This is a genomic window from Petropleomorpha daqingensis (assembly GCF_013408985.1).
Taxonomy (GTDB): domain Bacteria; phylum Actinomycetota; class Actinomycetes; order Mycobacteriales; family Geodermatophilaceae; genus Petropleomorpha; species Petropleomorpha daqingensis.
Genome location: NZ_JACBZT010000001.1, coordinates 2,311,000 through 2,422,443, shown reverse-complemented (window position 1 = coordinate 2,422,443; position 111,444 = coordinate 2,311,000). Strand labels below are relative to the sequence as shown.

At 74.7% G+C, this 111,444-nt stretch carries 113 protein-coding genes, 1 tRNA gene and 1 riboswitch (2 of these 115 cut by a window edge); of the genes, 48 read left to right on the top strand and 66 right to left on the bottom strand.

The window, feature by feature from the left end:
* From GGQ55_RS11975 to disA, 3 genes are all read left to right on the top strand, one after another.
* A protein-coding gene (locus tag GGQ55_RS11975) for a copper chaperone PCu(A)C domain-containing protein (protein ID WP_179716969.1) crosses the window boundary here: on the top strand, window positions 1–195 show its final stretch. Its footprint begins 465 nt before the window's first position; only the last 195 of its 660 coding nucleotides appear in the window; its start codon lies beyond the left edge, outside the window; it ends in the stop codon at window positions 193–195.
* Window positions 196–255: 60 nt separating this feature from the next.
* Window positions 256–1,626 (top strand): DNA repair protein RadA, encoded by a 1,371-nt coding sequence (radA, locus tag GGQ55_RS11970; protein ID WP_179716967.1) that lies wholly within the window; start codon window positions 256–258, stop codon window positions 1,624–1,626.
* A 92-nt stretch (window positions 1,627–1,718) separates the two neighbouring features.
* Window positions 1,719–2,804 (top strand): DNA integrity scanning diadenylate cyclase DisA, encoded by a 1,086-nt coding sequence (gene disA, locus GGQ55_RS11965; protein WP_179716965.1) that lies wholly within the window; start codon window positions 1,719–1,721, stop codon window positions 2,802–2,804.
* On the opposite strand, the gene GGQ55_RS11960 is transcribed toward disA, so the two are convergent.
* Window positions 2,801–3,463 (bottom strand): MucR family transcriptional regulator, encoded by a 663-nt coding sequence (locus GGQ55_RS11960; RefSeq protein ID WP_179716963.1) that lies wholly within the window; start codon window positions 3,461–3,463, stop codon window positions 2,801–2,803. The genes disA and GGQ55_RS11960 overlap by 4 nt on opposite strands.
* A gap of 76 nt (window positions 3,464–3,539) precedes the next feature.
* On the opposite strand from GGQ55_RS11960, the gene GGQ55_RS11955 reads away from it, so the two are divergent.
* On the top strand, window positions 3,540–4,421 hold the full coding sequence (locus GGQ55_RS11955) for an HhH-GPD family protein (RefSeq protein ID WP_179716961.1): 882 nt from the start codon (window positions 3,540–3,542) through the stop codon (window positions 4,419–4,421).
* 154 nt (window positions 4,422–4,575) lie between these two features.
* Here GGQ55_RS11955 and GGQ55_RS11950 read toward each other — a convergent pair whose 3' ends face one another.
* The 9 genes from GGQ55_RS11950 to GGQ55_RS11910 all read right to left on the bottom strand — a co-directional run bounded on the left by GGQ55_RS11950 (window position 4,576) and on the right by GGQ55_RS11910 (window position 15,068).
* A complete protein-coding gene (locus tag GGQ55_RS11950) occupies window positions 4,576–7,110 on the bottom strand; it encodes an ATP-dependent Clp protease ATP-binding subunit (RefSeq protein ID WP_179716959.1) in 2,535 nt (844 codons plus the stop codon).
* 314 nt (window positions 7,111–7,424) lie between these two features.
* Window positions 7,425–7,769, bottom strand: a complete 345-nt coding sequence (locus tag GGQ55_RS11945) for a histone-like nucleoid-structuring protein Lsr2 (protein ID WP_179716957.1) — start codon at window positions 7,767–7,769, stop codon at window positions 7,425–7,427.
* A gap of 180 nt (window positions 7,770–7,949) precedes the next feature.
* Window positions 7,950–9,446 carry a lysine--tRNA ligase gene (gene lysS / locus GGQ55_RS11940; protein ID WP_179716955.1) on the bottom strand — a complete coding sequence of 499 codons (1,497 nt, stop codon included), beginning with the start codon at window positions 9,444–9,446 and terminating at the stop codon, window positions 7,950–7,952.
* A 13-nt stretch (window positions 9,447–9,459) separates the two neighbouring features.
* Entirely contained in the window at window positions 9,460–10,278 is an 819-nt protein-coding gene (locus tag GGQ55_RS11935; RefSeq protein ID WP_179716953.1) for a type III pantothenate kinase, read from the bottom strand.
* Window positions 10,279–10,281: 3 nt separating this feature from the next.
* Window positions 10,282–11,187 carry a carboxylating nicotinate-nucleotide diphosphorylase gene (gene nadC / locus GGQ55_RS11930; RefSeq protein WP_366489135.1) on the bottom strand — a complete coding sequence of 302 codons (906 nt, stop codon included), beginning with the start codon at window positions 11,185–11,187 and terminating at the stop codon, window positions 10,282–10,284.
* On the bottom strand, window positions 11,184–12,854 hold the full coding sequence (locus GGQ55_RS11925) for an L-aspartate oxidase (RefSeq protein WP_179716951.1): 1,671 nt from the start codon (window positions 12,852–12,854) through the stop codon (window positions 11,184–11,186). Before GGQ55_RS11925 ends, nadC begins: the two co-directional genes overlap by 4 nt.
* Complete coding sequence (panD, locus tag GGQ55_RS11920; protein ID WP_179716949.1) at window positions 12,851–13,276, bottom strand: aspartate 1-decarboxylase; 426 nt, start codon at window positions 13,274–13,276, stop codon at window positions 12,851–12,853. Before panD ends, GGQ55_RS11925 begins: the two co-directional genes overlap by 4 nt.
* Complete coding sequence (gene panC / locus GGQ55_RS11915; RefSeq protein ID WP_366489132.1) at window positions 13,273–14,127, bottom strand: pantoate--beta-alanine ligase; 855 nt, start codon at window positions 14,125–14,127, stop codon at window positions 13,273–13,275. Before panC ends, panD begins: the two co-directional genes overlap by 4 nt.
* The gene (locus tag GGQ55_RS11910) at window positions 14,124–15,068 is read right to left on the bottom strand and encodes a Rossmann-like and DUF2520 domain-containing protein (RefSeq protein ID WP_179716947.1); all 945 of its coding nucleotides are present in this window, start codon (window positions 15,066–15,068) and stop codon (window positions 14,124–14,126) included. Before GGQ55_RS11910 ends, panC begins: the two co-directional genes overlap by 4 nt.
* Window positions 15,069–15,357: 289 nt before the next feature.
* Here GGQ55_RS11910 and GGQ55_RS11905 point away from each other — a divergent pair, with 289 nt between their 5' ends.
* The gene (locus GGQ55_RS11905) at window positions 15,358–16,101 is read left to right on the top strand and encodes an SDR family oxidoreductase (RefSeq protein ID WP_179716945.1); all 744 of its coding nucleotides are present in this window, start codon (window positions 15,358–15,360) and stop codon (window positions 16,099–16,101) included.
* A gap of 1 nt (window position 16,102) precedes the next feature.
* On the opposite strand, the gene GGQ55_RS11900 is transcribed toward GGQ55_RS11905, so the two are convergent.
* Complete coding sequence (locus GGQ55_RS11900) at window positions 16,103–17,476, bottom strand: DUF6779 domain-containing protein (RefSeq protein WP_179716943.1); 1,374 nt, start codon at window positions 17,474–17,476, stop codon at window positions 16,103–16,105.
* 79 nt (window positions 17,477–17,555) lie between these two features.
* Here GGQ55_RS11900 and GGQ55_RS11895 point away from each other — a divergent pair, with 79 nt between their 5' ends.
* Window positions 17,556–18,161, top strand: a complete 606-nt coding sequence (locus tag GGQ55_RS11895; protein ID WP_179716941.1) for a DUF1684 domain-containing protein — start codon at window positions 17,556–17,558, stop codon at window positions 18,159–18,161.
* Here GGQ55_RS11895 and GGQ55_RS11890 read toward each other — a convergent pair whose 3' ends face one another.
* The 3 genes from GGQ55_RS11890 to GGQ55_RS11880 form a co-directional block, all read right to left on the bottom strand.
* Complete coding sequence (locus GGQ55_RS11890; protein WP_179716939.1) at window positions 18,162–19,175, bottom strand: glycine betaine ABC transporter substrate-binding protein; 1,014 nt, start codon at window positions 19,173–19,175, stop codon at window positions 18,162–18,164.
* 135 nt (window positions 19,176–19,310) lie between these two features.
* Window positions 19,311–20,045: an ABC transporter permease gene (locus GGQ55_RS11885; protein WP_179716937.1), complete on the bottom strand. Its 735-nt coding sequence runs from the start codon at window positions 20,043–20,045 to the stop codon at window positions 19,311–19,313.
* Window positions 20,042–20,665, bottom strand: coding sequence for an ABC transporter permease (locus GGQ55_RS11880; protein ID WP_366489128.1), 624 nt, complete (start codon window positions 20,663–20,665; stop codon window positions 20,042–20,044). Before GGQ55_RS11880 ends, GGQ55_RS11885 begins: the two co-directional genes overlap by 4 nt.
* Before the next feature lie 86 nt (window positions 20,666–20,751).
* On the opposite strand from GGQ55_RS11880, the gene GGQ55_RS11875 reads away from it, so the two are divergent.
* A complete protein-coding gene (locus tag GGQ55_RS11875; RefSeq protein WP_179716935.1) occupies window positions 20,752–21,945 on the top strand; it encodes an ABC transporter ATP-binding protein in 1,194 nt (397 codons plus the stop codon).
* Between the two features lie 52 nt (window positions 21,946–21,997).
* On the opposite strand, the gene GGQ55_RS11870 is transcribed toward GGQ55_RS11875, so the two are convergent.
* The 10 genes from GGQ55_RS11870 to dacB all read right to left on the bottom strand — a co-directional run bounded on the left by GGQ55_RS11870 (window position 21,998) and on the right by dacB (window position 31,253).
* The gene (locus GGQ55_RS11870; RefSeq protein WP_366489126.1) at window positions 21,998–22,513 is read right to left on the bottom strand and encodes a DUF3180 domain-containing protein; all 516 of its coding nucleotides are present in this window, start codon (window positions 22,511–22,513) and stop codon (window positions 21,998–22,000) included.
* Window positions 22,514–22,518: 5 nt separating this feature from the next.
* Complete coding sequence (folK, locus tag GGQ55_RS11865; protein ID WP_179716931.1) at window positions 22,519–23,022, bottom strand: 2-amino-4-hydroxy-6-hydroxymethyldihydropteridine diphosphokinase; 504 nt, start codon at window positions 23,020–23,022, stop codon at window positions 22,519–22,521.
* On the bottom strand, window positions 23,019–23,381 hold the full coding sequence (gene folB / locus GGQ55_RS11860; protein WP_179716929.1) for a dihydroneopterin aldolase: 363 nt from the start codon (window positions 23,379–23,381) through the stop codon (window positions 23,019–23,021). Before folB ends, folK begins: the two co-directional genes overlap by 4 nt.
* Window positions 23,374–24,213 (bottom strand): dihydropteroate synthase, encoded by an 840-nt coding sequence (gene folP, locus GGQ55_RS11855; RefSeq protein ID WP_366489123.1) that lies wholly within the window; start codon window positions 24,211–24,213, stop codon window positions 23,374–23,376. Before folP ends, folB begins: the two co-directional genes overlap by 8 nt.
* Window positions 24,210–24,818, bottom strand: a complete 609-nt coding sequence (gene folE, locus GGQ55_RS11850; RefSeq protein WP_179716927.1) for a GTP cyclohydrolase I FolE — start codon at window positions 24,816–24,818, stop codon at window positions 24,210–24,212. Before folE ends, folP begins: the two co-directional genes overlap by 4 nt.
* 73 nt (window positions 24,819–24,891) lie before the next feature.
* Window positions 24,892–26,886 carry an ATP-dependent zinc metalloprotease FtsH gene (ftsH, locus tag GGQ55_RS11845; protein ID WP_179716925.1) on the bottom strand — a complete coding sequence of 665 codons (1,995 nt, stop codon included), beginning with the start codon at window positions 26,884–26,886 and terminating at the stop codon, window positions 24,892–24,894.
* A 303-nt stretch (window positions 26,887–27,189) separates the two neighbouring features.
* The gene (gene hpt / locus GGQ55_RS11840) at window positions 27,190–27,759 is read right to left on the bottom strand and encodes a hypoxanthine phosphoribosyltransferase (RefSeq protein ID WP_366489121.1); all 570 of its coding nucleotides are present in this window, start codon (window positions 27,757–27,759) and stop codon (window positions 27,190–27,192) included.
* A gap of 14 nt (window positions 27,760–27,773) precedes the next feature.
* The gene (gene tilS / locus GGQ55_RS11835) at window positions 27,774–28,766 is read right to left on the bottom strand and encodes a tRNA lysidine(34) synthetase TilS (RefSeq protein WP_179716921.1); all 993 of its coding nucleotides are present in this window, start codon (window positions 28,764–28,766) and stop codon (window positions 27,774–27,776) included.
* Between the two features lie 7 nt (window positions 28,767–28,773).
* A complete protein-coding gene (locus GGQ55_RS11830) occupies window positions 28,774–29,856 on the bottom strand; it encodes a zinc-dependent metalloprotease (protein ID WP_179716919.1) in 1,083 nt (360 codons plus the stop codon).
* Between the two features lie 38 nt (window positions 29,857–29,894).
* A complete protein-coding gene (gene dacB / locus GGQ55_RS11825) occupies window positions 29,895–31,253 on the bottom strand; it encodes a D-alanyl-D-alanine carboxypeptidase/D-alanyl-D-alanine endopeptidase (protein WP_218859257.1) in 1,359 nt (452 codons plus the stop codon).
* Window positions 31,254–31,375: 122 nt separating this feature from the next.
* On the opposite strand from dacB, the gene GGQ55_RS11820 reads away from it, so the two are divergent.
* Both GGQ55_RS11820 and GGQ55_RS11815 read left to right on the top strand, forming a co-directional pair.
* A complete protein-coding gene (locus GGQ55_RS11820) occupies window positions 31,376–31,870 on the top strand; it encodes an inorganic diphosphatase (RefSeq protein ID WP_179716915.1) in 495 nt (164 codons plus the stop codon).
* 25 nt (window positions 31,871–31,895) lie between these two features.
* Window positions 31,896–33,134, top strand: a complete 1,239-nt coding sequence (locus GGQ55_RS11815; protein WP_179716913.1) for an APC family permease — start codon at window positions 31,896–31,898, stop codon at window positions 33,132–33,134.
* Here the strand turns inward: GGQ55_RS11815 and GGQ55_RS11810 are convergent.
* From GGQ55_RS11810 to tmk, 4 genes are all read right to left on the bottom strand, one after another.
* The gene (locus tag GGQ55_RS11810) at window positions 33,131–35,074 is read right to left on the bottom strand and encodes a SpoIIE family protein phosphatase (protein ID WP_179716912.1); all 1,944 of its coding nucleotides are present in this window, start codon (window positions 35,072–35,074) and stop codon (window positions 33,131–33,133) included. The genes GGQ55_RS11815 and GGQ55_RS11810 overlap by 4 nt on opposite strands.
* 129 nt (window positions 35,075–35,203) lie before the next feature.
* Window positions 35,204–35,276 (bottom strand) — tRNA-Thr (locus GGQ55_RS11805).
* Between the two features lie 56 nt (window positions 35,277–35,332).
* The gene (locus tag GGQ55_RS11800; protein ID WP_366489117.1) at window positions 35,333–36,514 is read right to left on the bottom strand and encodes a DNA polymerase III subunit delta'; all 1,182 of its coding nucleotides are present in this window, start codon (window positions 36,512–36,514) and stop codon (window positions 35,333–35,335) included.
* A complete protein-coding gene (tmk, locus tag GGQ55_RS11795) occupies window positions 36,511–38,682 on the bottom strand; it encodes a dTMP kinase (protein WP_366489115.1) in 2,172 nt (723 codons plus the stop codon). Before tmk ends, GGQ55_RS11800 begins: the two co-directional genes overlap by 4 nt.
* A gap of 240 nt (window positions 38,683–38,922) precedes the next feature.
* Here tmk and GGQ55_RS11790 point away from each other — a divergent pair, with 240 nt between their 5' ends.
* Window positions 38,923–39,708: a trans-aconitate 2-methyltransferase gene (locus GGQ55_RS11790; RefSeq protein WP_179716910.1), complete on the top strand. Its 786-nt coding sequence runs from the start codon at window positions 38,923–38,925 to the stop codon at window positions 39,706–39,708.
* Window position 39,709: 1 nt separating this feature from the next.
* On the opposite strand, the gene GGQ55_RS11785 is transcribed toward GGQ55_RS11790, so the two are convergent.
* The 5 genes from GGQ55_RS11785 to GGQ55_RS11765 form a co-directional block, all read right to left on the bottom strand.
* Complete coding sequence (locus tag GGQ55_RS11785) at window positions 39,710–40,477, bottom strand: class I SAM-dependent methyltransferase (protein ID WP_179716908.1); 768 nt, start codon at window positions 40,475–40,477, stop codon at window positions 39,710–39,712.
* On the bottom strand, window positions 40,477–43,317 hold the full coding sequence (gene topA, locus GGQ55_RS11780; protein ID WP_366489113.1) for a type I DNA topoisomerase: 2,841 nt from the start codon (window positions 43,315–43,317) through the stop codon (window positions 40,477–40,479). The genes GGQ55_RS11785 and topA overlap by 1 nt, the downstream gene beginning before the upstream one ends.
* Before the next feature lie 201 nt (window positions 43,318–43,518).
* A complete protein-coding gene (locus GGQ55_RS11775; RefSeq protein ID WP_179716906.1) occupies window positions 43,519–44,916 on the bottom strand; it encodes an alpha/beta hydrolase in 1,398 nt (465 codons plus the stop codon).
* Window positions 44,913–45,233 carry a hypothetical protein gene (locus GGQ55_RS11770; protein ID WP_179716904.1) on the bottom strand — a complete coding sequence of 107 codons (321 nt, stop codon included), beginning with the start codon at window positions 45,231–45,233 and terminating at the stop codon, window positions 44,913–44,915. The genes GGQ55_RS11775 and GGQ55_RS11770 overlap by 4 nt, the downstream gene beginning before the upstream one ends.
* Window positions 45,234–45,413: 180 nt before the next feature.
* On the bottom strand, window positions 45,414–47,696 hold the full coding sequence (locus GGQ55_RS11765; RefSeq protein WP_179716902.1) for a sodium-translocating pyrophosphatase: 2,283 nt from the start codon (window positions 47,694–47,696) through the stop codon (window positions 45,414–45,416).
* Between the two features lie 213 nt (window positions 47,697–47,909).
* Here GGQ55_RS11765 and GGQ55_RS11760 point away from each other — a divergent pair, with 213 nt between their 5' ends.
* Window positions 47,910–50,393: a DEAD/DEAH box helicase gene (locus tag GGQ55_RS11760; protein ID WP_179716900.1), complete on the top strand. Its 2,484-nt coding sequence runs from the start codon at window positions 47,910–47,912 to the stop codon at window positions 50,391–50,393.
* A 7-nt stretch (window positions 50,394–50,400) separates the two neighbouring features.
* On the opposite strand, the gene GGQ55_RS11755 is transcribed toward GGQ55_RS11760, so the two are convergent.
* The 7 genes from GGQ55_RS11755 to ssd all read right to left on the bottom strand — a co-directional run bounded on the left by GGQ55_RS11755 (window position 50,401) and on the right by ssd (window position 55,198).
* Window positions 50,401–50,754: an Rv3654c family TadE-like protein gene (locus GGQ55_RS11755; RefSeq protein ID WP_179716899.1), complete on the bottom strand. Its 354-nt coding sequence runs from the start codon at window positions 50,752–50,754 to the stop codon at window positions 50,401–50,403.
* Window positions 50,751–51,113: a TadE family type IV pilus minor pilin gene (locus GGQ55_RS11750; protein ID WP_366489110.1), complete on the bottom strand. Its 363-nt coding sequence runs from the start codon at window positions 51,111–51,113 to the stop codon at window positions 50,751–50,753. The genes GGQ55_RS11755 and GGQ55_RS11750 overlap by 4 nt, the downstream gene beginning before the upstream one ends.
* Window positions 51,114–51,115: 2 nt before the next feature.
* Window positions 51,116–51,343: a DUF4244 domain-containing protein gene (locus tag GGQ55_RS11745; protein ID WP_179716896.1), complete on the bottom strand. Its 228-nt coding sequence runs from the start codon at window positions 51,341–51,343 to the stop codon at window positions 51,116–51,118.
* A 120-nt stretch (window positions 51,344–51,463) separates the two neighbouring features.
* Window positions 51,464–52,189, bottom strand: coding sequence for a type II secretion system F family protein (locus tag GGQ55_RS11740; RefSeq protein WP_366489108.1), 726 nt, complete (start codon window positions 52,187–52,189; stop codon window positions 51,464–51,466).
* Entirely contained in the window at window positions 52,186–52,986 is an 801-nt protein-coding gene (locus GGQ55_RS11735; RefSeq protein WP_366489106.1) for a type II secretion system F family protein, read from the bottom strand. The genes GGQ55_RS11740 and GGQ55_RS11735 overlap by 4 nt, the downstream gene beginning before the upstream one ends.
* A complete protein-coding gene (locus GGQ55_RS11730; protein ID WP_179716892.1) occupies window positions 52,983–54,125 on the bottom strand; it encodes a TadA family conjugal transfer-associated ATPase in 1,143 nt (380 codons plus the stop codon). The genes GGQ55_RS11735 and GGQ55_RS11730 overlap by 4 nt, the downstream gene beginning before the upstream one ends.
* The gene (gene ssd / locus GGQ55_RS11725) at window positions 54,122–55,198 is read right to left on the bottom strand and encodes a septum site-determining protein Ssd (protein ID WP_366489104.1); all 1,077 of its coding nucleotides are present in this window, start codon (window positions 55,196–55,198) and stop codon (window positions 54,122–54,124) included. Before ssd ends, GGQ55_RS11730 begins: the two co-directional genes overlap by 4 nt.
* Window positions 55,199–55,324: 126 nt before the next feature.
* On the opposite strand from ssd, the gene GGQ55_RS11720 reads away from it, so the two are divergent.
* Window positions 55,325–56,158, top strand: a complete 834-nt coding sequence (locus GGQ55_RS11720) for an HAD family hydrolase (RefSeq protein ID WP_179716890.1) — start codon at window positions 55,325–55,327, stop codon at window positions 56,156–56,158.
* A 17-nt stretch (window positions 56,159–56,175) separates the two neighbouring features.
* Here the strand turns inward: GGQ55_RS11720 and GGQ55_RS11715 are convergent, their stop codons facing one another.
* Window positions 56,176–57,165 carry an aldo/keto reductase gene (locus GGQ55_RS11715; protein ID WP_179716889.1) on the bottom strand — a complete coding sequence of 330 codons (990 nt, stop codon included), beginning with the start codon at window positions 57,163–57,165 and terminating at the stop codon, window positions 56,176–56,178.
* A gap of 15 nt (window positions 57,166–57,180) precedes the next feature.
* Window positions 57,181–57,969, bottom strand: coding sequence for a Fic family protein (locus GGQ55_RS11710; RefSeq protein ID WP_179716887.1), 789 nt, complete (start codon window positions 57,967–57,969; stop codon window positions 57,181–57,183).
* A 64-nt stretch (window positions 57,970–58,033) separates the two neighbouring features.
* Here GGQ55_RS11710 and GGQ55_RS11705 point away from each other — a divergent pair, with 64 nt between their 5' ends.
* The 3 genes from GGQ55_RS11705 to GGQ55_RS11695 are packed head-to-tail and all read left to right on the top strand — an operon-like array spanning window position 58,034 to window position 59,867.
* The gene (locus GGQ55_RS11705; RefSeq protein WP_179716885.1) at window positions 58,034–58,594 is read left to right on the top strand and encodes a histidine phosphatase family protein; all 561 of its coding nucleotides are present in this window, start codon (window positions 58,034–58,036) and stop codon (window positions 58,592–58,594) included.
* Window positions 58,591–59,112 (top strand): bifunctional adenosylcobinamide kinase/adenosylcobinamide-phosphate guanylyltransferase, encoded by a 522-nt coding sequence (cobU, locus tag GGQ55_RS11700; protein ID WP_179716883.1) that lies wholly within the window; start codon window positions 58,591–58,593, stop codon window positions 59,110–59,112. Before GGQ55_RS11705 ends, cobU begins: the two co-directional genes overlap by 4 nt.
* Window positions 59,109–59,867: an adenosylcobinamide-GDP ribazoletransferase gene (locus tag GGQ55_RS11695; protein ID WP_179716881.1), complete on the top strand. Its 759-nt coding sequence runs from the start codon at window positions 59,109–59,111 to the stop codon at window positions 59,865–59,867. The genes cobU and GGQ55_RS11695 overlap by 4 nt, the downstream gene beginning before the upstream one ends.
* Here GGQ55_RS11695 and GGQ55_RS11690 read toward each other — a convergent pair.
* Together GGQ55_RS11690 and cobN are read right to left on the bottom strand one after the other, a co-directional pair.
* Window positions 59,864–60,100, bottom strand: a complete 237-nt coding sequence (locus GGQ55_RS11690) for a hypothetical protein (RefSeq protein WP_179716879.1) — start codon at window positions 60,098–60,100, stop codon at window positions 59,864–59,866. The two genes, GGQ55_RS11695 and GGQ55_RS11690, sit on opposite strands and share 4 nt — an antisense overlap.
* A gap of 52 nt (window positions 60,101–60,152) precedes the next feature.
* Window positions 60,153–63,767, bottom strand: coding sequence for a cobaltochelatase subunit CobN (cobN, locus tag GGQ55_RS11685; RefSeq protein WP_366489101.1), 3,615 nt, complete (start codon window positions 63,765–63,767; stop codon window positions 60,153–60,155).
* 93 nt (window positions 63,768–63,860) lie between these two features.
* On the opposite strand from cobN, the gene GGQ55_RS11680 reads away from it, so the two are divergent.
* Window positions 63,861–64,625 (top strand): PIG-L deacetylase family protein, encoded by a 765-nt coding sequence (locus GGQ55_RS11680; RefSeq protein WP_179716877.1) that lies wholly within the window; start codon window positions 63,861–63,863, stop codon window positions 64,623–64,625.
* A gap of 4 nt (window positions 64,626–64,629) precedes the next feature.
* On the opposite strand, the gene GGQ55_RS11675 is transcribed toward GGQ55_RS11680, so the two are convergent.
* Entirely contained in the window at window positions 64,630–64,980 is a 351-nt protein-coding gene (locus GGQ55_RS11675; RefSeq protein ID WP_179716875.1) for a hypothetical protein, read from the bottom strand.
* A 5-nt stretch (window positions 64,981–64,985) separates the two neighbouring features.
* Window positions 64,986–65,615, bottom strand: coding sequence for a TetR/AcrR family transcriptional regulator (locus GGQ55_RS11670; RefSeq protein ID WP_179716873.1), 630 nt, complete (start codon window positions 65,613–65,615; stop codon window positions 64,986–64,988).
* A gap of 62 nt (window positions 65,616–65,677) precedes the next feature.
* Between GGQ55_RS11670 and GGQ55_RS11665 the strand changes: the two genes are divergently transcribed.
* Genes GGQ55_RS11665 through GGQ55_RS11655 form a run of 3 tightly spaced genes read left to right on the top strand, consistent with a single transcriptional unit; the run spans window position 65,678 to window position 68,238 of the window.
* Window positions 65,678–66,388 carry a hemerythrin domain-containing protein gene (locus GGQ55_RS11665; RefSeq protein ID WP_179716871.1) on the top strand — a complete coding sequence of 237 codons (711 nt, stop codon included), beginning with the start codon at window positions 65,678–65,680 and terminating at the stop codon, window positions 66,386–66,388.
* Window positions 66,385–66,840 carry a nitroreductase family deazaflavin-dependent oxidoreductase gene (locus GGQ55_RS11660; RefSeq protein WP_179716869.1) on the top strand — a complete coding sequence of 152 codons (456 nt, stop codon included), beginning with the start codon at window positions 66,385–66,387 and terminating at the stop codon, window positions 66,838–66,840. Before GGQ55_RS11665 ends, GGQ55_RS11660 begins: the two co-directional genes overlap by 4 nt.
* Window positions 66,841–66,888: 48 nt before the next feature.
* Complete coding sequence (locus GGQ55_RS11655; RefSeq protein ID WP_179716867.1) at window positions 66,889–68,238, top strand: MFS transporter; 1,350 nt, start codon at window positions 66,889–66,891, stop codon at window positions 68,236–68,238.
* Window positions 68,239–68,258: 20 nt separating this feature from the next.
* Here GGQ55_RS11655 and GGQ55_RS11650 read toward each other — a convergent pair whose 3' ends face one another.
* Entirely contained in the window at window positions 68,259–68,588 is a 330-nt protein-coding gene (locus GGQ55_RS11650; RefSeq protein ID WP_366489098.1) for a tetratricopeptide repeat protein, read from the bottom strand.
* Window positions 68,589–68,647: 59 nt separating this feature from the next.
* Between GGQ55_RS11650 and cobG the strand changes: the two genes are divergently transcribed.
* The 5 genes from cobG to GGQ55_RS11625 all read left to right on the top strand — a co-directional run bounded on the left by cobG (window position 68,648) and on the right by GGQ55_RS11625 (window position 73,841).
* On the top strand, window positions 68,648–69,805 hold the full coding sequence (cobG, locus tag GGQ55_RS11645; protein ID WP_179716865.1) for a precorrin-3B synthase: 1,158 nt from the start codon (window positions 68,648–68,650) through the stop codon (window positions 69,803–69,805).
* Window positions 69,806–69,817: 12 nt separating this feature from the next.
* Window positions 69,818–70,438 carry a precorrin-8X methylmutase gene (locus GGQ55_RS11640; RefSeq protein ID WP_179716863.1) on the top strand — a complete coding sequence of 207 codons (621 nt, stop codon included), beginning with the start codon at window positions 69,818–69,820 and terminating at the stop codon, window positions 70,436–70,438.
* Window positions 70,435–71,922 carry a precorrin-2 C(20)-methyltransferase gene (locus GGQ55_RS28370; RefSeq protein ID WP_179716861.1) on the top strand — a complete coding sequence of 496 codons (1,488 nt, stop codon included), beginning with the start codon at window positions 70,435–70,437 and terminating at the stop codon, window positions 71,920–71,922. The genes GGQ55_RS11640 and GGQ55_RS28370 overlap by 4 nt, the downstream gene beginning before the upstream one ends.
* Window positions 71,923–71,978: 56 nt before the next feature.
* Window positions 71,979–72,401 carry a hypothetical protein gene (locus GGQ55_RS11630; RefSeq protein ID WP_179716859.1) on the top strand — a complete coding sequence of 141 codons (423 nt, stop codon included), beginning with the start codon at window positions 71,979–71,981 and terminating at the stop codon, window positions 72,399–72,401.
* 204 nt (window positions 72,402–72,605) lie between these two features.
* The gene (locus GGQ55_RS11625; protein ID WP_366489095.1) at window positions 72,606–73,841 is read left to right on the top strand and encodes an MFS transporter; all 1,236 of its coding nucleotides are present in this window, start codon (window positions 72,606–72,608) and stop codon (window positions 73,839–73,841) included.
* A gap of 228 nt (window positions 73,842–74,069) precedes the next feature.
* Here the strand turns inward: GGQ55_RS11625 and GGQ55_RS11620 are convergent, their stop codons facing one another.
* Together GGQ55_RS11620 and GGQ55_RS11615 are read right to left on the bottom strand one after the other, a co-directional pair.
* Window positions 74,070–75,305, bottom strand: a complete 1,236-nt coding sequence (locus GGQ55_RS11620; protein WP_179714810.1) for an IS110 family RNA-guided transposase — start codon at window positions 75,303–75,305, stop codon at window positions 74,070–74,072.
* Between the two features lie 65 nt (window positions 75,306–75,370).
* Window positions 75,371–75,982, bottom strand: a complete 612-nt coding sequence (locus GGQ55_RS11615) for a flavodoxin family protein (protein ID WP_179716855.1) — start codon at window positions 75,980–75,982, stop codon at window positions 75,371–75,373.
* A 111-nt stretch (window positions 75,983–76,093) separates the two neighbouring features.
* Here GGQ55_RS11615 and GGQ55_RS11610 point away from each other — a divergent pair, with 111 nt between their 5' ends.
* The gene (locus GGQ55_RS11610; protein WP_179716853.1) at window positions 76,094–77,377 is read left to right on the top strand and encodes a nucleotide disphospho-sugar-binding domain-containing protein; all 1,284 of its coding nucleotides are present in this window, start codon (window positions 76,094–76,096) and stop codon (window positions 77,375–77,377) included.
* Here the strand turns inward: GGQ55_RS11610 and GGQ55_RS11605 are convergent.
* Genes GGQ55_RS11605 through GGQ55_RS11595 form a run of 3 tightly spaced genes read right to left on the bottom strand, consistent with a single transcriptional unit; the run spans window position 77,367 to window position 80,108 of the window.
* Window positions 77,367–78,005, bottom strand: coding sequence for an HAD hydrolase-like protein (locus GGQ55_RS11605; RefSeq protein WP_179716851.1), 639 nt, complete (start codon window positions 78,003–78,005; stop codon window positions 77,367–77,369). The two genes, GGQ55_RS11610 and GGQ55_RS11605, sit on opposite strands and share 11 nt — an antisense overlap.
* A gap of 13 nt (window positions 78,006–78,018) precedes the next feature.
* Window positions 78,019–79,347 carry an NAD(P)/FAD-dependent oxidoreductase gene (locus GGQ55_RS11600; RefSeq protein WP_179716849.1) on the bottom strand — a complete coding sequence of 443 codons (1,329 nt, stop codon included), beginning with the start codon at window positions 79,345–79,347 and terminating at the stop codon, window positions 78,019–78,021.
* A 32-nt stretch (window positions 79,348–79,379) separates the two neighbouring features.
* The gene (locus GGQ55_RS11595; protein ID WP_179716847.1) at window positions 79,380–80,108 is read right to left on the bottom strand and encodes a cobalt-precorrin-6A reductase; all 729 of its coding nucleotides are present in this window, start codon (window positions 80,106–80,108) and stop codon (window positions 79,380–79,382) included.
* A gap of 26 nt (window positions 80,109–80,134) precedes the next feature.
* Here GGQ55_RS11595 and GGQ55_RS11590 point away from each other — a divergent pair, with 26 nt between their 5' ends.
* Window positions 80,135–81,205 (top strand): cobalt-precorrin-5B (C(1))-methyltransferase, encoded by a 1,071-nt coding sequence (locus GGQ55_RS11590; protein ID WP_179716844.1) that lies wholly within the window; start codon window positions 80,135–80,137, stop codon window positions 81,203–81,205.
* 2 nt (window positions 81,206–81,207) lie between these two features.
* On the opposite strand, the gene GGQ55_RS11585 is transcribed toward GGQ55_RS11590, so the two are convergent.
* The 4 genes from GGQ55_RS11585 to def are packed head-to-tail and all read right to left on the bottom strand — an operon-like array spanning window position 81,208 to window position 84,278.
* Window positions 81,208–81,729, bottom strand: coding sequence for a dihydrofolate reductase family protein (locus GGQ55_RS11585; protein WP_179716842.1), 522 nt, complete (start codon window positions 81,727–81,729; stop codon window positions 81,208–81,210).
* A complete protein-coding gene (gene cobM / locus GGQ55_RS11580; protein ID WP_179716840.1) occupies window positions 81,726–82,466 on the bottom strand; it encodes a precorrin-4 C(11)-methyltransferase in 741 nt (246 codons plus the stop codon). Before cobM ends, GGQ55_RS11585 begins: the two co-directional genes overlap by 4 nt.
* 40 nt (window positions 82,467–82,506) lie before the next feature.
* Window positions 82,507–83,724, bottom strand: a complete 1,218-nt coding sequence (gene cbiE / locus GGQ55_RS11575; protein WP_179716839.1) for a precorrin-6y C5,15-methyltransferase (decarboxylating) subunit CbiE — start codon at window positions 83,722–83,724, stop codon at window positions 82,507–82,509.
* Window positions 83,721–84,278: a peptide deformylase gene (def, locus tag GGQ55_RS11570; RefSeq protein ID WP_179716837.1), complete on the bottom strand. Its 558-nt coding sequence runs from the start codon at window positions 84,276–84,278 to the stop codon at window positions 83,721–83,723. Before def ends, cbiE begins: the two co-directional genes overlap by 4 nt.
* Before the next feature lie 53 nt (window positions 84,279–84,331).
* Between def and GGQ55_RS11565 the strand changes: the two genes are divergently transcribed.
* Both GGQ55_RS11565 and GGQ55_RS11560 read left to right on the top strand, forming a co-directional pair.
* A complete protein-coding gene (locus GGQ55_RS11565; protein WP_436277829.1) occupies window positions 84,332–85,297 on the top strand; it encodes a cobalamin biosynthesis protein in 966 nt (321 codons plus the stop codon).
* Between the two features lie 183 nt (window positions 85,298–85,480).
* Complete coding sequence (locus GGQ55_RS11560) at window positions 85,481–86,149, top strand: ANTAR domain-containing protein (protein WP_179716833.1); 669 nt, start codon at window positions 85,481–85,483, stop codon at window positions 86,147–86,149.
* Here the strand turns inward: GGQ55_RS11560 and GGQ55_RS11555 are convergent.
* Window positions 86,146–86,526 (bottom strand): hypothetical protein, encoded by a 381-nt coding sequence (locus tag GGQ55_RS11555; RefSeq protein ID WP_179716832.1) that lies wholly within the window; start codon window positions 86,524–86,526, stop codon window positions 86,146–86,148. The two genes, GGQ55_RS11560 and GGQ55_RS11555, sit on opposite strands and share 4 nt — an antisense overlap.
* Before the next feature lie 92 nt (window positions 86,527–86,618).
* On the opposite strand from GGQ55_RS11555, the gene GGQ55_RS11550 reads away from it, so the two are divergent.
* Together GGQ55_RS11550 and GGQ55_RS11545 are read left to right on the top strand one after the other, a co-directional pair.
* Window positions 86,619–87,266: a lysophospholipid acyltransferase family protein gene (locus GGQ55_RS11550; RefSeq protein ID WP_179716830.1), complete on the top strand. Its 648-nt coding sequence runs from the start codon at window positions 86,619–86,621 to the stop codon at window positions 87,264–87,266.
* On the top strand, window positions 87,257–88,771 hold the full coding sequence (locus GGQ55_RS11545; RefSeq protein WP_179716828.1) for a cobyric acid synthase: 1,515 nt from the start codon (window positions 87,257–87,259) through the stop codon (window positions 88,769–88,771). Before GGQ55_RS11550 ends, GGQ55_RS11545 begins: the two co-directional genes overlap by 10 nt.
* Here GGQ55_RS11545 and GGQ55_RS11540 read toward each other — a convergent pair.
* Window positions 88,768–89,163, bottom strand: a complete 396-nt coding sequence (locus GGQ55_RS11540) for an acyl-CoA thioesterase (RefSeq protein ID WP_179716826.1) — start codon at window positions 89,161–89,163, stop codon at window positions 88,768–88,770. The two genes, GGQ55_RS11545 and GGQ55_RS11540, sit on opposite strands and share 4 nt — an antisense overlap.
* A 29-nt stretch (window positions 89,164–89,192) precedes the next feature.
* Between GGQ55_RS11540 and GGQ55_RS11535 the strand changes: the two genes are divergently transcribed.
* Both GGQ55_RS11535 and GGQ55_RS11530 read left to right on the top strand, forming a co-directional pair.
* Complete coding sequence (locus GGQ55_RS11535) at window positions 89,193–89,780, top strand: MSMEG_1061 family FMN-dependent PPOX-type flavoprotein (protein ID WP_179716824.1); 588 nt, start codon at window positions 89,193–89,195, stop codon at window positions 89,778–89,780.
* Window positions 89,781–89,812: 32 nt separating this feature from the next.
* The gene (locus tag GGQ55_RS11530; RefSeq protein WP_179716822.1) at window positions 89,813–90,238 is read left to right on the top strand and encodes a VOC family protein; all 426 of its coding nucleotides are present in this window, start codon (window positions 89,813–89,815) and stop codon (window positions 90,236–90,238) included.
* On the opposite strand, the gene GGQ55_RS11525 is transcribed toward GGQ55_RS11530, so the two are convergent.
* Window positions 90,235–90,432, bottom strand: a complete 198-nt coding sequence (locus GGQ55_RS11525; protein WP_179716820.1) for a hypothetical protein — start codon at window positions 90,430–90,432, stop codon at window positions 90,235–90,237. The genes GGQ55_RS11530 and GGQ55_RS11525 overlap by 4 nt on opposite strands.
* Before the next feature lie 168 nt (window positions 90,433–90,600).
* Between GGQ55_RS11525 and GGQ55_RS11520 the strand changes: the two genes are divergently transcribed.
* Window positions 90,601–91,092, top strand: coding sequence for a type II toxin-antitoxin system PemK/MazF family toxin (locus GGQ55_RS11520; protein WP_179716818.1), 492 nt, complete (start codon window positions 90,601–90,603; stop codon window positions 91,090–91,092).
* Window positions 91,093–91,096: 4 nt separating this feature from the next.
* On the opposite strand, the gene GGQ55_RS11515 is transcribed toward GGQ55_RS11520, so the two are convergent.
* Both GGQ55_RS11515 and GGQ55_RS11510 read right to left on the bottom strand, forming a co-directional pair.
* Window positions 91,097–91,333 (bottom strand): DUF8847 domain-containing protein, encoded by a 237-nt coding sequence (locus GGQ55_RS11515; RefSeq protein WP_179716816.1) that lies wholly within the window; start codon window positions 91,331–91,333, stop codon window positions 91,097–91,099.
* A 54-nt stretch (window positions 91,334–91,387) separates the two neighbouring features.
* Window positions 91,388–92,443, bottom strand: a complete 1,056-nt coding sequence (locus GGQ55_RS11510) for an AbrB family transcriptional regulator (RefSeq protein WP_179716814.1) — start codon at window positions 92,441–92,443, stop codon at window positions 91,388–91,390.
* Between the two features lie 36 nt (window positions 92,444–92,479).
* A riboswitch (cobalamin riboswitch) is annotated at window positions 92,480–92,607 on the top strand.
* A gap of 40 nt (window positions 92,608–92,647) precedes the next feature.
* Between GGQ55_RS11510 and GGQ55_RS11505 the strand changes: the two genes are divergently transcribed.
* The 9 genes from GGQ55_RS11505 (at window position 92,648) to GGQ55_RS11465 (ending at window position 103,900) form a co-directional block, all read left to right on the top strand.
* On the top strand, window positions 92,648–94,627 hold the full coding sequence (locus tag GGQ55_RS11505; protein WP_179716812.1) for a putative cobaltochelatase: 1,980 nt from the start codon (window positions 92,648–92,650) through the stop codon (window positions 94,625–94,627).
* Between the two features lie 2 nt (window positions 94,628–94,629).
* Entirely contained in the window at window positions 94,630–95,244 is a 615-nt protein-coding gene (gene cobO / locus GGQ55_RS11500) for a cob(I)yrinic acid a,c-diamide adenosyltransferase (RefSeq protein ID WP_179716810.1), read from the top strand.
* Entirely contained in the window at window positions 95,241–96,605 is a 1,365-nt protein-coding gene (locus GGQ55_RS11495) for a cobyrinic acid a,c-diamide synthase CobB (RefSeq protein WP_179716808.1), read from the top strand. The genes cobO and GGQ55_RS11495 overlap by 4 nt, the downstream gene beginning before the upstream one ends.
* Window positions 96,602–96,940, top strand: a complete 339-nt coding sequence (locus GGQ55_RS11490) for a cobalamin biosynthesis protein (RefSeq protein WP_179716806.1) — start codon at window positions 96,602–96,604, stop codon at window positions 96,938–96,940. Before GGQ55_RS11495 ends, GGQ55_RS11490 begins: the two co-directional genes overlap by 4 nt.
* A complete protein-coding gene (gene cobC / locus GGQ55_RS11485; RefSeq protein ID WP_179716804.1) occupies window positions 96,937–97,968 on the top strand; it encodes an Rv2231c family histidinol phosphate aminotransferase CobC in 1,032 nt (343 codons plus the stop codon). Before GGQ55_RS11490 ends, cobC begins: the two co-directional genes overlap by 4 nt.
* Window positions 97,947–99,020: a nicotinate-nucleotide--dimethylbenzimidazole phosphoribosyltransferase gene (gene cobT, locus GGQ55_RS11480; RefSeq protein WP_366490341.1), complete on the top strand. Its 1,074-nt coding sequence runs from the start codon at window positions 97,947–97,949 to the stop codon at window positions 99,018–99,020. Before cobC ends, cobT begins: the two co-directional genes overlap by 22 nt.
* A complete protein-coding gene (gene cobA / locus GGQ55_RS11475; protein ID WP_179716802.1) occupies window positions 99,021–100,313 on the top strand; it encodes a uroporphyrinogen-III C-methyltransferase in 1,293 nt (430 codons plus the stop codon).
* A 50-nt stretch (window positions 100,314–100,363) separates the two neighbouring features.
* Window positions 100,364–102,079, top strand: coding sequence for an HNH endonuclease signature motif containing protein (locus GGQ55_RS11470; protein ID WP_179716800.1), 1,716 nt, complete (start codon window positions 100,364–100,366; stop codon window positions 102,077–102,079).
* Between the two features lie 207 nt (window positions 102,080–102,286).
* Window positions 102,287–103,900: a M20/M25/M40 family metallo-hydrolase gene (locus tag GGQ55_RS11465; RefSeq protein WP_179716798.1), complete on the top strand. Its 1,614-nt coding sequence runs from the start codon at window positions 102,287–102,289 to the stop codon at window positions 103,898–103,900.
* A gap of 62 nt (window positions 103,901–103,962) precedes the next feature.
* On the opposite strand, the gene GGQ55_RS11460 is transcribed toward GGQ55_RS11465, so the two are convergent.
* The 4 genes from GGQ55_RS11460 to soxR all read right to left on the bottom strand — a co-directional run bounded on the left by GGQ55_RS11460 (window position 103,963) and on the right by soxR (window position 106,934).
* Complete coding sequence (locus GGQ55_RS11460; RefSeq protein ID WP_179716796.1) at window positions 103,963–104,625, bottom strand: class F sortase; 663 nt, start codon at window positions 104,623–104,625, stop codon at window positions 103,963–103,965.
* Entirely contained in the window at window positions 104,603–105,415 is an 813-nt protein-coding gene (locus GGQ55_RS11455; RefSeq protein ID WP_179716794.1) for a hypothetical protein, read from the bottom strand. Before GGQ55_RS11455 ends, GGQ55_RS11460 begins: the two co-directional genes overlap by 23 nt.
* Window positions 105,416–105,510: 95 nt before the next feature.
* A complete protein-coding gene (ygiD, locus tag GGQ55_RS11450; protein ID WP_218859255.1) occupies window positions 105,511–106,362 on the bottom strand; it encodes a 4,5-DOPA-extradiol-dioxygenase in 852 nt (283 codons plus the stop codon).
* A 98-nt stretch (window positions 106,363–106,460) separates the two neighbouring features.
* Window positions 106,461–106,934: a redox-sensitive transcriptional activator SoxR gene (soxR, locus tag GGQ55_RS11445; protein ID WP_366489085.1), complete on the bottom strand. Its 474-nt coding sequence runs from the start codon at window positions 106,932–106,934 to the stop codon at window positions 106,461–106,463.
* A 47-nt stretch (window positions 106,935–106,981) separates the two neighbouring features.
* Here soxR and GGQ55_RS11440 point away from each other — a divergent pair, with 47 nt between their 5' ends.
* Genes GGQ55_RS11440 through GGQ55_RS11430 form a run of 3 tightly spaced genes read left to right on the top strand, consistent with a single transcriptional unit; the run spans window position 106,982 to window position 109,495 of the window.
* A complete protein-coding gene (locus GGQ55_RS11440) occupies window positions 106,982–107,677 on the top strand; it encodes an SDR family NAD(P)-dependent oxidoreductase (protein ID WP_179716792.1) in 696 nt (231 codons plus the stop codon).
* Window positions 107,674–108,699 carry an S-adenosylmethionine:tRNA ribosyltransferase-isomerase gene (locus tag GGQ55_RS11435; RefSeq protein ID WP_179716790.1) on the top strand — a complete coding sequence of 342 codons (1,026 nt, stop codon included), beginning with the start codon at window positions 107,674–107,676 and terminating at the stop codon, window positions 108,697–108,699. Before GGQ55_RS11440 ends, GGQ55_RS11435 begins: the two co-directional genes overlap by 4 nt.
* Window positions 108,700–108,709: 10 nt before the next feature.
* Entirely contained in the window at window positions 108,710–109,495 is a 786-nt protein-coding gene (locus GGQ55_RS11430) for a nucleotidyltransferase domain-containing protein (RefSeq protein ID WP_179716788.1), read from the top strand.
* On the opposite strand, the gene GGQ55_RS11425 is transcribed toward GGQ55_RS11430, so the two are convergent.
* On the bottom strand, window positions 109,488–110,000 hold the full coding sequence (locus tag GGQ55_RS11425) for a TetR family transcriptional regulator (RefSeq protein WP_218859254.1): 513 nt from the start codon (window positions 109,998–110,000) through the stop codon (window positions 109,488–109,490). The genes GGQ55_RS11430 and GGQ55_RS11425 overlap by 8 nt on opposite strands.
* Before the next feature lie 46 nt (window positions 110,001–110,046).
* Here GGQ55_RS11425 and GGQ55_RS11420 point away from each other — a divergent pair, with 46 nt between their 5' ends.
* The 3 genes from GGQ55_RS11420 to acs all read left to right on the top strand — a co-directional run.
* Window positions 110,047–110,535, top strand: coding sequence for a GNAT family N-acetyltransferase (locus tag GGQ55_RS11420; protein WP_179716784.1), 489 nt, complete (start codon window positions 110,047–110,049; stop codon window positions 110,533–110,535).
* Between the two features lie 13 nt (window positions 110,536–110,548).
* Window positions 110,549–111,112 (top strand): hypothetical protein, encoded by a 564-nt coding sequence (locus GGQ55_RS11415; RefSeq protein WP_179716782.1) that lies wholly within the window; start codon window positions 110,549–110,551, stop codon window positions 111,110–111,112.
* Window positions 111,113–111,188: 76 nt separating this feature from the next.
* Window positions 111,189–111,444 carry the 5' portion of an acetate--CoA ligase gene (acs, locus tag GGQ55_RS11410; RefSeq protein ID WP_179716781.1) on the top strand. Its footprint extends 1,700 nt past the window's final position, so the window shows 256 of its 1,956 coding nt (coding positions 1–256); its start codon is at window positions 111,189–111,191; its stop codon lies beyond the right edge, outside the window.

The following is a 111,444-nucleotide window of genomic DNA, read 5'->3' as shown; positions in this document are numbered from 1 at the left end:
GTCTCCCTCGGCCAGGAGCTCGCCCCGGCCCAGACCATGGACCTGACGTTCACCTTCGAGAAGGCCGGTGACGTCACGATCGCCGTCCCGGTGGCGGTCCCGGCGTCGAACGTGCCGCAGACCAGCACCTTCAACTTCCACGAGTCCTCCGAGGGCGACACCCCGGGCACCGAGGCCGGCGGCGGCAACGGCTGACGCTCTGCCGCCCCTGACCGCTTCCCCGGAACTGTCGGTTCCCGGCGTTACCGTCCGGGAGTGCCACCCGCCGGAGTGAAGTCCCGTCCCGCCCACCGCTGCACCGAGTGCGGCTACGGCTCGGCCAAGTGGGTCGGTCGCTGCCCCGAGTGCCAGGCGTGGGGGACGCTGCAGGAGGTCGGGGCGCCGGCGTCACCGCTGCGCGCGGTCGCGGCCGGCCCGGTGACCGCTCCGGCCCGGCCGATCGCGCAGGTGGACCTGGCCGAGGCGCAGGCCGTGCCCACAGGCATCCCCGAGTTCGACCGGGTGCTGGGCGGCGGCCTGGTGCCCGGCGCCGTGCTGCTGGTCGCGGGCGAGCCGGGCGTGGGCAAGTCGACGCTGCTGCTCGAGGTCGCCCACAAGGTGGCCGAGGCGAACGGCCCGACGCTCGTGGTCTCCGGCGAGGAGTCCGCCGCCCAGGTCCGGCTGCGGGCCGAGCGCATCGGGGCGCTGCACGAGCGGTTGTACCTGGCGGCCGAGACCGAGCTGTCCGCCGTCCTCGCGCACGTCGAGGCGGTTGCGCCGACGCTGCTGGTGCTCGACAGCGTGCAGACCGTCCGCTCCCCCGCGGTCGACGGCACCGACGGCGGCGCCACCCAGGTGCGCGCGGTCGCCAGCGCGCTCACCGGGGTCGCCAAGTCCCGCGGCATGACCACGATCCTCGTCGGCCACGTGACCAAGGACGGCGCGATCGCCGGGCCCCGCGCGCTGGAGCACCTCGTCGACGTCGTCATCTCCTTCGACGGCGAGCGGCACTCCACGCTGCGGCTGATCCGCGCCGCCAAGAACCGCTTCGGCCCGGCCGACGAGATCGGCTGCTTCGAGATCGGCGACTCCGGCGTCGTCGGCGTGCCCGACCCCTCCGCGCTGTTCGTCTCCCGCCGGCCGGCCCCGGTCCCCGGCAGTTGCGTCACCGTGACGCTCGAGGGCAGCCGTCCGCTTCTGGCCGAGGTGCAGGCCCTGGTCGCCTCCTCCGGCGGCGGCGGGTCGCCGCGGCGGGCGGTCAGCGGGCTGGACTCGCAGCGGGTGGCCATGGTCAACGCCGTCGTCGAGCGCCGCGGCGGGGTGAAGCTGGCCGACGCCGACGTCTTCGCCGCCTCGGTCGGCGGGGTGCGGATCATCGAGCCGGCGGCCGACCTCGCGCTGGCCATCGCGATCGCCTCGGCGGCCAAGGACGAGCCGCTGCCCCACGGGCTGGTGGCCCTCGGCGAGGTGGGTCTGTCCGGCGAGATCCGCCGGGTCGGAGGGCTCGGCCGGCGGCTGGCCGAGGCGTCCCGCCATGGCTACAAGGTCGCGCTGGTCCCCGAGGACGCCGGATCGCCGCCCCCCGGCATGCGGCTGATCGAGGTGCCCGACCTCGGCACGGCGTTCGACCGGCTGTTCCGCGCCTGAGGTCGTCTCGCGCTCGCACGATGCCGATCCGGAACGACGTCACGATGGGCACGTAGACTCACCCCGCCCGTTCTCGACCGTCAGGAGCGCTCGTGCCCCCCGCTGTGGACCCCGAGGCTGCGCTGCGCGACCTCCTCGGCCGCATCGCACCGGGAACCGCGCTGCGCGACGGTCTCGAGCGCATCCTCGCCGGGCGGACGGGCGCGCTGATCGTGCTGGGCTACGACCGGGTCGTCGAGTCGCTGTGCACCGGCGGCTTCGCCCTGGACGTGGCGCTGTCGGCCACCCGGCTGCGTGAGCTGGCCAAGATGGACGGCGCGGTCATCGTCTCCTACGACGGCACCCGGATCGTCCGCGCGGGTGTGCACCTCATGCCCGACCCGACGATCCCGACCGAGGAGTCCGGCACCCGGCACCGCACCGCCGAGCGGGTGGCGATCCAGACCGGCTTCCCGGTGATCTCGGTCAGCCAGTCGATGCACATCATCAGCGTCTACGTGGCCGGCCGGCGCTACACCCTCGAGCACCCGACGACGATCCTGGCCCGCGCCAACCAGGCCCTGGCCGCGCTCGAGCGCTACAAGCTGCGGCTCGACGAGGTCGCCAGCACGCTGTCGGCCCTGGAGATCGAGGACCTCGTCACCGTCCGCGACGCGATGAGCGTCAGCCAGCGGCTGGAGATGGTGCGGCGGATCGCCGACGAGATCGAGGGCTTCGTCGTCGAGCTCGGCACCGACGGCCGGCTGCTCGCGCTGCAGCTCGACGAGATGCTCGCCGGCGTCGAGGAGGACCGCGGGCTGCTGGTCCGCGACTACCTGCCCGCCGGCGGTCGCCGTCCTCGCACGATCGACCAGGTGCTCACCGACCTGCGCGCGCTGTCGGCCACCGAGCTGCTCGACCTGTCCGCCGTGGCCCGCTGCTACGGCCTGCCGACCTCGCCCGACGCGCTCGACTCGCCGGTCAGCCCGCGCGGCTACCGGCTGCTGGCCCGGGTGCCGCGCCTGCCCGCCGGCATCATCGACCGCCTGGTCGACCACTTCGGCGGTCTGCAGAAGCTGCTCGCCGCGACGATCGAGGACCTGCTGGCCGTCGACGGCGTCGGCGAGGCCCGCGCCCGGGGGATCCGCGAAGGGCTCTCCCGGCTGGCCGAGACCTCGATCCTCGACCGCTACAGCTAGGCGATCGAGATCTGGGCGACGGCGCTGTTCTCGGTGCCCAGCCGGCCCTGGAGCAGATAGGCGCCGGGCGGTGGCGGCATCCGCGGTGCGGTGCAGGTCGGCTCACTCGTCAGGCCGCTCCACTCGACCGAGAAGCTGACCACCTCAGCCGGCGCGAGCGTGCGCCGGACGTCGCTGGTGTCGGCGCGGCAGTCGTGGCTGCCCCAGATCCGGTTGCCGGCGAGGTCTCGCAGCACCAGCTCCTGCAACTGCTCGTCGAACGACCGGATGCAGGGCACCGTCGCGACGTTGGAGACGAGCAGCACGAAGGTGGCCTGCGTCCCCACCGCGACGCCGGCGGGCGCGCGGACCTCGACGGTGATCATGTCGTCGGTGCACGGACCCGCGGCCGCGGTGGACGGCGGGTTCGCCGTCGTCGAGGCGGCGCCCGTCGGGAGCTGCACGCCGGCCAGCGACGGGACGACGCGCTCGAGGGCAGGGGTGGCCGGCGGCGCCGACGACGTGGCCGCGACCGTCGTCGTCCCGTCGTCGAACCGGCCGGTGGCGACCGCGTAGCCGACCCATCCCCCACCGCCGAGCACCGACACCAGCAGGGTCAGCACCAGGACCCGGCGCCGCCAGTAGACGGAGGCCGGGAGCGGGCCGACCGGGTGCAACACGGCCGGGACGCTAACCGCCGCTCGACGCGCCACCGCTCCGGCACGCCGCTGCCCGCGGGCGGCAGACTGGTCTCTCGTGAGCACTGCGACCACTGACACCGGTGAGGCGATCGTCGACTGGTACGCGACGGCGGCGCGGGACCTGCCGTGGCGCCGTCCGGACGTCGACGCCTGGGCGGTGCTGGTGTCGGAGGTGATGCTCCAGCAGACACCGGTCGCCCGGGTCGAGCCGGTCTGGCGGGACTGGATGGCGCGCTGGCCGACGCCGGCCGCGCTGGCCGCCGAGACCCCGGCCGAGGTGATCCGGGCGTGGGGCAAGCTCGGCTACCCGCGGCGGGCGCTGCGGCTGCGCGAGGCCGCGCTGGCGATCGTCGAGCGGCACGGCGGGGTGGTGCCGGACGACGTCCCGACGCTGGAGGCGCTGCCCGGGATCGGCACCTACACCGCTCGCGCGGTCGCGTGCTTCGGCTACGGGCGGCCGCAGCCGGTGGTCGACACGAACGTGCGGCGGGTGGTGGCCCGGCTGGTGCACGCAAAGGCCGAGGCCGGGACGGCGCGCGCCGCGGACCTCGAGGACATCGCCGCCCTCGCGCCCACCGATCCGGAGCGCGCGGTGCGCTTCTCGGTGGCGACCATGGAATTGGGGGCGCTGGTCTGCGTGGCCGGGACGCCACGCTGCGCCGTCTGCCCCGTGCGCGACAGCTGTGCCTGGCGGCTCGCCGGGTACCCGGCGCACGAGGGACCGCCGCGGCGGGTGCAGAAGTTCGCCGGCACCGACCGGCAGGTGCGCGGGCGGCTGCTCGACGTCCTGCGGGCGGCCGCGCAGCCGGTCGAGGCGGCGGAGCTGGACGCGGCATGGGACGACGCCGTCCAGCGCTCGCGCTGCCTGGACTCGCTGCTGACCGACGGCCTGGTCGAGCAGACCCCCGACGGCCTGTTCCGCCTACCGCACAGCTGACCCGCTCGTGCGCGAGTGAGCAGTTGCGGTCGCCGACACGCGGCGGCACGCCGTCCTCGGCGACCACAACTGCTCACTCGACGGGACGCCAGCCCCGGACACGGCAGAGGCCGCCCCACCCGAGCGGGTGGAGCGGCCTCTGGTCGTGCGTGGGTTACTCGGCGGCCTTGGCGGCCGGGCCCTCCTCGTCGCCGCCCGAGAGGGCGACCGGCGGGGTGTCGGGCAGGTCGATCGGCTTCGCCTCGCCACGGAACGTGAACTTCTGCTCCGGGCCCTCGGCGTCGTCGACGTCCACCACCACGATCTGGCCGGCGGACAGCTCGCCGTAGAGGATCTTCTCGGAGAGCGCGTCCTCGATCTCGCGCTGGATCGTCCGGCGCAGCGGCCGGGCGCCCAGCACCGGGTCGAAGCCGCGGTGCGCGAGCAGCTTCTTGGCGGCGGGCGTGACCTCGAGCGACATGTCCTTGTTCGACAGCTGGCCCTCCACGCGGGCGAGCATGAGGTCGACGATCCGGATGATCTCGTCCTCGGTCAGCTGGTGGAACACGACGATGTCGTCGATGCGGTTGAGGAACTCAGGCCGGAAGTGCTGCTTGAGCTCGTCGTGGACGCGGTTCTTCATCCGCTCGTAGTTCGACTGCGAGTCGTTCCCGGCCTGGAATCCGAGGCCGACCGCCTTCGAGATGTCCCGCGTACCGAGGTTGGTCGTGAGGATCAGGATCGTGTTCTTGAAGTCCACGATCCGGCCCTGACCATCGGTGAGCCGACCATCCTCGAGCACCTGCAGAAGCGTGTTGAACACATCTGCGTGGGCCTTCTCGATCTCGTCGAAGAGAACCACCGAGAACGGCTTGCGCCGCACCTTCTCGGTCAGCTGGCCACCCTCGTCGTAACCGACGTAACCGGGAGGCGCACCGACCAGGCGGGAAACGGTGAACCGGTCGTGGAACTCGCCCATGTCGATCTGGATGAGCGCGTCGTCATCGCCGAACAGGAAGCTCGCGAGCGCCTTCGCCAGCTCGGTCTTACCGACACCCGAGGGGCCGGCGAAGATGAACGAACCACCCGGACGGCGCGGGTCCTTGAGGCCCGCACGCGTGCGCCGGATCGCCTGGCTGACGCTCTTGATGGCCTCGTGCTGGCCGATGATCCGCTTGTGGAGCTCGTCCTCCATGCGGAGCAGACGGGTCGTCTCCTCCTCGGTGAGCTTGAAGACGGGGATGCCGGTCCAGTTGGCCAGCACCTCGGCGATCTGCTCGTCGTCGACCTCGGCGACGACGTCCATGTCGCCGGCCTTCCACTGCTTCTCGCGCTCGGCCTTCTCGCCCAGGAGCTGCTTCTCCTTGTCGCGCAGCGACGCGGCCTTCTCGAAGTCCTGCGCGTCGATCGCCGACTCCTTCTCGCGGCGGATGCCGGCGATCCGGTCGTCGAACTCGCGCAGGTCCGGCGGGGCGGTCATCCGCTTGATCCGCATCCGGGCGCCGGCCTCGTCGATCAGGTCGATCGCCTTGTCGGGCAGGAAGCGGTCGGAGATGTACCGGTCGGCCAGCGTCGCGGCGGCGACCAGGGCGGCGTCGGTGATGCTGATCCGGTGGTGCGCCTCGTAGCGGTCGCGCAGACCCTTGAGGATCTCGATCGTGTGGGTGAGCGTCGGCTCGCCCACCTGGATCGGCTGGAAGCGCCGCTCGAGCGCGGCGTCCTTCTCCAGGTGCTTGCGGTACTCGTCGAGCGTGGTGGCACCGATGGTCTGCAGCTCACCGCGGGCCAGCATCGGCTTGAGGATGCTGGCGGCGTCGATCGCGCCCTCGGCGGCACCCGCCCCGACGAGGGTGTGGATCTCGTCGATGAACAGGATGATGTCGCCGCGGGTGCGGATCTCCTTGAGGACCTTCTTCAGCCGCTCCTCGAAGTCACCGCGGTAGCGGGACCCGGCGACCAGGGCGCCGAGGTCGAGCGTGTAGAGCTGCTTGTCCTTCAGCGTCTCGGGCACCTCGCCCTTGACGATCGCCTGGGCGAGGCCCTCGACGACGGCGGTCTTGCCGACGCCGGGCTCGCCGATGAGGACCGGGTTGTTCTTGGTCCGCCGCGACAGGACCTGCATGACCCGCTCGATCTCCTTGGCCCGCCCGATGACCGGGTCGAGCTTGGAGTCGCGCGCGGCCTGGGTCAGGTTGCGGCCGAACTGGTCGAGGACCAGCGAGGTCGACGGCGTGCCCTCGGCCGGGCCGCCGGCCGCGGCCGGCTCCTTGCCCTGGTAGCCCGAGAGCAGCTGGATGACCTGCTGGCGGACACGGTTCAGGTCGGCGCCGAGCTTCACGAGGACCTGGGCGGCCACGCCCTCGCCCTCGCGGATCAGGCCGAGCAGGATGTGCTCGGTGCCGATGTAGTTGTGGCCCAGCTGCAGCGCCTCGCGCAGCGAGAGCTCCAGGACCTTCTTGGCGCGCGGCGTGAAGGGGATGTGCCCGGACGGAGCCTGCTGGCCCTGACCGATGATCTCCTCCACCTGCTGGCGGACGCCCTCCAGCGAGATGCCGAGGGACTCGAGCGCCTTGGCCGCAACACCCTCACCCTCGTGGATCAGACCCAGGAGGATGTGCTCGGTGCCGATGTAGTTGTGGTTGAGCATCCGGGCCTCTTCCTGGGCCAGGACGACAACTCGGCGGGCTCGGTCGGTGAACCGTTCGAACATCTGCTGCTTCTCCTCTGACCGGCTGGTCCGGCTTTGTTCCCCCGGCTGACCGGACGGAACATCCGACTGGAGTCGGCGCGCTGGCGCACCGGTCATTCCACTGTAGTCACGGACCACGCCGTCCTGTCGGCTCATGGTCACAGGACGGTGGGTGGCTGCCCGGTCCAACCGATGGTGACGCAGCGGTGTTCCGATCTGGTTACGCCGTCAGCGGACACGCCGACGTCGTCCATCCCGCCCCGCCTACCCCCAGGTGACGCACGACGGCCCGGCTCCCCGAAGGGAACCGGGCCGTCGGCGTCGGTGCTGCTGCGTCAGTGCGCGGCCTCGTATGCCTCCACGACACTGGCCGGGATGCGGCCGCGGTCGCTGACCTGGTGACCGTTCTTGCGGGCCCAGTCGCGGATGGCCCCGGCCTGCTCGCGGTCCATGCGGCCACCGGTGGCGCGCGAACGACCACCGCCGGACGCACGGCCGGCCCGGCCGACCTTGCGGGCCGCCTGGACGTAGCGCGAGAAGACGTCGCGCAGCTCCTTGGCGTTCTTGTCCGACAGGTCGATCTCGTAGTTGGTGCCGTCGAGGGCAAAGCTCACGGTCTCATCCGCGGAGACGTTCTCGTCGAGGTCGTCGCTCAGGATGACCTGAACCTTGCGCGCCATTTAGGTCCTCATTTCGTCGGTGGCCCGGGCGGGCCATTTCCACCCGGGTCGGGGTGCACCTGCATTCCACCACATAGGCACACCATTTGACCAATGACCTAGGACCCATCTCTCACTTAAGAGCATAAGACGAGTAGCACTTTGCGGCGAACGGCGAGTTCCGAAACGTGCAGGAAACGCTCAGTTCGACAGCGGACGCACCAACGGGAAGAGAATTGTTTCCCGGATGCCGAGCCCGGTGAGCGTCATCATCAGGCGGTCCATGCCCATGCCCATGCCGCCGGTGGGCGGCATGCCGTACTCCAGCGCCTCGAGGAAGTCCTCGTCGAGCACCATCGCCTCGGGGTCACCGGCGGCGGCGAGCGCGGCCTGCGCGGTGAACCGCTCCCGCTGCACGACCGGGTCGACCAGCTCCGAGTAGGCCGTGGCCCGCTCGATCCCGCCGATGTAGAGGTCCCACTTCTCGGCCACACCCGGCTTCGACCGGTGCGCGCGCGTGAGCGGCGAGGTGTCCACGGGGTAGTCGATGACGAACGTCGGCGCCTGCAGCGTGTGCTGCACGAGCGCCTCGAAGATCTCCTCGACGACCTTCCCGGGAACCCAGGCCGGGTCGATGCCGACGTCGTGCCGCTCGGCGATCGCGCGCAGCTGCTCGACCGGCGTCTCGGGGGTGATCTCCTCCCCCACCGCCTCGGACACCGCCGTGTAGAGCGGCACCTGCGGCCAGATGCCGGACAGGTCGATCTCGGTGCCGTCGTGGTGGCGCGCGGTGAGGTCGCCGAACAGCGCCGTGCACGCCTCCTGGATCAGCTCGCGGGTGAGCGTGGCCATCACCTGGTAGTCGGCGTAGGCCTGGTAGCACTCGAGCATCGCGAACTCCGGGGAGTGCGAGCTGTCGGCGCCCTCGTTGCGGAAGTTCCGGTTGATCTCGAAGACCCGCTCCAGGCCGCCGACGATGCACCGCTTGAGGAACAGCTCGGGCGCGATCCGCAGGTACAGGTCGAGGTCGAAGGCGTTCATGTGCGTGCGGAACGGCCGCGCCGTCGCGCCGCCGTGCACGGTCTGCAGCATCGGCGTCTCGACCTCGAGGAAGCCGCGTGCGGTCAGCCCGGCCCGCAGCGTCGACATGACCGTGGCCCGCTGGCGCACGGTCCGCCGGGCCTCGTCGCGGACGATGAGGTCGACGTAGCGACGGCGGACGCGCAGCTCCTCGCTCATCGGCTTGTGCGCCACCGGCAGGGGGCGCAGCGCCTTGGCCGTCAGCTGCCAGGCGTCGGCGAACACCGACAGCTCGCCGCGGCGGGAGGTGCCGACCTCGCCCTCCACGAAGACGTGGTCACCGAGGTCGACGTCGGACTTCCACGCCGCGAGCGGCTCCTCGCCGATGCGGTCAAGGGAGAGCATGACCTGCAGCTCGGCGTCGCCCTCGCGCAGCGTCGCGAAGCAGAGCTTGCCGGTGTTGCGGACGAAGATCACCCGCCCGGTGATGCCGACCTTCTCGCCGGTCAGCGTGTCGGGCTCGAGGTCGGGGTGCTTCTCGCGGACCTCGGCGAGCGTGGCCGTGCGCGGCACGCCCACCGGATAGGGGTCGATGCCGGTCTCGCGGAGCCGGTCGAGCTTGGCGCGGCGGACGCGCAGCTGCTCGGGGAGGTCGTCGCCGGGGGGTTCTTCGGTCATGACGCCGCACAGCCTACGGGGAGGCCGGACGCCGATCCGCCGGGGAACGGCCGGCCTGCTGCCGCTCGAAGGCCAACCGCAGCCCGTGCACCGTCAGGTCGGGCTCCCGCTCGCCGATCGAACGGCAGCTGTCGGCCACCAGCGGCGCCAGCCCGCCGGTGGCGACGACGACCGGCGCGGCGCCGAACTGCGCGACGATCTCCGCGGCGATGCGGGCCACCAGCCCGTCGACCAGACCGGCGAACCCGAGCACCAGCCCCGACTGCAGGGCGGCGACGGTGTTCTTGCCGATCGCCTGCGGGGGCACGGTCAGCTCCACCGACCGCAGCTGCGCGGCCCGCGAGGCCAGCGCGTCGAGGCTGACCTCGACCCCGGGCGCCAGAGCGCCGCCGAGGAACTGCCCGTCGGGGCCGATCGCGTCCACGTTGGTCGAGGTCCCGAAGTCGACGACGATCACCGGCCGGCCCGTCCCGTCCGGAGAACGGCCGAACATCTCGTGCGCCGCGAGGGCGGTCACCACGCGGTCGGCGCCGACCTCGCGCGGGTTGTCCACGTGCAGCGGGACGCCGGTGCGCACGCCGGGACCGATGAGCACGACCGGCACCTCGAGGGAGTCCAGCAGCGCGCGCAGCGACGGCAGCAGCGCGGGCACCGTGGAGCAGGCGGCGACGCCGGTGATCTCGGTGTCGCGCAGCAGGCCGCGCCAGGTCATCCGCAGCTCGTCGGCGGTCTCCCGCGGGTGTGTGGTCACCCGCCACGAGCCGACCCGCCGGGCGCCGTCGAAGGTGGCGAGCACCGTCTGGCTGTTGCCGACGTCGACGCAGAGCAGCACCGCTCAGCCCGCCCGCAGGTCGAGCGCGAGGTCGAGGATCGGGGAGCTGTGCGTCAGGGCGCCCACCGACAGGTAGTCGACGCCGGTCTCGGCCACCTCCCGGGCGACGGCCAGGGTGAGCCCACCGGTGGCCTCCAGCTCGGCCCGGCCGCCGACCAGCGCCACCACCTCGCGCAGCACCGCGGGCGCCATGTTGTCCAGGAGCAGGAAGTCCGCCCCCGCCTCCACGGCCTCGACCGCCTGCGCCGGGGTGTCGGCCTCCACCTGCACGGCCACCTTGGGCGCGCGCTCGCGGACGGCGGTCACCGCGGCGGCGACCGAGCCGGCCGCGGCGACGTGGTTGTCCTTGATCATCGCGACGTCGTAGAGGCCCATGCGCTTGTTCGTCCCGCCGCCGCAGCGCACGGCGTACTTCTCCAGCGGCCGCAGCCCCGGGGTGGTCTTGCGGGTGTCGAGGACCCGCGCCTTCGTCCCCTCGATCGCGTCCACCCAGGCCCGGGTGTGCGTGGCGATCCCGCTGGCCCGGCTGGCGATGTTGAGCGCGCTGCGCTCGGCGGCCAGCAGCGCCCGCACCGGCCCGCGGATGCTCAGCAGGACGTCGCCGCGGCGCACCCGGTCGCCGTCGGCCGCGCCGGCGGTCAGCGTGGCGCCGGGGGCCAGCCGCAGGAAGACCCGTGCGGCGAGCGGGAGCCCTGCGACGACGCCGTCGGCCCGCGCCACCAGGTCGGCCGTGCCGTACTGCGCGGGCGGGATGGTCGCCGAGCTCGTGACGTCGTTGGCGACGGCGAGGTCCGGCGCGGCCGGCAACGGCGCGCCGCCGGTGAGGTCCTCGGCGAGGGTCCGCTCGACCAGCTCGGTCACCCACGCCTCCGAGAGGCCGGTGCCGGTCAGGTCCGTGGGGTCGTTCACCAGTCGCCTCCCACGGGCGTGCCGACCGGGCGGCGGGTCAGGTGCAGGGCGCCGTCGTCGCCCAGCCGGACGTCGAGGTGCACGCGCCAGGCGTCGTCCGTGCCGGGGTGGTCCTCGCGCCAGTGGCAGCCACGGGTCTCCTCGCGGGCCGCGGCGGCGGTGGCGAGCGCGGCGGCGACGGTGAGCAGATCGGTGGCCTCCCAGCTCTCCACGCCCGGGCGCACCGGTCCGAGGGCGTCGACCAGGGCGGCGAGGTCGGCGGTGGCCTGCCCCAGGCCCGTCCCGCTGCGCAGCGCGCCGACGTGCCGGGACATCGTGCCGGTCAGCCGCTCGCGCCCGGTGGGGTCGAGCAGGCCGGTCGTGGCCGGCTCCTGCGCGGCGGCCGGCTCCGGGGTGGGCAGCTCGCGGGCCAGCGAGTCGCCGATGCGGGCGGCGAAGACCAGGCCCTCGAGCAGCGAGTTGGACGCCAGCCGGTTGGCGCCGTGCACGCCCGTGCAGGCCACCTCACCGCAGGCGTACAGGCCCGGCACGGTGGTCCGGCCGGCGAGGTCGGTGGCCAGCCCGCCGGAGGCGTAGTGCGCGGCCGGCGTCACCGGGATCAGCTCGGTGACCGGGTCGATGCCCGCAGCGCGGCAGCTGGCCACGATGGTCGGGAACCGGTCGACCAGGTCGGGCACGAACCGCGCGTCGAGCCACACGTTCGGGACCTCGTCGCGCAGCTGCACGCGGGTGATCGCCTTGGCGACGACGTCGCGCGGCGCGAGCTCGGCCATCGGGTGGACGTCGTTCATGAACCGGCGACCCGCGCCGTCGAGCAGGACGGCGCCCTCGCCGCGCAGCGCCTCGCTGACCAGCGGCTGCTGGCCGCGCGCACCGGGACCGCGGTAGAGCGAGGTCGGGTGGAACTGCACGAACTCCAGGTCGGTGGCCACCGCACCGGCGCGCAGGCCCAGCGCGACGCCGTCCCCGGTGGAGACCGACGGGTTGGTGGTGGCCGCGTAGACCTGCCCCATCCCACCGGTGGCCAGGACGACGGCCCGCGCCCGGACGGCGCCGACGCCGTCGGAGCTGCCCTCGCCCAGCACGTGCAGGGTGACGCCGGCCGCGCGACCGTCGGCGTCGCGGAGCAGGTCGAGCACCATCGCGTGCTCGACGAGGGTGATGCCGGGGTCGGCGTGCACGGCGCTGACCAGCGCGCGCTGCACCTCGGCCCCGGTCGCGTCGCCGCCGGCGTGCACGATCCGGCGCGCGGAGTGGCCGCCCTCGCGGGTCAGCAGCAGGTGGCCGGAAGGGTCGCGGTCGAAGGCGGCGCCCCAGCCGATCAGCTGGCGCAGGCGCTCCGGGCCCTCGTGCACGAGGGCGTCGACCGCGGCCGGCTCGCACAGCCCGACGCCGGCGACCTGGGTGTCCCGGGCGTGCGCCTCGGGGGTGTCGGCCGGGTCGAGGACGGCGGCGATCCCGCCCTGCGCCCAGCGGGTCGAGCCGTCGTCCACGAGGACCTTGGTGACCACCGCGACCGACAGCCCGGCCGCCCGCGCGTGCAGCGCGACGCACAGCCCGGCGACGCCGGAGCCGACGACGCAGACGTCGGCGGCCAGCTCCCATCCCGGAGCCGGTGCGGCCAGCCGGGACGGCAGCCCGACGACCCGGGCGACCGCCGAGGTCACCGAACCGGTACGCCGAGGTCGCTGCGCTTCTGGTCGGTCGCGCCGGGCACGGGGGCGCTGGGGTCGCCGCCGAGCTCGACGACCCGGTTCGCGGCGTCGACGTGCACGACCTTCGGGATGTAGCTCTTGGCCTCGGTCTCGTCCATGACCCCGTAGCTGATCAGGATGACCAGGTCGCCGGGGTGGACGAGGTGCGCGGCGGCGCCGTTGATCCCGATGACACCGCTGCCGCGCTCGCCGGGGATCACGTAGGTCTCCAGCCGGGCGCCGTTGGTGATGTCGACGATCGCGACCTGCTCGCCGGGCAGCAGGTCGGCGGCGTCCAGCAGGTCCTCGTCGACGGTCACCGAGCCGACGTAGTGCAGGTCGGCCTGGGTCACGGTCGCGCGGTGGATCTTGGACTTGAGCATCGTGCGCATCATGCGGGGGCTCCCAGCGTCACGGGGACGTTGTCGATCAGGCGGGTGCTGCCGGCGCGGGCGGCCACCAGCAGGCGGGCGGGTCCGGTGGCGGGCGCCGGACCGAGGTCGGGGTCGGTGAGCTCGAGGTAGTCGAGGACCAGCTCGGGTGCCGAGGCCAGCACGTCGCGGGCGGCGGCGAGGACGGCGTCGGCACCGGCGGGGCCGGCGGCGGCCCCCTCGCGGAGGGCCCGGGAGATGCCGGCCGCGCGGGCGCGCTCGTCCGGTGAGAGGTAGCGGTTGCGGCTGGACAGCGCCATGCCGTCGTCCTCGCGGACGGTCGGGACGCCGACGACCTCGAGGCCCAGCGCCAGCTCACGGGCCATGGCCCGGATCAGCGTGAGCTGCTGGTAGTCCTTCTCGCCGAACAGCGCGACGTCGGGCCGCACCAGCCCGAACAGCTTGGCGACGACGGTGAGCACGCCGGCGAAGTGGCCGGGGCGCACCGCGCCCTCCAGCACGCTGCCCAGCGGGCCGGGGTCGACGGTGACGCCGACCGAGCCGGGCGGGTAGACCTCCTCGACCGGCGGGTGGAAGACGACGTCGGCGCCCTCCTCGGCCAGCGCGTCCAGGTCGGCGTCCCAGGTGCGGGGGTAGCGGTCGAAGTCCTCGCCGGGGCCGAACTGGGTCGGGTTGACGAACACCGAGACCACGACGCTGCCGGCCTGCTTCCGCGCGGAGCGGACCAGCGTGCGGTGGCCCTCGTGCAGCGCGCCCATGGTCGGCACCAGCGCGACCGGGCCGGGCAGCTCGGCGCGCAGGCGGCGCAGCTCGGCGACCGACTCGGCGACGGCGGGGCGGGCGATGACGCTCACCGGGCGCTCGAGGTGTCGGCCGCGTCGTAGAGCAGGTCGAGCAGCGGGGCCGCCTCGTGCCGCTTGAGCCGGCCGGAGCCGAGGGCCCGCTCGGTGGTCCGCTGCGCCATCGCGACGTACGCGGCGACCGACGCCGGCGCCCGGTCGTTGAGGGTCTCCAGGTGGTTGGCGACCGTGCCGACGTCCCCGCGGCTGACCGGGCCGGTGAGCCCGCGGTCACCACGGCGCAGGCCGTTGTCGAGCGCGGCGGTGAGCAGCGGGGTGAGCACCCGGGCCGGGTCCTCGACGCCCGCCGTCCGGAGCAGGTCGGCGGCCTCGGCGACGAGGGTGACCAGGTGGTTGGCGCCGGTGACCAGGGCCGCGTGGTAGAGCCCGCGGTCCTCCTCGGCCACGTAGAACGGCTCGCCGCCCATCTCGAGGACGAGGGTCTCGGCGACGGCGCGGTGCTCGGGCCGGCTGGTGACGCCGAACGGGGCGCCGACCAGCCGGTCGACGTCCTCGGGGGCGCCGGTGAAGGTCATGGCGGGGTGCAGCGCGAGCGGGAGCACGCCCTCCAGCTGCGCCGGGGCGAGGACGGCCAGGCCGTGCGCGCCGGAGGTGTGGAAGGTGAGCTGCCCGCGGCGCCAGGCACCGGTCTCGGCGAGGCCGGCGACCAGGCCGGGCAGGGTGTCGTCGGGCACGGCCAGGACCACGAGGTCGGAGGCGGCGACCACCTCGTCGGCGTGCAGCAAGGGGGTGCCGGGCAGCAGGCGGGCGGCGCGCTCGGCGGAGGCGCTGGACAGGCCGGCGGCGGCGACCACGTCGTGGCCGGCGGCAGCGAGCGCGGCACCGAGGACGGCGCCGACGCGACCGGCGCCGATGACGCCCACGCGGAGGCGGGCGGGCGCGGCGGCTGCGGGCGAGAGGCCGGCAGCGCGAGGAGTCCTGCGGGCAGCAGGCATCGGTGCACCTTCCGTTCCAGTCCCTGACGGGTACCGGACTGTCGGGCTGGGGTCCACGCCGTCGTGGGCCCTCCGGTTGTGCGAGGTGGGGCGGGTCGTGCGGAGCGCCGTCCCTGCTGCAACCGGATGTGTCACGCAGGTGAGGTGCCGATGGCGAGTGTGTGACCGTGTTCGTGCACGTGCAACGGAAGCGGGGTGTGGCTCTGCTCACCTCCGGGCGGCGACCTACGGTGAACCGGCCGTACCCGCAGCCGTCGAGGAGGACGCATTGCCCGCACCGGATCGCCCGATGGAGGGACGCACCGCCCTGGTCACCGGCGGCAGCCGCGGCATCGGGCTGGCGATCGCGCAGAGCCTGGTCGACCGCGGCGCGCGGGTCGTGCTGACCGCCCGCAAGCCCGACGCGCTGGCCGAGGCGGTCGAGTCGCTGGGCGGGCCGTCCGTGGCGGTCGCCGTGCCCGGGCACGCCGCCGACGCCGAGCACCGCGCGGCCGCGGTCCGCACCGCGATCGACACCTTCGGCAGCCTCGACATGCTGGTCGGCAACGTCGGCGTCAACCCGGTCTACGGGCCTATGGTCGACCTGGACCTCGACGCCTTCCGCAAGATCCTCGACACCAACGTCGTCTCCTCGCTCGGGCTGGTCCAGGAGGCCTGGCGGGCGTGGATGGCCGAGCACGGCGGCTCGGTCCTGATCGTCGCCTCGGTCGCCGGGCTGCGGTCGTCGGAGAACATCGGTGCGTACGGCGTGAGCAAGGCCGCGCTGATCAACCTGACCACGCAGCTGGCCGTGGAGCTCGGCCCGACGGTGCGGGTGAACGCGGTGGCGCCCGCGGTGGTGAAGACCCGCTTCGCCGGCGCGCTGTTCGAGGGCCGCGAGCAGGAGGTCGCCGCCAACTACCCCCTCCAGCGGCTCGGGGAGCCGGAGGACGTCGGCGAGGCCGCGGCGTACCTGCTCGGCGACGGCGCCGGCTGGATCACCGGCCAGACGCTGGTCATCGACGGCGGCGGCCTGTCCCGCGGCCCGCGCTGAGCTACAGGCCGTTGCTCCGGAGGACGCGGGCCAGGACGTCGTTCGGCTCGTCGTCCTCGCGGTAGCGGCGCCGGCGCCGGCCGGGAACCGGCGCCGGCGCGCCGGTGTCGGCCAGGATCTGCTCGAGCCGCTCGTGGCCGGCGGTCTGCGGCTCCTGCACGACCGGCTGGGCGGCGGTGCGCGGCGTCGGCGAGGGCCGCGGCGTGGGTGAGGGGCGCACGATCGGCTCGTAGCTGGTCGGCGGGCTCGCGGGCCGCTCGGCGGTGCGGTCGTCGAGCGCCTCGTCGCCCCGGCGGCGGCGCGGCGGGACCGGCGGCAGCAGGGTGGCGGGCACCGACGCGGAGCGCTCGTGCGCGGCCGGGACGTCGTCCTGCTCGTCGGCCGCGTGGCGGGAGTGCCGCGGCGCGAGGTCCTCGGGCTCGACCAGGGCGCGGTCGGCCAGCCACTCCAGCGGCGTGGGCGGCGTCGGGCTGATCGGCGGCGCCGAGCGGGCCGGCACGGAGGTCGGCGCGGCCGTCGGGAACGGGAACGCCGTGGTCGCGGGCGCGGCGGGCGCCCGCTCGGCCCACAGCGACTCGGGACGGCGGCTCTCGGGAGCCGCCTCCTCGAGCCGGACCGCCGACCAGCCACCGGTGAGCTCGGCCGGAGCGCGGTCGTCGTCCCAGGTGGTCGACGACTCGACGGTGCGCGGGGCGTCCTCGGCGGGGCGGCTGGTCTGCGTGCGCAGCAGGATCCGCTCGATGAGCATCTCGCCGTTGAGCTGCTCGGTGAGCTCGGTGCGCAGCCGGCCCATCTCGGCGCGCAGCTCGGCGATCGAGGCGAGGTCCTCGCGCAGCGCCGCCAGCGAGGCGACGTCGGCCCGCAGCCCGGCCAGGGAGGCGACGTCGTCACGGAGCCCGGCCAGGCTGGTCAGCTCGGCGCGCAGGCCGGAGAGCGCGGGCAGGTCGGTGCCCAGGCGGGCGACCCGGGCCACCTCGTGCTTGAGCAGGTTGAGCTCGGCGACCTCGGCGCGCAGCGCGGTGAGCTCGGCGCCCATCGACTCCTCGGCCTCGCGGCGCAGCTCCAGCTCGTACTCGCGGTGCGCGGCGGCCTCGCGGTCGAGCTCGTACTCGTAGCTGCGGCGGATGTCCTCCTCGCGCGCGGCGACGGCCTGCGCGTCGGCCCGGCGACGGCCGGCGAGGAAGGCGGCGAGCACGAACGCCCAGGCGGCGGCCAGGACCGCCAGGCGCAGGTACTGCGGGTTGTCGGTGAGGAAGACGGCGATCGTCGCGGCGACCGCGAGGACGAAGCCGGCGACCAGGCCGTACTTGCGCACCGGGGAGCCGCCGCTGCGGTCGGGGCTCCAGGCGACGTCGTCGTCCACAGCTCCCCGCATGGTGACAGCGTAACGGCGGACGGTAGTCCCCCACCGGAGGAAGACCGCGACGCCGCCGGGGTCGTGCAGAGTGAGCCGCATGACACTGTCGCTGCTCGACTGGCGCCGGCGGGTGGCCGCCCTCTACACCGCCGCGCGGGCCGCCTCCGACGCCGAGAAGGGGTGGCGGACCTGGCGGGACGGCCGCGACGAGCTGTTCGCCGGGCATCCCGACTCACCGCTGGGCAAGGAGGCCCGGGACCGCTTCGAGGGGCTGCCGTTCGCGCCGTACGACCCGGCGCTGCGCTTCGAGGCGGTGCTCGAGCCAGCCGAGCCGCGGCGCCTGGAGCTCCCGACCGAGAGCGACGGCGTCGTCCCGCTGCACCGGATCGGCCGTGTGACCCTCGGCGCGCTGGGGCCGGTCGACGTGTGGTGGCTCGGCGGCTACGGCGGCGGGCTGTTCCTGCCCCTGCGCGACGGCTCCGCCGGGCGGACGACGTACGGCGGCGGCCGGTACCTGCTGGACACGATCAAGGGCGCCGACCTCGGCGGCACCGGCGAGCGGCTGGTGGTGGACGTGAACTTCGCCTACCACCCGTCGTGCACCTACGACCCGCGCTGGAGCTGCCCGCTCGCGCCGGAGGGCAACCGCACCGCCGTCCCGGCCGCCGCCGGGGAGCAACTGCCCCCCGGCGGCTGGTACTGATCAGCCCTGGGCGAGGGCGCCGTCGGAGCTGAACACCAGGCCGATCGAGACCTTGCCCTGCTGGATCGCGGCCTTGGTGAGCGGGCCGCCGGCGTCGAGCTCGGTGAAGCTGGCGAACTTCAGGCCGTAGGTGTCCTGCAGACCCGGCTGGCAGTACGGCCGGGTCGGGCACTCCGGCGGGCCGCCGAGCACCAGCGAACCATCGCCGCAGGCCTTGGCCAGCTCGGACAGCGTCGTGACCTTGAGGTCGTCGGCGAGCTTCTTGGTGACGGCGAAGGCGTTCTGGTCCGCGGCGTCGGACGGGTTCCCGAAGGTGAGCCCCTTCTGCTGCGCCAGCGGGGTGAGCGCCTGCACCGTCTTCTGCACGTCGCCGCTGGCCACCGCCTGCGCGTCGGGCCCGTTGACCTGCTTGTTGATCGCCTCGGTGACGGTCGACAGGTACTCCGGGAAGGCCTGGATCTGCGAGCCCTCCTCGAGCGCCGGCAGGTAGACGTCGCGGCTGCCGACCGACTGGACCGTGGCGTCGAAGCCGGCGGCCTTGAGCACGTCGGCGTAGACGTTGGCGAGGACCGTCGACTCGGTGAAGTTGGCCCCGCCGACCGCGACCGCGCCACTGCCCTTCTCGAGCCCGTCGCCGACCTTGTTGTCCGAGACCCAGGCGGCCGCGACGTCCTCGGCGCTCTTGCGCTCGACGTCGACGGCGTGGTTCATCGCGACCAGATCGTCGGTGGTCAGCTTCTTCGAGACGGCGTTCAGCGCCGCCAGCGCAGCCGGGTTCGCCGAGGCGAACTGCGCGTTGAGCGCGGGGATGACGTTGTCGGCGTTCTGGAGGTGCTTGTCGTCCTGGAGGACGACGAGCTGGTCGCCGGCGACCGGCTTGCAGGCGTCACCGGAGGCGGCGCTGTTCCCGCTGGCCGTGCCACCGCCGGAACCCGACGAGCCCGACTGGCCGCAGCCGGCGACGAGCACCGCGGCCGCTGCCAGTGAGGGGAGGATGAGTGAACGAGCGCGCACTGCGTGACCCGCCTTCTGTGTCCCGTGGGCGACAGCAGGTCGCCACGCGTGTCTGGCGGGAGGAATCCCGCACCGACCATCGAACCCCGGTTTTCTGCACCGAGGCAATGGGATTTGGTAGCCGTTCCCGATCTGTTACAGGGGCACCCCGGCCGCCGTGGGCTCGGGCACCCCGCTGGCCCGGCGCCGCTGGGTGAACGGCAGCCGCTTCTGCCCGGGGGTCAGCGCCCACGAGACGACGACCAGGACGAGCTCGGTCAGCAGCGCCAGGACGGCGACCAGGATCGCCCCGGCCACGACCTCGCCGTAGTCCGACTGCCCGAACCCGAGGTTGATCAGCCGGCCGAGGCCGCCGCCGCCGACGAGCGCGGCCAGGCCCGCGGTGGCGACCACCTGGACGGCCGCCGTCCGGATGCCGGTCATGACCAGCGGGACGGCGAGCGGGAACTCGGCGCGGAAGACGACCTGCCGCGTGCTCATGCCCATGGCCCGGGCGGCCTCGCGGACGTCGCGGTCGACCTCGCGGAACCCGACGAAGGTGTTGGTGAGGATCGGCGGGATCGCGAAGACGGCCAGCGCGATCGTGGTGGCGCGGTTGCCGAACCCGATCGGCGTGACGGCGAAGATGGTGAGCAGGGCCAGGGTCGGGATGGCGCGGCTGACGTTGGACAGCGCGACGATGAAGCCGCTCCCCCGCCCCGAGTGACCCAGTGCGACGCCCACCGGCAGCGCGATCACCATGGCCAGCAGGACGGCGATCACCGAGATGACGAGGTGCTCGCGCAGCAGCGTCCCGATGCCCAGCCCGTCGGTGCGGGTCCAGTTGAACGGGTCGTTGAGGTAGACGAAGGCGCGTTCGAACGCGTTCACGTCTGCACCCGCGTCCACGGCGTGACCGCCCGTTCGAGGCCGGCGAGCAGCAGGTCGGCGAACAGCGCGAGCAGCACGCAGCCGAGCGCTCCGGTGACGATCTCGGCCCGGTAGAAGTTGGCGTTGAAGCCGCCGACGATCAGCTGGCCGAGCCCGCCGTGGCCGACGATCACACCGACCGTGGCCAAGGCGACGGTGGAGACGGTGGCGATCCGCAGCCCCGCCATGAACGCCGGGACGGCGAGCGGCAGCTCGACCTGCACGAACAGCCGCACCTTCCCGTAGCCCATGCCGCGCGCGGCCTCGCGGACGTCCTCGGGGACCGCCATCAGGCCGGCCAGGAAGTTCCGGACGAGGATGACCAGCGAGTAGGCGACCAGGCCGATGAGCACGGTGGTGACCGACAGCCCGGTGAACGGGGTGAGGACGGCGAACAGCGCCAGTGACGGGATCGTGTAGACGATCGTGGACACCCCGAGCACGGGACCGGCCAGCCAGCGGCTGCGGCGGGCCAGCAGCGCCAGCGGCAGCGCGATGAGCGCCCCGATCACGACGGCGGCGATGGTCAGCCGCACGTGCTCCCCGAGATATCGCAGAATGGTGGACCAGTTGTCCGCCACGTAGGAAGGGCTGAACCACGGGTTCGGAGCCTCGTCAGCTGCCAGCACCGCGCTCAGCACGGGGCGCTTCCCAGGGAGGACACGTCGTGGACGCTACTGCGCCACCAGGACACATCGCGACGCCGCAGGATGCCGGCGGCGCCGAGGAGATCCGGCTGGAGGGGATCAGCAAGGTCTATGCCGACGGCACCGTCGGCGTCGCCGAGCTGGACCTGACCTTCGCCGCCGGGGAGCTCTCGGTGCTGGTCGGCCCGTCGGGCTGCGGCAAGACGACGACGATGAAGATGATCAACCGGATCATCGAGCCGACCACCGGCCGGATCCTGCTCGGCGGTGAGGACGTCACCCGGGTCGACCCCGACCGGCTGCGCCGCCGGATCGGCTACGTCATCCAGAGCGTCGGGCTCTTCCCGCACCAGACGGTGCGCACGAACGTGGCGACCGTGCCGCGGCTGCTGGGCTGGGACAAGAAGCGGACCCGCGCGCGCGTCGACGAGCTGCTGGAGTCCGTCGGGCTCGACCCCGCGGTCTACGGCGACCGCTACCCCGCTCAGCTCTCCGGCGGTCAGCGGCAGCGGGCCGGGGTGGCGCGGGCACTGGCCGCCGATCCCCCGGTGCTGCTCATGGACGAGCCGTTCTCCGCCGTCGACCCGGTGGTGCGCGAGCGGCTGCAGTCGGAGTTCCTGCGGCTGCAGGCCGACGTCCGCAAGACGATCGTGTTCGTCACCCACGACATCGAGGAAGCGGTGCGGCTCGGCGACCGCATCGCCGTCATGAGCCAGGGCGGGCACGTCGAGCAGTACGCCAGCCCCGCGGAGCTGCTCGGCAAGCCGGCCAACGAGTTCGTGGCGGACTTCGTCGGCACCGACCGCGGGCTCAAGCGGCTGGCGGTGACCGGGATCGACCTGGCCGACCTCGAGCAGCCGCCGGTGGTGCACGTCGCCGACGGTCTGGCCGACGCCCGCGCTGCGCTGGAGCGGGCGGGAGCACGCTGGGCCGTCGTCCTCGACGACGACGGGACGCTGCACGGCTGGCTGTCGGCCGACCGCGCCGTCGGTGCGGGCACGGTCGGCTCGGCGGCGCGGCGGATGGAGGCGTGGGTGCCAGCCGACGCCTCGCTGAAGACGGCGTTCGCCACGATGCTGCAACTGGAGGCCGGGTGGGTCGCCGTCCTGGACGGCGACCGGTTCTGCGGGGTGCTGACCCCGGCGTCCCTGCACGCCGCGCTGCGCCGCTCCGTGGAAGGCGTCGAACCCGAGACCGCGGGCGCAGCCCTCTGACGCGCTTGATCGCGATGAAGCACGCGTGCTTTCTCGCGATCAAGCGCGGGGATCAGGCGCGGGCGCTGCCGGAGCGGTCGGGGTCGTCGCTGCCGGGTGGCACGCGGCAGACCGATTCCAGCCACAGGGCGGCCAGCACCAGACCCGCCGCGGACACGACGCCGAAGACCGCGGCGACGGTGTCGCCGGTCGCCGTCCCCAGCCGGCCGATGTGCGGGGCGGCGTAGACCAGGACGCCGGCCCAGACACCGACGAAGACGGCGCCGACGTAGGCGCTGGCCTGGGCCAGGACGGCGAGGCGGGCGACCATCATCGGCTCGACCGGTCGCACCGGCCCGGTGGTGCGCGCGGCCGTCGTCCCGCGCCCCTGCGACTTCCGGGCCTCCCGCTCGGCGCTCAGCCGGGCCTTCAGCGTGCGGGCGCCGAGCGCCTCGGCGATCGCGAGCACGGCCAGCGGCACCGGGAGCCACCAGTCGAACGGCGGCAACGACCCGTAGAAGGCGCGGACCAGCAGCCACGCGGCCACGGTCAGCCCGATCGCGAGCACGACCAGGTCGCGCCGGTTCACCGGCTTCACTGCAGGTGCTCCCAGCGGACGACCGCAGCGACGTCCTCCGGCGGCAGCTTCGCCAGCAGTTCGGCGACCGGTCCGTGTCCGGGCAGCTCGGCGGCCGGGTCCAGCGCCAGCCACGGCACGAGCACGAAGGCCCGCTCGTGGGCGCGCGGGTGCGGCAGGGTCAGCGTGGGGTCATCGGAGAGCACGGGGGTGCCGTCGTCACCGGTGATTGTGACGACGTCGACGTCCAGCGTGCGCGGACCCCAGCGCACGTCACGGGTGCGCCCGGCGGCCTGCTCCAGCTCGTGCGCCAGCGCCAGCCAGCCCGCGGCGTCGCGCGGCCCGCGGACGATCGCGATCGCGTTGAGGTACGCGGGCTGCTCGACCGGCCCCCACGGCGGCGTCTCGTAGAGCACCGAGCGGGCGACCAGGCCGTCGTCCTTCAGGGCGGTGATGGCGTCGCGCAGCGTGGCGGCGCGGTCGCCGAGGTTCGCGCCCAGCGAGAGCACCGCGCGGGTCACCGGCGGGACCTCCGGATCGCCACGGTGACGTCGTCCTTCGGGACCCCCAGATCGGCCTCAGGCTTGTGCACGGTGATCTCCACGGCGTCCACGAGCGGGTTGGCGAGGCACACGTCGGCCAGCCGCTGCGCGAGCGTCTCCAGGAGGTTCACCGGCTCCCCGGTGAGGACGGCGTGCAGCTGCTGCGCCAGCTCGGCGTAGTTGACCGTCTTGTCGAGGTCGTCGCCGGCCGCGGCGGGAGCGGTGTCGAGCTCGAGGACGGCGTCGACGCGGAAGGTCTGCCCCCTCTCGCGCTCCCAGTCGTAGACGCCGTGGTGCGCGTGGGCGGTGATGCCGCGGACGGTGATCGTGTCAGGCACCGCGCACCGCCGCGACGACCTTGAGCGCGTCGACCGAGGCCGCGGCGTCGTGCACCCGCACGCCCCAGGCGCCGGCCTCGGCGGCCAGCACCGTCGTCGCCAGGGTGGCCGCGTCCCGCTGCTCGGGCGGGAGCGGCTCGGCGTCCGGACCGGCGAGCAGCCGGCCGAGGAACGTCTTGCGGGAGGCGCCGACCAGCACCGGCAGGCCCAGCGCGACGATCCGGTCCAGCCCGGCCAGCAGCGCCCAGTTGTGCGGCGCGTTCTTCGCGAAGCCCAGCCCCGGGTCGAGGACCAGCTGCTCGGCGGCCACGCCGGCGGCCAGCGCGTCGTCCCGGCGGGCGGTCAGCTCGGCGCACACCTCGGCGACGACGTCGTCGTAGTGCGCCTGCGCGTACATCCGCTTGCTGTGGCCGCGCCAGTGCATGAGCACCCACGGCACCCCCGCGTCGGCGACCAGCTTGGCCATGCCCGAGTCGGCGAGCCCGCCGCTGACGTCGTTGACCAGGACGGCGCCAGCGTCGAGTGCCGCCTCGGCCACCTCGGCGCGGGTGGTGTCGACGCTGACCCGCACGCCGGCGGCGGCCAGGTCGCCGATCACCGGCAGGATCCGCCGGCACTCCTCGGCGGGGTCGACCCGGTCGGCACCCGGCCGGGTGGACTCCCCGCCGACGTCGACGTAGTCCGCGCCGGCCGCGTGCATCTCCAGGCCGTGCGCGACCGCGGAGTCGTGGTCGGCGTAGTTGCCACCGTCGGAGAAGCTGTCCGGGGTGACGTTCAGGACGCCCATCACCACGCAGCGGGCGGGCCGGAACAGCGCGGCGGCCGTGCTCACCGGCCCAGGACGAGGCTCATCGCCTCGCTGCGCGTCGACTGGTTGCTGCGGAAGATGCCGCGGACGGCGGAGGTGACCGTGCGCGAGCCGGGCTTGCGGATGCCGCGCATCGCCATGCAGAGGTGCTCGGCCTCGATGACCACGAGGACCCCGCGCGGCTTGAGGACGTCGGACAGCGCGTCGGCGATCTGCGAGGTCATCCGCTCCTGCACCTGCGGGCGGCGGGCGTAGACCTCGACCAGCCGGGCCAGCTTGGACAGGCCGGTGACCTTGCCGTCCGCGCCCGGGATGTAGCCGATGTGCGCGACCCCGTGGAAGGGCACCAGGTGGTGCTCGCAGGTCGAGTACATCGGGATGTCCTTGACCAGCACGAGCTCGTCGTGGTCCTCGTCGAACGTGGTCGCGAGGATCTCGCCCGGGTCCTGCCAGAGGCCGGCGAAGATCTCGGTGTAGGCGCGCGCCACCCGGGCCGGGGTGTCCTTGAGCCCCGGGCGGTCGGGGTCCTCCCCCACCGCGATGAGCAGCTCGCGGATCGCCGCCTCCGCGCGCGGCCGGTCGACGCCCTTCAGCGCCGCCTCGATCCCCCCGTGCCGGTCCTCCGTCACGCGTCCTCCTCGCCGGCGCTCGTCAGCCGCGTGCCAGACCGTGCTGCGTCCATGGGTGAGCTCGCGAGCTCGCTCACCTCTGAGCGGGTGCGCCGACGTCGCCGATCGGCGAGTTCTCGCCGTTCACGTGACCGTTCCCGTTCTGCGCGGCCTGCTCGGCCGGGGTGAGCACCGGGGGCTGGTCGGACGGGGTGCGCTTGCCGAAGCCGTTGTACGGGGCCAGCGAGGGACGCTTCTGGACCGGCGCGCAGATGCGGGCCATGTCCTCCTTGGACAGCGTCTCCTTCTCCATCAGCTCGAGCACCAGGTTGTCGAGCACCTGGCGGTACTCGACGAGGATCTCCCACGCCTCGTCGTGCGCGGCCTCGATCAGCGCGCGCACCTCGGCGTCGATGTCGGCGGCGACCGCCTCGGAGTAGTCCGGGTGCGAGCTCATGTCGCGGCCAAGGAACGGTTCGGAGTCGTCGCGGCCATACTTCACCGCGCCCAGCTTGGCGCTCATGCCGTACTGGGTGACCATCGCGCGGGCCATGCCGGTGGCCTTCTCGATGTCGTTGCCCGCGCCCGTGGTCGGCTCGTGGAAGACCAGCTCCTCGGCCGCCCGGCCGCCCAGCGCGTACGCGAGCGTGTCGATCATCTCCGAGCGGGTCTGGGTGTACTTGTCCTCGGTCGGCAGGACGAGCGTGTGCCCCAGCGAGCGACCGCGCGGCAGGATCGTCACCTTGTGCACGGGGTCCAGGTTGGGCAGCGCGTGCGCCACCAGGGCGTGGCCGCCCTCGTGGTAGGCGGTGACCTTCTTCTCCTTCTCGCTCATCGCCCGCGTCTTGCGCTCGGGGCCGGCGATGACGCGGTCGATCGCCTCTTCGAGGGTCGCGTCGTCGATGACCGAGCGGTTGTTGCGCGCGGTGAGCAGCGCCCCCTCGTTGAGCACGTTGGCCAGGTCGGCACCGGTGAAGCCGGGCGTGCGACGCGCGACGGTCTCGAGGTCGACGTCGGGCGCGAGCGGCTTGCCCTTCGCGTGCACCGAGAGGATCGCCTTGCGGCCCTCGAGGTCGGGGCGGTCGACGGCGATCTGCCGGTCGAAGCGGCCCGGGCGCAGCAGGGCGGGGTCGAGGATGTCCGGCCGGTTCGTCGCGGCGATCATGATCACGCCGCCCTTGACGTCGAAGCCGTCCATCTCGACGAGCATCTGGTTGAGGGTCTGCTCGCGCTCGTCGTGGCCGCCGCCCATGCCGGCGCCGCGGTGCCGGCCGACGGCATCGATCTCGTCGACGAAGATGATCGCCGGGGCGTTCTGCTTGGCCTGCTCGAACAGGTCGCGGACGCGGCTGGCGCCGACGCCGACGAACATCTCCACGAAGTCGGAACCGGAGATCGAGAAGAACGGGACGCCCGCCTCGCCGGCGACCGCGCGGGCGAGCAGCGTCTTGCCGGTGCCGGGCGGGCCGAACAGGAGCACGCCCTTGGGGATCTTCGCGCCGACGGCCTGGAACTTGACCGGGTTCTGCAGGAAGTCCTTGATCTCCTGCAGCTCCTCGACCGCCTCGTCGGCACCCGCCACGTCGGCGAACGTCGTCTTCGGGGTGTCCTTGGTGACCTGCTTGGCCTTGGACTTGCCGAAGGCCATGACACCGCGGCCGCCGCCCTGCATGGAGTTGAACAGCCAGAACAGCAGCAGCAGGAGGACGACGAACGGCAGGAAGCTGACCAGGATCGAGACGAAGACGCTCTCCTGCGTCACGTTCGTGTCGAACGGGACGCCGTCGCCGTTGTCGCTGCCGGTGCCCGAGACCAGGGCGAAGACGTCGTCGGAGCCGCCGATCGGGTACGACGCGGTGACCTTGGAGGACCCGTCGACCGGCTTCTTCAGGTCGAGGTTGAGGGTCTGCTCCTTGTCGTTGATCGTCGCGTGGCTGACGTTGCCGTCCTGCAGCTGCTCCAGGGCGACCGACGTCGAGACGTCCGTGTACCCCCCGTTGCCGCGGAAGAGGGAGGAGAAAGCGACGGCCACGAGCACGACGAGGACGACCCAGAACCACACGGATCGGAAGAGCTTCTTACGTTCCATACACCGAGACCGGGCTGCCGGAGCCCGGCTGCCCGTCGACCCTCCTGATCGTCCGGGGACGCCACCGGCGACCCGGGCGGTCACCCCGGCGCGCGGCTCGGCGTCGTCGGGTTCGACGGTACACCGGGGACGCTGTGCGATTCCTGGTCGTGAGGGGTGAAAGGACCAAAAGAAGGAGGCCGCCCCCGCGAGGGGGTGACCCGGGCGCGGGGCCCGCAGGGTCCCCGACCGGGACACCCGAAGGGGCTCTACGCAGCAGGGGGACGGCACCTGGCCGCGGGTGTCGCCCGGTAGGGCGACCAGTTATGCGGAGTAGACCTCGGGGCGCAGGGTCGCGATGTAGGGCAGGTCGCGGTAGCGCTCGGCGTAGTCGAGGCCGTACCCGATGACGAACTCGTTCGGGATGTCGAAGCCGATGTACTTCACCGGCACCTCGACCTTGACCGCGTCGGGCTTGCGCAGCAGCGCGCAGACCTCGAGGGATGCCGGCTGCCGGCCGCCCAGGTTCTTCAGCAGCCAGGACAGCGTCAGCCCGGAGTCGATGATGTCCTCGAGCACGAGCACGTGCTTGCCGGTGATGTCCCGGTCGAGGTCCTTGAGGATCCGCACGATGCCGGAGGAGCTGGTCGCCGAGCCGTAGGACGAGACGGCCATGAACTCCATCTGGGTGGGCAGCTGCAGCGCCCGGGCGAAGTCGCTCATGAACAGCACGGCGCCCTTGAGGACGCCGACGAGCAGGACCTCCTTGCCGGCGTAGTCGCGGGCGATCTGCGCGGCGAGCTCGGCGATCTTGACCTGGATCTGCTCCTCGGTGAGCAGCACGTGGTCGATGTCGGGGCCGTAGCCGTGGTCGTTCCCCAGCGCTCCGGTCACGGTCGCAGGCTCTGTCACGGACGGTGCTCCTCGTGGTGCCTCGGGTTCGCGCCCGATCCCCCGGGCCGCAGCACCAGCCTGCCAGACGCCCGGACCACGCCCGCACCGCCGGGTAGGTCCACCCGGCCCTGCCCGTGCCATCCGACGAGGAGGGCGTCGACGGCGTGCAGGTGGACGGCCTGGACGTCGGGCACGCCGCTGTCCCGGAGCCACGCGCGCAGCACGCGGCGGCGCAGCGCGGCCGGCAGGTCCGCCGTCCCGCGGGCGTCGAGGCCGTCCGGTGCGACGAGCCGGGCGTGCTCGGCGGCGGCCAGCCCGTCGAGGGCGTCGAGGTCCTCGCGCAGCTGCGCGGCGGTGCGGGCGAGCGCCGGGGCGACGCCGCCCCCGAGGATCTCCTCCAGCAGCGGCAGCGCCTCGGCGCGCAGCCGGACCCGGGTGTAGGCCGGGTCGGCGTTCCACGGGTCGTCCCACACCGGTAGCCCCTGGTCGGCGCAGGCCAGCCGGGTGGTGGCCCGGCGCACGCCGAGCAGCGGCCGCCACCAGACACCGCGCTCCTCGACCATCCCCGCGATCGAGCGGGGCCCCGACCCGCGGCCCAGACCGAGCAGCACGGTTTCGGCCTGGTCGTCGAGGGTGTGCCCGAGCGCGATCCGGGCCTCGCCGGCGGCCGCCTCCAGCACGGACAGCCGGGCGGTCCGGGCGGCGGCCTCGGGGCCGCCGTCGGTCCCGACGGCGACGGTCAGGACGTCGACCGGCGCCAGGCCGAGCTTGCGCAGCAGGTCCGCGGTGGCCTCGGCCCGCTCCGCGGAACCCGCCTGCAGACCGTGGTCGACGGTGACCGCCCCGGCCGGGACCCCCGCCCGCGGCGCCTCGAACGCGACCGCCGCGGCCAGGGCGAGGGAGTCCACTCCCCCGCTGCATGCCACCAGCACCGGCCGCGCCGAACGGGTCAGCCCCGGGCGGACGGCGCTGCGCAGCTGCGCGACCGCCGGGCTCGGCCCGACCACGAGGACCTCAGGCGGTGATCGCGGGCCGGCCGAACACCCGGTCGACCCACTTCTGCGGGTTGGTCAGCTCGTCGATCATCGGGAGGTTGGCCGGGCCCTCCCAGACGCGGTTGAAGCCCTGCATGCCGACCAGGTCGACCACACCGCCGACGAAGGTCCGCCCGTCGGCGTACTGCTTCATCTTCTGCTCCAGGCCCAGGAGCCGGCGCAGCACGCGGTCGAACGGGCCGCGGCCCTTGCGCCGCTGGGCGAAGCGCTTGCGCAGCGTCTTCACCGACGGGACGACGTCCGGCCCCACGCCGTCCATCACGTACTCGGCGTGCCCCTCGACCAGGCTCATCACCGCGGTGACCCGGTCGAGGATCTCCCGCTGCTTCGGGTCGCGGACCAGCGCGAGCAGGCCCTCGCTCTCGCCGTCGGTGCCGCGGACGGCGTCGCCGAGACTCCGCATCAGGTCACCGAGCCGCTCGCGCAGCACCTCGGGGGTGAGGTCGGTGGCCTCCACGAACTCGGCGATCTGGGTCTCCAGGTGGGCCTTCAGCCACGGGAACGCGGTGAACTGCAACTGGTGGGTCACCTCGTGCAGGCACACCCAGAGCCGGAAGTCGCTCGGGTCGACGCCCAGCTTGCGCTCGGCGTCGACGATGTTCGGCGCGACGAGCAGCAGCCGACCGCCGCTGCCGAAGACCTCGTACTGGCCGAGCACCCGCGAGCCCAGGAACGCGAGGATGCCGCCGGCCTGCACGCCGGTGGCCTTGGAGCCGATCGCGGAGGCGACCGGCCCGGGGCGGCTGCCCTGCTTGTCGGCCAGGGCGTCGACCAGCGGGGTGAGCAGCGCGGCCATGCCGGCGGTGTTGGCGTCGATCCAGCCCGGGCGGTCGACGACGGCGACCTCGGGGATCGGGCCGCCCTCGGCGGGCTTCAGGCCGGTCAGGCCCTCGACGTGCGCGACGGCGCGCGCGGCTGCCTCGTGCAGCTCGCGGACGACGGCGGCGGCGTCCTCGCGGGTGGTCTCGGGCCCGGGGCCGACCAGCTTGCGGGCAGTGCGACCGGCGAGGTCCCAGTCGACCATCGAGGTGGGGCTGCTCATCGCCCCAACCTACGCGCGATTCCCAGGCCTCGGCCCTGCTAGCGGCAGCCGCACTCCGCCAGCGTCGTCGCGACCTCGTCGAGCGCGCTCTCCGCGCCGGCCACGCTGCCGGTGGCGTCGTCGGCGAGGATCGCGAAGGCCAGCAGCCGGCCGTCCTCGGTCACGACGGTGCCGGCCAGGCCGTTGACGCCGAGCAGCGTGCCGGTCTTGGCCCGCACCGCGCCGGGCGCGGTGGCCGGGTCGTCGTCCCCGCGGTCGGCGAGCGTGCCGTCGTAGCCGGCCACCGCGAGCCCGGACAGGATCGGCGCGGCCTCGGGCAGCGTGCCGTCGGCGGCGTCGGTGATCAGCTTCGTGAGCAGCGTGACCGGCACGCGGTCGCTCTGGGAGAGGCCGCTGCCGTCGAAGAGCTGCACGCCGGAGGTGTCGACGCCGGCGGCCTTGAGCGCGGCGATGACCCCCTGGGCGGACCCCTCGAAGGACGCGGGCAGGTTCCGGGCGATGGCGACCTGCCGGGACAGCGCCTCGGCCAGCATGTTGTCCGACTGGGACAGCGCCTGCTCGACCAGCCGGGCGATCGGCGCGGAGTGCACCGTGCCGAGGGTCTTGGCTCCGGCGGGCGCCGTCCCGAGCGTGATCGCGGCGCCCGGGGCCCCCAGGGCGTCGGCCAGGGCGGCGCCGGCGTCGATGCCCGGCTGGCCGCTGCGGGCGTCGGCGCCCGGCGTGACGCGCGCGCCGTCGACGGCGGTGGCGGTGACCGGGGCGGCGTAGCTCGAGGGGGCGTCACCGGCGCCCCAGCCGCTCGCGGTGAGCGGGCCGGTGTAGAGCGAGTTGTCGACGACGACGCTGGTGATCGCCGTGCCGGCCGGGACGGCGGCGAGCACCTGGGTGGCGAGGTCGGCCATCGTCGGGGCGCCGGGGTAGGTCCTGGACGGCGACGTCGTGGACAGCGTCGGGTCACCCCCGCCGACGAGCACGACCTGCCCGGGATCGGTGCCGGCGACGACCTTGGTCTCGAGGGTGTCCGACGGGTCGAGGGTGGTCAGCACGGCGACGCTGGTGAGCAGCTTGGCCGTGGAGGCCGGCGTCGAGGGGGCGGCGCCGTCCTGGTCGAAGAGGCTGTTCCCGGTGGCGACGTCGACGACCTCGGCGGAGACGCCGGTGCCGAGCGCGGGCGAGGCCAGCAGCGGGGTCAGCTCCGCCGCGAGCGCGTCGGGCGCCGGGGCGGGGGCGTCGGAGGACAGCGCGGCGAGCACCGGGGTGGGGCTGCCGAGGTTCGGCAGGCTCGCGGACGCGGCCGCCGCGACCTCGGGGGTGGCGGCGTCGTCCCTGCTGACGATGAACAGCGTCGCGACGCCGCCGACGACCAGGACGACGACGAGCACAGCGAGGAGGACCATCCGGCGCCGGAACCTCGAGTAGTTCGCTGTGACAACCGTCGAACCGCTCGACGTGATGGTGCCCACCCCCTACCGGGACCCTGCGTCGGTTCGACGGGGTCGCCGTGGGACACACTACGGCGGTGCAGTTCGACGTGACGATCGAAATCCCGAAGGGCCAGCGAAACAAGTACGAGCTGGACCACGCAACCGGACGCATCCGGCTGGACCGGATGCTGTTCACCTCCACCCGCTATCCGGCCGACTACGGCTACATCGAGAACACCCTCGGTCAGGACGGCGACCCGCTCGACGCGCTGGTGCTGCTCGAGGAGCCCACGTTCCCGGGCTGCCTGATCACCTGCCGGGCGCTGGGGATGTTCCGGATGACCGACGAGAAGGGCGGCGACGACAAGGTCCTGTGCGTGCCGGCCACCGACCCGCGGATGGCGCACCTGACCGACATCAACGACGTGTCGGAGTTCGACCGGCTGGAGATCCAGCACTTCTTCGAGACCTACAAGGACCTCGAGCCGGGCAAGTCGGTCGAGGGTGCCGAGTGGGTGGACCGGCGCAGCGCCGAGGAGGAGATCAACGCCTCCCTGGAGCGCGCGAAGGCCGAGAACTACCACACCTGACCTGGTCGTCCTCCACTCCGGGGACATGGACGACCGGCTGACCCGACGGCTCGGCCTGGGCGACGCGGTCGTCCTCGGGCTGGGGTCGATGATCGGCGCCGGCGTCTTCGCCGCGTTCGCGCCGGCCGCCCGTGCGGCCGGCGCGGGCCTGCTGCTGGGCCTGGCCGTCGCCGCGGTGGTGGCGTACTGCAACGCCACGTCGTCCGCCCGGCTGGCCGCCCTCTACCCGGAGTCCGGCGGCACGTACGTCTACGGCCGCGAGCGGCTCGGTCCCTTCTCGGGCTACCTCGCCGGCTGGGGGTTCGTCGTCGGCAAGACCGCCAGCTGCGCGGCCATGGCCCTGACCGTCGGCGCCTACCTCGCGCCGTCGCTCGTGCGGCCGATCGCGGTGGCCGCGGTGGTGGCGCTGACCACGCTGAACTGGTTCGGCGTGCACAAGAGCGCACTGGTCACCCGCGTGATCGTGGCCGTCGTCCTGGGCGTGCTGGCCGCCGTCGTCGTCGCCGGCTGGGCCGGTGGCGACCCGCAGGCGGCGCACCTCACGCCGGTGACGGGGCACGGCGTGCTCGGTGTGCTGCAGGCGGCCGGGTTCCTGTTCTTCGCCTTCGCCGGCTACGCGCGGATCGCGACGCTCGGCGAGGAGGTGCGCGAGCCGGCCCGCACCATCCCCCGTGCGATCCCGCTGGCGCTCGGCATCGCGCTGGTCGTGTACGCCGCGCTGGCGGTCACGGTGCTCGCCGTGCTCGGCCCGGACGGTGCCGGCGGCTCCGACGCACCGCTGGTCGCCGTCGTCCAGGCGACCCCGTGGTCCTGGCTGGTGCCGGTGGTCCGCGTCGGGGCGGCGGTGGCCGCGCTGGGCTCGCTGCTCGCGCTGGTGCTCGGGGTGTCGCGGACGACGTTCGCCATGGCCCGCGACCGGCACCTGCCGCACGCCCTGGCCGCGGTGCACCCCCGGTACGGCGTGCCGCACCGCGCCGAGGTGGCGGTCGGGGCCGTCGTGGTCGCCGTCGTGCTGCTCGTGGACGTGCGCGGCGCGATCGGCTTCTCGTCGGTGACGGTGCTGGCGTACTACGCGATCGCCAACGCCTCGGCGCTCACTCTGGACCGCGACCGCGGCACCCGGGTGGTGCCGGCGCTGGGGCTGGTCGGGTGCCTCGTCGTGGCGGTCAGCCTGCCGGCGGCCGCGGTGATCTCGGGCGTCGCCGTCCTGACCGTCGGCGCGCTGTGGTGGGTCGTGCGGCGATCCGTCTCCGGCCGCGGCTAGGCCGGCCGGACGCGGTCCCCCAACCCCACGAGCTCGAGCACGGAGCGGGCCACCGACCCGGCCGGGGCGATGATCGCCAGGCCGTCCCGGCCCACCGCGCACCCGTCGATGAACTGGTGCAGCGCCTGGACCCCGGCGCTGGCCAGCTGGGTGACGCCGGTCAGGTCGACCTCGAGCGGCAGCGCACCGGCCCGCGAGGCGCCGCGCAGGGTCGCGGCGAGGCGCTCGGCCGTGGTGATGTCCACGGCCCCGCTGACGGTCACCCGCACCGGGTCGCCCTCGGTGGTCTCGGTGGAGAAGGGCGGTTCGGCGTCGTCCGGCGGGGCCGGGCGGGCGCTGCCGGAGGCGAGCACGGCGGGGTGGTGCAGCTCGCGTTCCAGCACGGCGACGGTGCCGTCCCCCCGCCGGTCGATGCTGTACCGGTCGGTGTGCGCGCTGATGATGGCCAGCCCGCGACCGCGGTACCCGGGATCGAGGGGCGGGTTCCGCCAGTGCCCCCGGTCGCTGACCGAGCACCGCAGCCGGCCGCTCTCCTCCAGCTCCGCCTCGACCCGGACGGTCCCCCCGCGGTTGCCGTAGCCGTGCTCGATGCTGTTGCTGACCGCCTCGGTCACCGCGAGCTGCAGCGCGGCCACGTCGTCGGCGTCCGCGCCGAGGTCGACCAGCCACCGGCCGAGTTCGGACCGGAGCGCGCGCAGCTCGGCTCCGCTGCCGACCTCGCGGTGCAGCGGTGCGGGTGGGACGGCGCGCAGCTGCGCGGCCAGCACGGTCACGTCGTCGTCGTGCCCGGAGCGCGTGAGGACCTCCACGCACTGCTGGCAGACCCGGTCCACCGCCGACTCCGGGGCGCCCGCCGGGAGCACCCGGTTGGCCAGCGCCGCCGTGGCGAGCCGGCGCAGCTCGGTCAAGCCCTCGGTCGTGCTGCGGCCAGGGCGCTCGACCAGGCCGTCGCTGAACAGCAGCAGGAGCTCGTCCGGGGCCAGCACGTCCTCGGCCACCTCCGGGACCGCCGCCGAGGTGCCGAGCGGGCCGGACCCGGTCGGGGCGAGGTAGCGGCTCGCGTCGGGACCGTCCACCACCAGCGGCGGCGGGTGCCCCATCCTGGAGTAGCGCAGCTCCCCCGTCCCCTGGTCGAGCAGCACGACGCAGACCGTGGCCGCCCTGGCCGCCGGGACGCCGGCCGCGAAGGCGTCGAGCCGGGCGAGCGCGGTGCCGAGGTCGGGGGTGGTGTGCAGCAGTTCCCGCAGCACCGCCCGCAGCTGCCCCATGGCGGCCGAGGCCTCGATGCCGTGCCCGACGACGTCCCCGACCACGAGGGCCAGCCGGCCGTCCGGCAGCCGCAGGGCGTCGAACCAGTCGCCACCGGCGGCGTGGTCGGTCGCGGCGACCAGGTAGTGGGCGGCCAGCGCCGTGCGCGGCAGCACCGGCAGGTGCGACGGGAGCAGGGTCTGCTGCAGGGCCACCACGTCGGCCTGCGCGCGGCGGTAGCGCTGCTCGCTCTCCTCCGCCTCGGCACGGGCCGCCAGGCGCGCCTGCACCATGTCGGTGACCAGGTTCCCGGTGGTGATCACGCCGCGCAGGCTGCCGTCGGGCGCCCGCCACGGCGAGGCGTCGAAGGTGGCGAAGACCTCGACCGGCTCCGTGCCTCCCGGCGGCATCATCTGCACCCGCCACTCGCGTGCCTGGGCCGGTGCGCCCGACTCGTAGACGCCCTCGACCAGCGCGGCGATGCCCTGGTCGACGAATTCGGGGAGAGCCGTGCGCAGCGGCAGCCCGACGAACTCGCGACCGTCGACGATCGCCTTCGCCGCCTCGTTCGCGAACACGCAGCACAGATCTTTGCCCTCGTACACGGCGATGAACGACGGGAACTGCCCCAGGACCTCGGCCATACCGGCCGGGTCGAGTTCACCTGCCGACCAGCCCGCGTCCCCGCTCACGAACCGATCACCAGGACACGGTATTGCGCGCCGTCATCTCTCGCACAACCTGCCGGGAGGTTCCAGACCGTGCCCCGTCGACGTCCGGGCGAGGACGCGTCAGCACCCTGTCGGCGCTGGTCAGATGCGAGCCGCCTGTCGGAATCGAACCGACGACCTTCTCATTACGAGTGAGATGCTCTACCGACTGAGCTAAGGCGGCGGACGTGCTCGAACAGACTACGGCACCGCTCGCGCGGCCCGGCGCAGGGGACGCGGTCAGGCGGCGGGGAGCCGCAGCGCGACGGTGAGCGCCTCCAGCGCGATCTGCGGCTTGACGTTCTGCTCGAGCGCCTCCCGGCAGGCGAGGATCGCGTCGATGCGCCGCAGCGCGCCCTCGGCGCCGAGCCGGCGGGCCAGCTCGGCGGCGTCGGCGCGCCGGTCGGGGTGGTTCAGCGTGCTCGCCTGGTCGCCGGTGGCGGCCAGCACGAGCGCGTCGCGGTAGAACGCGGCGAGGTCGACCAGCGCCCGGTCGAGGGAGTCGCGGCCGATCCGGGTCGCGCGCGACTTCTGCTTCTTCTCCAGCTCCTTGAGCGCGCCGGCGCCGCCCCGGCTCGCCGCGATCCCCGGACCCCGCGCGCCCACGCCGAGGCTGGCCTTCATGGCTTCGGTCTCGGCGCTGTCGAGCGCGGACGTGGCCGCCTCGGTCTCCTCCTTCGCCGAGCCGACCAGTTCCTCGGCGGCGTCCAGGCACGCCGACAGCGACACCAGCGACAGCGGGATGTCGAGCACGGCCTTGCGGGACAGCCGGGCCGCCTCGTCGCGCGCCAGCCGCCGGGCGCGGCCGACGTGCCCCCCGGACGCGGCCGCGGCCCACGCGGCGAGCGCCGGGTCGACGCCGTCGCGGCGCAGCAGGACGTCGGCGACGGCGTCCACCGGAGGGGTGCGCAGGCTGACCAGGCGGCAGCGGGACCGGATGGTCACCATCACGTCGTCCGGGTGCAGGCTCGGGACGCAGAGCATCATCACCGTCCGCGCCGGCGGCTCCTCGATCATCTTGAGGACGGCGTTGGCCGCCTGCTCGGTCATCCGGTCGGCGTCCTCGACCAGCACGATCTGCCAGCGCCCCTGGGACGGCGCACGGCTGGCGCCCACCACCATCTCCCGGGCCTCCTTGGCCCCGATCGACAGGCCGTCCGGGACGATGATCTTCACGTCGGCGTGCGTGCCGGCGAGCGCGGTGTGGCAGGCGTGGCAGTGCCCGCAGCCGCCGTCGGGGCACTGCAGCGCCGCGGCGAACGCGCGCGCGGCGACGCTGCGGCCGGAGCCGGGCGGGCCGGTGAACAGCCAGGCGTGGGTCATCGCGGCCGGATCGGCGACCGCGGCCCGCAGCTCCGCGACGACGGCGGGCTGCCCGATCACCCGTTCCCAGACGCCGGCGGGCGCCTCCACCGCCGTCACGGGTGCAGCTGCGGGGTCGGGCCGGTCTGGGCGTGCGGGTGGTGCGTGGCGTGGCCGTCGACCGACGGCTCGGCCGCCTCGGCCGGGGCCGGCTCGGGGGTGCCGCCGGGCAGCGTCTGCAGCGGCAGGCCGGAGAGCAGTTCGGCGACGCGGGTGCGCACGGCGGCGGCGAGCTCCTCGGGCGCCTGCCGGGCGTCGAGCACCAGGTAGCGGTCGGGTTCGGCTTCGGCGAGCGCGAGGAAGGTCTGCCGGACCCGCTGGTGGAACTCCAGCGACTCCGACTCCAGCCGGTCGGCCGCGGCCCGGCCGCGCGCCCTGGCCAGGCCGACCTCGGGCGGCAGGTCGAGCAGCACGGTCAGGTCGGGCACCAGTCCCTGGGTCGCCCAGCGGGACAGGCCGCGGACGTCGTCCATGGGGATCGTCCGCCCGGCGCCCTGGTAGGCCAGCGAGCTGTCGATGAACCGGTCGGTGATCACCACCTCGCCGGCGTCGAGCGCCGGGCGCAGCACGTCGTGGACGTGCTGGGCGCGGTCGGCGGCGTAGAGCAGCGCCTCCGAGCGCGGGGAGATCCCGGCGTGCGCGCGGTCGAGCACGATCGAGCGGATGCCCGCCCCGGACGGCGTCGCCCCCGGCTCGAACGTCGCCCGCGCGACCAGCCCCTCGGCGGTCAGCCACTCCTGCAGCCGCTTGACCTGCGTGGACTTGCCGGCACCTTCGCCGCCCTCGAACGCGATCAGCACGCCACCGCGGGCCAGCCGACGGCGGGCGGTGGTGTCGCGGCGCAGCGCGGTCACGACGTCGGCGACCAGCGGCACCGGCCGGCCGTCGTCCATCTGCCGATACGCGATGATGCCCACCCCCGCGGCGAGAAGCCCGGCGACGAACAGCATGATCCGGTCGCCGGTCAGCTGGAACGCGAAGGCGCCCAGGTCGATGGTGTGCTTGTTGAACAGCCCTACCCCGAACGGTACGACGGCCAGGCTCAGGATGAGCGCAGCGCGCACCAGCGACTGCACGAGCGCGAACGTGCGGCCGCGGAGGTTGTCGTCGACCTCGGTGCCGAGCAGGGTGAACCCGGCCAGGTAGGCGATGCCGGCGAAGAACCCCATGAAGACGACCAGCAGCAATGCCAGCCACAGCGCGAACGTCCAGGCCAGCAGCAGGACGACGACGCCGGCGCCGACGATCGCCACCCCGAACAGGCGCTCCCGGGACAGGTCGCGGGCGACGCTCGGGCCCAGCGCGATGCCGAGCCCGAGGCCGATGAAGACCGCACCGAACAGCAGCGCGTAGGCCGCGCCACCCCCGCCCAGGGACGCCGCGTAGAACTGCGCGGTGGCGATGACCACCCCGGCGGCGGTGAACGCGCCGGTGATCCCGATGACGAGCCCGCGGACCAGCGGCGTGTGGCCGGCGAAGGCGAAGCCGCTGGTGAGCGAGCCGAGGAAGCTCTCGCCCTTCACCGTGGCGCCCTGAGCGCGCCGGCCGCTGATCGACGGCAGGTTCCAGATGACGATCGCGGCGACCAGGAAGGTGAGCGCGTTGAGGTAGAGCGCGAGGTCGCTGTCGTCGGCCCACGTGGGGAGCTGGACGGCCTCGCCGATGCTCTCGAGCACCGCGAACACGATCGCCGCGGCCACGGGCGTGAGGCCGTAGGTGGTCACCAGCGAGAGCTGGTTGGCCGGCTCCATCTGGTCCTTGCGCAGCATGTTCGGGACGGCGGCGTCCTTGGCCGGGATCCAGAACAGGCTGATCGCCTCGATGAGGAACTGCGCGACGAACAGCCAGACCAGGTTGTCGACCAGCGGGATCGAGACGAAGAACCCGAAGCGCAGGACGTCGGCGACCACCATCGTCTTGCGCCGGTCGAACCGGTCGGCGAACGCCCCGGCCAGCGGGCCGAGCACGATGGCCGGCAGCAGCCGGAACAGCAGCACGGCGCCGAGGGCGAAGTTCTTGCCGGCGAAGCTGTCGACCAGCGAGGTCGCGGTCGCGGTGATCGCCAGCAGCCCCAGCCAGTCGCCGAAGCTCGACAGCGCCATCGACTCCCAGAGCCGGCGGAAGTCGCGCACGCGCAGGACCGCGCGGATCTTCGCGACCAGGCCCACCGCGCCGATCTCGTCCCCCGGGTGCAGCTCCGCGAGCGGGGCCCGGGCGTCCGCGGGCACCGGCGTCCCGCCGGAGGGCAGACCGTCCGCGGGGACGGCGGTCCGCTCGTCCGGCTGCGGAGCCGGCCCGTCGACGGGCGGCTGCGCCGGGAGGGGCGGGTCGGACCTGATCGGGGCTCCCGGGAGTGAGGGGGGCGGGTGGAGCGGCCCCTTGGACAGGCTCACGGTACCGGTCGAGGACGACGGTTCCCTGCACTTCTGGCGAACGGTAGGGGCCCTTGGGCCTCTAGATTCGGGCCGGTGACGGCCTCCTGGGACCCCGCGATCTACCTGCGGTTCGCCGACGAACGCGCCCGGCCCTTCGTCGAGCTGCTCGCCCGGGTGGGCGCCGCGGAGCCGGCCGTCGTGGTGGACCTCGGCTGCGGGGAGGGCGCGCTGACCGCCTCGCTGGCCGGGCGCTGGCCCGGGGCGCGGATCACCGGCGTCGACTCCTCAGCCGAGATGCTCGCCGCCGCAGCCGCCCACGCGGTGCCCGGCCGCGTCCCGTTCGCCGCCGGCGACGTCCGCGACTGGGCGCCGTCCGGGCCGGTGGACGTCCTGGTGAGCAACGCCGTCCTGCACTGGGTGCCGGGCCACGACCGGCTGCTGGCCCGGTGGGCTGCCGCCCTCTCCCCCGGCGGTGAGCTGGCGGTGCAGGTGCCGGGCAACTTCCGCGCGCCGACGCACGCGCTGCTCACCGAGCTGTGCGCTCGTCCCCGCTGGGCCGACCGGGTCGGCGACGTCGCCCCGAAGCCGGACGCCGTCCTGGAGCCGGAGGGCTACTTCGACGTGCTCACCGGCGCCGGTCTGGTCGCCGACGTGTGGGAGACGACCTACCTGCACGTGCTGACCGGCGAGGACCCGGTGCTCGGCTGGGTGCGCAGCACCGTGCTGCGGCCGGTGCTGGCCCGGCTGGGCGAGGACGACGCGGCCGAGCTGACCGCGACCTACGCGGCGGCGCTGCGGGACGCCTATCCGCGCCGGGCGGACGGGACGACGGTGCTGCCGTTCCGCCGCGTGTTCGCGGTGGGCCGTCGGCCGTCGTGAGTCAGGCCGGCACCAGCCGGTGCGCCGCGGTGACGTACGGCAGCTCGAGCCGCGTGCGGCCCCGGGTGTCGGGGTGCGTGGCGAGCAGGTCGCGGATGCGGCCGAGGAACCGGTCGAGTCTGTCGGCGTCCATGATCGCCGCGTAGCTGCGGGTGGCGATGCCGGCGACCACCTGCTCCGGCTCGACCGTCTGCACGATGGTGAACTCGCGGCACTCGTCGGTGGCGCCGAGCACGTGGGCGAACCGCTGCACGACGGTCTGGTCGGCCTCGTGACCGCGCTCCTCGTCGCTGAGCAGCTCGCCCAGCGCCGCGACCCACGGCACGCGCTCGTCGCGGGCGTTCCAGATCAGGCCGAGAACCCCCCCGGGGCGCAGAAGCCGGGCGATCTCCGGGGCCGCGCTGGCGGGGTCGAACCAGTGCGCGGCCTGACCGGCGACGACCGCATCGACCTCGCCGTCGGGCAGCGGGATCTGCTCGGCGGCGCCGACGTGCAGGACGACGTCGGGCAGCCGGGCGGCCAGCTGGGCGAGCATCTCGGCCGACGGGTCGACGGCGACCACCTCGTGCCCGGCGGCGACCAGCCGCTCGGTGAGCAGACCCGTGCCGGCACCGAGGTCGAGCACCCGGCGCGGCGTCTCCCCGAGGAGGAAGCGCACCGCGTCGTCCGGGTAGCTCGGGCGGAGGGCGGCGTACTGCGCGGCGACCGAGCCGAACGAGGTCCGGCGGCTGTCCCAGCTCGCCGGCTCGAGCGACCCGGTGCCGCTCATCAGCCCGCGGAGACCGGGGCTGCGGCCTTCTTGGCCGTCGTCTTCTTCGCGCCTGTCTTGGCCGGCGCCTTCTTGGTGGTCTTCTTGGCGGCCTTCTTCTTGGTCGCCGGGCCACGGGCGCGCCGGTCGGCGAGCAGCTCGGCCGCCCGCTCGAGGGTGATCGCCTCGACGTCGTCGCCCTTGCGCAGGCTGGCGTTCGTCTCGCCGTCGGTGACGTACGGGCCGAACCGGCCCTCGCGGACGGTGATCTGGCCCTGGGTGACCGGGTCGGCGCCGAGCTCCTTGAGCGGGGTGGCCGCCGCCCGCCGGCCGCGCTGCTTGGGCTGGGCGAAGATCGCCAGCGCCTCGTCCAGCGTGGTCGTGAACAGCGCGCCCTCGCTGGGCAGCGACCGGGAGTCGGTGCCCTTCTTCAGGTACGGCCCGTAGCGGCCGTTGAGCGCCTGGATCTCCTCGCCGTCGGGCGCGGTGCCCACCGTGCGCGGCAGGGTGAGCAGCTGGAGGGCGTCGTCGAGGGTCACCGTCTCCGGCGACATCGAGGAGAACAGGCTCGCCGTCCGCGGGCTGTCCTTGCTGCCCTCGGGCACGACGGTGGTGACGTACGGCCCGTACCGGCCGGCCTTGACCACGACCGGGTGGCCCGACTCGGGGTCGGTGCCCAGCTCGCGGTCGCCGGACGGCGCGGCCAGCAGCTCGGCCACCTTCTCGGAGGTGAGCTCGTCGGGCGGCAGGTCGTCGGGGATGCTGATCCGCGCGCCCTCCTCGCCGCCGGCCTGCAGGTAGGGCCCGTAGCGGCCGACGCGGACGACGACGGGCTCGCCGAGCGGACCGGTGGCGCGCAGCGGGATGGAGTTGACGCCGCGGGCGTCGATCTCCTCCAGCCGCTGGCCGATGACCTGCTTGAGGCCACCGGAGGCGGCGATCCCGCCGGCGTGCCGGCCCTCGCCGCCGAAGTAGAACTCGGTCAGCCAGTCGACCCGGCCGAGGCTGCCGCTGGCGATCTCGTCGAGCTCGTCCTCCAGCAGGGCGGTGAACTCGTAGTCGACCAGGTCGGCGAAGTGCTGCTCGAGCAGGTTCACGACCGCGAACGCCACGAAGGACGGCACGAGCGCCGGGCCCTTCTTCCAGACGTAGCCGCGGTCCTGGATGGTCTGCATGATCGACGCGTAGGTCGACGGGCGGCCGATGCCCAGCTCCTCGAGCCGCGCGACCAGGCTGGGCTCGGTGTAGCGGGCCGGCGGCGTGGTCGTGTGCCCCTTCGCCTCGAGCTCGCGGGTGTCCAGCTGCTCGCCGCGCTCGACGCGGGGCAGCCGGCGCTCGGCGTCGTCGGTGCCGGGCTCGTCGTCGCCGTTGCTCGTGGCGCTCTCGTCGCGGGACTCGACGTAGGCGCGCAGGAAGCCCGGGAAGGTGATCGTGCGGCCGCTGGCGGTGAACTCCACCGACTCGTCGGTGCTGCTGCGTCCGGCCAGCCGGATGCTGACCGTCTGGCCGACGGCGTCGGCCATCTGCGAGGCGACGGTGCGCTGCCAGATCAGCTCGTAGAGCCGGAACTCGTCGCGGGCGAGCTGGGAGGCCAGCTGGCCCGGCGTGCGGAAGTGGTCACCGGCGGGGCGGATCGCCTCGTGCGCCTCCTGGGCGCCCTTGGCCTTCTTCGCGTAGCGGCGGGCCTCGGCCGGGACGTAGGCGTCGCCGTAGAGCTCGCGGGCCTGCTGCCGGGCGGCGTTGATCGCCTCGTTCGACAGGTTGGTCGAGTCGGTCCGCATGTAGGTGATGTGGCCGTTCTCGTACAGCCGCTGGGCCACCCGCATGGTCTGCGCCGAGGACCAGCTGAGCTTTCGGCCGGCCTCCATCTGCAGTGTCGAGGTGGTGAACGGGGCGTAGGGCCGGCGCCGGTACGGCCGCTCGTCGACCCGGCTGACCGTGACCTGGCGGCCCTCCAGCCGTGCGGCCAGGCCGCGCGCACCGGCCTCGTCCAGGTGGACGACGTCGCCGGTCACCCGGCCGGTGGCCGGGTCGAAGTCACGGCCGGTGGCGACCCGGCTGTCATCGACGCTGACCAGGCGGGCGCGGATGGTGGTCGGCTCGCCGTCGTCGGCGGCGGCCCGCCGGCCGGTGACGGCGAAGGTGCCCTCCAGCGACCAGTAGTCGGCGGCGTGGAAGTTCATCCTCTCGCGCTCGCGCTCGACCACGATGCGGGTCGCCACGGACTGCACACGGCCGGCCGAGAGCTTCGGCAGGACCTTCTTCCACAGCACCGGGGAGACCTCGTAGCCGTAGAGCCGGTCGAGGATCCGGCGGGTCTCCTGCGCGTCGACCAGCGCGGTGTCCAGCTCGCGGGGGTTGGCCACGGCACGGGCGATGGCCTCGGGGGTGATCTCGTGGAAGACCATCCGGCGGACCGGGACCCGCGGCTTGAGCGTGTCGACCAGGTGCCACGCGATGGCCTCGCCCTCGCGGTCCTCGTCTGTCGCGAGGTAGACCTCGCTGGCGTCCTTGACCAGCTGCTTGAGCCGGCTCACCTGCTGCTTGCGGTCGGGGCTGACCACGTAGAGGGGCTCGAAGGCGTTGTCGACGTCCACGCCGAGCCGCGCCCACGAGGCGCCCTTGTGCTCGGCCGGCACGTCGGCGGCGTTGCGGGGCAGATCGCGGATGTGCCCGACGCTGGCCTCGACGACGTAGCCGTTGCCCAGGTAGCCGGCGATCTTGCCGGCCTTGGTCGGGGACTCCACGATGACCAGCGGCTTGCCCCCGGACATGGCGGAGCGCCGCCGGGCGGGCGTGCTCGTCCCGGTGGCGGTCCCGTTCGGGGACTGGCTGCCGTTCTTCGCGGTCCTGCTGGGCACGGTGCTCCTGTCGGTGGTGCGGGGGTGCGGGCGTCGGACGCGACTGCGGTGCGCCCCTCGGCGGGCCACGGTAAGCCACGGCCCGGACGGAACGCCGGGTGGCGACCCGTCGCGGGCGTGCCGTCACCCCCACAAACGCCAGAGGGAGCCGGCTGTTCCCACATCGGACGACGAGGCCTCCGGCTTGAGCGTGTCCTGCGGTCATCTGCCCGCAACCACGTGCGCGATCGCCCCGAGGGTCGGCCGGCCGGGATCGAAGTACTGCGAGTGCAGCGTGTCGAGATCGGTGGGTAGTTCCGTCGCGCCGAACTGTGCCGCCCACGGGTTCGGGCCGAACCAGTGGGCCCACGAGATCGGGTCGCTGGGCGAGAAGGCGTCGTAGACCTCGGGCGCCTCGAGCGCGGCGGCGTCCGCGGCGCCGCCCGGGCTGCCCAGCAGGACGACGGCATCGGCGGCCAGCCGGCCGGGCCGGGCGGCCGCCTCGTCGAGGACGACGGCGCCGTAGCTGTGCGCAACGACGGTGGTCCGCGGCGCCGGCCCGCCCAGCGCGGAGCGGGCCGCGGCCAGTCCGTCGAGGGCACCGACGAGCGCAGCCCCGCCGCTCCGGGCGTCGCGCCGGGTGATGATCGACAGCGGTCCCTGCGGCGTGCCGTACCCGATCCAGGCCAGCGCCGCGACGGCCAGCCCGGGCGCGGCCGCCCCGGCACGGTCGGCGACGTCCGCCGCGTTCCCCACCTGGGCGGCGAGGTCGTCCTCCGGCGTCGTGAAGATCCCCGGGACCAGGACGGCGACGGCGTCGGCGGTGTCCAGGTCGCCGACGGCGACGGCGGCCAGGCCGTCGGCCAGGTCCAGCGTCCACAGCTGGACCCGGCGCCCGGCTGCCTCCTGCCGGTGGATCTCGGCCGCCACCGCCCGGGCGGTCTCCTCCCCCGACGTCCCGGGGGTGGCCAGAGCCGCCTCGAGCACCAGCCGGTTCGCTCGGTCGCGCGCCCAGGCGGGGACGCCGTCCAGATCGCCCACCACGTCGGGGCGCGTCGCGATCAGCTGCCGCTGCTCCGCGGCCGGCAGGGACGCCCACCACCCGGCCACCTCGCCCGGCGGCCGCCCGAGGAGCACCTCCGTCTCCGGGGCACGCCAGGGGACGCCGATCAGGTCGATCGGGGAGGCCCGGTCGGGAACCGGCTGCAGCGCCCGTCCGGCGGCCGTCGCGGCCTCGGCCACGACGGCCGCCGACGTGAGCGCCCGGTCCGTCAGCGCCTCCACCTGCGGCGCCGCCCCGGCCTCGATCCCGGCGGCGAGAGCGGCCGCCGCGGCCTCCTGCGCCTCCGCGGCCGCGCCGACCATGCGGGAGAACTCCCCCAGCGCGCCGCGGAGCCCTGCCGTGCCGGCCACGACGGTGTCGGAGAGGTCGAGGACGGCGCGGGCCGCCTCGGTCGCCGCCGGGCCCGACCAGCACTGCGCCGCCTCGAGCGCGCGGCCGACCGCCTCCACGCGGGTTCTCCAGACGGTCAACCGGTCGGTGACCAGGTCGAGGGTCCCGACCGCGCCGCGCAGCAGGGGCGGGTCCCAGCCGGCGATGGCCGGGAGCAGGACGGTCATCGGGCGATCGCCGCGACGCCGACCCGTCCGGAGATCCGCTCCGCCAGCCCCGCGTCGAGCGTGCGGTAGGCGTCGACGGCGGTCGACAGCGTGCCGGCGATCGCACCCGCCCGGTCGGCCACCGCGTCGATGAGCTGCGGCCAGCCGGAACCGGCCGAGAAGGCGAGGAAGCCTTCCTGCCCGCCCAGTGCGGTGGCGAGGGAGCCGACGGTGGAGGTGCACAGCGGCGCCTCGTGGGCGAGCGCGACGGCCAGCGTGGCCAGCTCGGCGGCGAGCTCCGCGACGGCGTCGAGCTGGACGGAGATGAGTGCGGACATGCCTGCCTCCGGTGGTCGGTGGTCCTGGTGCGGACCGGAGGCGCCGGACGTTAGGAGCGGCGGCGGGCGGCAGGATCGTCGTCGTCCACAGGGAACGGCCGGGTCCACAACCGGCACCGGGACCCTCCCGCCGGCGCTGGGCCGGCCGGAGGATCCCGGCGTGTGCGGTGCTGCGGACGATCAGGGAGCGGTCGTGGTGAGCGCCTCCTGGCTCTCGCTCGGCGCGCCGCCGACGACCACCGAGCGCCGCTTGGAGACGACCACGGCGCCGACGATGATCAGCACCGCCACGAGCGCGATGACCGTGCGCACGGGGGTGTTGGCGTCGTCCCCGACGGACAGCGCCACCACGGCTGGGGCGATGAGCAGAGCGACGAGGTTCATCACCTTGATCAGCGGGTTGATCGCTGGCCCGGCGGTGTCCTTGAACGGGTCGCCGACGGTGTCGCCGATGACCGTCGCGGCGTGGGCTTCGCTGCCCTTCCCGCCGAACTGCCCGTCCTCGACCATCTTCTTGGCGTTGTCCCAGGCGCCGCCGGAGTTGGCGAGGAAGACCGCCATCAGCGTGCCGCAGGCGATCGCCCCGATGAGGTACGCGGCGAGGGCGCCGTAGCCGAGGCCGAAGCCGACGGCGACCGGCGCCAGGACGGCGAGCAGGCCCGGGGTGGCCAGCTCGCGCAGCGAGTCCTTGGTGCAGATGTCGACGACGGCGCCGTAGTCGGGCCGCTCGCTGAAGTCCATGATCCCGGGCCGGGTGCGGAACTGCTCCCGGACCTCGAAGACCACCCGGCCGGCAGCGCGGGACACCGCGCTGATCGCCAACCCGGAGAACAGGAACACCACGGCGGCGCCGACGATCACGCCGACGACGGTCTTGGCCGAGACCAGGTTGAACGCGTCGCCCAAGGTTGCGTTGGCCTTGGCCAGCGCCGTGTCGATCTGCGCCCGGTAGGAGCCGAACAGCGCCGTCGCGGCGAGCACGGCGGTCGCGATCGCGATGCCCTTGGTGATCGCCTTGGTGGTGTTGCCGACGGCGTCGAGGTCGGTGAGCGTGCGGGCGCCCTCCTCGTCGAGGTCGCCGGACATCTCGGCGATGCCCTGCGCGTTGTCGCTGACCGGCCCGAAGGTGTCCATCGAGACGATGACGCCGGCGGTGGTGAGCAGGCCGCAGCCGGCCAGCGCCACCGCGTAGAGCGCGGCGCCGCCGCCGATCAGGAACGCGACGTAGACCGCGCCGCCGATGAGCAGCGCCGCGTAGACCGCCGACTCCAGACCCAGCGAGATGCCGGACAGGACGACGGTGGCCGGCCCGGTGAGCGAGCTGCGGGCGACGTCGCGGACCGGCCGGCGGCTGGTCTCGGTGAAGTAGCCGGTGAGCAGCTGGATCGCGACGGCCAGGACGATGCCCGCGAGCACCGCCAGGAAGCCGAGCACCTGCGGGCTGACCGAGAGGTTCTGCAGCTCGGAGACGCTGGGCAGCACGGTGAAGGACGCGGCGGCGACGAGCAGCAGCGAGACCACCGCGGAGGTGAAGAAGCCGCGGTTGATCGGCGCCAGCCCGTTGCGGTCGGCCTTGCCGGGGTTGCTGGCCAGGATGCCCACGACCGAGGCGATGACGCCGATCGCGGCGACGACGAGCGGGAAGACCATGCCGACCGCGCCGAAGAAGACCTGACCGAGGATCAGCGCGGCGACCAGGGTCACCGCGTAGGACTCGAAGAGGTCGGCGGCCATGCCGGCGCAGTCGCCGACGTTGTCGCCCACGTTGTCGGCGATGGTGGCCGCGTTGCGCGGGTCGTCCTCGGGGATGCCCGCCTCGACCTTGCCGACGAGGTCGGCGCCGACGTCGGCCGCCTTGGTGAAGATGCCGCCGCCGACACGCATGAACATGGCCAGCAGCGCGCCGCCGAAGCCGAAGCCCTCCAGCACCGTCGGCGCGGTCTCGTCGAACAGCAGCAGAGCCAGGGCGGCACCGAGCAGGCCGAGGCCGACGGTGAACATGCCGCAGACGCCGCCGGCGCGGTAGGCGATCCGGAAGGCGGGGCGGTAGCCACCGGAGCGGGCGGCCGCGGCGACGCGGACGTTGGCCCGGGTGGCCAGGGTCATGCCCACGAAACCGACCGTCGCCGAGAACGCCGCACCGATCAGGAAGAAGAGGGCGCGGCCGAGCCGGGTGCCCCAGCCGCCCTCGGAGACCGGGAGGGCCAGCAGCAGGAGGAAGACGATCACGGCGAAGATCGCCAGCGTCCGGAACTGCCGCTGCAGATAGGCACCGGCGCCTTCCTGCACGGCCCGGGCGATGTCGCGCATCGTCGTCGTGCCCTGATCGGCGGCGAGCACGGCCCGGACCAGGAAGGCGGCGAAGCCGAGAGCGGCGAGGGCGACGACGAGGACGATCGCTACCAGGACCGTGTCCCCACCGGACAACGCGCTCTCAGCCGACTGTGGAGCACTCTCGAGCATGGATCTCCTTCGAGCGTTCAGCTGCCGCCGGCGAATGCCGGTCCGGCACGGTGTACGCCCGAAGCGCGCCGGAGGGCTCCGTCGACCAGGGACGCCGCGTGATTGTAAGGGAGGTCACAGGCTGTGCAGACGTCAACGACGTTCTGTTGCCTTTCTCACATGCGGTGAACCAGTGGGGGTCCTGGGGTTGCCTGGGGGTGTGACAGTGGTGGGGTGACCACGCTCCACCCGGTCCGGCAGGCTCCCCCTCCCGGCGCGGACCAGGTTCTTCCCGGGGCGGACCTGCTGGCTCATCTCCTGGCCGGCACGTCCGAGGACGAGCAGCCCGTCACCTACGTCCACCGGCTGCCGATGCGCCGGAGCCAGGCCCGGCAGTGGCCGGACTGGGTTCCCGCCGATCTGCGCGCGCGGCTCGAGGAGCGCGGCGTCGGCTCGCCGTGGCGGCACCAGGTGGAGGCCGCGCAGCTCGCGCACGACGGCCGGCACGTCGTGGTCGCCACCGGCACGGCGTCGGGCAAGTCGCTGGCCTACCAGCTGCCGGCGCTGGCCCGTCTCGCCGAGGACGACCGCGCGTGCGTCCTCTACCTCGCGCCGACCAAGGCGCTGGCCCGCGACCAGCTGGCCGCGGTCGCCGCGCTGGCCGACCCGTCGGTGCGCCCGGCCGCGTACGACGGCGACACCGCGATGGAGGAGCGGGACTGGGTCCGCCGGCACTCCCGCTGGATCGTCACCAACCCGGACATGCTGCACCGCGGGATCCTGCCGGCCCACCAGAAGTGGTCGAGCACGCTGCGCCGGGTGGCCTACGTCGTCGTCGACGAGTGCCACTCCTACCGGGGCGTGTTCGGCTCGCACGTAGGCCACGTGCTGCGACGGCTGCGGCGGATCTGCCGCCGCTACGGCGCCGAGCCGACGTTCGTGCTGGCCTCGGCGACCGTGGCCGACCCGGCCCAGGCCGCGAGCCGCCTGGTCGGGGCGCCGGTGACCGCGGTGACCGACGACGGATCGCCCCGCCCCGGCGCGACCTTCGCGCTGTGGGAGCCGCCGCTGACCGAGAAGACCGGGGAGCACGGCGCGCCGCTGCGCCGCTCGGCCGCCGCCGACGCGGCCGGGCTGCTCGCCGACCTGGTGGAGCAGGGCGCCCGCACCTTGGCGTTCGTCCGCTCGCGGCGCGGGGCGGAGTCCGTCGCGGACCAGACCCGGCGGCTCCTGGCCGACCGGGGGCGCGCGGACCTGTCCCGGCGGGTCGACTCCTATCGCGGCGGTTACCTGCCGGAGGAGCGCCGCGAGCTGGAGCGGCTGCTGTCCTCCGGGGAGCTGCTGGGCGTGGCGACGACGAACGCCCTCGAGCTCGGCATCGACATCGCCGGGCTGGACGCCGTTGTGCTGGCCGGCTACCCGGGCACGCTCGCCTCGATGTGGCAGCAGGCGGGGCGGGCCGGGCGCGCGCAGCGGGAGTCGCTCGTCGTGTTCGTGGCGCGCGACGATCCGCTGGACCACTACCTCGCCCACCACCCGCGGGCGGTGTTCGGCCGGCCGATCGAGGCGACGGTCACCGACCCGTCCAACCCGTACGTGCTCGGCCCGCAGCTGTGCTGCGCCGCCGCCGAGCTGCCGCTCACCCCTGCGGACCTCGACGACTTCGGCGGTGCCGCCGCGGAGGCGCAGCTCGAGGAGCTCGTCGCCGCCGGTCAGCTGCGTCGTCGTCCGACCGGCTGGTACTGGGCCGGGCGCGGGCGGCCGGACGTGGACATCCGCGGCAGCGGCCTCGAGCCGGTGTCGATCATCGAGACCGGCACCGGACGGCTGCTGGGCACGGTGGACGGCGACGCGGCGCACACCACCGTGCACACCGGGGCGCTGTACGTGCACCGCGGCGAGACCTACGTCGTCGACGAGCTCGACGTGGACGAGGCGGTCGCCGCCGTGCACGCGGAGAGTCCCGAGTGGACGACCGTGGCGCGCGACGTCACCGATCTGAGCGTGGTCGGCATCGAGCGGACCCGCCGGCTCGGCACCGTCACCGCGCACACCGGCGTCGTGGACGTGACCAACCAGGTGGTCGCCTACCAACGCCGCCGGCTCGGGACCGGCGAGGTGCTGGCCGAATTCCCGCTCGACCTCCCGGCGCGGCAGCTGCGCACCCGCGCGGTCTGGTTCACCCTCGACTCGACCGCCGTGGCGCGGGCGAAGGTCGAGGAGATCGCGCTGCCCGGGTCGCTGCACGCGGCCGAGCACGCCGCGATCGGGATCCTGCCGCTGCTGGCGACCTGCGACCGCTGGGACCTGGGCGGGCTGTCGACCGCGCTGCACCCGGACACCGGCGCGGCGACGATCTTCGTCTACGACGGGCATCCCGGTGGAGCGGGCTTCGCCGAGCGCGGCTACGCGGTCCTCCGCCAGTGGCTGCAGGCCACCCGCGCCACCGTCGCCACGTGCGAGTGCGAGAGCGGTTGCCCGTCGTGCGTCCAGTCGCCCAAGTGCGGCAACGGCAACGACCCGCTGGACAAGGCCGGCGCCGTCCAGGTGCTCGACGTGGTGCTGGACGAGCTGGCCGCCGCGGACGACGGGTCCGCCGACGACGTCGCCGATGACGAGTCGCCCGATGACGAGTCGCCCGATGACGACGTCGCCGATGACGAGCCGGTCGCTCCCGAGCCGCCCGCTGCCGAGGAGGAGGACGAGCTGGTCTTCTGACCGGCGGCTATCCCCCGGCCGGCCCCGCGCGGGCCCGGCCGGTGGCGTCGTACCGGCCGAGGGGTCCGAGCCGCGCGGGCACCGCGACGGTGACCGCGACGACGGCTCCGTCCTCGACCGTGCAGGAGGTCAGCCGGGCACCGTTGGCACCGGCCACGTCGGCGGCGGCAGCGCAGGCGCCGGGGTCACCGACGACCGCGCGACCGGCGCCGGCCAGGGCGGCGAGGTCGGCGGCGCTGGCCGCCCGGTGCCGCGCCGTGACAGCGGCCGCGACGAGCACCGCGGCCGCGCCGACGACGGCGAGCACGCCGGCCAGCGCGAGCACCCAGACGGTGGCCGAGCCGCGCTCGCGGTCGCTCACGGCGGGACCGTGCCCGGCTCCCGCTGCGCCACGGCGGTCGCACGGACCCGGATCCGCAGCGGGATGGGGCCGAGCGGGGCGACCCGGGTGGTCACCATGACCTCGACCTGATCTCCGTCGTAGGCGAGCGCCATGCCCGCACCGCCCGGGGCTGACCGGGACACGATCGCGTGGACGGCCTGAAGGTCCTCCCCGCGCGCTGCCGCCCGAACTCCCTCCCGGGCGGCGTCGACGCAGCGCATCTGGGCGCCCACCACGGTCACCGCGGCCACGGCACCGGCGAGCACGAGCAGCAGGACGGGCAGCACGATCGCGGCCTCGGCGGTCACCATGCCGCGGTCACCGCGCAACCGGGACACGGTCAGGACAGCGTGTTCAGGGCGGAGTCGATCAACCGGCCCAGGGCGTCGACGATCGAGCCGCCGGTCACGACCCGGTACAGGATGGCGGCGAAGGCGCAGGCCGCCACCGTGCCGACGGCGTACTCGGCGGTGCTCATGCCCGCCTCCCCCGTGGCGCGGATGCGCGCCCAGCGGCGGGCCAGCACGGTGCGGCACCGGTGCAGGCGGGTGGTCGGGTTCTGCTGCATGACAACTCCTGGGATCGGGGACCCGCTGGTCGGGGTCGCGTTCCGAGCCTGTCGAGCCGATGACCGCCGGCCGAGACGTCGGGCAGATCTGTGGATCGCGCCCGCGGCTGTGGACGCCGGTCACCGGAACACCTGCCCGGCGATGCCGAGGACGAGCGGGACGACGCCGAGGCAGACGAACGCCGGCAGGAAGCACAGCCCCAGCGGCGCCAGCACCCAGACCCCGGCCCGCCGCACGTCGCGCTCGGTCCGCGCCCGGGATGCCACGCGGGCGTCGGCCGCCAGGGCACGCAGCGCCGGCCCGGTGGGCGAGCCCGACTCCCCTGCCCGCACCAGCACCCGCCCGAGCGGTGCCAGCTCCTCCGGCGCGTCCGCCCAGGCCCGGCGCGGTTCGGCACCCATCCGGTAGAGCCCCGCGACGGCGCGCAGGGCACCGGCGAGCGGTTCCGCCACCGTCCCGGCGACCGCCGCCACCGCCGACCCCACCGGCATGCCGGCGGCGAGGCACACCGCCAGGAGGTCCCCCGCCACGGGCAGCTCGCGCTCGAACGCCGCGCCGGCATGGGGGTCGGCGGGCCGGCGCAGCACCCGGTCGGCCGCCACTCCGGTACCCACCGCCAGCACCAGCCCGGCCACCCCGCCGACGAGCAGACCGACCGCGCACCCGGCGGCACCGGCCAGCAACCGGCGCTGCCACGGCACCGCGAACGTGACGCCGCGCTCCGGCCGTCGGCCGACCGCCGGGACCAGCTCGCGTACCCGCTCCGACGCGCGCGAGACGGACGACGGCCAGACCAGCAGCGCGGTCGCGAGCACCAGCAGCGGCGCCGCTGCGTCGCCGGTCACGGGAGCGCGGTGGGCGCACCGGGTCGCGACACCCGGGCGACCAGCCGGTTCGACCAGGCCACGCCGGCGACCTCGAGCCCGACCCCGGCGACCAGCAGCACCTGGCCGGTGCCGGTCTCGGTGAGGACGTGCCACGGGTCGGCGCCGATGCCGCTGCCCATCGCCACGCCGAGCACCGGCAGCCCGGCGAGCAGCGTCGCGCTGGCCCGGGGCGCGGCGACCGCCGAGCGGAGCTCGAGCCGGTGCCGCTGCCGGGCGCGCAGGTCGTCCTCGACCGCGGTCACCACGTCGGCCAGCGAGGCGCCGGTGCGCGTGCTGAGCCGGACCGCCGCGGAGATCCGTTGCAGCGCGTCGGACTCGGGGCCGGCGCGGGCCGAGCTCGGTGCGGCGCTCGACCGGACGGCGCGCAGCAGCGCCCGGCCGAGGTCGTCGTCGCCGGTTCCCCGCGCGGCCGACACCGCGGCGGCCTCCAGCGGCCGGCCGGCGCGCAGGTCCGCCGCCATCGCTGCCAGTGCGGCGACGAGCAGGCGCAGGCGGACCTCGTCGCGGGCCGTCCCCTGCCGTGCCCGCCACGCGCGGGCGGCCAGCGCTGCGCAGCCCGCGGCCAGTGCCGCGACCAACGGCGTGCTGAGCAGCGCACCGACCGCCGCCGCGACGACCGCCACCGGCAGCGGCCGTGCCAGGTCCGCCGACCACCGCAGCGACCGCGCCCGGGGGGCGATCCGAGACCGGCGGAGCGCGGCCGGGTCCGGCCACGCGAACAGAGCGGCGGCGAGGCACAGCAGCGCCGCGATCACGGCTCCTCCGCCGTCAGCAGGTCGTGCAGCCGCTCCTCCGCCGGGCACGCGCCGCCGTCGGCCCGCCATCCCGGCTCCACCACCACCGACTCCCCCGAGCGCCGCACGAGGCCGAGCTCGCCGACCCGCCGCCCGGTGGCCGACCGCCGCACGTGCACGACGACGGCGAGGCCCGCGGCGGCCTGGCTGTGCACGGCCGCGCGGTCCAGGCCTGCGGCGACCCCGAGCGCCTCCAGCCGCGCGGGCACCTCGGCGGGGCGGTTGGCGTGCAGCGTGCCGCAGCCGCCGTCGTGCCCGGTGTTGAGGGCCGCGAGCAGGTCGGCTACCTCCGCACCGCGCACCTCCCCGACGACCAGCCGGTCGGGCCGCATCCGCAGCGCCTGGCGGACGAGGTCCCGCAGCGTGACCAGGCCCGCGCCCTCGACGTTCGGTGGCCGGCCGAGCAGGCGGACGACGTGCGGGTGGGCCGGCGCCAGCTCGGCGGCGTCCTCGCAGAGCACCAGGCGCTCCCCAGGGTCGACCAGGCCCAGCAGCGCGGAGAGCAGCGTGGTCTTGCCGGCGCCCGTGCCCCCGGTGACGAGAAAGGCGTGGCGGCCGGCGATCAGCGCGCGGAGCAGCCTCTCGCTCTCGCCGGGGAACGCGCCGGTCGCCGCCAGTGCGGTCAGATCCGGCGTCGCGCGGCGCAGCACCCGTAGCGACAGGCACGTGCCGCTGCCGGAGACCGGCGGCAGGACGGCGTGCAGGCGGGTGCCGTCGGGCAGGCCGACGTCCACCCACGGCGCCGCGTCGTCGAGCCGACGGCCGACCGTGGCGGCGAGCCGGACGGCCAGCCGGCGCACGGCGTCGTCGTCGGGGAACCGCACGGCGGCGCGCTCCAGCCCCGCGCCGCGGTCGAGCCAGACCTGGTCGGGGCCGTTGACCAGCACGTCGGTGACACCGTCGAGCCGCAGCAACGGCTCGAGCGGCCCCGCTCCGGCGAGTTCGTCGACCGCCTCGCGGACCGCGCGCAGCACGTCGTCGTCGCCGAGCAGGCCGCCGGCCTCCTCGTGCACGAGCGCGGCGACCGCGGCCCGGGTCGGCGGTCCGGGTTCGGTGGCCAACCGGGCCCGGACCCGCTCGAGCAGCGGCAGCCCGCTCACGCGGCCACCTGGGTGCGCCGCGGCAGCTCGGCGAGCAGCCGGCGGGACAGCACGCCGAGCGGCGAGCGGGCCGAGACGACCGGTGGCTCACCGCGCTCGCCTCGTGGCCCCGCGGACCGGTCGTGGCCCAGCTCGGTGAGGACCGACCGGCCGAGGACGTCGACCACGTCCTGCCGCGACGGACCTCCGGGCACCGATCGCGACACCACGACCGCGGAGGACCAGGCGCCGTCCAGGAGGAGCCGCGCGGCCGAGGCAGCCCGCAGCCGCGCCGGGACGACCAGCACCGCCAGATCGGCCTCGGCCAGCACCGGTTCGGCGAGGGCCGGATCGCCGCACGGCAGATCGACCACGACCGGCGTCCCGTTCGACCGGCCGGCGAGCGCGACCGCCAGCAGCGCCTCCGGCGGTACCGGCACCGCCCGCGACCGCGACGCCGCCAGCACGTGGATCCCGCCTCTCTCGGGCAGTGATGCGAGCAGCGCGTCGCCCGCCACCCGGCCGCGGAGCCCGACCAGGTCGGGCCAGCGCAGCCCCTCGGCCCGCTCGGCCCCGAGGAGCAGGTCCAGGCCGCCGCCGCCGGCGTCGCCGTCGACGAGCAGCGATCCGGGCGCCGCGGCGACGGCGAGGGCGGTGGCCACGGTGCTCGCTCCTGCACCACCGCAGCTGCCGCCGACGGCGATCAGCCAGCCGGCCTCGACCGGCGAGCGCACCGCCTCGGCGCACCGGGACAGCAGCCAAGCCTCGTCGGCCGGCAGCCGCGCGACGCGCTCGGCGCCGAGCTCCACGGCGGTCGCCCACTCGGCCGCGGGCAGCTCCGAGGTGGAGACGACCACCACGCCGGCCCGCCGCGGGAGCCCCAGGACGGCTGCGGAGGGCAGCGCGTCGGCACCGATCAGCACCAGCGGTGCGCCGCGGTGCGCCCGGCGCAGGGCGGGACCGCCGGTGGCCAGCTCGGCCTCGGCCCCGGCGGCGGCGAGCAGGCGGAGCAGATCGTCGACGAGCCGTTCGTCGGAGCTGACGACGAGGGGGCGGTGATCGCGTGCGGTAGCACGGGGGATGACAGCGGACACGGCTCCCAGTCACGCCGGATCGGTCAACATCTGCCAGGGCCGTCGCGGATCTGTGGATGACCCGTTCGGGTGTGGACGGCGTGCGACCCGTATCACGACCAGCGGTTCCACTTACCCTCGTGAACTGTGACCCGCGCTGCGGCGTTCTTCGATCTCGACAAGACGGTCATCGCGAAGTCCAGCACCCTGGCCTTCGGACGACCGTTCTTCCAGGGCGGCCTGATCAACCGCCGGGCCGTCCTCAAGGCTGCCTATGCGCAGTTCGTCTTCTCGCTGCAGGGCGCCGACGCGCAGCAGATGGAGCGCCTGCGTGCGCAGATCACGGCGCTGGCCACGGGCTGGGACGTCGCCACGGTGCACGAGATCGTGGGCGAGACCCTGCACGACATCGTCGACCCGCTGGTCTACGCCGAGGCCGCCGACCTCATCGAGGAGCACAAGGCGGCGGGCCGGGAGATCGTGATCGTCTCGAGCAGCGGTGCCGAGGTGGTGGAGCCGATCGGCGAGCTGCTGGGCGCCGACCGGGTGGTCGCCACGCGCATGGTGACCGTCGACGGGCGCTACACCGGCGAGATCGAGTTCTACGCCTACGGGGACAACAAGGCCGAGGCGGTGCGCCGGGTGGCCGCCGAGGGCGGCTACGACCTGGCCGACTGCTACGCCTACAGCGACTCGATCACCGACCTGCCCATGCTGGCCGAGGTCGGTCACCCGACGGCGGTCAACCCCGACCGCGCGCTGCGCAAGGCGGCGGTCGAGCGCGGCTGGCCGGTGCGGGAGTTCGTCCGGCCGGTGTCGATGCGGTCCCGGTTCTCGGTCCCGCCCGCGCCGGTCATGACCGGTGCGGCGGTCGGCGTCGGCGCGGCCGTGGTGGGGCTGGCCTGGTACGCCGCCCGGCACCGCGCGCTGCGGGCGGTCGCCGGCCCGGTCCCCGGTCGCTGGCGGCGCCGCGGCGCCTGAGCGCGCACGACGGCGGGTCAGACCCCCAACCGCTCCCGCACCGCGTCCACCCGCTCGCGCAGGTGGTCGGCGAAGGTGCGGATCCCCGAGACCGGCGTGAACGCCCGCGCGGCGGCGGTCAGCGCCGCCTGCTCGTCGTCGGCCAGCCGCAGCTCCGCCGCCGCGGCGTTGAACTCCATCTGCTCCACGCTCGACGCCCCGGGGATCACCACGACCCGCGGCAGCCCCAGCAGCCAGGCCAGCGCGATCTGCGCCGGCTTCGCGTCGTGCGCAGCGGCGACCTCGCGCAGGACGTCGAGCAGCGGCTGCACCCGGCGCAGGTTCTCGGTGCCGAACAGCGGGTTGGTCGCGCGGACACCACCCGGGCGGTGGTCGGCGTCGTAGCGGCCGCCCAGCAGACCCTGTGCCAGCGGGCTGTAGGCGAGGACGACGCGGTCCTCCCGCTCGGCGAAGGGCACCAGGTCCGCGAGCGGGCCCGCGGTCGCGAGCGAGAACTGCACCTGGTTGCTGACCACCGGACGACCCAGGGCGGCATCCGCGGCCTGCCAGCGCGCGAGCGAGTAGTTGGAGACGCCCGCCGCGGCGATCCGGTCGGCGTCCAGCAGCTCGCGCATCCCGGCCATGGTCACCGAGTCGGGGACCACGGGGTTGGGCTGGTGCACCTGGTAGAGCGGGATCCGCTGCAGACCCAGCCGGCGCGCGCTGCCGGCCCACCGCTGCCGCACGACCGGCGGGAACGGCGCCACCGGGAAGATCTTGCTGGCGACGACGACCTCGCCCCGCTCGCCGCCCAGGGCCTCGCCGAGGATCCGCTCGCTGCGGCCGAAGCCGTAGATCTCCGCGGTGTCGAACAGCGTCACGCCGAGCTCGCGGGCGCGGCGGACGATCTCCCGCGCACCGCGCTCGGCGTAGCTCTCGCCGTAGCCCCACTCGCGCGAGCCGAACTGCCAGGTGCCCAGGCCGATCCGGCTGACCGGTCCCAGCCCCGGCACCTCGAGGAACTGCATACCTGCAGTCTCCGCTCAGCCGCGCAGGATCGCCTCGGCGATCGCCAGCCCTTCCACCGCACCGTGCTCGGTGGCGCGGCAGCAGTGCACCAGCCAGGCGGCCACGCCCTCCGGCGATCCGGACGCGTAGCCCGCGAGCGCCGCCAGGTACGCCTCGCGGCCCAGCTCCACGAAGCCGACCTCGGGCACCGACACCGCTTTGGGGTCCAGGCCCCGGGTGATGCCGGTCAGCCGCGCCGCGGCCCGGGCGACGACGCCGTCCGCGCTGCCGAACGGCGCGAGCGCGGCCAGCTCGCCGTGCACCACCGCGGCGAGCAGCACCGCCGGCACCGTCGTCTCCACCTTGACCAGGCCGAACAGCCCGGTCAGCCGGGGTCCGGCGTGCGCCGCCGGCCGCCCGAGCGCCGACCGGTCGACCAGGTCGGCGGCGGCCAGCACGTGCAGCCGGGCCAGCACCTGCCCCGGCGCCCGCGACCAGGTCTCGGTCATCGACCCCAGCGCGGCCGAGGCCCGCAGCGACCCCTGCACGACCGGGTCGTCGACCGCACCGGCGCGCAGCTCGGCCAGCGGGACGTCGACGCCCTCCAGCGCGGCCGACGCCCGGGCACCGCGCAGCGCCGACTCGGTGCTGACCTCGGCCGAGCGGTTGCGCATCAGCCGGTGCGCCAGCAGCCGGTCGATGGCGGTCCGGGAGGCGTCGGCGGCGTCCCGCACGCCGGGCAGGTCGAGCAGGTGCGCCAGCGGGTCGGGCGCGGCAGGCCGGGACGACGGGCGGGCGGCACCGGGCCGGACGGGGATCGTCACGGGGACGACGGTACGAGGCGCGGCCGCACGGCCCGACCGCCCCCTCGCCTACGCTCCGGGCACCATGGCCCGTGATCAGGAGGCGCGTCCCCTCACCCTGCTGCTCGTCCGCCACGGGCAGAGCGAGTGGAACGCCCAGGGCCGCATGCAGGGGCAGAAGGCGCACGTCCCGCTCACCGCGCTCGGCCACGAGCAGGCCGCCGCGGCTGCCGAGCAGCTGGCCGCCCGGCAGCCCGGGGCGCTGATCTCCAGCGACCTGGAGCGCGCCGTGCAGACCGCCGAGCACTGTGCCCGGGCGACCGGACTGCCGCTGATCACCACGCCCGCGCTGCGCGAGCAGGGGTACGGCGTGCTCGAGGGCCGGCCCTCCCGCGAGCTCTGGGACGTCGTCGACTGGACCGATCCGCACTGGTCGGCCGAGGGCGGGGAGAGCCTCGCCGAGCTGCACGCACGGGTGGCGGCGTTCCTCAAGGAGCTGCTCGCCGATCCGCCCGCCGACGTCGTCGCCCTGGTCACCCACGGCGACACGATCCGGGCCGTGCAGGCGGTCGTGGCCGGGCTCGGCCCGGAGGGGATGCCGGCGGTGACCCCGCACAACGGCAGCGTGACCGAGGTCGTGCTGTGAGCCGGGTGCTCGTGCTGGGCGGCAGCCGGTCGGGCAAGTCGGCGCACGCCGAGTTCCTGCTCGAGGGCAGGGACGACGTCACCTACCTGGCGACGTCGGTGCGGTCCGAGGACGACGCCGAGTGGACCGCCCGGATCGCCGCGCACCGCGCCCGCCGGCCGGCCGCGTGGACCACGGTCGAGACGACGGCGCCCTCCGAGCTGCTGCGCGGCGGTGCGGTGCTGGTGGACAGCGTGACCACGTGGGTGGCCGCGCTCATGGACGAGACCGGGGTCTGGGCCGACGAGCCCGGCGCGCTCGACCGGCTGGCCGACCGCTGCGACGCGCTGGTCAACGCGTGGGCGATGACACCCGCGCACGTGGTGGCGGTCAGCGACGAGGTCGGGCTCGGCGTCGTGCCGGAGACCCGCGCCGGGCGGCTGTTCCGCGACACCCTCGGCGCGGTCAACCAGCGGCTGGCCGGCACCGCCGACGAGGTCTGGTTCGTCGTCGCCGGCCTGCCGCAGCGCCTGCGATGAGGTGGGGCGGCCCGCTGGAGTCCGCCGCGCTGCTCACGGTCCTGCGGGTGCCCGCCGGTGCCGCCCGGAGCACGCGCGGGGTCCTGCCGTGGGCGCCGCTGGTCGGCCTGGTGCTCGGGGCGGTCGCGACGGCGGTCGGCGTCCTCGGCACGCGGCTGATCTCGCCGTTCGCGGGTGCGGTGCTGACGGTCGCCGTCCTGGCCGCGCTCACCCGCGGGCTGCACCTGGACGGGCTGGCCGACACCGCCGACGGGCTCGGGCCGCTGCGCGGGCGGGACCGCGCGCTGGAGGTGATGCACCAGAGCGACATCGGCCCGTTCGGCGTCGTCACCCTGGTCCTCACCCTGCTGCTGCAGGTGGCGGCCCTGGCCGGCCTGCTCCCCGGTCAGTGGGTCGCGCCGGCGGCGGCGGTGCTCACCGCCCGGCTCGCGATGGCCCGCACCGGCCTGCCCGGCACGGTCATGGCCGAGACGTCGTCGTTGGGCCGGGCGGTCCAGGGCACGGTCTCCCCCGCCTGGCTGACCGGGTGCGCCGTGGTCGCGGCGGGCGCGGTCGGCGGTGTTCAGTGGTTGCTCAGCGGCCCGGCCGACGCGGCCGGACTGCTCGCGGCCTGCGTGGTCGGGATCGGCGCCGCCGAGCTGCTGCGGGCCCGCGCCACGGCCCGGCTCGGCGGGGTCACCGGCGACGTGATGGGCGCGATGGGCGAGGTGGCGGCGACGGCCACGCTGCTGGTGGCCGCCGCCGTGCTGACCTAGGCGGCCAGCTCCTCGCACTCGCGGCAGCGCAGCACCCCGACGGTCGGCTCGGTCCAGTCGCGGTGGGGCAGCACCTTCACGTCGGTGCCGCAGAGGGCGGTGTCGCCGTCCCGGAACAGCCGGACGACGGCGTGCGCCACGCCCGCCGGCCGGTCGTCGTCTCGCACGCCCACGGCGGACGAGGAACCGACGGCCACGATGCGCTTGGCGCCGGTCATGTACTTGCTCTTCACCATTACAGGGTGCACCGAACGGGTGACAGAACGCTATGACGCTGGCCACGCCTCACGCGCGGGCCCCCGCCGGCGTCTCGCCGCCCTCGAGGTCGCCCTCGGTGTCCAGGTACGCCTGCTGCAGCTCGGCCAGCAGCGCCGGGTCGGGGTCGGCCCACATGCGACGGTCCACCGCCTCGAGCAACCGCTCGGCGATGCCGTGCAGCGCCCAGGGGTTGGACTGCTCGAGGAACGACCGGTTCTCCGGGTCGAGGACGTAGGTCTGCGCGAGCTTCTCGTACATCCAGTCGTCGACCACGCCGGTCGTGGCGTCGTAGCCGAACAGGTAGTCCACGGTCGCGGCGAGCTCGAAGGCTCCCTTGTAACCGTGCCGGCGCATCGCGGCCAGCCACTTCGGGTTCACCACCCGCGCCCGGAACACCCGCGAGGTCTCCTCCGACAGCGACCGGGTGCGCACCGACTCCGGCCGGGTCGAGTCACCGATGTAAGCCGCCGGCGCCTGTCCGGTGAGCGCCCGGACGGTCGCCACCATCCCGCCGTGGTACTGGAAGTAGTCGTCGGAGTCGGCGATGTCGTGCTCGCGGGTGTCGACGTTCTTCGCCGCCACCGCGATCCGCCGGTAGGCGGACTCCATGTCCGGCCGGGCGGCCACGCCGTCCAGGTCGCGGCCGTAGGCGTAGCCGCCCCACACGGCGTAGACCTCGGCGAGGTCGGCGTCGCCGCGCCAGTTCCGGGAGTCGATGAGCGGCAGGATGCCCGCCCCGTACGCGCCGGGCTTCGAGCCGAACACCCGGGTGGTCGCCCGCCGGCGGTCGCCGTGCGTGGCCAGGTCGGCGTCCACGTGGGCGCGCACGAAGTTCTGATCGCCCGGCTCGTCCAGCCCGGCCACCAGGGTCACCGCGTCGTCCAGCATGGTCACCACGTGCGGGAACGCGTCGCGGAAGAAGCCGCTGATCCGCACGGTGACGTCGATCCGCGGCCGGCCGAGCTCGGCCACCGGCACCGGCTCCAGCCCGGTCACCCGCCGCGAGGCGTCGTCCCACACCGGGCGGACGCCGAGCAGCGCCAGCACCTCCGCGACGTCGTCCCCCGACGTGCGCATCGCCGACGTCCCCCACACCGACAGACCGACGGAGGCGGGGTACGAGCCGGTGTCGGCGAGGTACCGCTCGACCAGCGACTCGGCCATCGCCTGCCCGGTCTCCCAGGCCAGGCGCGAGGGCACCGCGCGCGGGTCGACCGAGTAGAAGTTCCGCCCGGTCGGCAGCACGTTGACCAGCCCGCGCAGCGGTGAGCCCGACGGCCCCGCCGGGATGTACCCACCGGACAGGGCGTGCAGGACGGCGGACAGCTCGTCGGTGGTCCGCTCCAGCCGCGGCACCACCTCATCGACGGCGAACCGCAGCACCGACTCGACGGCCTCGGACGGACCGCCCAGAACGTCGACGACGACACCGGTCACGGCAGACGCCGCCCAGCCCGCCACCTCCATGCCGCTGACCAGCGCGGACGCCGTCGCCTCGACCGCGTCGGTCTCGGCGCGACCAGCGCCCTCGGCCAGGCCGAGCGCCTCGCGCAGCCCGGGCAGCGCGACCGCGCCGCCCCAGATCTGCCGCGCCCGCAGCATCGCCAGCACGAGGTCCACCCGGTCGGAGCCGGTCGGCGGGACTCCGAGCACGTGCAGCCCGTCGCGGATCTGCGAGTCCTTGATCTCGCACAGCCACCCGTCGACGTGCAGGATCATCTCGTCGAAGTGGTCGTCCTCCGGCCGCTCGTTGAGCCCCAGGTCGTGGTCGAGCTTCGCCGCCTGGATCAGCGTCCAGATCTGGGCGCGCACCGCCGGCAGCTTCGCCGGGTCCATCGCCGCGACGTTGGCGTGCTCGTCGAGCAACTGCTCGAGCCGGGCGATGTCGCCGTAGGAGTCGGCCCGCGCCATCGGCGGGACCATGTGGTCGACCAGCGTCGCGTGCGCCCGGCGCTTGGCCTGCGAGCCCTCCCCCGGGTCGTTGACCAGGAACGGGTAGACCAGCGGGACGTCGCCGAGCGCGGCGTCCGGCCCGCACGACGCCGACATCCCGACCGTCTTGCCGGGCAGCCACTCGAGGTTGCCGTGCTTGCCCACGTGCACGATCGCGTGCGCGCCGAACTCCGACCGCAGCCACCAGTAGGCGGCCAGGTAGTGGTGCGACGGCGGCAGGTCGGGGTCGTGGTAGATCGCGATCGGGTTCTCGCCGAAGCCGCGCGGCGGCTGCACCATGACGACGGTGTTGCCGGCCCGGAGCGCCGCGAAGACGATGTCGCCCCCCTCCACGAACAGGGAGCCCGGCGGCTCGCCCCAGTGCTGCGTCATCGCGTCGCGCAGGTCCCTCGGCAGCGTGTCGAAGAAGGCGCGGTACGCGGCGGCCGGGATCCGCACCGGGTTCCCCGACAGCTGCTCCTCGGTGAGCCAGTTCTCGTCCTGCCCGCCCGCGGCGATCAGCGCGTGCACCAGCGCGTCGCCGTCCAGCTCGGCCACCCCGGGAAGTGCAGCAGGCCCGTCGAACGGGCCGATGTCGTACCCCTCCCCGTGCATCGCCGCGAGCAGCCGGACGACCGACGCCGGGGTGTCCAGCCCGACCGCGTTGCCGATCCGCGCGTGCTTGGTCGGGTAGGCCGACAGCATCAGCACGATCCGCCGCTCGGACGGCGGGGTGGACCGCAGCCGCGCGTGCGCGACCGCCGTCCCGGCCACGCGCGCCGCCCGCTCCGGATCGGCGACGTAGGAGGTCAGACCGTCGGCGTCGGTCTCCTTGAAGGAGAACGGCACGCTGATCAGCCGGCCGTCGAACTCCGGGATCGCGACCTGGTTGCCGACGTCGAGCGGCGAGAGGCCGTCGTCGTCGCCGAGCCACTCCTCGCGCGAGCGGGTCAGGCAGAGCCCCTGGATCACCGGGACGTCGAGCGCGGCCAGCGCGCCGACGTCCCACGCGCCGTCGTCCCCACCCGCCTGCGCCGTCGCCGGACGCGAACCGCCGGCGGCGAGCACGGTGACCACCAGCGCGTCGGCGCCGCGCAGCGTCTCCAGCAGGTCGTCGGGCACGCTGCGCAGCGAGTTCACGAACACCGGCAGCGCCGAGCCCCCGGCGTCCTCGATCGCCGAGCACAGGTCCTCGACGAAGGCGGTGTTCCCGGCCAGGTGGTGGGCCCGGTAGTAGAGGACGGCGACCCGCGGGCCGCTGCCCGAGGACTCGCGCGACAGCACCCCCCAGTCGGGTGCGACCGCCGGCGGCTCGAACCCCTCGCCGGTGAGCAGCACGGTGTCGGAGAGGAACCGGTGCAGCTGCACGAGGTTGTCCGGACCGCCCTGCGCGAGGTAGCTGTGCGCGTCGGTGGCGACGCCGATCGGCACGGTGGACAGCTCCATCAGCTCGGCGTCGGGCAGCTGCTCCCCACCGAGGACGACGACCGGCGCCGGGCCGGCCAGCAGCGGGGCCAGCAGCTCCTCGAACTGCCGGCGCATCCCGAGCAGCCGCACCACGACCAGCGCCGAGCCCTCGACCAGCGCCGCGACGCCGGCGTCGTCCAGGCGCGCGGGGTTGCCCAGCCGCCACGGGACGGCGCTGGCCCGAGCCGACAGCAGGTCGGTGTCGCTGGTGGAGAGCAGCGTGAACACGGGTGCGTCGGTCACCGGGACAGCCTCTCCCAGGCAGATCGCCGCGGGTGCAGGCGGGGGGCGCGCGCAGCGGCCACGAGCCCTCGCGACGTCCTAGCCTGCCCGGGCATGAGCGCCCCGCTGCTCCCACCGCTGCCCGAGGACGCCTTCCGCCGGGTGCTGTGCGTCGTCGCCCACCCGGACGACGTGGAGTACGGCACGTCGTCGGCGGTCGCCACGTGGACCGCCCGCGGCGTCGAGGTCGCCTACCTGCTGCTCACCCACGGCGAGGCCGGCATGGACGCCGTCCCGCCCGAGCGCACCGCCGAGCTGCGCACGCAGGAGCAGCTGGCCGCCTCGCTCGTCGTCGGGGTGAGCGACGTGACGTTCCTCGACCACCCGGACGGCGTCCTCGAGCACGGCCTGCCGCTGCGCCGCGACATCGCCCGCGCCATCCGTCGCTGGCGTCCGGACGCGGTGCTCATCGGGTCGTGGGAGGTCGAGACGCGGATCGGGCTCAACCAGGCCGATCACCGCGCTGCCGGGCTCGCCGGGCTGGACGCCGTCCGCGACGCCGGCAACCGCTGGGTGTTCCGGGAGCTGCTCGACGAGGGGCTCGAGCCGTGGTCGACGCGCTGGCTGCTCATCGCCGGCGACCCGCGGCCGACGCACGGCGTCGAGGTCACCGGCGAGCCGCTGGCCCGCGGCGTCGCCTCGCTCGAGGCGCACGGCGGCTACCTGGCCGGGATCCCCGGGCACCCGCTGCCCTCGGTCATGATCCCGGCGATCACCGCGATGCAGGGCCGCGCGATGGGAGTGCCGAACGCCGTCCTGCTGCGGGCCTGGGACCTGCACGCCCCGCCGCCGATCGCCCGGGAGGCGATGAGCGGCTGAGTGCTCACGCCCGGGTGGCGTCCAGCAGCTGCAGGAGGTCGTGCGCGGCCAGCTCGACCTCCTTGTGCCCCCACTCGGCCGCCCGGTAGTGGCAGGCGATGATGCCCATCCGGTGCACCCGGCGGAAGTCGCCGTACACGAAGGCGTAGCGGGCCTTGGTCTCCTCGTTCGCCCCGTCGGTGAGGGCGAGGTGCCAGGCGCCGTACTCGGCCCAGGAGTGCTTCTCGAGGTAGGTGTTCTCCTCCTCGGCGGTGGGCTGCGCGCGGCCCCACTCGCTGCGCAGCACGTACCGGTGGGCCGTGATGAGGTCGCGGGCGTGCGCCAGACCGGCGTCGTTGACGAGGTACTTCGCCATGGCGCTCAGTTCAGCAGCAACCGCTCGATCGCGTCGACCAGGAAGTCGGCGTACTGCTCGAGGGTCCAGCCACGGACGCCCATCAGGTTCGCCACGAGCGCGTGGGTGAAGACACCCCACGCGATCTCGGTGGCTCGCTCGACGTCGAGCCCGTCCCGCAGTTCCGGTTGGAAGGAAGCGATCATGATCCGCTGGTCGCTGAACCTGCGGCGCTCGTACTCGGCCCACGCCTCGGCGATCTCGGGATCCCCGGCAGCCGCACCGGCGAAGACCTGCAGGATCGGCACGGCCTCCGGGACATAGCGCAGGACGAGCTCCCGCACGGCGGCGAGCTTGGTCGCCCGGTCGGGGGCATGGACCAGCCGGAGGAACGACTCCCGCTGGGCCAGCGGTGACTCCTCGTCGTCACCGACGACGGCGCGGTCGACGCAGGCCAGGAGCAGCGCCGCCTTGCTGCCCTGCCCGAAGACGGTCTGCACCGAGACCCCCGCCTCGGCGGCGACGTCCTTCATGGTCGTCGCCGCGTAGCCCTGGTCGAGGAAGCGGCGGGCGGCGGCATCGAGGACGGCGGCCCTCGTGCGCTGCGCCTGCTCGGCTCGCAGCGGCGAGTTGTAGACCCTCTTGCGGTCGCTCATGGATTCACTCTACTCTCCCGCTATTCGTTAGATCATCACTCCAACCAATAAAGGAGAGCTCCGTGACCACGACCGCTCCGCACCCGCCCCAGCTCCTGCTCGAGGGCCAGTACGCCGCGCCCGAGGGCCCGGTCGACCTGGCCGCCATGTACCTGATGCACCGCGCCTTCCGCCGCGACCTGACGCTGTTCGCGCAGGTGGCGGGCGTGGTGCCGGCCGCGGACCGGGAGCGCTGGCAGCTCGTCGCGCGGCGTTTCGAGTTCTTCTCCACCGTGCTCCACAAGCACCACTCCGGCGAGGACCGCGCCCTGTGGCCGCTGCTCGCCGAGCGCGGCGCGGACGCGACCGTGCTCGACGCGCTCGAGGCCGAGCACGCGGTCATCGACCCGCTGCTGGCCTCGGTGACGGCCGACCTGCGGGCGCTCGCCGACGGCAGCGGGAACGAGGCCACCCACGCCCGGCTCGCGGGCACGACGGTGGACCTGCGGGACGCGCTGCTGGCGCACCTGGCCCACGAGGAGAGCGACGGCATGACCCTCGTGCAGCGGCACCTGACCGACGAGGACTGGCTGCGGCTCGACGAGGAGGTCTTCAAGAAGGACTACAGCCCGCGCGAGATCCCTGCGGTCGCCGGCTGGGTGGCCTCCGGTCTGCCGGTCGAGGACGTGCGCCGGATGCCGGGGGCGAACGCGCTGCTGGTGGCGGTCGCGATGTTCATGGGCCGCCGGGCGCAGCGCCGCGACGCGCGCATCTTCGGCGGGGCGCAGCGATGACCGGCAAGGACAAGGCCCTCACGCTGATCACCAAGTACGCCGCCAAGATCCACGTGACCATGGTCCGGCGCTCCGGCGGGAAGCTGGTGCGCACGTTCCGCGGCGGCGACATGCTGCTGCTCAGCCACACCGGCCGGAGGTCCGGCAAGGCGTTCACCACCCCGGCGCTCTACGTCCGCGACGGCGAGGACTACGTGATCGCCGCCTCGAACGGCGGGATCGACGCCGAGCCGCAGTGGTGGCTGAACCTCCAGGCCGATCCGCGAGGGGCCGTCGAGATCGGCGGCCGGCGCACGCCGGTGCGCGCGACCCAGGTGGACGAGACCGACCGGCAGCAGCTGTGGGACGCGCTCATGGCCAAGTGCCCGACCTACGACGACTACCAGGCCGGGGTCTCGCGGCGGATCTCGCTGGTGCGGCTGTCCCCGATCGGGGAAGAACGGGCGGCCTGAGCAGGGCGCCTGCTTGCACCGAACGGTTGCGTTTTGCAAGGTGTCCGGGTGCACGAGCCGGGGACGACGTCGACCACATCCCTGCGCGTGATCTTCTCGGGACGTCGGGGACGGCTGCTGGCGGCCCTGCTGCTCGCCGAGTTCGCCGGCGCCGTCCAGGGCATCGCGTACGCGACCGTGCTGCCACTGGCCGCGCAGGAGCTCGACGGCGCGGCGCTCTACGGGGCGACGCTCTCGGCCGGACTGCTGACCGGCGTCGTCGTCCTGGCCGCCGGGCCCGGGGTGACCGCCCGGCTGCCACCGCGGCAGAACCTCGCCCTGGCCACCGGGCTGTTCGTCGCGGGCGTGGTGCTGTCGGCGTGCGCGCCGGCGATGGGCTGGCTGCTGGCCGGCGGCATCCTCCGGGGCATCGCCGGCGGGTTGCTGGCCGCGTTCGGGCTGTCCGCGATCGGCGGGCTGTTCGAGGACGACGTCCGGCCACGCGTGCTCAGCCTGTTCACCCTGGTCTGGCTGCTGCCGTCGCTGGCCGGTCCGCCGGTCAACGCCGCGATCACGGTGTGGCTGGGCTGGCGGTGGGCGATGGCCTGGCCGGTGCTCGTCGTCATCGCGGCCCGGCTGCTCATGAGCCGGGACACCGGGCTGATCCCGGCGCCGTCGGAGGAGAAGGAGACCTCGCTCGGCACGGGCCTGCTCGTGGCGGCCGGCCTGGCCCTGGCGTCCGCGGCGACCACCCGCGGCGGCTGGGGGATCCCGCTGCTGGTCGCCGGGCTGCTCCTCGCCGTCGTCGCCGGGACCCGGGTGATGGTCCGCGCCACCGCCGACAGCCGCCGTCGGACGACCGTCGTCCTCGCCTACGCCTGCCTCGCCGCGGCCTTCTTCGGCGGCGACGGCCTGATCCCGCTGGCGATCGTGGAAGGCCTCGGTCGGGGGGTGGTCGCCAGCGCCGTCGGCCTCGGCGCGGGGCTGGTCGCCTGGTCGATCACCGGGCTGCTGCCGGCGACGGCCGGACGACGACCCGATCCGGCCAAGGTCGGCACCGTCCTGGTCGTGGCCGCCCTGCTCACCGAGGCGTTCGCCCAGACCGGCCTGGTCGGCTCGACGCCGGCGCTGGTGCTCGCCGTCGCGGCGTGGGGCGTGGCCGGCTTCGGCATCGGCATCGCGTACGTGCAGCTGTCCGCGCAGGCGTTCGACTCGCTCGCCCCCGAGCGGGTGGCCGCGGTCGCCGGCGCGGTGGCGTTCGCCGAGACGGCGTCCGTCGTGGTCGGCTCGCTGCTCGGCGCGGGCAGCTACTCGCTGGCCACCGGCCTGCACGTCGGCGCGAGCACCGGCATCTCGGTCGGCTTCCTGCTGGTCGCCGCGGTCGGCGCGGTCGGGGCGGTGCTCGCCGCCCGACGCTGAGGTCGGGCGGCGAGGTCCGGTCAGGCGGCGCCGAGGGCGTCGGCCACCCGGTGGTGGACGGCGGCGTCGTCCGGACGGCTCTGCCGCTCCAGCGTGCGGGCCAGCGCGCGGCGCGCCCAGCCGTTGGCGGGCGCCAGCTCGACCAGCCGGCCGAGGGTCTCCTCGGCGCGGTGCAGCTGGGCCGAGCCGAAGTACGCGCGGGCGAGCAGCTCGAGCGCGGCCTCGTTCTCGGGTTCCGCCTCGACGACCGCGGTGAGGATGCGGGCGGCCTCGGTCGGCTGCCCCATCGCCAGGAACAGGTCGGCGCGCAGGTACTCGGAGTGCATGTCCAGCTCGAAGGGGGTGCTCACGTGCAGATCAACCGCTGCGGCCCTTCCCGGCTTCCCGTCGTCGTAGCCTCGCGGTCGACATGACCGCCGCCCGCACCCGCGCCGACGCCTGCCCCGGCGCGCTGCAGACCCACGCCGCCGCCGACGGCGCGCTCGCCCGCGTCCGCGTGCCCGGCGGGCTGCTGACCGCCGACCAGCTGCGGGTGCTCGCGGCGGCCGCGCGCGAGCTCGGCGACGGCGGCCTGGAGCTGACCAGCCGCGGCAACGTGCAGCTGCGCGGTCTCGCCGAGGACGACGTCCCGGCGCTCGGCGACCGGCTGGCCGGCGCTGGTCTGCTGCCCAGCGCCACGCACGAACGGGTGCGCAACGTGCTGGCCAGCACGCTGTCCGGCCGCTCCGGCGGGCTGGTCGCCGTCCGCCCGTGGGTGGCCGCGTTCGACGCGGGGCTTCAGGCCGACCCGGCGCTCGCCGAGCTGCCCGGCCGGTTCCTCGCCACCCTCGACGACGGCCGCGGCGACGTCTCCGGTCTCGGCGGCGACGTCGGTCTCCTCGCGCTCGACGACGGCGTCGCCCTGCTGCTCGGCGGCACCGACAGTGGTCTGCGGACGACCGCGGACGACGCCGTCGACCTGCTGCTGGCCGCCACCCGCGCCTTCCTCGACGAGCGCACCGAGCAGGGCGGAGCCGCCTGGCGGCTCACGGAGCTGGCCGACGGACGTGCCCGGGTCGCGGCCCGGGTGGGGATGCCCACCGCCGAGCCGGTCGCCGTGCCTGCCGCGCCGGTGCTCGGCCCGGTCGGCGCGGCGGAGCAGGACGACGGGCGGATCGCGCTGATCGGCGTCGTCCCGCTGGGGCGGCTGACCGCCGACCAGGTGGAGCTGCTGGCCCGGCTCGCCCCCGAGGTCCAGGTGACGCCGTGGCGCAGCGTCGTCGTCCCCGACCTCGCCTACGACCGGGTGGACGACGCCGCGGTCGACCTGCACCGCACCGGGATCGTCTTCGACGAGGCGAGTCCCTGGCTGCGGGTCACCGCCTGCGCCGGGCGCCCGGGGTGCGCGAAGTCGCTCGCCGACGTCCGGGCCGACGTGGTCACCGCCGTGCTGAGCGGTGACCTGCCCGCCGACGGCGCACGGCAGCACTGGGCCGGGTGCGAGCGGCGCTGCGGCCGCCCGCGCGGCGACGTCGTCGACGTCGTCGCGACCGGTGCGGGTTATCGGGTGAGCTCGACCCGCACGTAGCCTCCCGTACCGATGTACGACTACGAGAAGGACGGCGCCGAGATCTACCGGCGCTCGTTCGCGACCATCCGCGCCGAGGCGGACCTGGCCGGGCTGCCCGACGACGTGGCCCGGGTCGCGGTCCGCATGATCCACGCGTGCGGGCAGGTCGACCTAGTCGCCGACCTCGCCTTCTCCCCCACCGTCGTCGCCCGCGCCCGCGCGGCCCTGGACGCCGGCGCCCCGGTGCTCTGCGACGCCGAGATGGTCGCCTCGGGCATCACCCGCCGCCGGCTGCCCAAGGACAACGACGTCGTCTGCACGCTGCACGACGAGCGCACGCCCGGGCTGGCGGCTTCGCTGGGCACCACGCGGACGGCGGCCGCCCTGGAGCTGTGGGGTGACCGGCTCGGCGGCGCCGTCGTCGCCATCGGCAACGCGCCCACCGCGCTGTTCCACCTGCTGGAGATGATCGAGGCCGGGGCGCCGCGACCGGCCGCCGTCCTCGGCATCCCGGTCGGCTTCGTCGGCGCGGTCGAGTCGAAGGAGGCCCTGGCGGCCTCCGACCTGGACTTCCTGGTCGTGCGCGGACGGCGCGGCGGCTCGGCCATGACCGCCGCGGCCGTGAACGCGATCGCGAGCGACGTCGAGTGACCGGGCGTCTCTACGGCGTCGGGCTCGGTCCCGGCGACCCGGAACTGGTCACCGTCAAGGCCGCGCGGCTGATCGGCGCGGCCGACGTCGTCGCCTTCCACGCCGCCCGGCACGGCCGCTCGGTGGCCCGCGCGCTCGCGGCGCCCTACCTGCGCGAGGGGCAGATCGAGGAGCTGCTGGTCTACCCGGTCACCACCGAGACCACCGACCACCCCGGCGGCTACCAGGGGGCGATCGACGAGTTCTACGAGGAGGCGGCGGCCCGGCTGGCCGCGCACCTCGACGCCGGCCGCGACGTCGTCGTCCTGGCCGAGGGCGACCCGTTCTTCTACGGGTCCTACATGCACATGCACAAACGGCTCGCGCACCGGTACCCGACCGAGGTCGTGCCCGGGGTGACCAGCGTGAGCGGCGCCGCGGCGGTGCTCGGCCGGCCGCTGGTCGAGCGCGACGAGGTGCTCACCGTGCTGCCCGGGACGCTGTCGTCCGAGGAGCTCGCCGAGTGGCTGGCGACGACGGACTCGGCTGCGGTGATGAAGCTCGGTCGCACGTTCCCGGCGGTGCGCGAGGCGTTCGAGGCCGCCGGCGTGCTGGACCGCGCGTTCTACGTCGAGCGGGCGACCACCGAGCAGCAGCGGGTGGCGCCGCTGGCCGACGTCGACCCGGCGACCGTGCCGTACTTCTCCCTGGCGCTGCTGCCCAGCGAGCTGACCGGGCCGCTGCCGCAGCCCGAGGAACTTCCCGCCGAACCGCACGCCGGCGAGGTGGTCGTCGTCGGGCTCGGCCCCGGTTCGCGCGCGTGGACGACGCCGGAGGTGGCCGACGCGCTGGCCTGCGCCGACGACCTGGTCGGCTACGGCCCGTACCTCGACCGCGTGCCGGCCAACCCGCGGCAGACCCGCCACCCCAGCGACAACCGGGTCGAGGCCGAACGGGCGGCGGCGGCTCTGTCGCTCGCCGCGTCCGGACGGCGGGTGGCCGTGGTCTCCAGCGGCGATCCGGGCGTGTTCGCGATGGCCGCCGCGGTGCTCGAGGTCGCCGAACGGCCGGAGTTCGCCGGTGTCCGGGTGCGGGTGCTGCCCGGGCTGACCGCGGCGCAAGCGGTGGCGTCGCGGGTCGGCGCGCCCCTGGGCCACGACTTCGCCGTCCTGTCGCTGTCCGACGTCCGCAAGCCGTGGGAGGTCGTCGTCGAGCGGCTGCGCGCCGCGGCGTCGGCCGACCTCGTGCTGGCGCTGTACAACCCGCGCTCCAAGGCCCGGCCGCACCAGCTCGGTGAGGCGCAGAAGGTGCTGCTGGAGAACCGGTCGCCGGACACCGTGGTCGTCGTCGGCCGCGACGTCGGCGGGCCGGAGGAGAAGGTCGTGGTCACGACGCTGGGCGACCTCGACCCGGAGACCGTCGACATGCGCTGCCTGGTGCTGATCGGCTCCTCGCGCACCCGCGTCGGCCCGTCCGGCGCCGTGTACACCCCGCGCACGTACTGAGCGCGACCTGGCTTCGAGGGCGCGGAGGCGAGGCTCAGTCCGAGCTTGAGACCTCGTTGATCGAGGTCCCGGTCGGCACGTGCTGCGCCGAGCGGCAGGGCGGAGGCGTGGTCCTGGGACCATCTCGCGAAGAAGTCCGTGGCCAGCGCGGCGTCGGGGTGGTCGACGAGTTCCTCGTCGTGGAAGGCCGAGAACGACAGGGGCACCTCCAGCGCCTGTCCGGTCCCTTCGAAGGCGAACGGAACGGCCCGGGCGGAGAACGACGGGAACGCCTCGGCGATCAGCGCCTGAGCGCGTGGACCGCTCGACGCGTCGTGCAACCGGTACAAGCCGTTCTGGAAGGAGCAGCCGGCGAAGGGGCCGGCGAGCTCGTCGTAACCGGTCGCGGCTCGGAGTCGCGGCTCGCGCCACGTAGGGCCCGCGACCTGGCCGGGTGGCAGCGGCGCATGCTCAGCAAGAAGCCGCCCGAACAAGCGTGAGGCCAATCAACAAGTCGCGATGCTGGGCGACACACGTTGCCAGGGGCGCTGGATCCAGCCGCATGGACTCGCCGGACGTTCCCGCGGGAACGTCGTCAAGCCATAGGCCTTGCTTCGCGTTCCCGCGGGAACGTCTCACCATCCTGAGCCGCGGCGCGCCGGGCAGCGGGAATGCCGCCGCGAGCAGGTGCCTTGGCAGGGATCGTGCCGACCCGACGCCTGTCCCGGCCGGCCGCCTTCTGGTCGGTCGCCGTCCTGCTGGTCCTCATGCTCGCCGCGTCGGGCGTCCCGTCGCCGCTGTACCGCGTCTACTCCCAGGAGTTCGGGTTCGGCCCGGGCGTGCTGACGACGATCTTCGCGATCTACGCCTTCGCGCTGCTCGGCTCGCTGCTGGTGGTCGGCGGGCTGTCCGACCACGTCGGGCGGCGGCCGGTGATCGCCTCCGCTCTGGCGGTCGAGGCGGTCGCGATGGCGCTGTTCTGGGCCGCGGACGGCGTCGGCTGGCTGCTCGCCGCCCGGGTGGTGCAGGGCCTGGCCACCGGCGCCCTGACCAGCGCGCTCGGCGCCTGGCTGCTCGACCTCCAGCGCCCGCAGCGGCCGCTGGCCCCGTTCATCAACAGCGCCGCCCCGGGCCTCGGCCTGTCGCTGGGGGCCTTCGGCGCCGGGCTGCTCGTGCAGTTCGTGCCGTCGCCGACCGACTGGGTGTTCGGCGTGCTCACCGTCGTCTTCGTCCTGGCCGTGCCGGGCGTGCTGCTCCTGCTGCCCGAGACCTCGCCTCGGGTGCCCGGTGCGCGGGCCTCGCTGCGCCCGCGGGTCGAGGTGCCGCAGCCGCAGCGCCCGGGGTTCCTGCTGGCGCTGCCGGTGGTGGTCGCCGCCTGGGCGCTCGGCGGCCTCTACGCCTCGCTCGGCCCGTCGCTGGTCGCCGACGTGTTCGGCGTGGAGAACCACGTCGTCGGGGGCCTGCTGATCCTCGCGCTCAACGGCACCGGCGTGTTCGGCTCGTTCGCCGTCCGCTCGGTGGCCCCGGAGAAGGCCCTGGTCGGGGGCGCGCTGACGTTCGTCGTCGGCGTCGTGGGCACCATCACCGCCGTCTGGACCGGCTCTCTGGCGCTGCTGTTCGTCGCCGCGGTGGTCACCGGCTTCGCGTTCGGTGCGTCCTTCTTCGGCGCGATCGCGATGATCACGTCCGGCGTCGCCCCCGGGCACCGCGCCGGCCTGCTCGCCGCCACGTTCGTGGTCGGCTACCTGGCGTTCAGCGTGCCGGCGATCGCCGCCGGTATCGCCGTCAGCAGCATCGGCCTGGCCCGGACGACGGAGATCTACGGCGGCGTCGTCATCGTGCTGGCGCTGGTCGCGGTGGCCAGCGTGACCCTGCGGCTGCGCCGGACCCGCCGGCCGGTCGAGGTGCCGGCCGGCGACGCCGAGCGGGCGGCCGCCTAGCTTTCGCCCTTGAGGTCAAGACCGTCGGGCGGGCAGGTGTCATCCGGCCGGGTGCGGGGGGCGTCCGGCCTGGGAGCGCAGCGCGGTGATCGGTCCGGCGGTGGGGCCTGGTCGGCAGGCTGATCAGACGCCGTCGAGCGGCAGGCTTTCTTGTGCGCCGTGGGCGGCCCCAGGGCGAGCGGGCGGCAAGCTAGGTTGCGCCGTCGTGCGGCATAGCTGTCACAGCCGTCACCGCTCGCTCTGGTGCCGGGCTCGACGGTAGCGCTGTTCGTCGAAGGGTTGTTGGGTCTGGAGCAGGGTGTAGGCCAGTCGGCAGGCGTGGCGGGCCAGGGCGATGCGGACCGGGATCGGGCGCAGGCCGCGGGCGCGCAGCTCGTGGGCGCGGTCGATGAACGGCCCGCAGTGCTGGGACAGGCCCCAGGCGAGGTTCATCAGCGCATCGCGGTGTTCGGGCAGCCCCTGACGGGAGATCGGGGTGCGCCGGTTGATCGTCGCCGACCGGTAGCTGCCCGGGGCCAGGCCGGTGGCCGAGTAGAGATGCTCCGCGGTGGGGAACCGGGCAATCGGCAGGCTGAACGCGGCGAAGGCTGCTGCACGACTGGTGGCCACACCGGGCAGCGTGGTGAGGATCTGCCCGGCGCTTTCGGCCAGCAGAGCGGTGATCTCCGCGTCGACCGCGGCGATGTCGGCAGCGATCGCCCGCCAGCGGGCCACGCTCCGGCTCAACCGCGCTGCTCGTGCCGAGGCGTCGGGCGGCGGTGGCAGGCAGGCCCGCCACCGCCCGACCCAGAACTCCGCTTCGCTGGTGAGCACGCGCCCCCGGGCTCGAGCGCGCAGCGAACGGATCGAGGGCGGTCGGCCGGCGAAGGCCGCGGCGCAGTCCAGCACCGCCTGCCCGATCACGCTGTCGGCCGGCAGCGCCCGGCCATGCCCGTCGGGTGCGGCCAGTCCGGGGCAGAGGGCATGCAGTTGATCGTGCAGCCGCTGCTGGGCCACCTTGTGCTCGCCGATCAGGCCGCGGCGGTGGCGAACAGCCGCGGTGAGCGCGTCCTGTTCCTGGTCGGGCACCGGCCGGCCCTGTCCTTGGCGGGCCAGGTAGGTCAGCGCCGCGCAGTCCCGGTCATCGGTCTTGAATCGCCGCGATCCCAGTTGTGCTCGGGCGGCGGTGGTCTCCGAGGGCGCGAAGAGCCGGACCGATCCGGGAAACCGCTGGTTGAGCTCGCGCAGCCAGGCCTGATGCAGCCCGCCGGAGGCCTCGATGGCGAACACCGGACCCGAGGGGCCGACGTGGTCCACGACCAGTCGGTGCAGCTGCTCCAGCCCCGGACGCAACACCGGCAGCGACAGCGGCGGCACCACCTGGCCGACTTCACCGGTGCTCAACCAGACCCGATTGCTGACCTTCCCCGGATCGATGGCCACCACCAGCGTCGACGCCGGCAGCGCCTCGTGCAGCAAGCCCACGACAACCTCCCGTCCACCGCGGAAACGTCGTCAGGACGCTTCCGCAGGAACGGGGTCAACGGCTATCAGCTGTACGGCTCCGCCTTGAGCAGCCGCGCCAGGTGCGCGGCGTTCTCGGCGAGGGTCTGCGTCGCGGACGCGACGGCCCCCGGGGTCTCGTCCAGATCGTTGTAGTCGACCCCCGACATCGCCTCGCCGTTCCAGTACGTGACGCCCTGCGCCGGGATGGTGAAGCCGACGTCGGACAGAGCCTGGAACGCGTCGGCGCTGATGTGGTGGGCGCCGTCCTCGTTGCCGACCACCGCGACGACGGCGACCTTGCCGGTGATCACCGGCCGGCCGGTGTCGTCGGTCTCCGACAGCTCGCCGTCGAGGCGCTCGAGCACGCCCTGCGCGACGCTGGTCATGTGCCCGACCCAGGTCGGCGTGGCGAAGACCAGGATGTCGGCGGCCAGCAGCTTCTCGCGGATCTGCGGCCACTCGTCGCCGTCGCCCATGTCGACCTCGACGCCCGGCTTCACGTCGTGGTCGACCACCCGCACCACCTCGTGCGAGGCGCCCTGCTCCTCGAGCGCGGCGAGGACCTCCCGTGCCAGCTTCTCGCTGCTCGAGGGCTCCGGCGACGCCTTGAGGCTGCAGACGAGGGCGAGGGCGTGCAGCGACGGGTGGTCTCTCATGGCCCCCTCCTGCCCGGACGACCTGCGGATCCACACATCACGGGGTCCGACGGCCCTGTCCGCGGCCTCCGGCCCGCGACCACCATGGAGCCCCGTCCCCGGTGGTGTGCCATGGCCGAGACCTCTCCCCGACCGCGCGGCCGGTTCCTCCTCGCGACCACCGACGTCGGCGGCACGCTGCCGCCCGCCCTCGGGCTGGCGGCGGAGCTGGTCCGGCGAGGCCATTCCGTCCTGGTCCTCAGCGACCCGCTCTCGGAGGAGGCGGTCCGGACCGCCGGCTGCGACTTCCGCCCGTGGCAGCTGGCCCAGCACATCGACACGATCGACCAGCAGACCGCGCTCATGGTCGAGATGGAGAAGGGCAACGGCCTGCAGCAGCTCCGGGCCGCCCGGGACCTGTTCATCGTCGGCCCGGCGGCCGGGTTCGCGGCCGAGGTGGTCGCCACGGTGCGCGAGCACCCGGTCGACGTCGTCCTCTCCGACGGCGTCCCCGGCATGCTCATCGGCGCCCAGGCGACCGGGCGGCCCACCGCCGCGCTGATGGCGAACATCTACCTGCGCCCCACGCCCGGGATGCCGCTGATGGCTCTGGGGTGGCTACCGCCGCGAGGGCCACTCGGCCGGGCCCGGGACGCGGTGATCCGGCGCGCGACGGGGCTCGTGCTCGACCGGTTCACGCGCGGTCTGAACCCCGCGCTCGCCGCCAACGGCCGTCCCCCGGTCCGCGGGGTGTTCGAGCTGTTCGACCGGTGCACCGAGGTCCTCGTCCTGACCAGCCCGTCGTTCGACTTCTCCTCTCCGCACATCCCCGCCAACGTCCACTTCGTGGGCCCGCAGCTCGACGACCCCGCCTGGGCAGGCGACGCCGGGGACTGGCGACCGCCCGGCGACGCGCCGCTCGTGCTCGTCGCGACCAGCTCGACCTTCCAGGACCAGCTCGACCTGCTCCGCCGGGTGGCCACCGCGCTCGGGGAGCTGCCGGTCCGCGGCCTCATCACCGCGGGCCGGGCGGTCGACCCCGCCGATGTCGCCGCACCGGCGAACGTCCGGGTGGTCCGGGCCGCGCCGCACCGGGCGGTGCTGCCCGAAGCGGCCGCCGTCGTCACCCACGCCGGGCACGGCAGCGTGCTGAAGGCGCTGGCCGCCGGCGTCCCGCTGGTCTGCATGCCGATGGGGCGCGACCAGAAGGACAACACCGTGCGCGTGCTGCGTCTCGGCGCCGGGGTGCGGGTGGACGAGAAGGCGCCGCCGGAGCGGATCGCCGCCGCGGTGCGCCAGGTGCTGGACGAGCCGGGCTACGCCGACGCCGCCCGCCGGTTCGCCGAGACCCTCGCCACCGAGGCCAAGACCCGGCCCAGCGCGGCGGACCGTGCCGAGGGGCTGCTCATCGGCTGAGGGCGGCGACGACGTCCGCCGGCGTGGGGACGACGACGGCACCGGCCGCGGCGAGCTCACCGGGCGGCGCCGGACCCCACCCGGCGCCGAGGCAGGGCAGCCCGTGCGCCGCGGCGCCGAGCACGTCGTGCTCCCGGTCGCCGATCAGCACCGGCCGCTCGCCGTCCGGGTGCGCGGCCAGCGCCAGGCCGACGACCTGGTCCTTGTGCCGGACGGCGCCGTCCATCGTCGCGCCGTGCACGGAGGCGAAGAACGGCCGCAGCCCGGTGTGCTCCAGCACCCGGACGGCGAACGGCTCGGGCTTGCTGGTGGTGATCGCCAGCGTCGCGCCGCCGTCGACCAGCCGGGCCAGCAGAGACGGGATGCCGTCGTAGACGGTGACGTCGAGCAGCGCGCCGGCCGAGTAGTGCTCGCGGTAGGCGGCGACGGCGCGCGGCACGTCGTCCGCCGGCACCCCGAGCACCAGCGCGAACCCGTCCTGCAGCGGCGGCCCGACCATCTGCCGCAGCTGCTCCGGCGTCGGCGCCGGCAGCCCGAGCGCGGCGGCGGCCACCCGCACCGAGGCCCAGATGCCGGGCGTGGAGTCGACCAGGGTGCCGTCGAGGTCGAACAGCACCAGCCGGCTCACGCCGTCCAGCCTGTCAGGAGGCCGTGCGCGACCTCCTCCGGGTCTCCGCGGCGCCGAGCCGGCCCCGGGCGGGGTCGACCAGACCGAGCTGGGCGGCGATCGGCCGGCTGACCGTGTTGATCGCCCAGTCGGCGGCCACCCGCAGCCGGTTGCCCGCGGTCGGCAGGGCGTACAGGTGGTAGGCCTTGGTGACCACCTTGGCCGGCAGCCCGGTCAGCGACAGCCCCAGCGGCCGGGCGACGGCGGCGGTCCGGCCGAGGTCGGCCACGAGCCCCAGGTCGCGGTGCCGGTAGGGCCGCGGGGAGCCGTGACCGAGGCTGGCCGCGATGTTGTGCGCGATGACCACGCCCTGCCGCTGCGCGTTCTGCGCCGTCGGCGGGTAGGTGCTCCCGCTGTCGCTGAACGGGTCCTCGGCGGCGGCGCTGTCGCCGGCCGCCCACACGTCCTCGCGCAGCCGCAGCTGCTCGTCGACCACCAGTCGCCCCCGGGACACCGGCAGCCCGAGCTCCTGCACGAGCGGCGGCGGGGTGACGCCCACGGTCCACAGCACGGTGCGCGTCGCCAGCCGGCGGCCGTCGCCCAGGGTGACGCCCTCCTCGTCCATGGCCGTGACCGTGGTCTCGAGCATCACCTCCATGCCGCGCTGCCGGACGACGTCGAGCGCCGCGGAGCTCAGCCGCGGGCCCATCTCCGGCAGCACCGAGGGGGCGAGGTCCATGAGCACCCAGCGCAGGTCCTCGCGCCGCAGCCGCGGGTAGCGGTCGAGCTGCCGGATCGTCATCCACTGCAGCTGCGCGGCGGTCTCCGTGCCGGCGTAGCCGGCGCCCACGACGACGAAGGTCAGCCGGGCCCGTCGCTCCTCGAGGTCGGAGGTGGAGTCGGCCAGCTCCAGCTGGCGCAGCACGTGGTCGCGCACGTAGACGGCCTCGACCAGGTTCTTCAGCCCGAGCGCGTGGACCTCCAGCCCGGGAGTGGGCAGGATGCGGGTGACGCTGCCGGTCGTGATGGCCAGCCGGTCCCAGGCCAGCTCCGTGGCGGGATCGCAGTCGGTCGAGTAGCGCAGCGTGCGCCCGTCGAAGTCGATGTCCTCGACCGTCGCCTGCAGGACGCGGGCGCGCCGCAGCCCGGAGTGCAGCGGAACGGCGATGCGCCGCGGGTCGAGCCGGCCGGCCGCGACCTCCGGAAGCAGCGGGCTGTAGCAGAGGTGGTCGGTCGCGCTGATCATCGTCAGGTCGGCCGCGCCCACGGGCAGCAGGCGTTCGAGGGTCCGCGCGGCGAAGAACCCGGCGAAGCCGCCTCCCACGACCACGACCGACGGGCGGGACGAGACCGGCGCGCTCATGCCCCCACCCTCCCGAGGGCCCGGCGCCCCGGTCAATCCCCGAGCCAGGCCAGCGCCGCCTCGACGGTCTCGACCACCGGCACCCCGGCCGGCAGCGGTGGCCGCCGGACCACCACGACCGGGATGCCGAGCTCGCGGGCCGCGGTCAGCTTCGCCTCGGTCAGATGGCTGCCGGAGTCCTTGGTGACGACGACGTCCACCGCGTGCTCGCGCATCAGGGCGAGCTCGTCGTCCACGGTGAACGGCCCCCGCTCCAGGACGACGGTGGTGCGCGGCGGCAGCGGTGGCTCCGGCGGGTCGACCGAGCGGACCAGCACCTCCTGCGTCAGCTCCGCGAAGGCGCCCAGCCCCATCCGGCCGGTGGTGAGGAAGACGTGCGCGAACCCCTGCACCGCCGACGCCGCGGCCTCCAGCGAGTCCACCCAGCGCCAGTCGTCACCCGGCTGCTCCCGCCAGCCGGGGCGCTGCAGCCGGAGCACCGGCGTCCCGGTGGCCGCGGCCGCCTCCGCCGCGTGCGCGGTCATCGCCTCGGCGAACGGGTGCGTGGCGTCGACGAGCGCCCGCACCGGGTGCGCCCGCAGCCAGTCGGCCAGCCCCTCCGCGCCGCCGAATCCGCCGATGCGCACCTCGCCGGGCGGCAGCACCGGGTCGGCGGTCCGGCCGGCCAGCGAGCTGAGGACGTCGACGCCCTCGGCGGTCAACGCCTCGGCCAGCCGCCGGGCCTCCGCCGTCCCGCCGAGCAGCAGCACCTTCTCGGTCACGTGGCACCCCCAGGCATGCTGATCACGTGAGCAGCGGACTGCGGTACGGGTGGACGACGGGCGCCTGCGCGACCGCCGCCACGACCGCGGCCTACACCGCGCTGCTCACCGGCGAGTTCCCCGACCCGGTGACGATCGACCTGCCCCAGGACAAGCACCCGTCGTTCGCGCTGGCCCGCGAGGAGCTCGGCGAGGGCACGGCCACGGTCGGCATCGTCAAGGACGCCGGTGACGACCCCGACGTCACGCACGGCGCGCTGGTCTCCGCGACCGTCACCCTCGCCGCGCCCGGCAGCGGCGTGACCTTCCGCGCCGGGGACGGCGTGGGCACGGTGACCAAGCCCGGCCTGCCGCTGGCCGTCGGCGAGCCGGCGATCAACCCGATGCCGCGGAAGTTCATGACCGAGCACGTGGCCGCGGTCGCCGCGCGGCACGGCGGCACCGGCGACGTCGTCGTCACGGTGTCGGTGGAGAACGGCGAGGAGCTGGCGCGCAGGACCTGGAACCCGCGGCTGGGCATCCTCGGCGGTCTGTCGATCCTCGGCACGACCGGCGTCGTCGTCCCGTACTCGTGCTCGTCGTGGATCGACTCGATCCGCCGCGGCATCGACGTCGCGCGGGCCGCCGGGCGCCAGCACGTCGCGGGGTGCACCGGCTCGACGTCGGAGCGCGTGGTCACCGAGCTCTACGACCTGCCCGAGGACGCGCTGCTGGACATGGGCGACTTCGCCGGCGCGGTGCTCAAGTACCTGCGCCGTCACCCGGTGCCGCGGCTGACCATCGCCGGCGGCATCGGCAAGCTGGCCAAGCTCGCCGACGGGCACCTCGACCTGCACTCCGGCCGCTCGCAGGTGTCGACGGAGTCGCTGGCCGCGATGGTCCGCGACGCCGGAGGCTCTCCCGCGCTGGTCGAGGGCGTGCGCGGGGCCAACACCGCGCTCGACGCGCTGCAGCAGTGCACCGCCGCGGGACTGCCGCTCGGCGACCTGGTCGCCGCCGGGGCCCGGGACACCGCGCGGGGCGTGCTGCGCGAGGCGCCGGTCGAGGTCGACGTCGTGGTGATCGACCGCGGCGGCACGATCGTCGGCCGTTCTTAGACTCAACGGGCGACCCGGTAGCGGCCGCAGAGGAAGTTGCCGTTGTGCGCGACGTCGACCAGGTCGAGGTCCAGCCGCCTCGGCAGCAGGGGTGCGCCGGCGCCCAGCGTGACCGGGGCGTACTGCACCCACACCTCGTCGAGCAGGCCGCGGTCGGCGAACTGCCCGACCAGCTCGCCGCCGCCGACCAGCCACACGTCCTTGTCGCCCGCGGCGGCCAGCATCTCGCCGTGGATCCCGCCGACGTCGTCGCCGGTGAACCGGACGCCCGGCGGGGGCGGCGGGAACTCGCGGTGGGTGAACACCCAGGCGGGCATCGTGTACGGCCACTTCTCCTCGTGGTCGAGGAGCCACTGGTAGGTCGAGGCGCCCATCGCCAGGGCGCCGACCCCCGCGATGAACGGCTCGTAGCCCATCGGCCCGGCGGGATCGACGGCCTGGCTGAGCAACCAGTCGAGCGAGTGGTCGGGGGTCGCGAGAAAACCATCGAGACTGGTCGCGGTGTAGTAGATCGTGCGGGTCATCGGGCCCTCGTCGTCGAGTAGAGGTGGCTGTCGGGGAACTCCCCGGCAGCCAACACCCGGCCTACGACGATGACCGCCGTCCGCTTCACGGCAGCGGCCTCGACCTGGCCGGCGATGTCGGCCAGCGTGCCGCGCAGCACCAGCTCGTCGTCCCGGCTGGCCCTGGCCACCACCGCGACCGGGCAGTCCTCCCCGTAGTGCGCGGCCAGCTCGGGCGCGAGCTCGCCGAGCCGCTGCACGGCCAGGTGCAGCACGAGCGTCGCGCCGGTCGCGGCGTAGGCGGCCAGCGTCTCCCCCGGCGGCATCGGTGTCGAGCGCGCCGACGTCCGGGTCAGGACGACGGTCTGCCCCACCCCGGGCACGGTCAGCTCGCGCTGCAGGGTCGCGGCCGCTGCGGCGAACGCCGGCACCCCCGGGACGACGTCGAAAGGCACGCCGGCCGCGTCGAGCCGGCGCATCTGCTCGGCCATCGCGCTGTAGATCGACGGGTCGCCGGAGTGCAGCCGGGCGACGTCGTGCCCCGCCTCGTGCGCCGCGACCAGCTCGGCGGTGATCTGGTCGAGGTGGAGGTTCGCCGTGTCGACCAGGCGCGCGTCGGAGCGGGCGGTGTCCAGCAGCTCGCGCGGCACGAGGGCGCCGGCGTAGAGGACGACCGGGCACGCCGCGATCAGCCGCGCCGCGCGGACGGTGACGAGGTCCGCGGCTCCGGGCCCCGCCCCGATGAAGTGCACGGTCACGCCGTCGTCCCCGGGGACGTGAGCCCGAAGAGGTCCCCCGTCACCGGGTGACCGACCAGATGGTCACGGGCATCGCGGGCTTCCAGCCGGTGAAGCCGCCGAGCGGTTCGGCCCGCTGGACGTCGACGCGCACCAGTTCGCCGCCGACGCGGGCGTGCCACGAGCCGAGCACCGCCTCGCTCTCCACGGTCACCGCGTTGACCACGAGCCGGCCACCGACGGGCAGCGCGTCCCAGCACGCGTCGAGCAGCAGCGGGGTGGTGACGCCGCCGCCGATGAAGATCGCGTCGGGCTGCGGCAGGCGGGGCAGGACGTCGGGTGCGTGCCCGTGCACCACCCGCAGGTACGGGACGCCGAGCCGCGAGGCGTTGCGCACGATCCGCTCGGCCCGCTCCTGCGAGGCCTCCACCGCGACGGCCCGGCAGGTCGGGTGCGCGCGCATCCACTCGATGCCGATCGAGCCCGAGCCGGCCCCGATGTCCCACAGCAGCTGCCCCGGCACCGCCGCCAGCCGGGAGAGCGTGATCGCGCGGACCTCCGACTTGGTCAGCTGCCCGTCGGACTCGTACGCGCCGTCGGGCAGGCCGGGCGTGGTCGGCAGCGGCATGGTGCCCCGCTCGGCGCGGCACTCCACGGCGGTCACCACCAGCGCCGGCGCGGGCTGCGACCAGGTGGCCGCCGTCCCGGTGCGCACCTCCTCGTCCGGACCGCCCAGCCCGCCGAGCACGGTGATAAGGCTCTGCCCGTAGCCGCGCGCCGACAGCAGGGCGGAGACCTGCTTCGGGGTGTCGCCGTCCGACCCCAGCACCAGCAGTCGGCGGCCCGGCTGCACGTGCGGGTGCAGCAGCTCGATCGGCCGGCCGACCAGGCTCACCACCTGCGTGTCCTCGACCGCCCAGCCCAGCCGCGCGCAGGCCAGCGACACCGACGACGGCGCCGGCAGCACTCGCACCCGCTCGGCCCCGAGCAGCCGGGTCAGGGTGGTGCCGATGCCCGACAGCATCGGGTCGCCGCTGGCCAGGACGACGACGGCGCGGTCGACGTAGGTCTCGAACAGGCCGGGCAGCGCCTCGGTCATCGGCGAGGGCCACGGCACCCGCTCGGCGGTCACCGACGGCGGCACGAGGTCCAGCTGGCGGCCGCTGCCCATGAGCACCTCGGCCCGCTCCACCTCGGCCCGGGAGGTGGGCGCGAGCCCCTCCCACCCGTCGGCGCCGATGCCGACGACGACGATCGGCGACCGCACGACCTCGCTCATGCCGGCAGCTCCCCTTCCGGTCCGGCCGCCTCCGCGAGCAGCCGCTCCCTCAGCTCCTCCGGGAGCCGGTCGACGTAGACGGTGCCCTCGAGGTGGTCGACCTCGTGCTGCAGGCAGCGGGCGGCCATCCCGGTCGCCTCGATCGACGTCGGGTTGCCCTTCGCGTCGACGCCCTCGACCCGGGCCCGGAACGCGCGCGGCAGCTCGGCGTACGGCCCGGGCACCGACAGGCAGCCCTCCTCGGTCACCTCCTCGGCCGGCTCGTCCCCGACCGGCCCGGGCAGGACCAGCACCGGGTTCACCACGTAGCCGACGACGTCCTCGCCGTCGGCGTCCGGGCAGTCCATCACGAAGATCCGGGCGTCGACGCCGATCTGGTTGGCCGCCAGCCCAACCCCGTCGGCGGCGTACATGCTGGCGAACATGTCCAGCACCAGCCGGCGCAGCGCCTCGTCGAAGACGGTCACGGGCGCGCACGACCGGTGCAGGACCGGATCGCTGCCGTAGGTCACGATCGGCCGGGCTGTGCCGTCGTAACGGCCGGGCAGGCGCATGACCGCCGATCCTAGGGAGGGCGTTACCGGGAGCGGTCGGCACGATGTGCGACGTGAAGGACGCGATCGCGACCGGCATGGCGCTCGGCGCCGCCGCCGACCTGCTGCTGGGCGACCCCCGTCGCAGACATCCGGTCGCGGGGTTCGGCACGCTGGCCGCGGGCCTGGAGCGGCGGGCGTGGCGCGACGACCGCGCGACCGGCGCCGCCTTCGCGGGCGGGCTGGTGGCCGCGGCCGCGGGACTCGGTGTCGCGCTGGACCGGCTCACCCGTCGACAGCCCGTCGTCCGGGCCGGGGTCACCGCCCTCGTCACCTGGACCGTGCTCGGCGGGACGTCGCTCGGCCGGGCGGCCACGACCCTGGAGGGGCACCTCGCCGACGGCGACCTGCCCGCCGCCCGCGCCGCGCTGCCCACCCTGGCCGGCCGCGACCCCGGCGGCCTCGGCGAGGGCGAGCTCGCCCGCGCGACCATCGAGTCGGTCGCCGAGAACACCGCCGACGCCGCCGTCGGGCCGTTGCTGTGGGGCGCGGTCGCCGGCCTGCCGGGGCTCCTCGCCTACCGGGCGGCCAACACCCTCGACGCGATGGTCGGCCACCGATCGCCGCGCTACGAGCGCTTCGGCTGGGCGGCCGCGCGGACCGACGACGTCCTCGGCTGGCTGCCGGCCCGGCTCACCGCCGCGCTCACCGTGGCCTGCGCGCCGCTCGTGGGTGGCGACGCCCGTGGTGCGCTGCGCACCTGGTGGCGGGACGGCGCCGCGCACCCCAGCCCGAACGCGGGCCGGTGCGAGGCCGCGACGGCGGGCGCGCTCGGCGTCCGGCTGGGCGGCCGGAACGTCTACGGCAGCCGCGTGGAGGACCGGCCGGTCCTGGGCGACGGCCGCGCGCCGAGGGCCGGCGACATCGGCCGGGCGGTCCGGCTGTCGCGTGCGGTGTGGACGGCGGCCGGCGTCCTGGCGGTCGCGACGCGGGCGATTTCGAGAAACGGGAAACCAGCGGCTGCGCCATCGGTGAACTAGCCGTACCGTCCTGTCATCGGAGCGACCGGCCCCTGCGGGTCGGTGGAGCGCGGACGTCGAGCCAACGGCCCCGCGATCCCGTCGGCGAGTCCGGCGCGCCTCTGAGCAGGAGCCTCTCCCATGGTCTCACCGGCCCCGGCCCGTTCCCGCACGTCCCGTCACACCTCCCCGGGGCTCGCGTCCGTGACGCGCTCCGCGGCTGTCCCGCACCGCCTCCCGTCCGAGGACCTCGGCCTGACCGGCCGCTACCGGCTCGACCCGCGCACCGCCGACTGGTGGTGGTCGCCGGAGATGTTCGCGCTGCTCGGGCTCTCCCCTGACGGCACCCGCCCGTGCACCGAGGCGCTGCTGCAGTGCCAGCACCGCGAGGACCGGGCGCGCACCCTCGACGCGCTCAACCGCGCCGTGACCGCCGGCCGATCGTTCGCCGTCGAGACGCGGGTCCTGCGGCGCGACGGCGCCCTGCGCGTGCTGGTCCTCATGGGCCACCCCGAGCCCGCCGACGACGGGGCGGTGGCCGCGGTGGAAGGGCAGTGCGTGGACATCACCTCCGGGCGGCTGGCGCACGACGAGGACGTCGTCACCGCGCTGCAGACGGAGGTCAACCAGCTGCGCACGGCCATGGCCAGCCGGGCCACGATCGAGCAGGCCAAGGGCATCCTCATGCTGCTGACCAGCTGCAGCGAGCAGGTGGCCTTCGAGCTGCTGGCGCACATGTCCAGCCACACGCACCGCAAGGTGCGCGAGGTGGCCCAGTCCATCGCCGACTCTGCCTCCGGGCACGCCGCGCTGCCCCAGGACCTGCGGGCGATCCTCCGCGACGCCTGCCCTCCGGCGCCGCGGCTGCACTAGACGCGCGGCTCCTCGGCCTCCGCTCCCTCCAGGTCCGCGCGGGCGGCGGCCCGGTGCCGGGCGGCGCGCTCCTCGTGCTCGCCGGCCCGCGCCGGGTCGGCCTGCGCGGCGCGCTCCTCGATCTCCGCGACGTCGTCGTGCAGGGCGGCGGCCTCCCGGTGCCGCCGAGCGGCGCTGCGCGCGGCCTCGGCGGCCCGCTCGGCGGCCTCCTCGGCCGCTGCCTGCGCACGCGCGACGTCGTCGGCGGAGCTCGGGGTGCCGGAGCGCAGCCGCAGCTGCCGTTCGCGCAGCTCCCGGGCACGGACGTCGGCGGCCTCCTTCCGACGCGCCGCCGCCCGCCCGGCCTCGCCGATGTCCTGAGGATCCTGGTCCGCCATGCCTCCAGCCTTCCGTGCGGCCGCCCCGCTCGCACGGAGGCGGGGCGTCGTCGGGGAGAATGCGCCAGCCGTCCGAGGAGGAGAAGCGCCGCGTGTTCTACATCTTGGCGAGGTTCGTCATCCGGCCGCTGTTCTGGGCGCTGTTCCGGCCCCACGTGACCGGCCGCGAGCACGTGCCGCCCACCGGCGCGGTCATCTTCGCCAGCAACCACCTGTCGTTCATCGACAGCATCGCGATCCCCACCGTCGCTCCCCGCAAAGTGCACTACCTGGCCAAGGCCGAGTACTTCACCGGCACCGGGATCACCGGCTGGTTCAGCCGCACGATGTTCGGCGCGCTCGGTGCGCTGCCCGTGGAGCGCGAGACGCACCGGGCCGCGCAGGAGGCCCTCGACACCGCGCTCGCGGTGCTCAAGGACGGCGAGGGCTTCGGCATCTACCCCGAGGGCACCCGCTCCCGGGACGGCAAGCTGGCCCGCGGCAAGACCGGCGTCGCCTGGCTGGCGCTCACCGCCGGCTGCCCGGTCGTGCCGGTCGCGGTCACGGGCACCGACAAGGTGCAGCCGGTCGGCGCGCGCTGGCCGCGGCTGCACCGCATCACGGTGACCTTCGGCGAACCGCTGACCTTCGCCGAGTTCGCCGGACAGGCCGGCAAGGGCAAGCCGCGTCGGGAGGTCACCGACCGGATCATGCGGGAGATCCACGCGCTGTCCGGGCAGGAGAAGGCCGGGTGGGAGTAGGGGCACTGCTGGTCGCCGGGACGACGTCGGACGCCGGGAAGTCGGTCGTCACCGCCGGCCTGTGCCGCTGGCTGGTGCGCCAGGGCGTGTCGGTGGCGCCGTTCAAGGCGCAGAACATGAGCAACAACTCGATGGTCACGCCGGACGGCGCCGAGATCGGCCGGGCGCAGGTCATGCAGGCCGCCGCCGCCCGGGTCGCCCCCGAGGCGGCGATGAACCCGGTGCTGCTCAAGCCGGGCGGCGAGAACTCCAGCCAGGTCGTCGTCCTCGGCCGGCCGGTGGCCGACGTGACCGCGCTGTCCTACCGGCCGATGAAGGCCGGGCTGCTCGCGACCGTCCTCGACTGCCTGGCCGACCTGCGCTCGCGGTTCGACGTCGTGGTCTGCGAGGGCGCCGGCTCCCCCACCGAGATCAACCTGCGAGACGACGACATCGCCAACATGGGCCTGGCGACGGCGGCCGGGCTACCGGTGGTGGTGGTCGGCGACATCGACCGCGGCGGGCTGTTCCCCGCGCTGTACGGCACCGTGGCGCTCATGCCGCCGGCCGACCAGCGGCTGGTGGCCGGGTTCCTGGTGAACAAGTTCCGCGGCGACGTCCGGCTGCTCTCCCCCGGGCTGTCGACCCTCGCCGACCTGACCGGCCGGCCGACGCTCGGCGTCCTGCCCTGGGTGAGCGGCCTCGAGCTGGACGTCGAGGACTCCCTCGGCGTGGGGGCGGCGACTCAGCCGGCCGGCCCGCCGCACGGCGAGGAGGTGCTGCGGGTCTCGGTGGTCCGGCTGCCGCGGCTGTCCAACTTCACCGACCTCGACGCGCTGGCCGCCGAGCCCGGCGTCCTGGTGCGCTACGCCACCCGGCCCGAGGAGCTCGCCGACGCCGACCTCGTCGTCCTGCCCGGCACCCGCTCGACCGTGGCCGACCTGGCCTGGCTGCGCGCCACCGGCCTCGCCGACGCCGTGGCCCGGCGGGCCGCAGCGGGCGCCCCGGTGCTCGGCATCTGCGGCGGGCACCAGATGCTGGCCCGCACGATCACCGATGACGTCGAGTCGCGGACCGGGGTGGTCCCGGGGCTCGGCCTGCTCCCCGCGGACGTGCGCTTCCTGCCGGCCAAGACGCTCGGCCGGCCCACCGGTGCCGCGTTCGGCGAGCCGGTGCACGGCTACGAGATCCACCACGGCGTCGTCACGATCGACTGGGACACCGACGACCCGCCCACCCAGCCGTTCCTCGACGGCGCCCGCGCCGGCGCGGTGTTCGGGACGACGTGGCACGGGGCGCTGGAGAACGACGGCTTCCGCCGGGCGTTCCTGCGCGAGGTCGCCCGGCTGACCGGCCGCCGCTTCGTGCCGGCGCCGGACACCGACTTCGCCGCCGTCCGGGAGGCGCGCCTGGACCGGCTGGGCGACCTGGTCGCCGAGCACGCCGACACCGATGCCCTGTGGCGGCTGATCGAGCAGGGCCCGCCGGCCGACCTGCCCCTCCTGCCGCCCGGCGCCGGCCGCTAGGCCGTCGACGCGGTCAGCTTGGCGCGCACGTCGTCCGGCCAGGGCGCGGCTCCCTCGCCGCTCAGCCACACGTAGGTGTTCCGGACGACGCAGCACACCCGCTCGTCCACCCGCACGGTGAAGCGCACCGTCGCGCTGGTGCGGCCGACCTTCTCCGTCTCGGCGTCCACCGTGACCGTGTCACCCCAGCGTGCCGACGAGCTCCACTCCAGCGTGCTGGCCTTGACCACCGGCTCGCCGCCGGCGGCGGTGAGCGTGTCCCACGGCAGGCCCGTCGCCGACCACCAGACGTTGGACGCCTCGTCGGCCCAGGTCAGGTAGTGCGCGTTGAAGACGACGCCCTGCTGGTCGCACTCGACGTAGCGGACGGGGGAGCTCCACGAGACGGTCACGACCGGGACGGTAGCTACCGTCTGCAGACGTGGAGAACGTCCTCGCCGGCTACCGCGCTCCGTCCCAGCTCGTGCAGGACAAGGAGATCGACCGGATCGACCGGCACTGCCGGCAGTTCATCGAGCTGTCGCCGTTCGCCGTGCTGTCCTCGGCCGACTCCGACGGGTGGCCCGAGGTCTCCCCGCGCGGCGGCGACCCGGGCTTCGTCAGGGTGCTCGACGAGCACCGGCTGGCGCTGCCCGACCGGCAGGGCAACAACCGGGTCGACAGCCTGCGCGCGATCACCGGCAACCCGAAGCTGGCGCTGCTGTTCTTCGTGCCCGGCATCGAGGAGACCCTGAAGGTCTTCGGGACGGCGGAGCTGCTGCCGGCCGACGCGCTCGAGGTGGACCTCACCGAGTTCGGCCGCCCGCCGCGGTCGGTGCTGCTGATCTCCGTGCGGCGGGCGTACTTCCAGTGCGCCAAGGCCGTGATGCGCTCCGGGCTGTGGGACCCGGCGCGGCAGGTGCCGCGGTCGGCGTGGCCGCCCTTCGGCGAGGTGCTCAAGGACCACTGCCGGCTGCCCGCTCCGCTGGACGAGGCCGAGATGAGAGCGGAACTCGCCACCGAGCTGTGAGAACTGTCGCCGGGGTGGCCTAGGTTGCCGCCATGGCGACGGATTTCCAGGTGGTTGTCGACTGCGCTGCTCCGCACGAGCTCGCCGACTGGTGGGCCGAGGCCCTGGGCTGGCAGGTGGAGGCGCAGGACGCGGCGTTCATCCGCCGCATGATCGATGCCGGCTACGCGACCGACGACGAGACGACGACGCACAACGGCGCGCTGGTGTGGAAGACGGGGGCGGCGATCAACTCGCCGGACCCGAACCGCCCCCGGGTGCTGTTCCAGTGGGTCCCGGAGGGCAAGACGGTGAAGAACCGGGTGCACCTCGACCTCCGCGTGGGCGCCGAGCGCCGCGAGGCGGAGGTCGCCCGGCTGGTGGCCGCGGGCGCGAAGGAGCTGCACCGGGCCTCGCAGGGGCCGCACGAGTGGGCGACCCTCGCCGACCCGGAGGGCAACGAGTTCTGCGTCGCCTAGCTGGCGAGCAGGTCCCGGGCGAGCTTGCGGTAGGCGACGGTGCGCTCGGCCGCGTGGCGGGCCCGTTCGCGTTGGCTGCGGCGGTCGCTGCCGAAGTAGCGCGCGTCCTCGACGAGCTGGAAGGCCGCGAGCACGCTCGCCTTCGGCTCGGGGCCGCGCGGGGCGGCGGGTGGGACGGGTTCGGCCGTGCTCATGGAGCCCCCCTCTCCCGGGGAGGCACAGTCTGACCAACCCCGTGACTAGATGGTGCCCCCGTATCGGCAGATCGAATCCAACTCGTGACCAATTGGTGCCGCAGTGTCACGTGAGTCTCATGTGACGGCATCGGCGCCGGTGGGGGGTGCTTTCGTACGGTGTCCCCCATGGCGCGCTCGGGTCTGGGACGGCGGCTCGGCGGACTGCTGCGCAACGCCCTGCGACCGGCCCGGAAGACGCGCCCGGTCCGCTCGGTCGAGCCCGCGCCCGCCCCCGGCGACCGGATCGGCTACACCCCGCACCCCGACGGCCACCCGGACCCCGGCGAGGTGGTGTGGGCCTGGGTGCCCTTCGACGAGGGCGACGGCCGCGGCAAGGACCGTCCGGTGCTGGTGATCGGCCGGCGTGGCCAGCACCTGCTCGCGCTGATGCTCAGCAGCAAGGACCACGACCGCGACGCCGCCGACGAGGCCCGCTACGGCCGCTACTGGACCGACATCGGCCCCGGCCCCTGGGACCGCCGCGGCCGCAACAGCGAGGTGCGGCTGGACCGGCTGCTGGTCCTCGACCCGTCCGGGGTCCGCCGGGAGGGCGCCGCACTGGACCGCGCCCGGTTCGACCGAGTGGTCGCCGAGGCCCGCCGCACGCAGGGGTGGTGAGCGGTCAGCTCCGGCGCAGGTGGTAGACGCCGGTCTGGTCGGTCAGCGACTCGAGGTCGTAGCGGTGGACCACCTTCGGGCCGCCGTGCAGGTGGACGTGCGTGACCGTCGGCAGCGGCTCGCCGTGCCGCGCCGCGCGGATCTCCACGCGCCCGTCGAGGGGACCGCCGACGAAGAGCAGGACGGCGTCGTCCTCCTGGGCTTCTGCGTGCTCGGACAGCTCGACCTCCCCTGCTCGCAACCGACCCGAGCCAGGGTAGGCGCGCCCGGCGGCGGAATCACGCGGACGCACGGGTCAGACCTTCTCCCGGCCGCGCAGCCAGCGCGCCAGCAGCGGGGCCGACAGCAGCATCACGAACAGCCGCAGCACCTGGACGGCGAGCACGAACGTCGCATCGGCGCCGCTCTGGGTCGCCGTGGCCAGGACGGCGTAGAGGCCGCCGGGCGTCGTCGCCAGGTAGGCGTCGAGCTCGCCGACCCCGGTGGCCGAGGACAGCAGCGCGCCGAGCCCCGCGCAGCCGAGCACGAGCGCGGCGATGATCGCCAGCGCGAGGGGCAGCGCCCGGCCGACGGTGCGCAGGCTCTCCCGGGTGAAGGTGACGCCGACCTGCAGGCCGATGACGAGGAAGGCGGCGTTCTCGACCAGGCCGGGCACCTCGGCGCCGTGCGAGAGCCCGGTCAGGTCGACGACGGCGGCGACCAGCATCGGGCCGAGCAGCGCGCCCACCGGGATCCGCGACACCTGCCCCAGGACGGCGCCCACGCCCGCGCAGACGACGGTGAACAGCAGCCCGGCCGCCCAGCCCGGCGTGTCCGGCGCGGACGGCGCACCCCCACCGGTCGAAGCGCCGTAGACGGCGGTCGCCGCCACCGGCATGAGCACCACGATGATCAGCACCCGCAGGTACTGCAGGACCGCGACCATCCGCTGGTCGGCGCCGAGGTCGCGGGCCATCGCGGTGATGCCGGACGCGCCGCCGGCGATCATCGAGAACGCACCGGTCACCGGCGAGATGCCGGGCTGCAGCCGCAGCAGCTGGCCGGCGGCGAGGCTGAGCACGAGCGTGCCGACGGTGACCAGCAGGACCGGCAGCCAGTGCTCGCCGATCGCGCCGAGCGTCGAGAGGCGCACCAGCGCGCCGATGGTCACGCCGATCACCGCCTGCGCCGCGGTCATCGCGATCCGGGGCACCCGCAGCGAACCGGGGAAGGCCAGCGCCCGGACCAGGCCGGCGAGCAGCCCACCGAACAGCGCGGCGGAGGGCACGTGGGCCAGGTTCAGCAGCAGTCCGGCGACCACGCCCGCGGCGACGACGGCGGCCGCGTCGAGCAGCCGCCGCCCGGAGTCCACGGCGACCACTGTCCCCCACTGTGAGACCGGGGCTGCGCCGTGGTCGAATGAAGGCGAACTGCGACGGCAGTGGAGGAAGCCGGTGCGACTCCGGCGCGGTCCCGCCACTGTGTGTCCGGCCCAGAACCGGTCAGTCAGGAACTCCCGCCGTCGCTTCCTGCCACCTCCGGGCGCGGACACCCGGGGAGAGGACGTGTGGTCGGCGTGACCTATCCCTTCGGCGCCGTCGTCGGCATGGACGACATGCGCCTCGCCCTGCTCCTCAACGCGGTCTCCCCCGCCGTCGGCGGCGTGCTGGTCCGCGGCGAGAAGGGGACGGCGAAGTCGACGACGGTGCGCGCGCTGGCCGCCGTCCTGCCGCCGGTCGCCGTCGTCGCGGGCTGCCGCTTCGCCTGCGACCCGGTCGCACCCGACCCCGGCTGCCCGGACGGCCCGCACTCCGCCGACGACCGCGCGCTGACCCGGCCGGCGCGGCTGGTCGAGCTGCCGGTCGGCGCCTCGGAGGACCGCGTCGTCGGCTCGCTGGACCTCGAGCGCGCGCTCACCGAGGGCGTCAAGGCGTTCGAGCCGGGCCTGCTCGCCGCCGCGCACCGCGGCGTGCTCTACGTCGACGAGGTCAACCTGCTGCACGACCACCTGGTGGACCTGCTGCTCGACGCGGCCGCGATGGGCACCGCGTACGTGGAGCGCGAGGGCGTCTCGGTGCGGCACGCGGCGCGGTTCCTGCTGGTCGGCACGATGAACCCCGAGGAGGGCGAGCTGCGCCCGCAGCTGCTCGACCGGTTCGGGCTCACCGTCGAGGTGGCCGCGCCGCGGGACGCCGACCTCCGCGCCGAGGTGGTCCGCCGCCGGTTCGCCTACGACGCCGACCCGGCCGGGTTCGCCCAGGCCTGGGCCGACGAGGAGGCTGCTCTGGCCCGGCGGATCGCCGACGCCCGGGCCCGGCTGCCGCGCGTCGTCCTCTCCGACGAGGCGCTGCGCCAGGTGACCGCCGTGTGCGCCGCGTTCGACGTCGACGGGCTGCGCGCGGACCTGGTGACGGCGCGGGCGGCGATCGCGCACGCGGCGTGGTCCGGTCGCGACGAGGTGACCGAGGACGACGTCCGGGTCGCCGCCCGGCTGGCCCTGCCGCACCGCCGCCGGCGCAACCCGTTCGACGCGCCCGGCCTCGACGAGGACACCCTCGACCAGGCGCTCGAGGACTCCCGCCCCGACGACCCCGAGCCGCCCACCGACGGCCCCGACGACGACGGCGGCGGCGCCCCTCCCCCCGAAGCCCCGCCTTCGGCGCCGAAAGCGGACCAGCCGTCGGCGCCGAAAGCGGACGAGAGGGACTCGGGGCAGGCGCCGGAGCGGGCGGCGGTCGCGCCCGGTGAGCCGTTCCGCGCGCGCCGGCTCGAGGTGCCGGGCATCGGCGCGGGCGCGGCCGGCCGGCGGTCGAAGTCCCGGTCGGAGCGCGGCCGGGTCGTCGGCTCGCAGCGGCCGGCCGGCACGGTCACCCGGCTGCACCTGACCGACACCGTGCGCGCGGCCGCCCCGCACCAGGTCGCGCGCGGGCGGACCGGCCCGGGGCTGCGGATCCGCCGCGAGGACCTGCGCCAGTCGCTGCTCGAGGGCCGCGAGGGCAACCTCGTGCTCTTCGTCGTCGACGCCAGCGGCTCGATGGGCTCCCGCTCGCGCATGACGGCGGTCAAGGGCGCCGTCCTGTCGCTGCTGCTCGACGCCTACCAGCGGCGGGACAAGGTCGGGCTGGTCACCTTCCGCGGGACCGGCGCCGAGCTCGCGCTGCCGCCGACCTGGTCGGTCGAGGCCGCGGCGGCGCGGCTCACCGAGCTGCCCACCGGCGGGCGGACGCCGCTCGCCGCCGGGTTGCTGCGGGCGCACGAGACGCTGCGCGTGGAGCGGGTGCGGGATCCGCAGCGCCGGCCGCTGCTCGTCGTCGTCACCGACGGCCGGGCCACCGGCGCGCGCGGCGGCGACCACCTCGGCCGGGCGCACGCCGCGGCCGGGCTGCTGGCCGCGGAGGGCACCGCCGCCGTCGTCGTCGACTGCGAGTCCGGGCCGGTCCGGCTGGGCCTGGCGGGCACGCTCGGCGCCGTCCTCGGCGCGGAGACGCTGCGGCTGGAGGAGCTGGCGGCCGACGCGCTCGTGGCCACGGTGCGCGGCGCGCGAGAGGCGGCCTGAGGATGCCGAAGGGGCAGGTCGAGGTCGTCCCCGAGGACGGGCTGACGACGCGGCAGCGGCGCAACCGGCCGATCCTCGCCGTGCACACCGGCGAGATGAAGGGCAAGTCGACCGCCGCGTTCGGCATGGCCATGCGTGCCTGGAACCAGGGCTGGCCGATCGCGGTCTACCAGTTCGTCAAGAGCGCGAAGTGGAAGGTCGGCGAGGAGAACGCGCTCACCGCGCTCGGCCGGCTGCACGAGCAGACCGGCGAGGGCGCGCCGGTGGTCTGGCACAAGATGGGCTCGGGCTGGTCGTGGTCGCGGCGGCAGGGCACCGACGTGGACCACGCCGCCGACGCCGCCGAGGGCTGGGCGCAGATCAAGCGCGACCTCGCCGCCGAGGCCTACCGCTTCTACGTGCTCGACGAGTTCACCTATCCCCTGAAGTGGGGCTGGGTGGACGTCGACGACGTGGTGACGACGCTGCGCGAGCGACCCGGGAACCAGCACGTGGTGATCACCGGCCGCGACGCCGCCCCGGCACTGGTCGAGGCCGCCGACCTGGTCGTGGAGATGACCAAGGTCAAGCACCCGATGGACGCCGGGCAGAAGGGCCAGCGGGGGATCGAGTGGTGAGTCTCCCGCGCGTCGTCCTGGCCGCGCCGTCGTCCGGCGCCGGCAAGACGTCGATCGCGACGGGACTGGTCGCCGCGCTCACCGCGCGGGGGCTCGCCGTCTCCCCGCACAAGGTGGGCCCGGACTACATCGACCCCGGCTACGCCGGCCTCGCCGCCGGACGCCCGGGGCGCAACCTCGACCCGTGGCTGGTCGGCGAGGAGCGGATCGCGCCCCTTCTGCTGCACGGTGCGCGCGGGGCGGACGTCGCCGTCGTCGAGGGCGTGATGGGCCTGTTCGACGGGGCATCCCACCCGTCGGTCGAGCCCGGCTTCGCCTCCACCGCGCACGTCGCGCAGCTGCTGCGCGCCCCGGTGGTGCTGGTGGTCGACGCGGCCTCGCAGGCGCGCAGCGTCGCGGCGCTGGTGCACGGGTTCGCCACCTTCGAGCCGGGTGTGCGCATCGGCGGGGTGGTCCTCAACCGGGTCGGCAGCGACCGGCACGAGCAGATCCTGCGCGACGCCCTCGACGCCGCAGGCGTGCCCGTGCTCGGCGCGGTCCGCCGGCTCGAGGCGCTGGCCACGCCGTCGCGGCACCTCGGCCTGGTGCCGGCGGCCGAGCGCACCGACGAGGCGGTGCGCACGGTGCGCACGCTCGGCGAGGTGGTCGCCGCGTCGGTCGACCTCGACGCCGTCCTGGCCCTGGCCCGGTCGGCGCCGGACGTCGACGCCCGACCGTGGGACCCGGCCGCGGAGGTGGCGCCGATCCCGGGCCGCCCGCGGATCGCCGTCTTCGGGGGCGCCGCGTTCACCTTCGGCTACGCCGAGCACGCCGAGCTGCTCGAGGCGGCCGGCGCGGAGGTGGTCCCCGTGGACCCGCTGCTGCACGACCGCGTGCCCGCCGGGACGACGGGGCTGGTCATCGGCGGCGGGTTTCCCGAGGTCTACGCCGCGCAGCTGTCGGCCAACGCGTCCCTGCGCGAGGACGTCGGCGCCCTGGCCGGGCGCGGCGGGCCGATCGCCGCGGAGTGCGCCGGGCTCACCTACCTCGCGAGGAGCCTGGACGGCGTCCCGATGTGCGGCGTGCTGAACACGGAGGCGGCCATGACGCCGCGGCTGACCCTCGGCTACCGCGCCGCGGTGGCGACCGTCGACTCCGTGCTCGCCCCGGCCGGCACCCGGGTGCGCGGCCACGAGTTCCACCGCACCGTCGCCACCCCGCCCGCCGGGACGCACGCGGCGTGGCAGTGGTCCGCGGCCGGGCCCGAGGGGTTCGTGACCCGCAGCGTGCACGCCTCCTACCTGCACCTGCACTGGGCGGGCAGTCCGCAGCTGGCCGAGCGGTTCGTGGCCGCGTGCGCCGCCGCGCTGGTGCCGGCGTGATCACGGTCGGGGTCGGCGCGGCGTCGAGGGCCACCGTCGCGGAGGTGCTCGCGGCGATCGACGCGGTCCTGCCCGCAGGTGCGGACGACGTCCGGCTGGCCACCGTCGAGGCACGCGAACCCGTGGTGGCGGAGGCCGCGGCGCTGCGCCGCTGGCCGGTGCTGGCCCACCCGGCCGCCGTGCTGGCCACGGTGCCAGTGCCCGCGCCGTCCGGCCGGGTCGCGAGCGCGGTGGGCACGCCGTCGGTCGCGGAGGCCGCGGCCCTGCTGAGCGGCGGGACGCTGGTGGTCGGCAAGACCGTGGTCGGCCGGGTCACCGTGGCGGTCGCGGGATGAACCTCGACTTCCACGGGGACGACGAGCTGGCGCCGGGTCTGGTCGACCTGGCGGTCAACGTCCGCGCCGGGACGCCGCCGGAGTGGCTGCGCGCCGCGCTGCACGACGCGGTCGACGCCTCCGCCGCCTATCCCGATCCCCGCCCGGCGCGGGCCGCGGTGGCCCGCGCGCACGGGCGGCCGGAGGACGAGGTACTGCTCACCGCCGGCGCGGCGGAGACGTTCGTGCTGGTCGCGCGTGCGCTGCGGCCCCGTCGGGCGGTCGTCGTCCACCCGTCGTTCACCGAGCCGGAGGCCGCGCTGCGCGCCGCCGGGCACCCGCTCGAGCGGCTGCTGCTCGACCCGCCGGGCTACCGGCTGCGCGCCGTCCCGGAAGACGCCGACCTCGTCGTGCTGGGCAACCCGACCAACCCGACGTCGGTGCTGCACCCTGCGGCCGACATCGCCGCGCTGGCCCGTCCCGAGCGGGTGCTGTTGGTCGACGAGGCGTTCGCCGACACGGTGCCCGGTGAGCCGGAGTCGCTGGCCGCGCGCCGGGACCTGCCGGGACTGCTCGTCGTCCGCAGCCTGACCAAGACCTGGGGGCTGGCCGGCCTGCGGGTCGGCTACGCGCTCGGGCCGGCGGACCTGATCGCCCGGCTGGCCGCGCAGCAGCCGCACTGGCCGGTGTCGACCCCGGCGCTGGCCGCGCTGGTGGCCTGCTCCACGCCGGCCGCCCGGGCCGAGGCGGAGGCGGCCGCGGTCGAGCTGGAGAGCGCCCGCAAGGCGCTGCTGGCCGCCCTGCCGCCCGGCGTCGAGGTGGTCGCCGACCCGCGCTCGTCGTTCGTGCTGCTGCGGGTGCCGGACGGCGCGCGGGTCCGCGCAGCGCTGCGCGAGGCCGGCTTCGCGGTGCGCCGCGGCGACACCTTCCCGGGCCTGTCCCCCGACCACCTGCGGGTCGCCGTGCGCGATCCGGAGACCTCCCGTGCGTTCGCCGAGGCGCTCGCTGGGATCCTGGACCCGACCGCATCCCCCGAGGAGTTCCGCTGAGCACGCTGCTGGACCAGACGATCGCCGCCGTCCGCCCCCGCGACGCGGCGGCCGAGCGCGCCGCCCGCGAACGGCTCGACCGCATGACCAAGCCGCCGGGCTCGCTCGGCGTGCTCGAGGACGTCGCCGCGCAGCTCGCCGGGATCGCCGGCGAGTGCCCGGCTCCGATCCCGTCTCCCGCCGCGGTCGCCGTCTTCGCCGGGGACCACGGGGTGCACGCCCAGGGCGTGACGCCGTGGCCGCAGGAGGTGACCGCGCAGATGGTCGCCAACTTCGTCGCCGGCGGCGCGGTGGTGAACGCCTTCGCCGCGCAGCTGGGGGCCGACGTCGTGGTGGTGGACGTCGGCGTCGCGGCGCCGCTGGACCCGGCGGAGGGCCTGCTCGACCGCAAGGTGCGCGCCGGCACCGCCGACCTGGCCGTCGGCCCGGCGATGACGCTCGACGAGGCCCGCCGGGCGGTCGAGGTCGGCATCGAGGTCGCGACGACGCTCGCCGCCGACCACGGCGTGCTCATCAGCGGCGACATGGGGATCACGAACACGACCGCGTCGGCCGCGCTGATCTGCGCGTTCACCGGCGCCTCCCCCGCGGAGGCCACCGGCCGGGGCACCGGGGTCGACGACCCGACGCTGGCCCGCAAGGTCGACGTCGTCACGCGGGCAGTCGCCCGGCTGCCCGAGGGGTCCGATCCGCTCGCGGTGCTCGCCGAGGTCGGCGGGCTGGAGCACGCGGCGATCGCCGGGTTCGTGCTCGGTGCCGCGGCGGCCCGGACGCCGGTGCTGCTGGACGGCGTCATCGCGGGCTCCGCGGCGCTGGTGGCGGCCGCGCTGTGCCCGACCGCGCTGGACTTCGCGCTGGCCGGGCACACGTCGGCCGAGCCGGGGCACGGGATCGCGCTGCGCGCCCTGGGCCTGCGGCCGCTGCTCGGGCTGGACCTGCGCCTGGGCGAGGGCACCGGCGCGCTGCTGGCGCTGCCGCTGGCGCAGAGCGCCGCCCGGGCGCTGCGCGACGTCGCCACCTTCGACTCGGCCGGCGTGACCGAGAAGGCCTGAATGAACGCCACTCCCGTCGACCCTGCCTCGGGAGTCGTCTACCCGGTCGGCCTGCGGCTGCTCGGCCGCCGCGTGGTCGTGGTCGGCGGCGGGCAGGTGGCGCACCGGCGGGTGGCCGGGTTGCTGGAGGCGCGGGCGCGGGTCACCGTCGTCTCGCCGTCGGTCACCCCGGCGCTGGAAGCGCTCGTCGAGCCCGGCTCGCTCACCTGGGTGCCGCGGCGCTACCAGCACGGCGACCTGGACGGCGCCTGGTACGCCGTCGCGGCCACCGACGACCCGGCCGTGAACGCGGCGGTCGCGGCCGAGGCCGAGGCAGCGCGGATCTTCTGCGCGCGGGCCGACGACAGGTCGGCGTCCTCGGTGTGGACCCCGGCGGTCGGGCGGCAGGGCGACCTGGTCGTCGGCGTGCACGGCGGCGGCGATCCGCAGCGGGCGGTCGGCGTGCGCGACGCCGTCGTCGCCGGGCTGACGGACGGGTCGATCGCCGACCGCGCGGGGCGCACCGGCGCGGTCGGCGGTCCGGGGTCGGTGGTGCTGGTCGGCGGCGGCCCGGGCGATCCGGGGCTGATCACCGTGCGCGGGCAGCAGGTGGTGTCGCAGGCCGACGTCGTCCTGGCCGACCACCTCGCGCCGCAGTCGCTGCTCGCCTCGCTGCCGGCCGACGTCGAGGTCATCGACGCCTCGAAGCTGCCGCGCGGGCGCTCGATGGCGCAGGAGCAGATCAACGAGCTGCTGATCTCCCACGCACGGGCCGGGCGTCGCGTCGTCCGGCTGAAGGGAGGCGACCCGTTCGTCTTCGGCCGCGGCATGGAGGAGCTCGAGGCCTGCGTGGCGGCCGGCATCCCGGTCGAGGTCGTGCCGGGCGTGACCTCGGCGATCGGCGTCCCGGGGCTGGCCGGAATCCCGGTGACGCACCGCGGGCTCACCCACGAGTTCGTCGTCGTCTCGGGGCACGTGCCGCCCGGGCATCCCCAGTCGCTGGTCGACTGGCCGTCGCTGGGCCGCCTGCGCGGGACGCTCGTCGTCCTGATGGGGGTGGACACCGCGCCGGCGATCGCGGCGGCGCTGATCGGGCACGGTCGGGCGCCGGGAACGCCGGTCGCCGTCGTCACCGACGGCTCGACGCCCACGCAGCGGGTGGTGCGCACGACGCTCGACGGCCTGGCCAAGACGATGGCCGACGAGGGCATCCGGCCGCCGGCCGTCTGGGTGGTCGGCGAGGTCGTGGGCCTTGCCGCCGGGGCCGGTCACGTTCCCGCGGGAACGTCGGACGACGCCGAGGACGAGGACTGAGCCGCCGCTGACCAGCGGTTTCCGTCAGCCCCTACGCGTAGCTTCCGAACATGGGTTCGAAGAACGACACGGAACATCCGTCGGGCTCCCCGCTGCCCGAGCTGGCGTGGGCGATCACGGCAGGCGCGGTGCGGCTGGCCGCAGCCACGGCGGCCTGGCTGCGCCTGGTGGCCGAGTTCGACGAGCGGGACGGCTGGTCCGGGGTGGGCATCCGTTCGTGCGGCGCATGGTTGGCCTGGCAGTGCGGCCTGGCGCCGGGCACCGCACGCGAGCACGTCCGGGTGGCCCGCGCGCTCCGCGGGCTGCCGCGCATCGAGGCGGCCTTCGCCGGCGGCCGGCTGTCGTACGCGAAGGTGCGGGCGCTGACCCGCATCGCCGCCCCGGACTGCGAGGCCGCGCTGCTGGAGTTCGCTCTATCGGCGACGGCCAGCCAGACCGAGCGGTTCTGCCGGGAGTGGCGCCGGATCGATGACGAGGACGCCGCCGGTGGTGCCGAGCGGCGCACGGAGGTCGGGCAGTCCTTCGAGTTCTGGATCGACGAGTCGGCCGGGTGCCTGACCCTCAAGGTCCGCATGCCGCTCGAGGCCGGCACAGAGCTGATGTGCGCGATCGACGCGTTGGCCGAACGCGAGGCCCGACGGGAACGCGCGCAGAACACCAAGGCCGCCGCCGCGCACGCGGAGGTCCGCGCGGCCGGCGGGCGGGTGGACCGGGCACTGCTCGAGCGCTGCGCCGAGGACGCCGCGGTCGGCCTGGCCCGCGAGCGCACGGCCGCGCGCCGCATCGCCGCGCTGGGCACGCTGGCCACCGCCCGGGTCGAACTGGACCGCCGGCCCGGCGACCCGCCCCGCAGGGAGGTGGTGGTGCACGTCGACGCAACCGTCCTGGCCGACGACACCGCCGCCGGACGTGCGCACTACGAGGGCGGCCCGGCGATCACCGGCGCCCAGGCCCGGCGGATCCTCTGCGACGCCACCGTCGTCGCGATGCTGGAGTCCGGACGCGAACCACTCGCCGTCGGACGACGCAAGCGCCGCGCCACGAAGGCCCAGCGCCGCGCGCTGCTCCGCCGCGACGGCGGGTGCGCCCGCCCCGGCTGCCCCGAGAGCCGCATCGAGCGACTGCACGCCCACCACATGAGGCACTGGCTCGCCGGTGGGCGCACCGATCTGGACAACCTCGTGCTGCTCTGCGACACCGACCACGGCCTGGTCCACGACCACGACCTGGTGCTGAGCCGCACGAGCGGCAGGTTGGTCGCGCTCGACGCGGACGGCCGCCACGTGTGGGGCAGCGCCGACGCCGCCTTCGCCACCGGCCTGGCCGGACTCGCCGCCGACCGGACCACGGACACCGACGCCTTCGTCGGGGTCACTCCTATCGACACGGCCGTCGGCCGTCGTCCCACGGACCTGACGGCCGCCGTTTCAGACGTCGCCGCGGCCGGCACGACGCATGCGCTCCGTCGCCGCCGCACGTCGCCCCCTCGCCGCTCTCCGGCCCGACCTGCTCACGCCAGCCACCGCCCGGCGAGCCGCCGTCCCGGCCGGCGAACCGCGCTCGGCCGACCGGCCGAGGCCAGCGTCGAGCGCCGATCAGCCCGGGTCAGCCGAGTCCTCTACCCCGAGGGCGAACCCGCTCTCGCCGACTCCCTGCAGGAGCGCTACGACCGCATGGACCTCCGCTACGCCGTCGGCGTCCTGATGGGCAACCGCGACCTGACCAGACGCCTCGCCGCGGAGGGCCGACGGCCCTACGGCACGTGAGACGTTCCCGCGGAAACGCATCGGTTCCCCGATCGTGATCTCACCGGCCGTCGCCTCGCCGTCCGTCATCAGTCACGCACGGTGGGTTCCGACACCTGGGTGCTGCCTGTACATCTCCTGTGGGCGCGGGTGAGGCTGCCGTGCATCGGAACCGCGATGTCTCGGCTCTCAGCGCTGACGGCCGGGACGCGATCACCAGGAGGCAGGATGCCGGAACGCGTGACCGGGACGACGAGGAGGACGGCACCGCGAGCGATCGCGGTGGGAGCCGGCGGGCTGCTGCTCGCCGCTCTGCTGCCGGCGGCGAGCGCCGCGGCGGGAGGTGGCGGGCACGGGAACGCCTGCGAGCACCGCGCCAACAACACCTACGCGAAGCTGCTGGAGTGCGTGACCGTGGACGGCGTCCGCGAGCACCAGGCCGCACTGCAGAAGATCGCCGACAACAGCTCCGACCCCGACTACCCGGGCACCCGCGCGGTGGGCACCGACGGGTACGCCGACAGCGTCCGATACGTCTCCGACGTGCTGACGGTGGCCGGTTACCGCGTGACGCTCGACCCGTTCGAGTTCGAGTACGCCTTCCCGATCGTGCTCCGGCAGCTGACCCCGACCGAGGCCGACCACGAGGCCGCGGCGGTCGGCGGCAGCCACTCCGGCGAGCTGGAGGGCCAGGTCATCCCGGTCGACATCAACCTGACCGGCGACCGCGCCTCGGACAGCGGCTGCGAGCCCGAAGACTTCGCCGGTCTCGACTTCAGCGGCGACAACGACATCGCGCTGATCCAGCGCGGCACCTGCAACTTCGCCGTCAAGGTCCAGAACGCGCAGAACGCCGGGGCCGAGGCCGTCGTCCTGTTCAACCAGGGCAACACCCCCGAGCGCGAGGCGCTGCTGACCAACGTCGCCGCCACGGAGTTCGAGGACGGCTCGACGTGGGAGCCCGCCATCCCGATCGTGGGCACCAGCTTCGCCGCCGGTCAGGCCCTGGCCGCGCCCGGCTCGACCGCGTTCGTCAGCGCGCGGACCGAGCAGCGGACCGACTTCAACGTGCTCGGCGAGCTCCCCGGCCGGAACACCGGCAACGTCGTGATGGCCGGTGCTCACCTCGACAGCGTCACCGAGGGCCCCGGCATCAACGACGACGGCTCCGGCACCGCCGCGCTGCTCGAGGTCGCCCAGAACATGGCGAAATCGGGCGGCGACAACACCCTGCGGTTCGCCTTCTGGGGCGGCGAGGAGCTCGGCCTGCTCGGTTCGACCGACTACGTGACCGGCCTGCCGCAGGCCGAGCGCGACCGGATCGCGCTGTACATGAACTTCGACATGATCGGCTCGCCGAACTACGTGCAGACCGTCTACGACTCCGACCAGTCGACGTTCGAGGCCCCGGTCCCGATCCCGGAGGGGTCGATCGCGATCGAGGACCTGTTCGAGTCGTACTACACCTCGATCGGCGAACCGTACGACGACAGCGCGTTCGACGGCCGCAGCGACTACCAGGCCTTCATCGACCCCGAGGTCGGCATCGCCTCCGGTGGGATCTTCACCGGCGCCGAGGAGGTCAAGAGCGAGGAGCAGCAGGCCATCTGGGGCGGCACGGCCGGGGAGCAGTTCGACCCGTGCTACCACGCCGCGTGCGACACCTACGAGAACGTGGACCTGCACGCGCTCGACGTGAACAGCGACCTGATCGCGTACGCGATGCTCACCTACGCGTACTCGACCGAGTCGGTGAACGGCGTTCCCGGCAAGCAGGTGCCGGGTCGGCCGGCCCCGCTGCCCGCCCCGGCGGGCCCCGAAGGCACCTTCCCGCTCGAGTAGCCCATGACGTCGAGGAGGCACTCCGTGCGCGGGGTGCCTCCTCGGCGTTCAGACCTCGGCGTTCAGACCACGGTCGCGAAGACGACCTCGTTGTCCTCGCTGGCGCCGGCCGCGCGGTCGAAGTCGCCGCCGCAGGTAACCAGCGCGAGGTCGGCGCCGTCCGGGTGCCCGTTGAGGGTGTCGGCCAGCGCCGAGGTGGACTTGTCCAGGCCGGTCACCGGCTTTCCGAGCACCTGCAAGTGGAGGACGGCGCCGCTCGCGTCGACGAGGTCCACCCGGTCGCCCGGGCGCAGGTCGGCCAGCCGGTCGAAGACGGCGCCGTGCGCGGCCTGCGCGTGCCCGAGCACCACCGCCATGGAGCCGGACCCCGGCTGCGGACCGTCGGACCACCACGCCGTCGTCCACATGGACCGCGGGACGCCGTAGCCGTCGACCTCCTGCCCGGTGAACGGGTTGTCGTAGCGCACCGTGCCGCGCGGCTCGACGGTGGCGTCGACACCGATGTCCGGGATCTGCAGCCGCGCCGGCGTGATCGGCCCGTGCGCGACGGGGGCGTCAGCAGGAAGCGGAGCCAGCTGCGGCGCCGCGGTCCCGGCCGCGGGAGCCGACTCGGCACCGGCGGACGGCCGCCCCGTGTAGATCAGGAGCAGCACGACGCCCGCGGCGACGACCAGCAGGAAGGCGCCGAGCGGGCGCGCCAGCTCAGCCGCGCGAGCGCGCCGCACGGGTGCTCATCCGGTAGCCGGCCGCACCGATGCCACTGGCCAGGACGACGCCGGCCAGCACGGCGAGCGGAACGGGGCTCGACGACTCGTCGGGTGTCCCGCCGGTCGGCGCGTAGCCCGGGTAGCTGACCGGCTGCGCCACGGGAGCGGGCGCCGGCGGGGCGGGCGGCTGGGCGGCCGGGGCGACCGGCGGGGCAGAGGCCGGCGGCGGGGTGCTGTGCGCGCCCTCGCCGGTCGGCGGCGCCGGCATGCACTTCTCCTGCAGCGTCGTCGCCAGGCCCTGGAGCGCCTGCCCGACGTCGTTGTTCTGCAGATCGTCGGACACCGCCGACGGATCGCCGCTCTGCAGCGCACCGACGAGCTGGTTCAGCAGGTCGGGCAGCTGCTGCGGGTCGCTGTTCTGCAGCGCGGTGAGCACGTTCTGGAACCCGTCGAAGACGCCGTTGACGCAGTCGGCGGAGATGCCGAGCGGCGCCAGCGCCTTGATGAACGCGTCTCGCAGCGCCGAGTCGTCCGGCGGGCCGGGGAGCGCCGGCGTGCCGCCGCCGCCGGTCACGGGGTCGGTACCGCCCTGCTGGGGAACGATCGGGTTGTCCGGCAGCGTCGGCGCGCTCGGGGTCCCGGTGCCCGATCCGCCGAGCTGCGACGCGGCGTCCTGGAGCTGCGTCGTCGCCGTCCCCACGGGATCGCTGTCGTCAGCGGCCGCCACCCCCGGCACGAGGACGACGGCGCCGAGCAGGACGGCGGGCGCGAGCAACCGGAGCGGCTTGCCGAAGAGACGACCAGACAACGCATTCCCCCTGCGGTCCGACGAGCGACTGCTCGCTTTCCCCGCTCAACGAGACGCGGACCGAGAGGTGACGGACCGTTCCGGCCCGGTTCGTCTCAGATGTTGGCGCCGTCCGGCGGCGGCCCCTCCGGCAGCGGTGCGGCGAACCCGGAGCCGTCGGGCACCGGCGGGTCCATCCCCACCGTGTACGCGGTCATCGACAGCGACCCGTACGCGTAGCCGTCGACCAGCACGTCGGCCGTCGTCGACGTCGCCCCGGCCATCCCGGCGATGTAGAGCAGCGGCAGGAAGTGGTCCGGCGTCGGGACGGCGAGGTCGTAGTCGCGGTGACCGTCGAGCCGGCCGACCTCGGTGGGGTTGCTGAGCATGAACTCCTTGGCCGACTGGTCGAAGCGCTGCGCCCAGTCGAAGCCGGCGTCGGGCAGCGCCCGCGACACCCCGCCGAGGTTGTGCACGACGTTGCCGCTGCCGATCACCAGCACACCGTCCTCGCGCAGCGGCGCCAGCGCCGCGCCGAGCTGCAGGTGGTAGTCCGCGGACTTGAGCGCGTTGATCGACAGCTGGACGACGGGGATGTCGGCGTCGGGGAACGCGTGCATCAGCACCGACCAGGTGCCGTGGTCGATCCCCCAGCTGTCCAGGTCGGCGCCCACCCACGTGGGGTGCACGATGTCGGCGACCTCCTCGTACAGCGAGGGCAGGCCCGGCGGCTCGTAGCGGACGTCGAACAGCTCCCGCGGGAAGCCGAAGAAGTCGTGGATGGTCCGCGGTCGCGGCATCGCGGTCACCGCGGTCGCTTGCACGTACCAGTGCGCCGAGACGACCAGGATGGCCCTCGGGTGGGGCACGCTCTGCCCGAACGCCCGCCACGCCTCGGTGTAGCGGTTCTTCTCCAGCGCGTTCATCGGGTTCCCGTGGCCGAAGAACGCGGCAGGCATGACGGTCATCGCAGACCCCTCCCCCAGTCCCCGTCCGCTCCGATCCCCCGTCGGATCATCACCCTCTGCGCTGGGAAGCGCGAGACCGGGAAACAGAACTGTCCGGATCACCCGGCGTTGCTGACCGGCGGCACGCGGCGCAGCAGCGGCGACAGCCAGCGCGCCCCCGGCCCGGACGACGCCGCGACGTCTCCCGGGTTGGAGAGGGCGCAGCGGCCCAGCGACAGGCACCCGCAGCCGATGCAGGAGTCCAGCCCGTCGCGCAGCTGCACCAGCGCGGCGATCTGCTGGTCCAGCCGCTCGCGCCAGCCGGACGAGAGCCGCCCCCAGTCCCGCGCAGTCGGCGGACGGCCGTCGGGCAGGGTCGCCAGCGCCTCGCGGATCTCGGTCAGCGAGAGGCCGACGTTCTGCGCCGCCCGCACGAAGGCCAGCCGCCGCAGCACCGTCCGCGGGTACCGGCGCGCACCGCCCGACGTCCGGGTCGAGGAGATCAGCCCCTGCTCCTCGTAGTAGCGCAGCGCGGAGGCCGCGACCCCCGACCGCGCCGACACCTGCCCGATGGTCAGCAGCTCCACGGCCACGGCGAACCCCTTGACCTCGAGTCGACTTGAGGTTCCACCGTAGTCCCATGACCCGCACCGCACTGATCACCGGAGCCTCCCGGGGCCTGGGCCGCGCCCTCGCCGCCGCGCTGAACGAGCGCGGCTGGCGGCTGGTCGTCGACGGCCGGGACGCCGACCGGCTCGCTGCCGCCGTCGCCGCGCTGCCGCACCCGGAGGACGTCATTGCGATCCCCGGCGACGTCGCCGACCCCGACCACCGCACCGCGCTCGCCGAGGCGGTCGGCCCCACCCTCGACCTGCTGGTCAACAACGCCAGCGACCTCGGCCCCAGCCCGCTGCCCCCGCTGGCCCGGCTGCAGCCCGAGCAGCTGCAGCGGATCCTCGCCGTCAACACCGTCGCCCCGCTCGCGCTGGTCCAGCTGACCCTGCCCGAGCTGGCGCGGGCGCACGGCCGCGTGCTCGACCTCAGCTCCGACGCCGCCGTCGAGGCCTACGCCGGCTGGGGCGGCTACGGCGCCAGCAAGGCCGCGCTCGACCAGCTCTCCGCCGTCCTCGCCGTCGAGCACCCGGACCTGCGGATCTACGCCGTCGACCCCGGCGACATGAACACCGCGATGCACCAGGCCGCCGAGCCCGGCGAGGACCTCAGCGGCCTGCCCGCGCCGGAATCCGTCGTCCCCGCGCTGCTGCGGCTGGTGGACGACGACCTGCCCAGCGGCCGCTACCGCGCCGCCGACCTCGAGCCGGCGGTGGCCCGGTGATCACGTTCGCCCTCCCCCACGAGGCCGAAGCCACCGCGCCGCCGGAGGTGTGGGGCACCCCGCGGGACGGCGTCCGGCTGATGGCCGTCCGGCCGGACGCGATCACCGACCACGTGTTCCACGATCTGCCCGAACAGCTCGAGCCCGGCGACCTCGTCGTCGTCAACACCTCCGCGACGCTGCCCGCCCGGCTGGTGGCCACGCGGGCCGACGGCGTCGCCGTCCCGCTGCACGTCGCCGGCACGCTCGACGACGGCGACTGGGTGGTCGAGGTCCGCCGTCCGCACAACGACGGCCCCGACCTGCGGGTCGAGCCCGGCGCCGTCCTGACCCTGCCCGGCGGCACCCGGCTGCACCTGGTCACCGGGCACCCCGACCCGAGGCACCCCTCCCGGCTGTGGCGCGCCCGCCCCGAGCGCCCGGTCGACCTCGGGGACCTGCTGGCCCGGCACGGGCAGCCGATCCGCTACGGCTACCTGACCGGCACGTTCCCGCTCGCCGCGTACCAGACGGTCTACGCGACCGAACCGGGCAGCGCCGAGATGGCCAGCGCCGGACGGCCGTTCACCGAGGCGGTGCTCGTGCGCCTGATGGCGCGCGGCATCCCGGTGGTCCCGATCGTGCTGCACGCCGGCGTCTCCAGCCCGGAACTGCACGAGCCGCCGACCCCCGAGCGCTTCGCCGTTCCCGAGGTCACCGCCCGGCTGGTGACCAGCACCGGCGAGGCGGGACGGCGGGTGGTCGCCGTCGGCACGACGGTCACCCGGGCACTCGAGACGGCGACGGACGACGACGGCGTCACCCGCGCCACGAGCGGCTGGACCGACCTGGTCCTCGGGCCCGACCGGCCGGCCCGCGCGGTGACCGGCCTGATCACCGGGCTGCACGCCCCCGAGGCCAGCCACCTGCGGCTGCTCGAGGCGGTCGCCGGTCCGGACCTGGTCGCCTCGGCCTACCGGGCGGCCGTGGCCGCGCACTACCTCTGGCACGAGTTCGGCGACTCGATGATCTTCCTGCCGTAGCTTGCGCTGCGTGCAGCACCACGACGACACCCTCGCCGGCTTCGTGGCGCGCGAGTCCGCCCGGGACGACGCGGTCGCCGTCGTGGTCACCGGGTCGGTCGCCCGCGGCACCCCGCGACCCGACTCCGACGTCGACGTCTACCTGGTCGTGGGCGAGGAGCGGTTCCGCACGGCCTGGGAGACCGGCCTGGTCAGCTACGTCGACTCCGCCGTCGCGACCTACGAGGGCGGCTACGTCGACGTCAAGCTCGCGACCGTCGAGTTCCTGCGGCGGGCGGTCGAGGCCGCCGACGACCCGACGCGGGCGTCGTTCCTCACCGCGCGGGTGGCGTGGTCGCGCGATCCGTCGATCGAGGAACTCGTCGCCGCGATCCCCCAGCTCCCGGACGACGCCTGGGCCGAGCGCGGCCGCGCCTTCCTCGCCCAGCTCCGCCTCTACGTCCGCTACTTCCTGCTGCAGGGCGAGGCCCACGACAACACCTACCTGCGGTCCTGGGCGGCGGTGCACGCGGTGAACGCCGGCGGCCGGGCGCTGCTGGCGCTCAACCGCACGCTGTTCCAGGGGCCGAAGTACCTCGAGGAGACCGTGCCCGGGCTGCCGCGGGTGCCGGCCGGCTACGCCGAGCTCGCGGCCGCGCTGCTGCGCGAGCCGACCGCCGCGCACGGGCGGGCCTACGCGGAGGCGATCGAGGGCCTGCACGACTGGGATCTGGACCGCGACGCGACGCTGTCCCGCTTCGTCCGCGACAACGAGCTCGCCTGGCTGACCGGCGCGGTGCCGCCCGAGTTCAGCTGAGGAACCTGCGGACCGCGGCCGTGGTGCGCTCGGCGTCGCCGGTCGCGAGCAGGTCGAGCAGCGCGCCCCGGAGGACGGCGAGCAGCAGCGTCCGGTCGGCGTCGTCCCCGGCCGGCGCGAGGACGTCGAGCCAGTCGGCCACCGTGCGCTCGGCGAACCCGCCCCACGGCCCGTCCGGGTCGACCAGCGACCGCGCGTACGCCTCGACCCAGAGCCGCAGCAGCGCCCGGTGCTCCGCGGCGACCAGCCACGCCCAGACCGCGTCCGGGGCGCCCCCGGCGGAGGCGAGCGCGGCCAGCTCGTCGGCGCGGGCGCGGGCCAGCAGGTTCCGGACCAGCCCGTCCTTGCTGCCGAAGAGGAACAGCAGCACGCGGGGGCTCGAGCCGACGGCGGCCGCGAGGGGGCGCAGCGAGACGTCGGCCAGGCCGTGCTCGAGCACGTACCGGTAGGCCGCCTCGAGCAGCTCGTCGCGCCGGGCCGAAGGGGCTCGCTCCGCCGTCGTCACCGCGCTAGCCTCCCACTGAAACGAGTGTTTCAGTAGGAGGTCCGCGATGTCCGCCACCATCCGCCCGCTCGGCCGGCCAGGGGACCTGGGCTGGGTGGTGATGGCCCACGGCGAGCAGTACGCGGCCGAGTTCGGCTGGGACGCGACGTTCGAGGCCCTGGTCGCGCGGATCGTCGCCGACTGGGCGAACGACCACGACCCGGCTCGCGAGGCCGCGTGGATCGCCGAGCTCGACGGCGAGCGGGTGGGCTGCGTCTTCTGCGTCGCCGCCGACGAGCGGACGGCGCAGCTGCGGATCCTGCTCGTCGACCCGCGCGCCCGCGGGCACGGCCTGGGCACCCGCCTCACCCGCGAGTGCCTGGACTTCGCCCGCGCCGCCGGTTACGAGCGGATGCGGCTGTGGACCAACCACCCGCTCGCCGCGGCCCGGCGGATCTACCTCGCCGAGGGCTTCGCGCTGGTCGAGGAGGAGCCGCACACCAGCTTCGGCGCCGAACTGGTGGGGCAGGTCTACGAGCGGTCACTGGTCGCCTGAGATGCTGGGCGGGATGGCCACGTCCGAGGAGCCCAACGCCGTCGCCGTCGAGGCGCTGCGGCAGCAGCTGATCGCGCTCGCGCAGGCGTCGGATCTCAGCGTGCCCGAGCTCCGGGTCGACGAGGCGCGCAAGCAGGAACGGGCGCCGACGGTGTCGAAGGGGGCCGTCGTCGTCCCCCGGTCGCTGCTGAGCGCCGGTCGCGCCCGCCAGCTGTGGTACCTGGCCGCCTGCCTGGGCCGGCTGAGCTCGCCGGTCCCCCGGCAGCGGCAGCGGATCGGGTGGCTGCTGTTCGCCCTCGCCGGGCTGGCCTACGTCGCGCTGCTCCTCTTCGCGCGCCAGATCTCGATCGTGTGGCTGACCATCGCGCTGCTCTACCCGCTGGCGTTCTGGACCGCCCGCTGGGAGCGGCGGGCCATGGAGGACGCCGGCCGGGCGATCCTGCTCGCCGCCGGGCACGACCCCGCGGCGATCGCGCGCGAGGCGTTCGGCGACGACCCCCAGCCGACGCCCTGGCAGCACCTGCTCTCCACCGAACCGACCCCCCGCGAACGGATCGAGGGCGCCTCGCGACGCTGAGACCTGCGGACTCACAGGGACGCGCAGGCCGCGGGCGCAATACGGTGTGGTGGAGGCCATATCGAGGAGGTAGCGCATGAGCGAGACGCACAGCCAGGACCACGCTGCCGCGACCCGACGGTTCCCGCCGTCCGAGGAGCTGGCCGGCCAGGCCAACGTGGGCCCGGACGTCTACGAGCGCGCGGCGCAGGACCGGCTGGGTTTCTGGGAGGACGCCGCCCGGCGGCTGACCTGGGAGAAGGACTGGGACGAGGTCCTGGACTGGAGCAACCCGCCGTTCGCGAAGTGGTTCGTCGGCGGGAAGCTCAACGTCGCCTACAACTGCCTGGACC

What these genes read in the sequence shown, in the direction of transcription:
- GGQ55_RS11950 (WP_179716959.1), bottom strand. Translation starts at nt 7,110, where the DNA reads ATGTTCGAACGGTTCACCGACCGAGCCCGCCGAGTTGTCGTCCTGGCC.
- GGQ55_RS11945 (WP_179716957.1), bottom strand. Translation starts at nt 7,769, where the DNA reads ATGGCGCGCAAGGTTCAGGTCATCCTGAGCGACGACCTCGACGAGAAC.
- lysS (WP_179716955.1), bottom strand. Translation starts at nt 9,446, where the DNA reads ATGACCGAAGAACCCCCCGGCGACGACCTCCCCGAGCAGCTGCGCGTC.
- panD (WP_179716949.1), bottom strand. Translation starts at nt 13,276, where the DNA reads ATGATGCGCACGATGCTCAAGTCCAAGATCCACCGCGCGACCGTGACC.
- GGQ55_RS11910 (WP_179716947.1), bottom strand. Translation starts at nt 15,068, where the DNA reads ATGCCTGCTGCCCGCAGGACTCCTCGCGCTGCCGGCCTCTCGCCCGCA.
- GGQ55_RS11905 (WP_179716945.1), top strand. Translation starts at nt 15,358, where the DNA reads ATGGAGGGACGCACCGCCCTGGTCACCGGCGGCAGCCGCGGCATCGGG.
- GGQ55_RS11900 (WP_179716943.1), bottom strand. Translation starts at nt 17,476, where the DNA reads ATGCGGGGAGCTGTGGACGACGACGTCGCCTGGAGCCCCGACCGCAGC.
- GGQ55_RS11895 (WP_179716941.1), top strand. Translation starts at nt 17,556, where the DNA reads ATGACACTGTCGCTGCTCGACTGGCGCCGGCGGGTGGCCGCCCTCTAC.
- ftsH (WP_179716925.1), bottom strand. Translation starts at nt 26,886, where the DNA reads ATGGAACGTAAGAAGCTCTTCCGATCCGTGTGGTTCTGGGTCGTCCTC.
- GGQ55_RS11830 (WP_179716919.1), bottom strand. Translation starts at nt 29,856, where the DNA reads ATGAGCAGCCCCACCTCGATGGTCGACTGGGACCTCGCCGGTCGCACT.
- dacB (WP_218859257.1), bottom strand. Translation starts at nt 31,253, where the DNA reads ATGGTCCTCCTCGCTGTGCTCGTCGTCGTCCTGGTCGTCGGCGGCGTC.
- GGQ55_RS11815 (WP_179716913.1), top strand. Translation starts at nt 31,896, where the DNA reads ATGGACGACCGGCTGACCCGACGGCTCGGCCTGGGCGACGCGGTCGTC.
- GGQ55_RS11785 (WP_179716908.1), bottom strand. Translation starts at nt 40,477, where the DNA reads ATGAGCGGCACCGGGTCGCTCGAGCCGGCGAGCTGGGACAGCCGCCGG.
- GGQ55_RS11775 (WP_179716906.1), bottom strand. Translation starts at nt 44,916, where the DNA reads ATGACCGTCCTGCTCCCGGCCATCGCCGGCTGGGACCCGCCCCTGCTG.
- GGQ55_RS11770 (WP_179716904.1), bottom strand. Translation starts at nt 45,233, where the DNA reads ATGTCCGCACTCATCTCCGTCCAGCTCGACGCCGTCGCGGAGCTCGCC.
- GGQ55_RS11765 (WP_179716902.1), bottom strand. Translation starts at nt 47,696, where the DNA reads ATGCTCGAGAGTGCTCCACAGTCGGCTGAGAGCGCGTTGTCCGGTGGG.
- GGQ55_RS11745 (WP_179716896.1), bottom strand. Translation starts at nt 51,343, where the DNA reads ATGCAGCAGAACCCGACCACCCGCCTGCACCGGTGCCGCACCGTGCTG.
- GGQ55_RS11715 (WP_179716889.1), bottom strand. Translation starts at nt 57,165, where the DNA reads ATGCAGTTCCTCGAGGTGCCGGGGCTGGGACCGGTCAGCCGGATCGGC.
- GGQ55_RS11705 (WP_179716885.1), top strand. Translation starts at nt 58,034, where the DNA reads ATGGCCCGTGATCAGGAGGCGCGTCCCCTCACCCTGCTGCTCGTCCGC.
- GGQ55_RS11695 (WP_179716881.1), top strand. Translation starts at nt 59,109, where the DNA reads ATGAGGTGGGGCGGCCCGCTGGAGTCCGCCGCGCTGCTCACGGTCCTG.
- GGQ55_RS11680 (WP_179716877.1), top strand. Translation starts at nt 63,861, where the DNA reads ATGAGCGCCCCGCTGCTCCCACCGCTGCCCGAGGACGCCTTCCGCCGG.
- GGQ55_RS11675 (WP_179716875.1), bottom strand. Translation starts at nt 64,980, where the DNA reads ATGGCGAAGTACCTCGTCAACGACGCCGGTCTGGCGCACGCCCGCGAC.
- GGQ55_RS11670 (WP_179716873.1), bottom strand. Translation starts at nt 65,615, where the DNA reads ATGAGCGACCGCAAGAGGGTCTACAACTCGCCGCTGCGAGCCGAGCAG.
- GGQ55_RS11660 (WP_179716869.1), top strand. Translation starts at nt 66,385, where the DNA reads ATGACCGGCAAGGACAAGGCCCTCACGCTGATCACCAAGTACGCCGCC.
- cobG (WP_179716865.1), top strand. Translation starts at nt 68,648, where the DNA reads ATGACCGCCGCCCGCACCCGCGCCGACGCCTGCCCCGGCGCGCTGCAG.
- GGQ55_RS11640 (WP_179716863.1), top strand. Translation starts at nt 69,818, where the DNA reads ATGTACGACTACGAGAAGGACGGCGCCGAGATCTACCGGCGCTCGTTC.
- GGQ55_RS11615 (WP_179716855.1), bottom strand. Translation starts at nt 75,982, where the DNA reads ATGAGAGACCACCCGTCGCTGCACGCCCTCGCCCTCGTCTGCAGCCTC.
- GGQ55_RS11610 (WP_179716853.1), top strand. Translation starts at nt 76,094, where the DNA reads ATGGCCGAGACCTCTCCCCGACCGCGCGGCCGGTTCCTCCTCGCGACC.
- GGQ55_RS11600 (WP_179716849.1), bottom strand. Translation starts at nt 79,347, where the DNA reads ATGAGCGCGCCGGTCTCGTCCCGCCCGTCGGTCGTGGTCGTGGGAGGC.
- GGQ55_RS11585 (WP_179716842.1), bottom strand. Translation starts at nt 81,729, where the DNA reads ATGACCCGCACGATCTACTACACCGCGACCAGTCTCGATGGTTTTCTC.
- cbiE (WP_179716839.1), bottom strand. Translation starts at nt 83,724, where the DNA reads ATGAGCGAGGTCGTGCGGTCGCCGATCGTCGTCGTCGGCATCGGCGCC.
- def (WP_179716837.1), bottom strand. Translation starts at nt 84,278, where the DNA reads ATGCGCCTGCCCGGCCGTTACGACGGCACAGCCCGGCCGATCGTGACC.
- GGQ55_RS11555 (WP_179716832.1), bottom strand. Translation starts at nt 86,526, where the DNA reads ATGGCGGACCAGGATCCTCAGGACATCGGCGAGGCCGGGCGGGCGGCG.
- GGQ55_RS11530 (WP_179716822.1), top strand. Translation starts at nt 89,813, where the DNA reads ATGGCGACGGATTTCCAGGTGGTTGTCGACTGCGCTGCTCCGCACGAG.
- GGQ55_RS11525 (WP_179716820.1), bottom strand. Translation starts at nt 90,432, where the DNA reads ATGAGCACGGCCGAACCCGTCCCACCCGCCGCCCCGCGCGGCCCCGAG.
- GGQ55_RS11520 (WP_179716818.1), top strand. Translation starts at nt 90,601, where the DNA reads ATGGCGCGCTCGGGTCTGGGACGGCGGCTCGGCGGACTGCTGCGCAAC.
- cobO (WP_179716810.1), top strand. Translation starts at nt 94,630, where the DNA reads ATGCCGAAGGGGCAGGTCGAGGTCGTCCCCGAGGACGGGCTGACGACG.
- cobC (WP_179716804.1), top strand. Translation starts at nt 96,937, where the DNA reads ATGAACCTCGACTTCCACGGGGACGACGAGCTGGCGCCGGGTCTGGTC.
- cobA (WP_179716802.1), top strand. Translation starts at nt 99,021, where the DNA reads ATGAACGCCACTCCCGTCGACCCTGCCTCGGGAGTCGTCTACCCGGTC.
- GGQ55_RS11470 (WP_179716800.1), top strand. Translation starts at nt 100,364, where the DNA reads ATGGGTTCGAAGAACGACACGGAACATCCGTCGGGCTCCCCGCTGCCC.
- GGQ55_RS11465 (WP_179716798.1), top strand. Translation starts at nt 102,287, where the DNA reads ATGCCGGAACGCGTGACCGGGACGACGAGGAGGACGGCACCGCGAGCG.
- ygiD (WP_218859255.1), bottom strand. Translation starts at nt 106,362, where the DNA reads ATGACCGTCATGCCTGCCGCGTTCTTCGGCCACGGGAACCCGATGAAC.
- GGQ55_RS11440 (WP_179716792.1), top strand. Translation starts at nt 106,982, where the DNA reads ATGACCCGCACCGCACTGATCACCGGAGCCTCCCGGGGCCTGGGCCGC.
- GGQ55_RS11420 (WP_179716784.1), top strand. Translation starts at nt 110,047, where the DNA reads ATGTCCGCCACCATCCGCCCGCTCGGCCGGCCAGGGGACCTGGGCTGG.
- GGQ55_RS11415 (WP_179716782.1), top strand. Translation starts at nt 110,549, where the DNA reads ATGGCCACGTCCGAGGAGCCCAACGCCGTCGCCGTCGAGGCGCTGCGG.